This window comes from Amphritea atlantica, from assembly GCF_018860855.1.
Lineage (GTDB): Bacteria > Pseudomonadota > Gammaproteobacteria > Pseudomonadales > Balneatricaceae > Amphritea > Amphritea atlantica_A.
Genome location: NZ_JAHKQE010000013.1, coordinates 11,039 through 126,381 on the forward strand (window position 1 = coordinate 11,039; position 115,343 = coordinate 126,381).

Consider the following 115,343-nt stretch of genomic DNA (forward strand, 5'->3'; position numbering starts at 1 on the left):
TCTGGTTCTGGTTCTGGTTGAACAGTATCAAGTGACTCAATCTGCATATCCAATGTTATTTCCAGCTCATCCAGCCCAATATCTTCCATCTCAGGCCCGGCTTTCGGCAGCTGTGCCGCGACCAGAGGAACCTCACTCATATCCGCCTCTATCGCCTCTTCTTGCGCTAGATCCAACTCAGCCTCGATACTGTTTAGGTTATGATCATCTTTCAGCAGGGCATCCAGATACTCTTTCACCAATTGTTGCTGCCGGTTCAATTGCCCGTCACTCATACTCTGCTCCGTTCCGCCAAACCGCGTAAAATACGGATATACGCCTGCACTCCCGGCATGGTCAAATCCAGCTCAGAAGGGGTAACCCCTTTAGCACTCGCGGTAATAAACTTACTATCCACAGGCACGACCGAGGCGGCCATATGATCAACAAACCGCTGATGCAACTCCCGTAAACAGCTGACAGAAGCAGGAATTGTGCGGTCATAAAAAGTGGGAATCAAGGTATAGGTTAACTGCCGTTTTCTCGCCCGATTAATCATCGCGATAGTACGCAGCATGCGCTCCAAGCCTTTCAAGGCAAGAAACTCAGTTTGCACCGGTACTAACAGATGGCCGCAGGCAGCCAATGCATTGATCATCAACACACCTAACACCGGAGGACTATCGATCAACACATAATCATAACGATCTTTGACCAGCCGCAACGCTTTAGCGATCTGCAAGCCCATACCTTCCTGACCGCCGGATTTACGTTCCAGTGTTGCTAACGCAGTGGTCGCCGGAATAATATCAATCCCCTCGTTCGAGGTAGGCATTAATAGGGGTTCCAGCAGTTTAATATCCACATCTCGGCCCGGCTGAAACAGGTCATAAACGCTGTTTTCCAACTCATCCGGATCATATCTAAAATAGCTGGTCATTGAGCCGTGAGGGTCTAGATCGACCAATAACACCCGCTGACCTGCATCAGCCAATAATCCGGCCAATGCGACCGCTGTTGTGGTTTTACCTACACCACCTTTCTGATTAGCTACCGCCCATACCTGCATTATTGCGGTGACTCCTGTGCCTGCGGAGAAAAACTCTCCGGTGACGTTAATGTTTCTATATCCAGAGGTTGAGTCGACTCTTGGCGGCTAAAACTAATCCGCCCCTGCTCATCCTTCACGGTTTTTATGGCTGATTCAGGCAAGCCACTTTCTGTCAAAATCGTACTCACTGCATCTTCACTCACCTGCTCACTGCCAAAAGCAGAAACAACCCGCTGTGTTTTACGATCCCGAGTGACCACAATAACAATACGTCGATTGATCCGACGGCCAGCTTCGGTTCCGTTATCACCCAACGGCTGATATTCCCCGTAGCCCACTGCGGCCATTCGCTGCGGTGGCACACCGTTCATCTCTAAGATCCGCACCACTCCAGCAGCTCTAGCGGCGGACAATTCCCAGTTAGAGGGGTATTGGTCAGATGAGATAAACTGATTATCAGTATAGCCTTCAACGTGTATTGGGTTGTCATACTGTTTGAGTATTTTCGCTACCCGTTCAAATACCGGGTCGCTGGTGATCGCTGGTAACGAACCACCTTCCGGATAAACAAGATTAGCGCCCAACTCTAATGCCACCCAGAGGTTATTACTCTGTACTGCGACATGCCCACTACGGATCAGTTTTTTAAATTGCATTTGCAGCTGCTCGCCGATCGCTTGCAGTGCAACGCTATTTTCCGGTTTAGGTGGCACTATTTTGACAGTCGATGCTGCTTGACTTGCCTCACCATGGGATAAACCAACGCCGGTTGGCAAAACCTCCGACGGACTTCCAACGGGAGAGTTTAACGTCTGCTTTTGAGAAAAAACATCTGAAAACGATTCGGCAACTTGCCGGTATTTTTCTTCATTAACCGACGAAATAGCATACATCACCACAAATAGAGCCAATAACAACGTCAGAAAATCAGCGTAGGAGATAACCCAACGCTGAGAGTGCGCATCTTGTTCATCAACTCGACGCCTGGACACGTTAAGACTCCTGCTCCAGATAACCCTGCAACCGTAGCTGAATAATGCGTGGATTCTGCCCCTCAGCAATCGACAGCAGCCCTTCGAGCATCATCTCCTGAAAATAGAACCGCTTCAGTATCATCGCTCGAATTTTATTAAACAGAGGCAAAAATAGAAGGTTAGCAATCGCTACACCGTAGATTGTTGCTATAAACGCGGTGGCGATACCCGAGCCTAGATTGGCGGGGTCAGCCAGATTGGACATCACATGGATCAGCCCGAGAACCGCACCAATAATCCCCATTGTCGGGGCATAACCGCCCATACTCTCAAGCACTTTAGCCGCCTGCAGGTCTCGATTTTCACGGCTTACCAACTCGGTTTCCAGCGTCAATCGAATAACATCAGGGGTGCGACCATCGACCAACATCTGCAAGCCATTACGCACAACGCTATCACTTTGCCCCGCGATCTCATCTTCTAAGGCCAACAACCCTTTACGCCGAGCAAGCACACACCAGTTAACAATATTGTTAACCCCTTCGCGATAATCTAAATCAGCCTTACCAAACACGCTCGCGGATAATTTAATAGCCCGTGAAAGCTCCCCTGGCGTCGACTGAATCAGCACGGCGGCAAAGGTCCCACCGACCACGATTAATAGCGCTGGTAAATCCAAGAGTTCATCAAAACCACCGCCTTCGAGGTAGTTACCACCAAAAATGGCAATAATCGCTAGCAGTATGCCACTCATGCTTACGAGATTCATCGATGCCCCCAATGGTTAAATAACTGTCGGATACTTTCTATATTGAGTACTGCATCGGCAAGTTCCGCCTGAATAATAGCCTTCGGCATACCAAAGATAGTACAGCTCTCCTTATCCTGAGCCCAAACCGTGGCTCCCGCGTTTTTCAAAATACGAGCACCGTCACAACCATCGGCCCCCATCCCCGTCATTACTAAAGCCAATGCCCGATGACCGTAGCCTTTGGCTACCGAGGCGAAGGTAAGATCGACACTGGGCTTGTAGGTCATCCGCTCATCACTCGCGCGGATAATCAATTTATTGGGATGCGCCGGATCAAGAATCATCTGCTGACCGCCCGGTGCGAGGTAAGCATGTCCAGGCTTTAGTTGATCGCCATTCTCGGCTTCTTTAATGGTAATAAGGCTCAGATCATCGAGACGTTTGGCAAACACCGAGGTAAATGCTTTAGGCATATGCTGTGTCAGCAGTATAGGCACAGGAAAATCAGCAGGAATCTGCGTCAAAATAAACTGTAACGCAGCAGGACCACCGGTAGAAGAACCGATAGTGACAATATCGCATTCAGGCCAACGAACCTGATCAATCTTATCCACCCGAGATGCACTGGTCGTGGGCGCCGTACTCACAACGCGTTCTTTACTTCTCGCGGCGATTAACGAAGCGGGCCGTTGTTGCTGTCGCCCTAATGTGAGAATTTTTTCTGCCAAAACACTTTCTATATGCGCAGAATCACCCGAGCCGGAACCGGCTACCCATGCTCGAGCATCTTTTTCCATATAATCGGCCGCCCCCAGCGCTAACGCTTCTAGGGTAACCGATGCACTGCGACGCGTGAGCGAAGAAAGCATGATCACCTGACAAGGGCTCTCAAGCATGATCTGCTTCAATGCCGTGATGCCATCCATTTTAGGCATCTCGACATCCATGGTGACAACATCTGGCTTCAGCTGCTTAGCTTTAGCCACCGCCTCGATACCATCTTTCGCCGTATCCACCACAGTGATACCGGAGTGATTGGTCAGTATTTGCTTGATGCGGTTGCGAAAGAAAAATGAATCATCAACAACTAAAACTCGAACGGCCATACAATTATCCAGTATAAGTCTGCCGAGCGCATACCATGCTCAACTAGCGTATGCCTTCAGCAGGCTGGGAATATCAATGATCAAAGCGATCCGACCGTCACCGGTAATAGTGGCACCGGATAACCCTGGTGTTCCATGTAAAACAGAACCCAGCGGCTTAATAACCACCTCCTCTTGACCGACTAGCTGATCAACAACAAAAGCAACCTGCATCGTACCTACATTGGTGATGACCACATGGCCGTTTTCAGGCAGGGGATCGTTCTCATACCCTTTCATCAACCAACGTTTCAAATGAAACAGCGGCATCGCTTTATCACGAACAATAATCACCTGCTGACCATCCACCATATTAATTTGGGTCAAGTCGAGGTTGAATATCTCATTCACATTAACCAGAGGTAGCGCAAACGCCTGACTCTCTAGCAGCACCATCAGCGTAGGCATAATAGCTAAGGTCAGTGGCACCTGTATCTCGATACGCGAACCCATACCAAGAGTAGAATCAACATCCAATTTTCCGTTCAGCTGAGAGATTTTGGTTTTCACCACATCCATCCCAACACCCCGACCGGAAACATCCGATATCTGCTCTTTGGTGGAAAATCCCGCCGCAAAAATCAGGTTGTAGCACTCATGATCAGTCAGCCGCGCGGCCGCTTCATGATCGAGCATACCCCGCTTAACCGCCAGATTTCTCAGCAGATCAGGGTCCATGCCGGCACCATCATCCTCAATCACTAGCAGAATATGATCGCCTTCCTGCTCAGCCGATAGCAACACATGCCCTTCTCGGGGTTTATCATTGAACTCCCGAACGGCAGGCTCTTCGATACCGTGATCGATGGCGTTTCGAACCAAGTGGATTAGTGGATCAGCCAATGCTTCGACTAAGTTTTTATCGAGATCGGTATCTTCACCACGTAGCTCAAGATTAACCTCTTTATGCAGCTGACGAGAGAGATCTCGAACTAAACGGGGGAAACGACCAAATACTTTTTTCACCGGCTGCATGCGGGTTTTCATCACCGACATCTGCAGATCAGCGGTCACCATATCCAACGATGCCAGCGCTTTTGACATATCGCCGTCATCCACCTCGGCACCCAATCTAACCAAGCGGTTGCGAACCAAAACAAGTTCACCGACCATATTCATGATCTGATCCAGTAAACGGGTATCCACCCGAACATTACTTTCGGCTACCGGCTTGTGGGGTTGAGGCTGAGGTTTTGCAGCTGTAGGTGCTTGAGCATCTTCGCTATTGTGGACAACCGGCGGCGCAGCGACGGTTTGCTTTGCTGGCGTCACCGAGGTGGTAGCAGCAAAAGCACCTTCACCCTTAGACTGAAGGTCATCTAATAAATGTTCAAACTCATCATCAGTAATCAGTTCGCCGCTTGTTGGTGCCGCCGGCGGATGAACAACGGCTGAGGGTTGTACCGTACCGAGTAATTGATCAAACTCATCATCGGCACTACTCTCTACAGGGTCTTGCGGACTGACGCCGGGTGCACCACCGGGGCCATGTAGTGTATCCAGTAGATTATCGAACTCATCTTCCGTAATTAGATCGGACGTTGGTGAAGCAGCGGCCCCCGGCGCACCATGAGCGCCGTGTAGTTGATCTAATAGATCATCAAACTCCTCTTCGGTTATCAGGTCTGACGTCACTGCTGCATTATTCGCTGCTAAATCACCAACCAACATATCAAACTCAGCACTAACCTCTGCATCATGTTGGGCCGGTGTCGCTTGAACAACCTCTTCCACAAATACTTGAGTTTGAACCGAGATCGCCGGTGCCTGGCCTGAAGCCATCGCGTTTAAGTCTGCTAACAGTTGTGGGTCGACCGGATCGGGAAAACCACCCTGCTTAACCGTTTCAAACATCGCATTAATATTATCCAATGCTTGCAACACGAGATCCATTAACGTCGATGACACTTTTAGCGCGCCATTACGTAACTGATCAAATAAATTCTCGGCGCTGTGACAACAGTCTACCATGGGGTCCAACTGCAGAAAGCCTGCGCCCCCTTTCACCGTATGAAAACCGCGAAAGATAGCATTGAGTAATTCGCTATCCTCAGGGTGTTGCTCAAGATCGACTAACTGTTCAGACAGCTGTTCGAGGATCTCCCCGGCTTCGACTAAAAAATCTTCCAATATTTCCTGATCAACATTCAAGGACATTCGTATTACCCTTTAAAAACCGAGGCTAGACAGCAGATCATCAACATCATCCTGACTGGATGCGACCGCCCCTTGATTACGCCCTTTCACTTGCGGCCCTTCGGCTGTCACCTCTAGGCGCTCAGCATCCGCTGACGCATCGGCCGTAGCATCGCCATCAACCGATTTATGGGCTGCCAATGCCCCTAAACTATTGACTCGGGAAGCCACCGCCATTAATCCAACCAGTTTTTCTTCAATATCGGCGACCAATTGAATCACGCGTTTAATCAACTGGCCCGTTATATCCTGATATTCCTGAGCGAGTAAAATCCCCGTCAAGCGCTCTTTGAGCTTAGCCAAAACGTCCGAATGATCGACCGCATAGCGGCACGCTTTTTCATACAAGGATTCAAGCTGCGGATGATCTTTTTTCAGTGCTGCCAGCTCATCAATTAACTCTTGTCGCTGTACAACATCCTTCTCGATCAAAGCAACGTAGCGCAGCGCATCATCGACCTGATCGATCGTTTTATGGGCGTTGGTTTCAGTCAGTTCGATCACATAAGAGAGGCGTTCAGTGGCGTCTGAAATTGAAGCTATATGTTGCTTAGAGTCCTGCAATAACTCGGTTGAGCTAACATCATCGGTAAAACCAACAATCGCGTTATGCACCGCCCGAGTCAGCGTGCCCACCTCATGATACAGCGCCCGGTGGCGCATCTCATTCAGTTGCTGTACCTCATCCATCGCCTGAGGCAACTGCCCTTGATTTAGCAGCTCGACTAACCGTTCTGCTCTCGTTTGCAGTTCTGCTTCAAACTGGTGTTGGTCATAATACGTTTCAAAATCAGACATTAACGCCTCCTAGCCCTGTAGGCGCTCAAAGATCTTATCGATTTTCTCTTTTAGTACGACTGCGGTAAAAGGCTTAATAATATAACCATTTACACCCGCCTGAGCCGCCATAATAATCTGGTCCCGTTTCGCCTCAGCCGTCACCATCAGGATCGGAATATGGCTCAGCGAAGGATCAGCCCGCACGGTTTTTAACAGATCAATGCCGGACATCTTCGGCATATTCCAATCGGTTACCAAGAAATCAATACCACCGGCCTTCAACACAGGCAACGCTGTCGCGCCATCGTCGGCTTCTACAATATTGGTAAACCCAAGATCACGCAGCAGATTTTTTATAATCCGGCGCATTGTTGAGAAATCATCTACTACCAGAATTTTCATGTCTTTATTCAAGACAATCCCTCCTAACACTCTTTTAAGCGATGAGTTATTCGTTCAATCTCATCGCCACTCTTTTAAACGGCCACGTAATCGTAATGCCGCCTGACTATGTATCTGGCTCACCCGTGATTCACTCACACCAAGCACTTTGCCAATCTCTTTAAGATTGAGTTCTTCATCGTAATACAGTGATAACACAAGCTTTTCACGTTCAGGCAACCCCTGTATCTCACGGGCTATGGCCTTCATAAAATCTTTTTGTTCAAACTCTTCAGAAGGGTTTGGTTCATTACTGGCAATGGTTTCGCCTGGCCCTTCATCCTGAGGCCCCGTCAACTTATCAAAACTAAAGAGACGACTTTCAGATGAGTCTTTCAATAATGCATGATATTCCGTCACACTAATATCAAGTTCCGCAGCAACCTCCCCATCTTGGGCATCTCGACCCGTACGTGACTCAATAATCTGAATAGCTTCGGAGACTCGGCGACCATTACGGTGCACAGAGCGGGGCGTCCAGTCTCCTCGACGTACTTCATCGATAATAGAGCCGCGAATACGAATACCCGCATAGGTTTCGAAACTAGCGCCTTTAGTCGCATCATACTTTTTGGCCGCTTCCAATAGGCCTACCATGCCGGCCTGAATCAGATCTTCCAGTACGACATTACTCGGCAATCTTGCCAATAGGTGATGAGCGATACGCTTTACTAACGTCGTATGCTGCTCAATAACCTCCTGACTTGACTTAAACTGAAGCGGATTATACATAGAGACCATACGCTACTCTGATAATTTATTCAGGCGCCGGTGATCAAGCGCTCAACAAAGAATTCAAGGTGCCCTCGGGAACTAGAAGGCATCGGCCAGGCGTCTACTTTAGTCGCTAGCTGCTTATATGCTAACGCCGCTTTACTCTGCGGAAACGCTTTTAAAACAGCACGTTGCTGCTTCACCCCCTTTCTGACTGCTTCATCATAAGGGATTGAACCCAGGTATTGAAGTGTCACATCAAGAAAGCGGTCAGTAACGGTTAATAACTTGTTATACATATTCCGCCCTTCCTGCTCAGAACGGACCATATTGGCCAATACTCGAAAGCGAGTCATCTTGTAGTCTCGGTTTAGTAGCTTCATCAGTGCATAAGCATCCGTAATAGAGGTTGGCTCATCACAGACCACCACCACCACATCCTGAGCCGCCTTAACAAAGCTCACCACCGCCTCAGAGATACCGGCGGCGGTATCAATCACTAAGATATCCAGATCATCCGCAATCTCACTGAACGCATGGATCAATTCCGAGTGTTCATGCACGCTGAGAGAAGTCATCGCTTGAGTGCCGGAGGCTGCCGGTACTATTCTGACGTTAGTGTCCACATCGATCAGCAAATCTTTCAAGTGACATTCACCGGACAGCACATCAGAAATATTACGCTTCGCTTTAACCCCCAGCAAAACGTCAACATTAGCTAACCCAAGATCGGCATCCATCAGAACCACTCGATGCCCCATCTCACCTAACGCAAGACTCATATTGACCGAAACATTGGTTTTACCGACGCCACCTTTACCACCGGTAACCGCAATCACCTTAACCGGCCGAGAACTACCCATGGTGGTTTCCTGTATCTGTTAACAAATCAGCTCTCCCAATGCTCATCTCTGGCCAACCTATCTTGCTGATGTTCATGAAATATCCGACGACTGCGGCTCGCTTTCTGCGCCGTAATCACCGCTCGGCTAACCAGATCTTTCTTATGCGCCACATCAATATCATCGGGCACCCGCTGACCATCGGTCACATAACTCACGGATAAACCATTTTCGATCACCAGATCTAGAGCTTCCCCTAGATTACCGGACTCATCCAGTTTACTCAGTACGCAACCACTTAAGCCCAGTGGCGCATAGGTTTCATACGCACTTTCAATCACATGTCGCTGACTCGAACAGGACAACACCAATAATTTTTTCAGCCGTACAGAAACATCTTCCAGCATATTCAACTGCGCCTGGGTATGAGGCTCGTGGGCATTCATACCGGCGGTATCGATCAGCACTAACCGTTTACCCCGCAGCGAACCTAGCACCTCATCCAAGGAGTTGTTTTCATCCACCACTCGCACAGGGATATCCAAGATACGGCCAAAGGTCAATAACTGTTCATGTGCTGCAATCCGATAGGAGTCGGTCGTCACCAGCGCCACACTGGAACTCCCATGCTTTAGCACGTACCGCGCCGCTAGCTTGCCGATGGTGGTCGTTTTACCAACCCCCGTCGGCCCAACAAATGCGATCATGCCGCCACGCTCAACAAAATCCTCCCCCATCACCGGAATATGATCACTAAAACGCGTTAGCGTTGTACGCCAAGCATCATCGAGTTCATCGGTATCAACAACCTTTGCTGATAACTGGCGGCTCACCTGCGGCCCCAAACCGATCCGCTCTAAACGGCGCTCTACCTTGGTTACGGCAGAATCAGCCACCTCATGACGGGAACGTTTAGCTACATTAGGCTTAGGCCGAACAGGCCTCTGCGGGGGTACGGGCGGGCTACTCAGAGGTTCGTCTACGGTCGGTTTCTGAGGTTGGTTAAGAAGACTCTTGAGCGATTCAATTTCCTGCTGTAACGATAGGATAGCATCCTGTTCGCTGGCTCGAGGCTCATCCACGGCGGGCACGGCGGGTTTAAATTCATGTCGCTGACGAGTCGGATCGAGTCTCGGCTCTGCCATTCGAGCGGGACGCTCTTGAACCTTAGGCGGTTGCTGCTGCCGGCCTTGCTGGCGGCGCTTGAGGGTATCTAAAATCTCACTCAGCTCATCGTCATCATCTTCTAGCTGACGGTTTTTTTGCCGAGGTTCTGGCGCACCTTCCTGCGCAGTCGCGATACGCGCTTGCGCCTTCCGCAACTCTTCGGTCAAGTTACTCTGCAGTTTAGCGGGTTGTCGAGGGGCTTCTTTACGGGCGTGTTCTACCGCCCGCTTGCGTTTAAAATCCTGTTGCGCCGCTTCATATTCATGCTCATGGGCAGCCACTACTTCAACGCCACCGGCCACGCGATGATTCGAGACGATCACGGCGTCCGGGCCGATCTCGTCCCTGACCCGTTGCATGGCCTGCCTCATATCCGGAGCAAAAAAGCGCTTAACTTTCATAACCGTCTCTATTCATTACCCAATCAAGCATTCGCCTAATTCTGGCCACCCACTGTAGCAATAATCGTAACCCGTTTATTTTCGGGGATTTCTTGATAAGAAAGTACACTAATTTGATGCTCTCCATAGCGTACAAATTTAGCTAATAACGGCCGTATAGGCGCCGCTACTAGCAATATCGAAGCCCGTCCTGCGATCTCTTGCTGCTGCGCTATCTCAGCAAGCGAGGTTTGTAATCGTTCCGCCATCGTCGGTTCAATCACCATCCCTTCACCGCCTTCGCCTCGCTGAACCGATCCGAGTAGTAACTGTTCCAACTGAGGATCGAGTGTAATCACCGGCAACTCTTCATCATTGCCAACGATATTCTGCACAATCATACGTGATAAAGATATACGCACCGCGGCAGTCAACCCCTGAGGGTCCTGCGTCCGCGCAACGGCCTCAGCCAGCGACTCGGTAATGGTTCTGAAATCCTTGACCGGCACCTGTTCCATCAACAAATTCTGTAACACTTTTAACAGTGTACTCACAGAAAGCTTGCTTGGAACCAACTCTTCTACCAGTTTTGGGGACGTTTTTCCTAACATATCCAACAATTTCTGTACTTCATCATGCCCCATCAACTCGTGGGAGTGAGCCTGAAGTATCTGATTGAGGTGGGTTGCCACGACGGTTCCGGCATCAACCACGGTATAACCTAGCGTCTGCGCCTGCTCTTTTTGGCTCTGCTCTATCCACACAGCATCGAGACCGAAAGCGGGATCTTTCACATTAATCCCTTTCAGCGAACCAAACACCTGACCGGGGTTAATCGCCAACTCGCGATCTGGATAGACTTCAGACTCACCAACCGACACGCCCATCAAGGTAATCCGGTAAGCGCCAGGCATCAGGTCAAGATTATCCCGAATATGCACCGATGGAACGAGAAAACCGAGATCTTGCGAGAGCTTCTTGCGCACACCTTTGATTCGACTTAACAGCTGCCCGCCCTGCAGCTTATCCACCATAGGGATAAGTCGATACCCCACCTCTAAACCGATCATATCGACCGGCATTACATCGTCCCAATCCAGCTCTTTGACATCCTGATCAGGCTCTGGCTGTTTAGTTTTCGTCGTACTGTCTTCAACCAGCGCCGCCGCTGTTGCCAAATTTCGCTGATTAATAAAGTAGGCACCCACACCCGCCGTAATCGCTAGCGATAAAAAGGCTACATGGGGCATACCTGGAATAGACCCCATAATAAACAGGATGACAGCCGCAACGGCCAGCGCCTTTGGTGAACCAAATAGCTGACTAATAATCTGCTGTCCCATATCTTGGGAAGAGTTAACCCGAGTCACCATAATCGCGGCAGCGGTTGATAATAGCAACGAAGGTATCTGAGCGACCAAACCATCACCGATGGTCAGCAGTGAGTAATAACGAGCCGCCAACTCAAAGGATAGATCATGCTGCATCATGCCTATACCCAGACCACCGATGATGTTGATCACCAGAATCAAAATACCGGCCACCGCATCACCACGAACGAACTTACTGGCACCATCCATCGAACCATAAAAGTCCGCTTCCTGAGTCACCTCTTGCCGACGAAGCTTGGCATCTTCCTGACTAATAAGCCCCGCATTCAGATCGGCATCAATCGCCATCTGCTTACCGGGCATAGCGTCCAATGTAAAGCGAGCACTTACTTCGGATATACGTCCAGCACCTTTGGTGACTACCACGAAGTTAATGATGACCAAGATCATGAAGACCACCAAACCCACGACATAGTTGCCGCCAATCACGACTTCACCAAAGGCTTCAATCACCTTACCTGCCGCATCGCCGCCTTCGTGACCGTAGAGCAAAACCACCCGTGTGGAGGCCACATTCAATGCCAACCGCATTAGCGTAGTGATCAAAAGAATAGTGGGAAAAACAGCAAAATCTAACGGCCGCATCGAATAAACACAGACCAGCAGCACAACGATAGACAGGGCAATATTAAAGGTAAAAAGGGTATCCAACAGGAAGGGTGGCATCGGCAGCGTAACCATGCCGAGCACGAGCATAAGTAGAAAAGGGATACCTAAATTCCCTTTACTCGCTCCACGAACATTGTTGTAAATTGCTGCTCTGTTCATTACGCCCCAAACGAGATCTCGCCGCCAACAAAGCGTCAAAAAAACATCATAAAATAATTAGTTATTTGTATATTAAAAAATAACATTAATAAGAGGCTAAAAACATCAATTTTTTGACGCTTTACTCACCATAGAGGAAGAAACTGCAAGAATCCCGCCAGATAAAGACGGTTAAGTAAAAAGAGGGAGATAAAACGGAGATATATCACTCATCCTGACGCAACTCATCAGGAATATCTAAGTCTGGTGAAACCGCCTTAGGCGCAGGGCCTTGCTGACGCTTATACCGCTGCAACTGGAAAACGTATGCCAAAATTTCAGCCACCGCCTTAAACAATCCAGCGGGTATCTCTTCATCGACTTCGGTTGAATGGTAGATAGCCCGCGCTAATGGCGGCGCAGACAGTATCGGAATATCATGCTTATCCGCGATTTCTCTGATTTTTAATGCGACGAAATCACCCCCTTTTGCCACCAAAAAAGGCGCACCTCCGCCTCCCTGATCATATTTTAACGCCACAGCATAATGGGTTGGGTTAGTAATAACCACATCAGCCTCAGGCACCGCCGACATCATCTTGCGCTGGGATATTTCACGCTGCAATTGGCGAATACGCCCCTTCACCTCAGGCTTACCTTCGCTATTTTTCATCTCATCTTTGACCTCTTGCAGGGTCATTTTGAGCTTTTGCGTATAATCGTAAATTTGAAATGGCACATCGATAAGAGAGATCAAAATCATGGTGCAACTCATGATCAGAAATGCCCAGATGACGATCTCAGTCGCATGAGACATGGCCGGAAATATATCCTGCGAGCCAAGCGAGAACAGTGCTTGTTTCGATGCCATCAGCACCAGAAACGAAAGCGAACCAACCACTAAAAACTTCGCTAACGCTTTAAATAGCTCCAACAGCGCTTTGAGCGAAAACATCCGCTTTATGCCCGCCAAAGGGTCGATCCGGCTAAATTTAGGCGCCATTGCCTTCATGCTCACATTCCAGCCACCTAAAGCAATAGGCCCGACAATCGCCGCCACCAGCAGCACCACAAAAAAACCTAAGCAGGCTCGCAGCGCTTCGGATAACGAATAACCTAAATGCGCAAACATTGAGGCAGGGTCCATAACCGCCTGCCGATCCAGGCTAAAGTTATACTTCATCATCCCGGCCATCTTATCTGCCACTTCGCCGCCGAACATCATGGCCGCAGCAGCCGCAGCCAGCAATAGAATAGTCGTCGCCAGCTCTTTCGAACGCGCAACATCCCCCTTCTCTTTGGCGTCACGTAACCGTTTCGACGTGGGTTCTTCGGTTTTCTCCTGACCGCTATCTTCAGCCATCTACAGCACCCCTACGCCGAGAACCTGATCGAGGTAATTGAAAGCAATTGCGACAAATCGTTGATACTGCCCTAAGAAGCCCTCTAGGCTTACCCAAGCAATCACCAACCCCACCAGCATCGTAAACGGGAAACCGATCGCAAAGATATTCAACTGCGGAGCCGCCTTAGCCATCACTCCGAAGGCAAAGTTAATCACCAATAAGGCTGTCACCGCCGGCAACGCCATCAACAATGCGCTAGCCAGCATCCACCCACCCGATTTAGCCAACGCCATATACCCAGAGACCGGCATGGAACCTGCCGATATGGGCAACACAAAAAAACTACGTGCCAGCGCTTCGAACATGACTAGATGACCATTAAAAGATAAAAACAGCAGCATCACCATCATCAGATAGAGCTGTGATAGCACTACGACCGAAACGCCGTTAGCCGGATCACTCACTGAAGCGAAACCAAGTCCCATCTGAGAGGAGATCAACTGACCTCCTAAGGAGAATATTTGAAACAATACCTGAAGCACAAACCCCATTGCCGTGCCAATAATCACCTGCTGAGCGATTAGAATATAGGCTTGCAAGGACATTCCGTCGACGACTGGCATGGCAGGCAAGGTGGGTATTAGCACCACGGTCATCGCTAACGCTAACCCCATGCGGATACGCACGGCCACCAACTGCGTACCGATCATCGGGATAACCATAAAAAAGGAGGCGATACGAAAGAAAGGCAGCAAGAATTGCGCTACCCATTGTTCCAACTGAAGCGTCGTCAGCTGCAGCACACTTTACCCCAGAAACAATGGAATATTGGCAAAGATGCTGTTGAATTCATCCATCAACTGCCCAAGAATCCAAGGGCCTGCCCACATAATAGTTAACAGGGTAACCAACAGACGGGGCAAGAAACTCAACGTTTGTTCATTAATCTGCGTTGCCGCTTGAAAGGTAGACACCATCAATCCCACCAGCAACGAAGGCACCACAATCACGGCCACCAGCACCACCACTAAAAACAGCGCTTCGCCAAAGAGATCAAGAACCATTCCCGGTGTCATAACATAGCCTCCACGCTCGGATTTACACGACGCGCCATCTTGATTTTAAGCACATCAAACAACAAAACTACCTGCCAATGTACCTATTACCATAGCCCAACCATCAACCAGCACAAACAACATTATTTTAAAGGGTAACGAAATAATAACGGGAGACAGCATCATCATACCCATCGCCATCAAAATACTCGCCACCACCAAGTCGATCACCAAAAAGGGAATAAACAGCATAAATCCGATCTGAAAAGCGGTTTTCAACTCACTGGTCACAAAGGAGGGCACTAATATCGTGAAAGGAATATCATCCGGCGTTTGAACCGCAGGAGTACGGGAGATGTTCATAAACAGGTTAAGATCCGTCTCCCGAGTTTGCGCTATCATAAAACCGCGAAACGGAATACTCGCCGCTTCCAGCGCCTCCAGCGAAGTGATCTCTTCACTCAAATAGGGCTGCACCGCCTGTTCATTCACCTCATCTAACACTGGCGACATAATAAACAGCGTTAAAAATAGCGCCAAGCCAACTAAAATCTGATTCGAGGGTGTTTGTTGTAAACCTAAAGCCTGACGCAAAATAGCAAAGACAATAATGATGCGAGCAAATGAGGTCATCATCATCAGAATAGCGGGCAGGAATGTCAGCAGCGTCATCAGCCCCAAAATCTGGAGCGTTACACTGTAATCCGCAGTACCATCGGCATTCGTCGTCAGCGTAACCGCGGGAATACCTACATCAGCGGCCTGAGCAAAACGAGGAAGCAGTATCAATAAAAACGGCAACAGCAGAGCGAATAGTCGTTTCACTCGGCCTCCTTACGACGCAAAACCTGCTGGAGTTTGGCAGCAAACTCACTCGGCTCAGTGCCGGACGCAATCAGAGGTTGATCATAACTTTGTAATAGATTCACTCGCCCCGGCGCTACCCCCAGCAATAGCTGTTGATCTCCGGCCTGAACAAGCACTAGCTTTTCCCGAGTCGTCAGCGGAACGGACGCAACCACACGCAAGGCTTTGTTCTGCCCCGGCAATCCAGAATAGCGCTTCAAAAACCAAGCCAATGACAGAATCAACGCGATAACCAGTATCAAGCCAGCCGCTAGCTGCATGATCGAACCGCTATTCACCGGATCGACCATCTGATGCGGCACGACAGTGGTCGCTTTACCGCTACTAGTTTCAGCCGCAACAGCCAGACCGCAACCCAGCCAGAGCAAAACAACTTGGCATAAGCCGAAACGCAAGCCAATCATCTTAGCTTATCTATACGTTCCTGCGGACTGATCACATCAGTCAGCCGGATACCGTAGCGATCATTCACCACGACCACTTCGCCATGCGCCACCAAGGTACCGTTAACCAGCACATCGAGCGGCTCACCGGCAACTCGATCCAGCTCTACAACCGAGCCCTGATTCAACTGTAGAAGGTTGCGAATAGAGATGTCAGACCGCCCCACTTCCATCGATAACTTAACCGGAATATCGAGAATGACATCTAAATTCGGATTATCCAATTTAACACTATCATCTCTCAGCTCATCCAAATCGATGGCCTGCCCTTGCGAGGCTTCAGACTGAGCCTGTTCAGCCATCGCAGCGCCCCAGTCGTCGAGACCTTCCTGCCCCTGCTTGTCAATATCGTCATTACTCATGAGTGATACGCTCTGTCCAACAGTTTAGTCATTTTTACTCCGGCTAATAATTTTTACCGCCAGATTCCCTCGGGATGTACCCAGCTTACAATTAAATACCGGCACTCGCGCAGCTTTTAGCTTCAACGTGTCAGCGATATCAATAGGAATAATATCACCCGCCTCCAGCTGCATAACATCTCGCAACTTCATTTTACGTTCGGCAACCACCAGATCCAGATCGATCGGTGCTCCCAACATATCTTTTTTGAGCGCAGTCAACCACTGCTCATCCAACTCTTCCTCTGCTGGTTTATAGCCAGAGATCAGGATATCCCGAATAGGCTCCAGCATGGAGTAAGGCATGGTCACATGAAACTCACCGGTGCCGCCCTCCATATCCACCTGAAAACTACTCACCACGACCACTTCAGAGGGATTAATGACATTCGCCATCGCCGGATTAATTTCATGCCCGCTAATTTCAAATTTAAGCGGCATAACCGGCTCCCAAGAGCCTTCTAAATCGATAAAAAACTGACCAATAACCTTATTAATCAGTCGAATCTCAGTGGGTGTAAACTCCCGCCCTTCAATTTTGGCGTGGCGACCATCGCCACCGAAAAAACTATCAACCAATCTAAAAACGAGTTTTGCATCCATCACCAACAAGGCAGTGCCTCGCAAAGGCGACACCCGTAGCAAGTTAATACTCGTAGGGACATAGAGCGTGTGGATATAATCGGAGTACTTCATAATCTGCACGCCGCCAACCGATACATCGGCGTTATTACGTAGCAGTGTAAATAGAGAGATACGGGTATGACGGGCAAAACGTTCGTTAATCATCTCCAGCGTCGGCATCCGGCCACGAACGATCCGCTCGTGACTGGCAAGATCATAAACCTTAACCCCTTCACTCTCTTCGACAACGCTTTCTTCAGTCTCAATATCCCCATCATCCACGCCATGCAGTAGCGCGTCGATTTCGTCCTGAGAAAGCAGATCTTTAACTGTCATATATGCTTATCCATCACTGCATCACAAAACCTGTAAACAGGATTTTCTCAACCCCAGGCTTGCCAATTGTCTTCTGCATAAAGTTTTGTACCGTCTTCAGCGCCTCTTGCTGAAGCATTACCTTACCTTCCGCCGTGCGTAACTCATCAAGCGACTGGCTGGAAAACAACTGATTCAAAATATTGACAATTTTTGGCATGTGCTTGGTTAAGGCCGCCACGACCTCGTCATCGCGGCTTTTTGCCTCGACATGAAGTTGCATATAGTGTGTCCGGCCATCTTTACTGCGCACAACGACGGTAAAGTAAGGACTACCTTCTAAGGTTCTAATCTTGGTGTATAACGCCGGTGCAGGCTTATTCGGCTTGGCAGTTTCAGCATCGGTCGCATCATCTGAACCGCCAACTAAGAACATCGCTACCCCACCACCAATAATGGCCGCCAAGAGAACCCCAGCAACGGCGATAAGAATCAGTTTTAGCTTACCCAATCCTTTTTTACTACCCTCAGTCGCCTCGCCAGCAACTGCATCCGTACTTTCATCAGCCATCATTTGCTCCACTGACTATCGGCCGGAAAACCGGCAAAAGCATAAACATACAACTCAAGCTGTAATATAACATACTGATTCAACAGCGGAAGCAAGCGCGTCAACATTCAGGCGCAGATCGCCCTTTAGGCATAATAATCTACTAAAGACAGACTCTCGGTCACTGCAGATTCATCCTGCCCCTCATCAGCGTTATCGTTCGAATAACCCGCAAAAGAGGCGCTACCCGACTGTGATTCATCCCGCTGCTGACCACTTTGATCTTCCACCGACGATTCCGACAGATTAAACCCCTGATCGGCAAACATCTCACGCAGTCTCGGCATATTTTGCTCTAACGATTCCCGAACACTCCCGTGAGGAGTTGTAAACACCACACTGACCTGATCGTTTTTCAGATGCAGCTTCACCTGCAATGAACCTAGTTCCGGCGGGTCGAGTTGAATCTCAGCAAACTGACCATTTTTTGACGCCATCAACATCACTCGATCATTCACCGCCTGCCCCCAGCTTGGCGTTCCCGGCTTAACCCCTTGAGGCATCACCTGTGGTGATTCTTGAGCAGTACGGGTTGATTTAGATGCCGCCGCTAGTGAGTCAGCAAAACCGGTTAGAGAGCCTTCTTGCCGACTCTCAGAGCGACCACTCAGTTCTAGACTAGCCGCTTTATCCCCGCCGCTAGACTTCAACGATGAACGAATATGCTCCGCATTTGACTGACCCGCCTGAGCGACAAGCTGGCCAGTAGCCGGATCAATAATCTGTCCAGCCTGACCTGACGCTGGCTGACCTGATACTTGCACCGCAACATCTGCTGTTACTTGGGTTACCGCTGCCTGTCCCGCGGCGGCTTGCACTGCTGCCTGATTAGCGGTTTGCTGAGCAATTTGGGATGCTGCCGCCTGGGCTAAATCATGAGTCGGCCGCACTGCTGTTTGATTCGTCAGGTCTGACAATCTAGCCCCATCAACTGCACCGGGCTCTATCTCTGCTTGAACGGTTTGACCCATAACGCCTCGAGCATCGAAGGCGTCGCTCTCCAGCGTGTTAGCAACCTTTCCTTTGCTCTTGTCACCCGTTCTAGATTCAGCAACCATCGGTGATACGGAATCTATGGGGTTCTGCGATGCTGCTTGAAATTCGCTCGATATGGCAGGCGCTTCACCCTTCGGCACAACCCCGTTTGATTCAGCAACGACGGCAACATCGCCCGCTCGATTAGCGGCACCGACAGAAGGCATCGCGTCAGTCGAAAAAGTCTCACCTAATCCCGCGGTTTTATCAGTTTTCTTCACTAACCCATTCAATGCCGAATCAGCGGAGACCACCACACCAGCATCACGATGCTGAGCAATCTGCTGTAACGTTTGATCTCCCAATTGAGTTGCATCGGGATAACGATCTGACGGCTCTTCTAACGAGCGATTTAAGTCTAACCGCTGCTCAGACATCTCTGCGGCGTCAGCCATGACATCATTAACCGTATCAACCACGATCTGTACACCGGTTGCTTCTGCCGAGGCACCCTTTATCTCCGTCATACCGGTAGGCAAAGGTCGACCTCCACCCGGCAAAGGCTGTCCGCTCTGCTTTTGCTCCGTCAGTACTGATCGCTGCTGCGCTTGCTGCATCGATTGATCGAATGATGATATTCCTCTGACAGCAGAGTTACTCAAAGCACCAGTTGATGGTGTTTCGGCAACACTCGTACTGCTGCCTGATACCGACCCAACATTTAACAATGACCCAACTCCTGTCGTCGAAAGCGTTTGATTCATGCTGCACTCCAGGCAGATTTATAGCTAGGCATGAGAATGCACAATCAGTGCCACATTAAAGAGAAAGGTTACAATCAGATAAAAGGGGGACGAATAAGCTGTGATCGCTCATCAAGTTCTTTCTGCAGCTGGCGTTCAGCCTCTTTGGACTCCTGCCCCTTCAGCTTATCGACCAGCATCTCGACAGATTTGAAGTGTTGATAAGCACTTTGCCAATGAGCAGTCACTTTTTCCAACTGCTCACGATCCATCCGTAACGCATTTTCTTGCTGTTCGACCGCCACCCTTAGCTTTTGCATAAACGCCTGATGGGTATGAATCTGCCCTGGAGAGATACCGCTAGCGCCGACTTGATAGAAGTTATTGGCATAATCAGTGCAATAACCCTGCAACTGCGCCAAAGTCCCTTCGCCTTGCTGAACCTTTGCCTGCGCCTGACTCAACCACTGATCAGCCTGCTTACGCTTTCGCTCAGCAAGATCTAACACGACCTGTAACCGCTTTGAACGCTTCATCGTTTCGCCTGATTATTCTGCTTACCCATCGCAATATTCTGCTGCCCCTGTTTCACTCCAGGCATACTGGCAGGGTTTGGTGTTAGCACCATCGCTAGATCGGTCAAACTCTTCTTAAACGCATAGGATTCATTTAACCCCTGCTGCAAAAAGGCGTTCATCAGAGGCATCCGCTCAATAGCAAAATCGGTCTCAGCATCACTCCCGCGCACATAAGCGCCTATAGATATAAGATCTTGATTCTGCTGGTATTTTGAATAGAGCTGTTTAAAACCCATGGCCGCCTGTAGATGATCAGAACTAACCACCGAAGGCATCGCACGACTAATCGACTGCTCAATATCAATGGCAGGGTAATGTCCCTTTTCCGCCAAGCTACGAGACAACACAATATGGCCATCCAAAATGGCCCGAGCAGAATCCGCGATCGGATCCTGCTGATCATCGCCTTCGGTCAAGACTGTGTAAAATGCGGTAATTGAGCCGCCACCTTGATCACCGTTACCGGCGCGTTCCACCAGTTTCGGTAGCTTAGCGAAAACAGAAGGAGGATAGCCTTTGGTGGCGGGTGGCTCACCCACGGCAAGCGCAATCTCACGCTGCGCTTGGGCATAACGGGTCAAAGAATCCATCAACAACAGGACGTTTTTGCCCTGTTCACGAAAGTATTCAGCCAATCGTGTAGACAGCTGGGCCGCCCGTAAACGCATCAGCGGCGATTCATCGGCGGGCGACGCCACAACCACGGCACGGCGCATCCCCTCTTCACCCAAGCTGTGATCGATAAACTCTTTAACCTCACGGCCACGTTCACCGATCAACCCAACCACCACGATATCGGCCTCGGTAAAACGGGTCATCATGCCTAACAAAACACTCTTACCCACACCACTACCGGCGAAGAGCCCGAGACGCTGCCCTCGGCCCACACTCAACAACGAATTAATCGCCCGAATACCAACATCTAATGTCTGTTTGATCGGCTGTCGACTGAGCGGATTAATATTGCGCCCCTGCAATGGCACGGTGGTTTTACATCCGAGTTCACCAAGGCCGTCCAACGGCTTACCGACACCGTTAATGACTCGCCCCAACAATTCAAACCCGACCTGCACATCACTACCGCCCGCCATGGGGCTAACTCTGGCACCAGGCGCTAAACCTTCCAATTCATCAACGGGCATTAAATAGAGACGATCGCCAGAAAAGCCCACCACCTCGGCTTCAACCGGCTCACCATGTTCGGGATAGATTAGACAATACTCTCCCATCGAAGCTTTGATACCCACAGCTTCCAGAGTCAAGCCGATCAAACGTGTTATCTGCCCATGAGCCACAGGCGCAGGCATTTGATAATCGAGCCCTTTAAGGCGGGATAGCCGCGTAATGAGAGGATCATTCATGGGCGTCTGATGACGGCTCAATCTCTGCCGAGACTGACGCCTCATCTTCCAACTGGGTGAGCGTATGACGTAGCTGCTTAGCCGCTGCTTCAAAACGGCGTTCAAGGGTGTTATCGAGTAAGCCGTAACCACTCACGACCTTACAACCACCGCGCGCCATTGTAGCTTCTTCCACCAACGACCAGCGCTCATTCAACACAAGCAAAGGCTCTAATGCGGGCACATCTTCAGGGTTTAAAATAACTTTAATATCGGCGCCGGTTTGCGGCAACTGAGCCACCGCATCATCGACCGCTTTAATCACCGGCGCACTATCCAACTCAATCTGCGCACCAATAACGGCCTCACTAAACTCTGTAATCAACTCGACCAACAACCGTTCAATCTCAGCAGTAATCTGCTGTAACGGCTGAGCCAACTGCTGCTGCAATGCTTTAAGCAACGCTAACTGCGCATCTATTTCAGCACGGGCTGCCGCTAAGCCCTCTTGATGACCTAAGGCTCGCCCCTCTTCAAGCCCCTTTTTTAGGCCTTCATCGTGCCCCTGCTGCAGACCCTCTTGATGGGCATCCTCGCGAATTTTCTCAAGTTCCGATAGCTTTAAGCGGCCATCGACAACTTCTTCAACCGCCTCTTCAACGACGGGTTTAGGTTTCTGCTGCAACCCGACCACATGACGACCCTGGACAACCGGTAACGTCCATAACGCCGCCGCTTTAGCGTCTTCTGCACGTATTCTGATTACCGATTTATCAATCGCCTTCATTGTCATCACAGCATCTCTTCGCCGCCGCTACCCAGCATAATTTCACCTTCATCAGCTAAGCGACGAGCCACGGTGAGAATCTCTTTCTGAGCATCTTCCACTTCACTAACACGTACAGGCCCTTTAGCTTCGAGATCATCTCGCAATAGCTCTGCCGCACGCTTAGACATATTCTTAAAGATTTTATCCTGCAACGAGGACTCCGCACCTTTCAGCGCAACCACCAAGGTATCGGTATTAATTTCACGCAGAATCACCTGAATACCGCGATCTTCAACCTCTGCCAAATTATCAAAGACAAACATCATTTCAGAGATCTGATCGCTAAGCGGTTCATCCACTTCGCGAATTTTCTCCATCAACTCCTGCTCGATATTGCTATCGAAGTAGTTCATGATATTCGCCGTTGTCTGCAACCCGCCTAGGCTGGCACTCTGACTACTAGATCCAGAGAATTGTAATTCAAGAATATCGTTCAGCTCTTGAAGCGCCGATGGCTGAATCTGATCGAGCGAGGTAATACGCATCATAATCTCAAGACGCACATTTTCATCAAACCGCTGTAAGACGTGCGCCGCCTGATCCGGGTCAAGATAAGCAATCACCACCGCCTGTATCTGAGGGTGCTCATAACGGATGATTTCAGCTACTTGCCGAGAATCCATCCATTTCAAACTTTCTAACCCTGACGTATTTGTGGTCATCAAAATACGGTCGACCAATGTCTGCGCGCGATCATTCCCCAACGCCTGACTGAGCATCTCTTTGATGTAATGATCATTATTGATACCGATACTGGTCTGATCACTAATCGCTTCCATAAAATCAGCCATGACAGATTCAACGGCCGACTGTGGAATATTATCGAGGTTACTCATAGTCAAACCGAGCTGCTGCACCTCTTTTTGTCCTAAATAGCGCAGCACTTCAGCAGCATCACTTTCCCCTAACGAAATCAGCAATACCGCGGCTTTCTGAATATTCGTTAGTTCAATGCCTGATTCGGTTACCTGATCATTCATTCTCAATCACCCACTGTCTAATCGCCTGTGCCACTTTCGCGGGATCTTCAGCAATCATGCTGCGAATTGCGTTCATCTGATACTCATAGGTTTCATTCGGCGTTGGCGCCAGTGCGTTATCGATACCACTAAAGGTAACATGGTCCGGCGAAATACCACTCATATCTAACGATTCAAGATCGCCGGCCATATCCGTTTCAGACTTAGCCTCAGCGCCATCTGCTGCCGCTTTCTGGGCGGCACTAATTGCCAAACTCTTCATAATTGGCCGCAGTACACCAAACACCAATAACAACACAAACAATCCACCAAGCACCTGCTTCACGAGGTCTAATACCCACTCCTGTTTCCAGATCGGCACCTCTTCTTCCTGATAGATCTCAGGTACGGCGAAAGGCGAGTTAATGACACTCACGCTATCGCCTCGAACGGCAGAATAACCAACGGCATCTTTAACCAGTATGGACAAGCGATCGAGTTCGTTTTGATCCCAGGCGGCACGAACCTTCTCACCGCCATCAGAATTAGCTGTGGGAATATCATCCACCACGACGGCGACAGACAAGCGATTAATCTGTCCCATTTGATGTTTGGTATAACTGATCGACCGATCTAGCTCATAGTTACGTGTCGCTTGGGAGCGGGCATTTTTAGGCGAGGAGCGTTCGATAACACCTTCATTTTGAATCCCCGTTGCACCAACCTCCGGCACTGAACTCGCCCCTGGTGGCTGATTAGACAAAGCCCCAGGCACACCGGATGCCGCATCCTGCCCAGTCGTACTTTCATCCAATACCTGCTCGCTACGCAACGCAGGAAGATCCGGATTATAAATCTCATCCGTTTGCTCAACCGCCGTAAAATCAATATCGGCAGACACTTCAGCCCGATAACGTCCCAGACCCACAACCGGCTGCAGAATACTGTTAACCCGATTGACTAGGGTTTCTTCGATTCGACGGGTATATTCGAGCTGCTTGGCGGCCAACACTACATCGGTATCCATATCCCGCGTATTCAGCAAGCGGCCTTTCTGATCGACTACCGTGACATCTTCACTGGAGAGCTCAGGAATACTGGAAGCAACCAAATTGGTAATCGCTTCCACCTGAATCGCCTCTAAACGACGCCCCGCCACGAGATCAAGAAACACCGAAGCGGTCGGTTTACGCTGATCACGGATAAACACAGATTGTTTGGGTAGCGCCAGATGAACACGGGCACTGCGCACCGCCAACATGCTTGTAACGGTACGCGCTAACTCACCTTCCAACCCACGACGATAGCGGGTGGTTTCCATAAACTGGCTAGTACCCAGCCCCTGCTCTTTATCTAGCAGCTCAAAACCAACGGTGTTATCGCCGTTAAAGCCTTCAGCGGCCAACCGTAAACGGGCTTTATGCAGATACTCCTCCGCCACCAAAATATTGTGGCCGGTAGAGTCAAACTTATAGGGAATTCCATTGAGCTGTAGCTGCTCAACAATCGGATTGGCATCCGCGTAAGAAATATTATTATACAGCACCCGATAATCGGGTTCTTGCGACCAGAGCACAACCGCAAAGCCGATCGCAATAGTGGCAGCCAACCCCACCATCAGACCTAACTGGCGCACCAACCCCAAGCGGTTAAAGCCAAAGGCTACCGACCCACCTGTTGTTGTCTGCACTGCTGCGTTTTCCATCTAACCGTGCACCCTGATGCTACTTATGCGTTTTATTGTGTGTTTCATCAGCATTAAATCGACATTTTAATGACATCTTCATAGGCGCTGATCATCTTATTACGCACCTGAGTTAACGCCTGAAAAGACACCGAAGCCTTCTCCATGCTGATCATCACCTGATGCAAATCAACCCCTGCAGAACCCTGCTCGTAGGAAGTTGCTAAACTTTTCGCCTGCGCCTGAGCGTTATTAACGCCATCGATGGCGCCTTTAAACAGATCAGCAAAGCTTTCACCATTTTGCTCATCGGCCACCTGCCGAATAGCAGAAGGGCGATTAATCTCAGAGGAAATGCCCTGCTGGGCCTGCATTTTGACTTCACGCATCTGCTGTAACACTGCGTTAATCTCTGCACGTTCAATCATACACACCTCGGAAATGGCAATATATTGACATTATAAGTTTGATCTGCCACTTAGCAAGCAACAAAACACTCTATTCGCCAATTTTATGACACAAACCCGTGCCAATTTTCAGTCTCAACCTTGTATAAAGCAAAAAACGAGCCATAGGCCCGTTTATTTTTTGACAGATCAATACTTACTTAGACGCCGGAGGCTGCCCATATTTCAGTCGAACATACATCAGCGCCACCGTAATAGCGTCCCCTAATGCCGTATGCCGCTCTAACATTGGAATATCCAGCTGTTTAGAGATGGTATCAAAGCGCAGATCAATATCACCGCCAACATACCGCCACTTGATAATATCGTGATACACATGAGACAACTCAATAGCCTTGCCCGGCAAACCAAAACCATAACGTGGGCGTAGGTATTTCTCTAACATACGCACATCGTAGTTAACGTAATAGCCTAGAATCGGACGATTGCCGACGAACTCCAGCACTTTCTCTAGCGCCTCATCCATATAGACGCCATCAATAAGATCCGCAGCCCGAATCTTATGTATCTTAATAGAATCGCCGGTCAAACTCTTAGGCGGCTTGAGCTTAATATCGAGTCGATCACTGGTCATCACTTTGCGACCTTTGATTTTCACCGCGCCGATAGACAGAATCTCACCCTCTTTAACATTAAGACTGGTGGTCTCACAGTCCAGAGACACCACTTCATCGCCTTCATAGGGTTTAAACAGCTGTGCATAAGGACCATTTTTATGATCCATACGCTCTTTTATTTTCCGAATACTTCTGGGAATAATCATATTCCGCATTAGCCTCCCAGGTGATATCTAAGCTCTAGGTGCTTCTTAAAACCTTTAACGATATGCATACCATCCCTCAGCAGATCTTTTTCCATTTTATCCAACGATGATAGCTCAAGAATATTAGGCGTTTGATCTACACCAGTTTCGGATTCATCGATACGTTTAACCTGCTGTTTCAGGCGGGTTTGAATAAACAGGGCAAGCGCCTCGCCCAATTCACGCCCGTGATCCGCTTTCATCTGGCCCATCTCCACCAGCGCTTCGATACGTTTGAAGGTGTTCGTTTCGAGTATTTTGAACTGTAGCGCCATGGTACGAATACCATGGACTATCGGGAAAATACCCGCTTTTTTAACATCCAGTTCGCCCTTATCTTTCAAATTACCAAAAAAGGTTAGCGGCGTATTAAATTCAATGGCTGCACGGGCAAAATGAGAAAAGAACACGTCATTATCTTGCAAGTGGCGCATAAACCAGTTTCTTGAGGCTTTAAATAACGCCGTATTACCCGCCACCGGATGGGCATCCACGGCGATAGCCAAATTCATCTGCGCCTCACCTTCGCACCGATAAGACCAGTCACTCATATCCTGCGTCCACTGACCTATCGACTTAACCCAATCCGGATTAGACACCATAATATTGCCCGGACATTTGGGGAAACCAAACGAGATCAAGGTTTCAGTAAAACGCTCCATCGTCGCCTGCATCTCAGGCCAGATCAGACCGTCACGATAGATCAGCGCATTATCCTGATCAGTTTTCATGATCTGCTCTCCGCGCCCCTCGCTACCCATCACCACTAAACACACATGCGGCTGCATATCTTGAGGCACAATAAGCCCAAATAGCTTAGCAATCACCCGCTCATTCATGGCGGCGATTAACTCCATCGCAAAACGCGCTTTAACCCCCTGCGACACTAAGGCTTTAATCAGATCATTCAGCCGATGCGCGGCCTCATATAGATCTTCAACGGTCTGCGCCCGCTCAATACGTAAGCCAATAACATGAGAGTGGCTGGAGAAATAACTCAACACATCGGTGAGTTCAATTACACCGGTCAGACGGCCATCATCCATCACCACGATTCGTTCTATCCGCTGCTGCGTCATCATAATCAGCGCGTTAAACAGATAATCATCCGATGTCATGGTAATCAGTCGATAACTGGCAATACCGGCGACCCCAGAATCGAGCGCCAGCTTGTCGATAATCACCGCATCTAGAAGGTCTGTACCGGTCACCATGCCATAACGATTACCCCGCTTAACCAAGACACAATCGGCACGTTTTTCACGCATCAACTGAGTCGCCTCGGTAATCGTTGTCCCATCCAGCACAATCAACGGCTCACGGATCAGGCCATCTTTAATCTGCGCCAACATAAACTCCGCCATATCCTGATCACCACCCTCTTGGGCTTGGATCTCAGTCTTAGCGGTAAGACTTTGCTGAAAGTAATCGGCAAATCGACTGTTACTGGCACACAGATCGAGCAAAACGCGAGTCGGAAGGATATGGCAGATAGTTTCATCTACAGCGATAAAATTATGGATCGCTTTGCCTTTGAGGGCCGACCAACCGCCAAAGTAATCTTCGTTGGTATAGTGAACATAGAGATGTTCCTGAGCATTCTTCTCCTCCACCTCATCACTCTCAGCAACACGCCCCTTTAAGATGATATACACACCTTCAGGCACACTGCCAGCGGCAAGAATGGTCTCACCCGATTGGTAATAGCCAATATCAAGGCTCGAAATCAGTATTGCCTGCTCTTTCTCGGTCAGCAAACTGAACGGCATATTTTCTATCTTGAAAGATGTTGGCATCGTTATCTCCTCGATCCACCGCGGCTTCAAAGCATCTGATTAAAGGGTCGCTAAAACCCTTTAGGCCGACACTTTCTCTATCAAAAACAGATCCGATAAAAAAGGCGCGTCAACCTTCGCTGACGCGCCTTACATTTAATCAGACCTTTTCAGATCTTAGTGCGCGTGAGCTTCGCCGGCACCACGTGGTACACGAATATTCTCAACCATTTCCTGAATTTCAGCAGGTGGTGGAGGCGTCATCATGGACACAACATAAGCAACAATGAAGTTCAGGATCATACCGACGAAGCCGAAGCCACCGGTAGAGATACCCAAGAACAGATCGTCTTTCGAACCACCCATAAAGGTGAAGTAGATCATGTAAGCCATGGTAGAACCCAGACCCACAATCATACCGGCAATCGCACCTTCTTTGTTCATGCGCTTGTTGAAGATACCCATCACGATAACAGGGAAGACCGAGGAGGATGCCAGACCAAAGGCCAGCGCCACCACCTGTGCCACAAACCCTGGCGGATTGATACCGAAGTAACCGGCAATACAGATCGCCACAATCGCGGCAAGACGAGCGTACATTAGCTCCTGCTTCTCACTGATATTCGGATTAACACAGGTCTTCATCAAGTCATGCGCAATCGCAGTAGAGATTACCAACAGCAGACCTGCCGCTGTAGACAGTGCCGCCGCAACCGCACCCGCTGCTACCAAGGCAATAACCCAGTTAGGCAACTGAGCAATCTCAGGGTTAGCCAATACCATGATGTCACGGTCAACATACACTTCGGTGACAAATGGAGCACCCGGAGCAGGTGTTGGATTAACCTTAGCGTTTGTTACCGCACGCTCACCATGAATACCACGAGCTTCGCCATCAAATGCTGGCTTACCACCTTCAAACGCTGAACCCGCAGAGTATTGTACTTTGCCGTCACCGTTATAATCGTGCCAGCCTAGCAGACCCGCATTCTCCCAGTTTTTAAACCAGTTAGGCATCTTCTCGTATTCAGTACCCACATTAGCGGCATCAGTACCGTTAATTGTTTCGATCAGGTTTACACGACCGAAACCAGCAACACCAGGAATAGTGGTGTACAGGATAGCGATGAAGATCAATGCCCAACCCGCAGACGTACGCGCATCCTTAACACGAGGAACCGTGAAGAAACGTACGATAACGTGTGGCAGACCCGCAGTACCCGCCATCAGCGCCGCTGTTAGACAGAAAACGTTGATTGTAGATTGCTGACCGGAGGTATATTCCGCAAAACCTAAATCAACCGACAACTTATCGAGGGTTGCTAGGACAGACATACCAGAATCCAGTGTCGCACCTAGACCAATCTGTGGCAGAAAGTGACCGGTAACCTGCATAGACATGAAGATCGCTGGCACCATGAAGGCCAGAATCAGTACGCAGTACTGCGCAACCTGTGTATAGGTAATACCCTTCATACCACCGAGTACGGCATAGAAGAATACGATCGCCATACCGATAATAACACCGGTGTTGATATCAACATGCAGGTAACGGGAGAATACAATCCCCACACCACGCATCTGACCGGCAACATAGGTAAAGGAGATGACGATAGTACAGATGATGGCAATAATACGCGCCGTCTGGGAGTAGTAACGATCACCGACAAAGTCAGGCACCGTAAACTTACCAAACTTACGCAGGTAGGGTGCCAGTAGCATCGCCAACAACACATAACCGCCCGTCCAACCCATCAGGTAGGCTGCACCGTCACGACCGATGAATGAAACCAAACCCGCGAGGGAGATAAAGGAAGCTGCCGACATCCAGTCAGCCGCCGTTGCCATACCGTTTGCGATAGGGTGAACACCACCGCCCGCCACGTAGAATTCTTTTGTTGACCCCGCACGGGCCCAGATAGCAATACCGATATAGAGCGCAAAGGAGCCCCCTATAAAGATGTAAGTAAGTAGATCAAGACTCATATTAGTAATCCTCAGCTCAGCCGTTATTGTTGTTATTCATGAACGTCGTATTTTTCATCAAGCTTGTTCATGCTGACTACGTACATCCAGATGAGAGCTACATATACGAAAATTGCACCTTGCTGCGCGATCCAGAAACCCAGAGGGAAACCGAAGAACGGAATTGCGTTCAATTGATCAACGAACAGGACTCCTGCTACGAAAGACACTACAAACCATACAGAGAGGTAAGTTATGATAATGCGTAGGTTTTCAGCCCAGTAGGCCGAAGCATTGTCTTGTGAAGAAGTAGACATTTGCACCATCCTTATTTTTGTTATTAAGGTTAATTAGAAGTTGTGGACTATTAGAATTTAACAAAGAGTGATGGCAAAAAAATCCCCTACTTTGGTCTGAGCAAAGATCCAAAAACACACCAATTCAGTCCCAGCCCAACGCCTGCGCCACCTTGAGCCATTCCAAAAAAACCTTTATAACTCAATACACTAGACAAAGGTATAAGAGCGATAGGGTTCTTCACCCGAGTTCGGTTACACTAGACACTACAACACCGTAACAACAGGCAGACCTGACTATGCTTTCTGGCGGCTCCATTATTCTTATTTCACTAGCCTATGTGGGGCTACTCTTTGCGATCGCCTACTTTGGTGATCGCAGTGCACAGGGACGTTCATATGCCAGCAATCCGGTTATCTACTCTCTTTCTTTAGCGATCTATTGCTCCTCTTGGACCTTCTATGGCGCCGTAGGTCGAGCATCGGTCAGCGGCTGGCAGTTTCTGGCAACCTATCTTGGCCCCGCCATCGTGTTTATCTTCGCCTGGCGGGTGATCGAAAAGATCATCTTGGTGAGCAAGCAACAAAACACCACCTCGATCGCCGATTTTATCTCTTCCCGCTATGGCAAGAGTCAGGCACTGGCGGTGTTAGTCACCATCATCGCCGTCTGCGGTACCATCCCCTATATCGCTATGCAGCTCAAAGCGGTGGCCATCAGCTATGACGCCATCGCTCCCGGCGCCACCGAAGCGCTCAGTAAGGGCAACGACACTGCCCTATTTGTCGCCTTAGTCATGGCGGTGTTTACGATTCTGTTCGGCACCCGTCATATTGATGCAACGGAACATCACGAAGGCATGGTATTAGCGGTCGCGTTCGAATCCATTATTAAACTTACCGCCTTTATCGCTGTCGGCCTGCTGGTCACCTTTCAAATCTTCGATGGCGTTCCCGACCTTATTAACCATATCCGCGCCCAACTGAATAACAATGCCAATTTCAGCAGCCCACTCAACGGCAATTTTCTCGGTAACAGCTTTCTAACCGAGATACTCCTCGCCTGCGCAGCAATACTCTGCCTACCGCGTCAGTTTCACGTCACCATTGTCGAAAACACCCGTATTGAAAACCTCAAAACCGCCCGCTGGCTGTTTCCGGTTTATATGCTGCTGCTATCACTGTTTGTACTGCCCATTGCTACGGCAGGGATGACGCTGTTTGCAGATTCCGATATCAATGCCGATACTTTTTTATTGATGCTGCCACTTCATGTCGGTTTTGAAGATCTAGCTACTTTCGCCTTTATCGGCGGCCTATCAGCCTCTACCAGTATGGTAATCGTCGCCTCGATCTCGCTCTCTACCATGGTTTGCAATGACATTGTTATGCCTCTGCTACTGCGGGTTTCTTGGCTCAAACTATCGAAAAACAAAGATCTCGGTGCAATGCTACTCAGGGTCAGACGGATCACTATCATCTGCTTGATGGTCATGGCCTATTTCTACTACCGAATTTTAGGAGATCAAGGCACACTGGCGTCCTTTGGCTTACTCGCCTTTGCCGCCTCGGCGCAATTTTTACCGGGATTGCTCGGTGGCGTTTACTGGAAGACTGGCTCGCGCCACGGCATTCTAGCGGGTCTTAGCGCAGGCTTTCTCATCTGGCTTTACACGCTGGTATTCCCAACACTGGCCAGTGCCGGGATACTACCCACCTCATTTATCGAAGATGGGTTATTAGGCTACGACTTTTTACGCCCCACCCAACTGTTCGGCATCACCGGCATGGACCCACTCACCCACGGCACCTTCTGGAGTCTATCGATCAATACCTTGCTCTACGTAGTGATCTCTCGCTATAGCCCGCAAAGATTGGTCGATCGAATCCAAGCCAGCGCTTTCGTCGATGTTTACAGCAAAAATCTATCAGAGACCTCGCGGGTTTTCAGTCATGCGACCGTCGGTGATTTACAGATACTCACCGAACGCTTCCTCGGTATCAGCCGCACACAGCACGCCTTCACCGGCTTTGCGCTTAAAGCGGGTATCGAACCGCCACTTTCCGGCGATAAAGCCAGCCCAGAGTTAATTCAGTTTACCGAGCGCCTACTCGCAGGCGTGATCGGCGCTTCTTCCGCGCGCATCGTGCTGGCCTCGACACTACGCGGCAAAGATATGCAGATTGGCGATGTGGTCACCATTGTTGACGAAGCCTCACAAGCACTACGTTTTAACCGCTCTCTCCTACAGTCCACCATTGAAAATATCACCATGGGTATTAGCGTGGTGGATCAACAGATGCGTCTAGTCGCGTGGAACCGCCGCTACATTGAGATGTTCGAATATCCCAACGGACTGATCTGTGTCGGCCGCCCGATCGAGGAGATATTTCGTTATAACGCCTCAAAAGGCGAGTATGGCTCAGGCAACATTGACCAACAGGTTAAAGAGCGTCTCAGAATTTTAAAAGAGGGCAAAGCACACTCCTATGAACGCTACCGTATGGATGGCTCAGTGCTTGAAGTGCGCGGCAACCGTATGCCCAACGGTGGTTTCGTTAGCACCTATATGGATATCACTGAGCATAAACGGGTACAGGAAGCCCTGCGTGAGAGTGAACAGAATGTGCGAACTTACACGGATAACGTGCCGGTACTGATCGCGTTTCTGGATACCGACCGAAACTTCCGCTTCGTTAACAAAGCCTACGCCACCACCTTCGGGCTAGACCGGCACAATATCGCGGGCGTTAACAGCGCAAGCATTCTCAGCCAAGAAGAGTTTGAGATGCGCCTGCCTTACGTCACCAAGGTATTACAGGGTGAACGGCAACGCTTTGAAACCCAAATCCCCTCCTCCGATGGCCACATCCGCTATGCGGAGGTCACCTATATTCCGCATATCAACGAAGCGGGCTATCAACTCGGCTATTTCACCCTCTACCAAGATATCACCGAGCGCCGCAAAGCCGAGCAACTGCTGCAAGAAACCAATGAGAATCTAGAACAGCGGGTACGGGAGCGAACCCATACACTGTCGGTGGTTAACAAAGAACTGCGTAAAGAGAACACCATTCGAGCTCTTATCGAGGATGAGCTACGCCAAGCTAAATTTGATGCGGATGCCGCCAACCTGGGTAAAACCCGTTTCCTCGCTGCCGCTAGCCATGATCTTCTGCAACCACTGAATGCCGCCCGGCTGTTCATCTCGGCACTAGCCCAGCAAAAACATACCGAAGAAACCCATCAACTGGTTCACAATCTTGACGGCTCGCTAAAAGCCGCTGAAAGCCTGATCACCACGATTTTGGATATCTCCAAATTAGACGCAGGGGCGTTAGAGCCAAACCTCAGCCACTTTTCCATTAACGCCATGTTCGATCACCTAAGCGCAGAATTTACCGCGCTTGCCGAAGAGAAAAATCTACAGTTTGATTTCGTAAAATGCTGTCAGACCGTCCACTCAGACCAACAACTGCTACGTCGAATTCTGCAAAACTTTTTATCGAACGCGATTCGCTACACCCAACAGGGCAAGATTATGCTTGGTTGCCGCCGTGTTGATCATCAGCTACGCATTGAGGTATGGGATACGGGTGTCGGTATACCGACAGATAAACTCAAAGAGGTTTTTGAAGAGTTTCATCGCATCAACAACCCAAAACACTCGCAGGTTGACGGACTCGGTTTGGGGCTGGCGATCACAGAACGTATCGCCCGCATGCTTAAACATCCAATCGATGTGCGCTCTTGGCCCAACAAAGGCACGGTGTTTAGTGTCACCGTACCACTAGGCGATAAGGCCAAAGCCGTTAAACCGCGTCCAGAAAAACGGGGCTGGATACGCAGTAAAGGCCTCGAAGGCATCAAGGTATTGGTGATCGATAACGAGCCTAAGATTCTCGAAGGGATGGAGGCGCTGCTGCAGGGCTGGTCCTGTTCCGTACTCACCGCGATATCCGCCACCAAGGCAAAAGCCGACATTATCGAGCAAGACTTTGTGCCGGATATTATTCTCGCCGACTACCACCTCGATGAAACACTAACCGGCGTGCTTGCGCTGCAATCATTAGCACCTCTGTGGGACCATCCCATTCCAGCGGTCGTGATTACCGCCGACCGCACCGAGGCCGTCAAAGAGGAGGTTGCTGCCAGCCATGCTGAGATTTTACACAAACCGATTAAGCCAGCGGCTCTTAGGGCGATTATCAGCAAGCTGATCGCGTCGGCAAAATAAAGCGCAATAGAGGCAGTCATAAGCGTACTTTAAAAATACCGCCAGCGAAGTACCGGCAATAGGCCAAACAGCAGAACCAAAAAAGCGCACTTCAAAGTGCGCTTTTCTCTTCAAACTAAGCGGTCAAATCATGACAACCAAGGTTTATCCAAGTTCAGTCTTTGGAGGATCAACACAGAGACGCTGTGCTGCAATTACGGCTTGGGTTCGGCTATGGACACCAAGCTTACGCAAAATAGCCGTCACATGGGCTTTAATGGTCGCTTCGGAGACATTCAGATCATAAGCGATCTGTTTGTTCAGCAAGCCTTCGGTCAGCATGGTTAGCACCCGAAACTGTTGCGGTGTCAGCGATGCCAAATTAGTGGCAAACTTCTGATCCTCTTCAGTTACATCGACCACACCCTCAGCCACCTCTTCAGGCAACCACTCTTCACCTTCGAGCACCGTAGTAATCGCCTCAGCGATCACATCAAGAGGGGATGATTTCGGGATAAATCCAGACGCACCATAGTCCAGCGCACGCTTCATCACTGAGGATTCTTCACTGCCCGACACAACCACCACAGGAATACCTGGGTTTTTGCCGCGTAAAAACACCAAACCGGTAAAACCGTTAGTGCCTGGCATATGCAGATCAAGCAATACTAAATCAGCATCTGAGTGATTTTCGACAGCCGCCTGAACCGCTTCCAGAGAATCGGCTTCAACGATTTCAACTCCCGGAACAGCCTGAGTAACGGCCTGTTTCAGTGCTGCACGGAATAACGGATGATCATCCGCAATGATTATCTTCTGCGCCAGTTGCATTCAGCTAATCTCCCTCCTTACCCGCTTTCAATCGATGAAAACGTGTAAATCTATCTGCTTATAAGGTGTAAATAACGACTCAAAGGCCGCTTGCACCCAATGATATTAACACCACTTGTAACGCAAAACTCCCCCCCGACCTTAAAATCGGGAGGGAGTTTTACAATTGTAGCTTGAAGTTAGCGCCTTAGCACCCTTACTTACGGTTCATGCGGTGTTCAATTAGGTCATCAACCACCGAAGGATCGGCTAGGGTCGACGTATCACCCAAGGCATTAAAATCATCTTCAGCAATTTTACGCAGAATACGACGCATAATCTTACCTGAACGCGTCTTAGGCATACCCGGTGCGAATTGAATCAAATCAGGCGATGCAATCGGACCGATCTCTTTACGCACATGCAGTCGCAACTCTTTCAGCAGCTCATCCGATTGTTCAAAACCAGACTGCAAGGTGACATACACATAGATGCCCTGACCTTTAAGCTCATGTGGATAACCCACAACTGCTGCTTCAGCAACCGCAGGGTGAGCCACCAGTGCAGACTCCACTTCAGCCGTTCCCATACGGTGACCGGAAACGTTAATAACATCATCCACACGGCCAGTAATCCAGTAATAACCATCTTCATCACGGCGGGCACCATCACCGGTTGTGTAATAACCCTTGTAAGTAGTGAAGTAGGTTTGCACAAAGCGCTCATGATCGCCCCAGATAGAACGACTCTGACCCGGCCAAGAATCTTTAATCACCAGATTACCATCGGTGGCACCTTCCAGCTCATGCCCATCGGCATCTAGCAGTGCAGGCTGTACGCCAAAGAACGGACGCGCCGCCGCACCCGGTTTCGCAGCGGTAGCACCCGGCAGCGGCAGAATCATCATCCCGCCGGTTTCAGTCTGCCACCAGGTATCAACGATAGGGCAACGGCTCTGACCGATAATGCGGTAGTACCACTCCCAAGCTTCAGGGTTAATGGGCTCGCCCACGGAACCGAGAATACGCAGACTAGACAGATCGGAATCACCCAATACATCTTCGCCCTGTTGCATCAAGGCACGAATAGCGGTTGGCGCAGTGTAGAACTGATTCACTTTATGTTTTTCGATAACCCGACCAAAACGGCTGTTATCCGGATAACTTGGCACACCTTCAAACATCAGTGAGGTCGCACCATTTGCCAGCGGGCCATAAACAATATAACTATGACCGGTGACCCAACCAACGTCTGCAGTACACCAGTAGATATCGCCATCTTTATAATCAAAGGCGTATTCATGGGTCATCGAAGCGTACACCATGTAGCCACCGGTCGTATGTTCCAAACCTTTTGGCGCACCGGTCGAACCCGAGGTGTACAAAATAAACATTGGCGCTTCGGCTTCCATCTCTTCTGCTGGACAATCCGCAGAGGCATCAGCCACCAAGTCTTCATACCACACATCAACATCATCGTTCCAAGCAACATCTTGCTCGACCCGCTTAACCACGATAACACTGTTGACGCAGGCTTTAGCCGCTGGATGTTCTAGGGCTTTATCGACGTTCAATTTCAGCGGTACAGATTTACCGGCTCGCAGTGAATAGTTAGAGGTCACCACAATCTTAGAATTAGCACCCTCAATACGGGCTGCCAGCGCTTCTGGGGAGAAACCACCAAACACAATAGAATGCACCGCACCGATACGGGTACAGGCCAGCATCGCTACGGCCGCCTCAGGAATCATTGGCATGTACAGAGTGACCACGTCACCCTTCTCGACGCCCTGAGCTTTCAGTGCATTAGCAAACTTACAGACACGTTCATGTAGATCACGGTAGGTGATATTTTCAGAATCACTCGGGTCATCGCCTTCCCAGATAATAGCGACCTGGTCGCCACGGGTTTCTAGATGACGATCAAGACAGTTATAAGAGGCATTCAGAGTGCCATCTTCAAACCAACGGATATCAACATTATGCGGATCAAAAGAGGTGTTTTTAACTTTGGTGTAGGGTTTAAACCAATCTAGTCGCTTACCTTCATTACCCCAGAAGGTATCTGGATCATTAATAGATTGCTCATACATCGCTAGATATTTTTCATTATTGATATGCGCAGATGCAGCCAGCTCTTCGCTAACCGGATATATCTTAGAATCGCTCATGTTGATGCCCTTAGCTTATTATTTATTCTTTGCTGTGATCATGCTGATTAATCCTCGACCAGCATGTCTCCCTATCCCTGCTCTACCGATTTTATTGTTATTTGCGGCGAGATGTTTCAACTAGCTTATTTCGCTAGCCCGCATTCAGAGCAAAACAGCCTCTCTGAAACGGTTGTTATAGTGATTAATGTTATACCTAAAGGAGCAATTCTTCCTGAATTAGACATTGGTCTATCCGTTGCAGGCCATTAGTCGTACAAACGGTTATTTGTACGACTTTAGTCTCAAAAAAACAGCTAATTGATACGCTTTAGTCAATCGCTAGCCTTTCAGCTCCGCATCGAGATCGATACCGGCTTCCCGCATTCGGGCCAATTTATAACGCAATGTCCGTGGACTGATACCCAGTTTCTCAGCCGCATCTTTGCGACTACCACCGGTTTCGCGCAACGTTTCGATAATCAGCTGAAACTCATGCTGTTTCATATCACTACCCAGCTGACTCTGCTCATCACTGGCCACCGGTGCCGCATTAATGCGCCCAGCCATATCGGCGGTTTGCATACTACCGGGCTGGATATGCAGATCGGCGGCGCCAATCAACGCACCCTGCTGTAAAATCAGCGAGCGCTGGACGATATTATCCAACTCTCGTACATTGCCCGGCCAGTGATATGCCTGCAAAGCCCGCTGCGCTTCATCACTCAGCGACACGGCGGTACGGTTCATTTTACGGGAATACTTCGCCAACAGACGCTGCGCCAATGGCACGATATCACCGACCCGCTCCCGCAAGGGCAACCATTGCAGCGGGAAAACATTCAGTCGGTAATAGAGATCTTCACGGAATTTATGCTCTGCGACAAACGCTTCCAATTTACGGTTCGTGGTCGCCAGAATGCGCACATCCAAGTTAATCACTTTACGACCACCGACACGCTCAACCTGTTGTTCCTGCAAGACACGTAACAACTTGGCCTGTAGGCCTAAATCCATCTCGGAGATCTCATCGAGTAAAATCGTGCCACCGTTGGCCTGTTCGAATTTACCCGGATTACTGGTATAAGCGCCGGTAAAGGCCCCTTTCTCATGGCCAAACAGAGTGGCTTCCAGCATATTTTCCGGAATCGCCGCGCAGTTAATCGCCACGAACGGCTTATCGGCCCGCGGCGAGTGCATGTGGATATATTGTGCCAACACCTCTTTACCGGTACCGCTTTCCCCCGTAATGAGTACTGTGGAATCAGTCTCAGCCACCCGCCGTGCGACCTGTAATAACTGTTTACTGCTGTTCTCTTCGGCGATCGGTTGGATGTTATCCGGCTCATTTAGATAGGTGCCGGTATACTGTTTCACCACATCGATTAACGCCTCGGGGGCGAACGGTTTCATCAGATAATCCACCGCACCACTGCGCATGGCATCCACCGCTTTATTCACCTGCCCATAGGCGGTGATTAACATGACCGGTAAACAGGGTTGTGTCTGCTGTATTTTTTCCAGCAACTGATGGCCATCCATACCGCCCATATTGACATCACTGACCACCATATCCACCGAGTGCTCTGCGATCACCTCAAGCGCTTGCTCACCGGACTCCGCTTCCAGATAGTCAAAGCCGGCCAGCTCTAGGGTATCGACCAGCGCCTCCCGCAGATCGGCATCATCTTCAACCACTAATATTTGCATCGTCATAAATTATCCGGTCCTGATTGATCGATTAAACCGCTCGGATGAGTGGCTTGGTCTTGATCTTCCATATGGTAGGGGATCAGAAAGGCGGCCTGAGTACCGACACCCGGCTGAGAGCGCAGTAAAAACTCGCCATGGTGCGCCTTCGCTACCACCTGAGCCACCGCTAAGCCTAACCCCGTGCCGTGGGACTTGGTCGAATAAAACGGCTCCATCACCTTGTGACACAGCGCCGCATCCATACCGGGGCCGTTATCCCGCACCTCGATGCCCAACTTATCACCCACCAATTGCGCTTCGATCACCAACTCACTGCCTTTGCCCCCCGCCTGCAGTGCATTGTTAACCAAGTTCATAATCGCCCCCAGCAGGGCGTCTTTATTACACTGTAGCTGTAGATCAGGTACCCGGTTGATACAGTCACAATCCGCATCCCAACTCACCAACGGCATATCCAGCGCATCTTCCAGTTCACGAAACAGCTGCGCGATACTGATGCGATCGTCCAAGCGGGTTTCTCCCCGCGCAAAGATCAACATATCCCGCACCTGCAACTCTAAGTTTTCTAGCCGTGACTTTACTTTACCGGCAAACTTAATTCGCTGCTCGGGGCGCAGTTCAGGCTTCATCAGATGCCCTGCATAGAGTAGCGCGGCGGATAGCGGGGTACGCACCTGATGCGCCAACGACGCCATCATCCGCCCCATCTCCGACAAACGCTGATAATGGGCCAGACGCCCTTGCAGTAAGCGGGTATCGGTCTGATCGGTTAACATCAACAGCTGGCCGGTTTCGTTGGCCAATGTGCTCGTCGATAAGCTGACACGGCGACCGCTTTTTAATGACACCTCGTGACCATCATCGCTACGCGGGGCAAAGCTACGTTGGATGATCGCCACCCAGGTTTCATGTTTGAGCGGCAACCCCAACAACTGCTCTGCCGCACTATTACACTCAGCAATTCGTCCTCGACTATCGATCACCACCACACCGGCAGGCAACAGATCTAGCAGATCTTCCAACCGCCCAGACAGACGATCATGGGCCGCCTGCTTTTCAGCACTCGCTTGACGCATCTGATCAAGCTGCGCCCTTAATCGGCTGTTTTCCTGTTCCAACTGAACAAGCTTAGTCTCTGCGTCTGTCATCATCTATTTTCGCTGAATTCCGTATTTACGCATCTTTTCCACCAACGTCGTGCGGCGAATCTGCAGCAGATCGGCGGCCCGCGCCACCACGCCGCCGGTCTTATCCAACGCCTGAGCAATAAAGCGCTGTTCAATATTCTCGGTATAGGCTTTCAGATCCATGCCCTCTTCGGGCAACACCAAGAGTTCCGCTGAATCTGATTCGGCATCGTCCTGAGCATCAACCGACGCCATATACAGGTCGGGATTCGGCTCATCGATATGACGAAATTTAGCCGGCAACTCACTCACGCCCACCACCGCATCGGGATAGAGAATCGCCAAGCGTTCCACGAGATTGGCCAGCTCACGGATATTGCCCGCCCAATCATGTTGCTGTAACGAACGGATCGCCGCCGGATGAAAACGAATACGGCCAAAACCATCGTTGGCAACGCGGCGGGAAAACTCTTCCACCAAGGGTGGAATATCCTCTATGCGGGCACGCAGAGGCGGCATATCAATCGGGAAAACATTGAGGCGATAATAGAGATCTTCTCGAAAGCTCCTCTCAATGATCATCTGTTCGAGATTTTTATGGGTCGCAGCAATAATGCGCACATCACAATCGATCGTCACACTACCGCCAACCCGCTCAAAACAACGCTCCTGCAATACCCGCAGCAGCTTTACCTGCATCGGCAATGGCATATCACCGATCTCATCCAGAAACAGCGTGCCACCATTAGCCAACTCAAACCGTCCCGCCCGCGAGCTGATCGCGCCGGTAAAGGCTCCTCGCTCGTGACCAAACAGCTCACTTTCCAGTAGATCCGCCGGAATTGCACCGCAGTTAACCGGCACAAAAGGCCCACTGTTGCGTTTCGATGCCCGATGCAGATTATTGGCGATAATCTCTTTACCCGTACCGCTCTCGCCGGTAATCAGAACATTAACATCCCGTCCGGCCACCTGACTGATCATTTTACGCACCAGCGCCATCGCCTCGCTGTGCCCCACCATGCCTTCAAACTGGCTAGCCACAGACTTAGGGGAAAACAGATCTGGCTGCCCAGCATACTGTAGCTGCAACTGGCGGTAGATCAGTGCGCGATGCAACATCACGGTTAGTTCGGTCAAACTCGCATCGGGATTCAGCCGCCCGATGATTTTTTCCTGCAACGGTTCCGGCAACTGCTCTAGTGCAGGCCAAGGGGTCATCGCGATCACCGGCAGTTTGTCATCTAACTGATCCAACTGCTGCATCAGCTTTTCCACCGAGATCGGCACGCTGCAATGCCCCAACCAAACCACCGCGCGATCTCCCGGCTCCGTAACATTCTGCAGCCAAGAAACATAATCGGTCGTTATATGGCTGATTTCAGCGAAGTCTAACCGCTTTGACAGGTGGATTCGGCTATCAGCATCATCATCAATATAAATAATATGTAGCGGGCTACTCATAGGGTTACCAAATTCATAGTCACTCTCGCTCAGTATCAACAGGCTGATGATTCAGCCGAGACCTTAAGCACAAGGTTCTAACAAGAATACGTCAAATTTATGACATGCAGAGATAAAAGACAACATAATCAGTGATGTTTTTTTGACGCCTTCAAATTTAACACCTTTAAAAAGCCACTCGCTCTCTAACACGCCTCAGCATCCGCCATGCCCTGTGTTAAAAACACCAGACAACAAAAAACCGCCCAGAGGCGGTTTCAAAGTTTTCAGCAAGAATTCGCTGTTATCTCAAACAGCGCTCTGCGTCAAAATAGTTATGCGGGCACGTCCATCTGTGTCCAACCGGATTTAATCTCTAATAAAAGATTCATCACTTCTTGAACGGTCTCCGCATCATTTTCGCGGTTTGCCTTAGAGATAGTACGCACCATATAGTCATACAAGGCGTCCAGATTTTCAGCAATATCTCCACCTTTTTCAAGATCGAGAAAGTCTTTCAAACCCAGAATAATGTCGCTCGCTTTATTCAGCTGGTCTGCGCGGCCCTGTATATCTTTCCGTTCAATAGAACCCTTCGCTTTTGCCAACGCGGTTAATGCGCCATCAAACAACATCGTGATCAACTGCTGTGGTGAAGCGGTCTGTACCGCCGTTGAAAGACCCACGCTTTTATACTGTTTTAAAGCATTCAGATTAACATTCATTTTTTAACAATCCCAAAACACTATAAATTATGATGAATATGTAAATGGTAAACGATCCGTCAGCCCCGTCAGCGAGTCTGAGGTACTACTAAAGCTGGCAATAATCTGCTCCATGGCCAAGTATTGCTGTGTTAAGCGGTCGCTGGTAATACTCATTTTTCGATCAAGACTTTCCTGATCATCCTCAATACCATCAAGCTGGTTGTTAATACTATCTTCTCTCGACTGAATTACGCCGGTACTCGAGAGAAAATTATCGATCAGCAGTGATAGCTCACCGGCAAAACCGCGAGAAAAGGTGAAACTAAAGTCACCCGTCGCGCCCTCTTCAACAGTTATATTGAGGCCATAAGGATCACTACCAATTTCAGGCAACAGCACTTCACCCGAACCAAATGCGGCTACACCTTCAATCATACCCGCAGCGTCTACCCCAGTCGTCGCCGTCGAGCTATTCGATAAGCCGGTTGCGGTGGCAAAGTCAGTGCCTGTACTGGCGGCAAACTGTACCTTAGAGGTACTACCGTATTGACGGGACTGCAGCTCTATTTTGCCATCGTCATTAATGGTGACATCCACAAAGGATTTGGTGCTATTGATCTCGCTATCACTATTAATCAATGTTTGCAGTTCGGCACGCAACTCTTCGGCGGTGGTGAAATCACCGGATAAGGTTAATTCACCCGAGGTTGTACCATCCACGCTTACGGCAAAGGTAAAATCACCCGCGGGAGTATCGTCTGTATTAAAGGCGGCAAAGACCGCATCACTCAACACGCTGCCTTTAGTGGGGGAAGTCGTCACCGATCCGCTATAGGTACCAGAGACTGTCTCGGTTGCATAACTACCAATCACAACATCGACACCGCTGTGAGTAGAAGAGGTCTGCGGAGAGAAAATAGCCGCAACCTGATCAAATTGATCAGCCATCGCAGTTTCAAAATCATCTTCATCGATGCCCAACGTACCATCCAACTCAGTACGAATACCCAAATTCGTCAGGGCATTAAAATCACTCACACCCGGGACTGCATCCCCAATCATGCTACGAATACGGCTTAACAGGTTTTTAGCCGTGCCATCGGTTGCCAGATCACCTTGTGTCGTTTCATTCGTATCGGCATCAGTCGAGATGCCCGTCAATGCTTGCAGGGTGTTATATAGGTTGTTATAGCCTTCAACAAAATCACGGATGGCCGTTTCAGCGGAATCCTTCTCTTCAGAGATAGAGAAGGTAAACTTCTCACCAGGGCTGGCCTTATTGATTGAGAATGACAGCCCCTGCATCACATCATCAATCTCATTACTGTCGCGATAGACATCCAAACCATTCAGTTTTAAGTGGGCATCTTGCCCTTGCTGGGTTTCAGTCACGCCGCCAGAGTAATCCGCGTTAAACTCAAACGCACTCAATCCATCGGTATCTTTACTGGCATCATCACTGGTGATTTGCAGTGCATTGCTCTCACCCGACGGTGCTGAAATCATTAGCTGGTAATTACCATCCACCAGCAAAACCGACGCTTGCACATCGGAATCGGCGTCATTGATTTTATCAGCGATATCCTGCAACGAATCATCAGCGGTCACCGCGATATTGATCGCTGTCTGCGTTTCGTTGAGGGCAAACGATTGCGGTATAGGATTCTCAGGATCAGTCTCATCGTAGGTCCAGCTGCCTAGACTGATGGTCAGATTACCCGACACATTGATCGCCGAGCTTGTATCAGAAGCGGTCGTACTCACCGCCAATGACTGCGCCTGCGCAACCTCGATCACTTCCAGCTGATAACTACCGACCTGAGCATTAGCACCGAGACTATTCGGTGTAACAACGTCCGTCTCGGGAAAGGAGACAGCACGGGAATTAAACGTATCATTATTCGCCAAAGGCTCTAACAGCCCCTGAAATTCAGACAAACTACTTTTTAATGTACCGTAGGCTGAAATCTGCGCATCTAGCGTTTCTTTCTTAGCGTCGAGGCTTGCTTGCTGAGGTGCCTTTTCGGCCTCGACAAGCTGACTAACCAGTGAAACGGTATCGATACCTGAGCCAAAGCCCAATGCGGAAATAATACTGGTTTCCATCACAACCTCTTTCGTCTAAATGCAGCAACAATTAATGATATAAAACTACGCTTATTAGTATAGTAGTTTACACCCTATCAAGCATGATCGTTAAATATTAACCCCATCATGCCATCAAGATGTTTAGCCAGTTTTAACGCCTCTTCAGAGGGGAACTGACGAATCACTTCCTGGGTTTCGCTATCCATCACCTTCACCACGGTGGCATCGGTCTCGCTATCCACCGAGAAATTCAAATTTCGTTGACCGTTATGCATAAATTCATTCAATTTATCCACAACCGCCTGCATCTCTTCAGCGGTCATATCCTGTTGAGCACTGTCAGTCACGGGCACATTGCTGATGGCTTCCGTTCCATTTTTGGACCCTACTGACTGCGATACGGTAGGCTGCGTTGCGGTAACCGCGCTGCCTGAATTCATAGATTCAACTGACATTTTCATTATCCTCAACGAAAAATCCCCCACCAACGGTGGGTGAGGGATCTTAGATTACAGGGCTTAGCGAAAGCATAGCGTTTAAGTCAAACCCTAAAGCGCTATGTTTAAACGCTTACTGTAGTAGTGACAACACCTGCTGTGGTGCAGCGTTAGCTTGAGCCAACATCGCAGTACCCGCCTGTTGCAGCACTTGCGCACGGCTCAGGTTAGCGGATTCTTCAGCAAAGTCAGCATCTTCGATACGTGACCGTGCAGCAGAAACGTTCTCTGATACGTTAGACAGGTTGCTCACGGTAAAGTCTAGACGGTTAGCCACCGCACCCATATCACCACGAGTCGAGTTGATAGTTTCGAGTGCGTTATCAATGATACCGATCGCTTTTTGCGCGCCGGCAGCTGTAGAAATATCAAGACTGCTCAGCGAAGAACCGAATGTACCACTAGAAGTAGAGTTAGCATCCAGTAGACCAGTTGCCAGCGCACCATCCGCTGTAACATCAACGCTAATTGGTGAACCACTATCAGAGGTCAGCTTAACACCACCTAAAGTATCAGCAGGTGCAGTATTCAAATCTAGTACTGCTTGGAAAGCAGCACCTGTATCGGCAGCACCAGTGTCATCACCAAATGTTATAGATGATACATCACCTTCAAAACGCAACTGTTGACCATCTAAAACCGCGGTAATACCTGTAGAGCTTGTTTTCGCATTAATTGATGCAGCCACATCAGCGATAGTAGCATCACTCGTAGTATCAATAATCACACCGTTCAAGCTGAAATCAGCTATAGCTAAACCGGAACCTGCAGTATCAGATGTATCAATTTCAACCGATGTAAAGGCATTAGCTGTAACGCCTGATTCATCACTAACGGCATTAATGGCAGCCACAGTATCTTGTAAATCGCCGGTTTCTCCAGCACCAACAGTAACACCATTGATGGTGACATCACCAGACGCAAGTGTCGTAGTACCGCCATCTGAAGCAACCCCTTCAATAACGCCAGAAACGTTACTTTCACGGAAACCTAACGCAGTTAAATCAGCTGTAGTACCGGCTGAACCACGCTCGACAGTGATGTCATCACCAGAATCTGAAGATAGAGTAATAGACGCCTGTACAGTAGCGGCTATGGTACCAGCGGCTCCACCAGCATCTGTAATACCCACACTCGCAACATTTTCAGCACTAATACTCAGCTCATTATCATCGGTAATTGAAGCGCTTAGTAAACCGCCACCTTCTTCGTTTAGCTTATCAACCAAAGACTCTAGGCTATCAGTATCCGTTACACTAATTGCTGCAGTAGTACCATCAAGCTTAGTCAAGGTAACTGTTAATGTGTCGGTACCTTCAACCAAGATGCCGTCACCTGAAGTAGTCGCAGTTAGCTCTGCATAACTCGAAGCCGAAACCCCACTCACATTGGTATTAATAGAATCAACAAGGTCACCCAGGTTATCGCTGGATCCGGTATAGGACTCACCGATTGCCATAATAGACTGGCCATTAATCAGCACTGTATTATTTTCAAGAGCGATACTAGCTTTGGTAATAGAGGCACCCATGACATCAGCACTAGTAGAACCTAAGCCCAATGATTTGGAATCCATTGCGCCGATTTCCATCTCGATAGTCTGGTTCGCTTCAGAACCCACCTGCAGACTGATCGTACCGATACTGCCATCAAGAACATTTTGGCCGTTGAAGCTAGTGGTTTCAGAGATACGATCCAGTTCAGCGATCAACTGGTTGACTTCCGCATTCATGGTTGCACGGTTACCACTATCGTAGGTACCAGACGCAGACTGAATAGAGAGTTCACGCATACGTTGCAGGATGTTGGTTGATTCGTCCAACGCACCTTCAGCGGTTTGAATCAGTGATTGACCATCGTTGGCGTTACGTACCGCTTGGTTAAGACCACTCACCTGAGAGGTCATCCGGCTAGCGATCGACAAGCCTGCCGCATCATCAGCCGCTGAGTTGATACGCTTACCACTACTCAGTCGCTCCATCGCTTGATCTTGCTCGTTCAACGAACTAGTCAAGTTACGCTGAGCGTTTAACGACATGATGTTGGAATTAATTACTAAGCTCATGAGTTGTTCTCCTCATATCAACCAGTTCTGACTGGCCGTTAATTTGTGCATTGTCGGTATCGTTCTAACGCTATTAACATTGGAGCGCTACCGGGTATGGAATACTTTATCGACCATCTTTCTAGATACTTTAGCGATTCTTTTAACGCTTTTCTTAGAGTCAGCGCTGATGTTCTTTGATAGTCTTAACAGAATCGCTTAGCAACTGCCTTAATCTGGCCAAGTAACTACTTTATCGGCCAATCATCAGCGGGCTTTAGAAAATAGTCAGGATAAAACCATGCTCGATAAAATCAGCCAGGCCTTGGCCTTAACCCAACAGATGTTGGCCGCCACCGAACACCAGCATTGGGATGAGGTAGAGAAGTTACAGCTGGCCCGACAACGGCTAATCAAACAATCCGAAGCCTTACCCACCCCCACCGATCAAGCCACCTCCGAGCAGATCAGCCAGCAGATCACCGCCATGCAAACGCTCAACGACCAAATCGCCCCGCTGTTGGAACAACGCCGCCAAACGTTGATAAAAGAAAAATTACAAACCAACAAAGGCCAAAAAATGAACAAAGCGTACAAATCCACGTAGGGTGCTGGTGAGCTTTGCGAACCGCACCATCGACAAACAGGTTTCGATTCAATCAACGGTGATTGCTTATCCTTCATTGCACCATCGGTGCGGTTCATGCTTCACCGCACCCTACATGTAAGGTGACTGCGAACCGCACCAGCCGTGACATCGGTGCAGTTCATTCCGTAGGGTGCTGGTGAGCTTTGCGAACCGCACCATCGGCGACGCATCACCAACACCGGCATTATTCTCCGAGGTTTATGTCGTTATTATCAAACCATGCCCAATTTTCGGGATAAACACCGCGTTTCACATAACGGTGAAAACTGGAATATGGCCAATCGCACACCCTTGAGACCCAACCATGTTTAACCGGATTCCAATGGATATAATCGATATGGTGACGCAGATCCCGTTCATCACGAATCAAGTGTTCCCAATAACGACGTTGCCAAATGCCCCGCTCGCCTCTTTTCATTCGGCTGAGAGAACGTGCTTCTGTTGCGGGGATTTCACGGGAGAACCCCGCTTTAATCAAGGCCCATCGCGTTTTAAAATCCATATCACCCGGCGGTAACGTCCAAATGCAGTGTAAGTGTTCGGGTAACACCACGATGGCATCGATTTTAAACGGATGATGATGTTTAACGTTGCGGAAGATCTTTCTTAACGAGGAAATATGATCAGTTAATAGCGACTGATTGTGACGCTCTGCGCAATTAACCGTGAAAAAGTAAGTTCCACCCTGAACCTTCATTCTGCGGTAATCAGGCATTCCTTGCCCTCCGTTCACGTAAAATGCTGATGAGTTTGCGAACCGTACCCGTGATATCGGAGCGGTTTATTTTTCATTGCACCATCAGTGCGGTTTATTCATCGCCGGAACCATTGGTGCGGTTCATTCTTCATTCCACACCACCGGTGCGGTTCGTTCCTCACCGGCACCCTACACGTAAGGTGCTGGTGAGCTTGCGAACCGCACCAGCACCCCACACGGAGGTACCAATCGGATTAACTGATATAGTTAAACAACGATAATGATGTCACTTGGCCGAAGGTGGCTTGTGCGGCTTCAAGCGTGATCTCTTCTAATTTGAATTGGCTGATGACTTCATCCAGACTCGCATCCTCCAATGATGACAGGGTGGATTCGGTGATCAATTGAAAATCCAAATTTGAACTAGTGGCGTATTCTAAAGTTTGCAGACGTGAGCCTAAGGTTGAGCGCGCGGCCAGCATCTGTTCGGCGCCCTCTTCGAACTGCGAAATTCCCGTCGCTACCGCCTCATTCAATGCGGTTTGATCTTCCGCAGATTCCACAGGCTTAGCCAGTACACTGGCTAAATCAGTCGCTACTTCTAAAATATTCTTTCGTTCTGAAGACGTATTAATAACCATGGTATTTTCATCTGAGTCAGTCGATACCATCGGTGTACGGTCAAGCTCAAAGGTTAAACCTTCATATTCAACAGTATCACCCGGCACAAAGGCAGCTGAATCCAGCGTGTTACCACCGCTATCACTGATGGTATAGCTATAATTGCCAACCGTGCCCGCCACGGTAACCGACAGATCACCTAGTCCATCGGTTGCTTTTGAGAAAGCCTCTTCCGCTGCCTCATTGGCAAACCCTGCTTCAGCGATAAAACTATTCCCGTTCGATACCGCTTGGCCCGTCAGGTTGACTTCCAAAGGCCCTTCAACTGATTCAAACAGGTACTGCCCTGAATCATTCGACGCCACATACAGACTGCTACCGACCTGAATCATGCGCTGCCCATCATCGCCCATGTATTCATAACTACCATCACCGGAGGCGACATAGGGCTGAGTTGAACCTTTACTGCCGGCAAAGAGGTATTCACCTTCAGAATCCTGAGTGTTCATCAAACCCGCCACATAATCCGTCAACTGATATAGTTCACTGGAAATACTGGCCCGATCCTGATCACCTAGCACGCCATTACCCGCCTGAACGGCCAATTCACGCATACGATCCACGGCAATATTAATGTCGCTAAGGATGGTATCTTCTAACTCTAAGCGACGTTCGGTGACATCGATATTGTCTTCGTACTTTTCGCTCTGGGCGAGTTCACGCTCAAGCTTGATTACCTGCGCCGCGGCAACGGGGTCATCTGAGGGATTCACCAGTTTTTTACCGGTGGTGATCTGCTCTTGCAGGTTGGCTAACTTAACCTGACTCTGCTGCATATTATCGGCGGCTTTCAAGTACTGCTGCTGGGTTGAGATACGCATAATTCAACCTTTCTATTAAAAACTATTTAACAAACTGTCAAAAATCGTCTGAGAGACTCGAATTAGCTGGGCGGATGCCTGATAGGCTTGTTGATATTGCACCAACTTTACCGCTTCTTCATCGAGGTTAACCCCTGACACGCTGTCTTTGGCGCTGGTTGACGTTTCCAACACCGCCTTATTCGCTTGCTCGGAGATCAGCGCCGAAGCGGTACGAGTACCGACCCTTTCAACGAGGCTGCCATAAACATCTTGATATGAGCCATTGTCTAACAGCTCACTTTGCTGCAGGTTAGAGAGCGCTATCGCATTACGGTTATCCGACACGCCATCTTCGTTGAAGCCAAAGCTAAAACGGTCTCCGGGGCTTGGCAGATTAGCAATACTGACCGAGTAACCATCTAACTGAATCTCACCGCCAGCGGTAAACGCCTGATCAGATAGCGGCCCAACCAACGGATCTAGCTCCAAAACCACGGGGTTATCGGCATCCGTCATATCATAAATGGTGTAGGTCATCTCTGAATCAGGAGTTCCCGCATCTGGGGTATTAAAGACAATCTGTATCGGCGGCGCTAACTCGCCACTGGTCACGGCGATATCACTAGAATCGGTCACCTGAGCCGTCGCCACCCCCGTGCCTTGGTTATCCACGCCACTGGTAACACGGATAGGGGAAGCCAATGCAAGCTGTCGACCGTCTTGAATAACCAGCGATAAATCTTCAGCGCCGGTTTTAACCGGCTGAATCAAAAATCGATCCCCCGACGCTAAGGCGTTAGAGGTATCGATGGTCACCTTGATGCCATCCACCGCAAAGGAGAGAGAACCACTATCGGCATCATAAAAGTATTCGCCCTGTTCCACCGACGCCATGGCGTTACTCACGTCACTCGAGGTTAACGCGGTTAACGGTGTCGGATCGGTGACCTCCGTCAGTTGATTGATGGAGATCTGCTGACCATCACTATTACGAGTAAGGGTTAGCTTATTGTTAGCGCCAACCACTAATTCGTAATCCGACGCCTGCAGTTGGGAAATATCCTGAATCTCCACCTGCGCCGTCTGTATATTGGAAATATTATTACTGCTTGAGGATATCCGCTGCTGCTGTAATACATCACTGTTCATATCGGTAAACAGGTTGCCACCGAAATCATTATTCAGGTCAATACCGGCCTGATGCTGTTCATTCATGCTTTCGGCAAAACCGATCGCAATGAGCCCCAGCTCGTTACGCGCATCACCCAACGCCTCTTCACGATATTCCAGCAAACCACCGATTTTTCCGCCGGTCACTGAATCGTTGATATTGGTCACATTACCGGCAATAACCAGCGCCAATTCATTCTGCGAACCATCGGGATCTCCCTGCACGGTGATCACTCGCTCAGCGGACGAACCAACCACTAACGGCTGCCCATTACCGATAAAGATACTGTATTGATCAGAACTTTGATCAACCACCGCCACACCAACCAACTCTGTCAGTTGATTGGTCAGCTCATCTCGTTGATCACGTAGATCATTGGCCGAGTTATTGGCGGCATCGGCGATCTGGATATTTTTATTCAGCGCGGCAATGCTTTCAGCTAAGGTCGATACTTGGCTGGCATACCCTTCAAGCTGCTGATTAATCGTTTCTTCTTGGCTAAGAATCGTGGCATCTAAACTATTAAAACGCTGCACTAAGGCATCGGATTGCGCGACAAAGAGTTCTCGGCTGGCAATAGAGGTGGGGTCATCGACCACATTCTGCAACGCGCCAAAATAATCATCTAAGGCAGCAGATACACTTTGCGTATCACTGGCCAGCATATTATCTAACCGTGAAGACATATCAGCATAGGTAGATGATTGATTATAGGAAGACAGATCGGTCCATACCTGTTGGGTAAGAAACTGATCGGTGATCCTTTCAATATCCTGTACGAATACACCGGACAGATCAGGCATGGTGACTAAACCGACCTGCTGACGACTATAGCCATCCGTGTTGACGTTACTAATATTTTGACCGACAGTATTCAGCGCGGCTTGGTTGGCCTGCGCGGCCTGACTACCAATGTTTAACAAATTGGACATATATAAACTCCCGGGAACACTCTATCGGCAAAGCAGGGAGCAGACAGGTTTCACCTTATGACTGCTCACTATAGCGGCCAACCCCTAACTTTCTTTAATACTAGAACCGACACTCGTACCGGTGCTAAGCCCCGCCAAAACATCCCCATCAAAAATTCGACCGATTTTCTCGGCATAGTTGGGATCTGTGGCATAACCGGCCTGCTGTAAACTACTCAGGTAACCGTATGGATCACCGGCCTGTTCGAGTGCCTGTTGATAACGCGGGCTGTTAGTTAAAAACTCGGCATAATCACGAAAGCTCTGCTCATAAGAATCGTATACTCGAAACGAAGCACGCTCCTGCTGCGCCACACCATCACGAAATTCGACGGTGCCCACCTGCGCTTTCTCGCCATCCCAACGGCTATCCGCCTTAATATTAAAGAGGTTATGGCTGGTGCCATCGGGTGTCTGAATCAGATAGCGTCCCCAACCGGTCTCAAGTGCCGACTGGGCTAATAACACCTTAGGATCAACCCCCAACTCTGCCGCCACGCTCTCGGCCAACGGTAATAGGGTTGCCACAAACTGCTCTGGAGTATCGAAACGTCTCGGCTGCGAAGGCTCTGTTGCTGTCTGCTCCTGTGCTGCGGTGTCACTAACACTCACTTCTGTAGCTTCAGGAACGTCGAGTGCCGCTTGCGTCGATTCTTGCTCGGCTTGTTGCTCTAATGCTCGGCTATTCGCCTGTGCTTGACCCAAAATCGCAGACGCCGCCATACTCGCGGCGGTATCGACGGTGCGGTTTAACATCCGTTCTGAGTCGGATAGCGGTTTCAGCCGATTTTCCTCATCATCACTCTCCAGTCGTGGATCAACATTGCCGCCCAACTGCCGCACCAAAATCTCAGCTAAACCAAAGCCTTTATTTTCGGCGATCTCTTTCGTCAGCTGGGTATCGCTCATCTGCTGATAAAATTCCACCTGCGGACTATTGAAATAGCTGTCTTCGGAAAAGCTAGCATTGGCTTCGCGCATACTTTTGACCAGCATGTTTAAAAACAACTGTTCAAACTGTTCCGCCACCGCTTGCAGGGCTTCAGGATCTTTATCCTTAGCCTGTTGGCGCAACTTATTCATCTCACCTAATTCGGTGAAAAGCTGAGCATGTTGACTCGGGTCAGTGTTCATCATCAGCCTCAGATAACAATCAGTTCTGCTTTTAGGGCACCGGCTTGCCGCAACGCTTCCAAAATCGCCATTAGATCACCTGGAGCAGCCCCTACTTGGTTAACCGCTTCAACAATATCCTGCAAAGAAGCACCCGGCGAAAATTCAAACATATGGCCACTCCCCGCATCGACTTCAATGCCTGTACGCGGCGTAATGACCGTATCACCACCCGCCAGCGCATTCGGCTGATCGACATTCAGATCTTCGGTGATCGCCACCGTCATACCACCATGGGTGATAGCGACCGGCGAGACACGAACATTCTGACCGATAATAATGGTGCCGGTACGTGAGTTAATAATGACCTTAGCCACTTCCTGCGCAGGCTGAACCTCTAGGTTTTCCAACACCGACAGAAAAGATACTCGCTGATTGGGATTCCGAGGGGCAGACACTCGAATCGAGGTTGCATCCATCGCCTGAGCCATACCGGGGCCTAACAAACTGTTGATCTGTTCGGCGACCCGACGCGCCGTGGTAAAGTCAGCATAGTTCAAATTCAGCACTAAGCTATCGCCCTGTGCAAATGCATTCGGCACCGTTCGTTCAACGGACGCGCCGCCGGGGATACGCCCAACACTGGGCACATTGAGTGATAAGCGAGATCCATCAGAACCTTGTACACCAAAACCAGAGACTACTAGGTTACCCTGTGCAATCGCATAGATTTGACCATCGGCACCTTTCAGCGGCGCCATAATCAAGCTGCCACCCCGCAAGCTTTTAGCATCACCAATGGTCGATACGGTGACATCGATCACCTGACCGGGCTTAGCAAAAGGTGGCAGATCCGCATGCACCGCCACCGCGGCAATGTTTTTCGAGGAAGGGTCCATGCTCGGCGGAATCGCCACGCCAAAGTTATTCAACATGTTGCGAAAGGTCGCCGAGGTAAATGATGTTTTATCGCCGGTGCCATCCAAGCCCACCACTAAGCCATAGCCCACTAATTGGTTACTACGTACCCCAGCGACGGACGTTAGGTCTTTTATCCGTTCGGCATTAACTGTGCTGCTAAACAGCAAGGTCATTAAAGCGATCATCCAGAAACGATTCATCATGGTTCTCCGTATCATTCCCTTAGAACGGCCACAGCGGGCCAATAAAGAATTTTGACAACCAACCCATCGAGTTGGAATCATTCAGCTCACCCGAGCCGCTATAGGTGATCCGCGCATCGGCTAGCTGGGTTGAGTTCACGGTATTACTGGAGGTGATATCCTGTGGCCGAATCATGCCGCTCACTCGAATATATTCATCCCCCTGATTCAGGGTTAGCCACTTCTCACCTTTCACAATCATTAGCCCATTCGGCAATACTTCATGCACCGTCACGGTAATATTGCCATCCAGACTATTACTCATATCGGATGAGCCTTCACCATCAAACGCTGTTTCTGAATCACCCGAACCAAAGCTCAGAGGCTTACCTAAAATCGTTGGCTGAATACCAAAAACCGTTGGCGAGTCTATCGTTTGTGAATTTGATTTATCCACCGAGGTTTTATTACTTTTCGTTGAGGAGGTGCTTTCCTCTAATACGATCGTAATAATATCGCCGACCCGATGCGCTCGGCCATCACCATACAAACTGTTACTGGTGGCGGCATTAAAAATAGAACCTGTCACCTCTCGTGGAGCCTCCATCGCCTGAGGACGAACCGGTGCAAAGCGAGGATTATCAGGCTTTGGCACGGCACTGGTACACCCACCTAAAATAAGTATGACAGCCAGTATAGTTAGACGTAATTTCATCGGTAAACCTCTCAACTCATACTTATAGATTCTGAGTTACGTAAGACAACATCTGATCAGCGGTCGAGATCACTTTCGAGTTCATCTCGTAAGCACGCTGGGTGGTGATCATATTCACCAGCTCTTCAACGGCATTCACGTTAGAGCCCTCCAACATGCCCTGACGGAGCTGACCAGTCCCCCCTTCTCCGGGGTTAGAGAGTACGGGATTACCACTGGCGGCTGTTTCGAGGTAGAGGTTTTGGCCATAAGACTGCAACCCTTGAGCGTTAACAAAATCAGCCAGCTGAAGCTGACCAATCTCTTGTGGTGTTGCATCCCCCTGCACTACCACACTAACCACACCATCGACCCCCACCGTCATCGACTGCACTTCGTCAGGCAGGGTCAGACCGGGTTCGAGCAAGTACCCTTCCGATGTCACTATTTCACCATCAGAGTTCAGCTGAAACTGGCCGTGGCGCGTATAGCCGGTATCACCATTAGGCAATGCGACGGGCCAAAAGCCGCGCCCTTCAATCGAGATATCAAAGGATTCACCGGTGGTTTCCAGCTCGCCTTCCTGAAACAGTTTTTGCGTGCCAGCCACTCGAACACCCGACCCCAACTGCAAACCCGAAGGTAACTGAGAGTCATCGGCGGTCTGCGCACCGGGCTGACGTTGAATCTGATACATCAGGTCTTCAAAGACAGGGCGATCTTTTTTAAAGCCAACCGTACTGACGTTTGCCAAGTTGTTGGATATGATTTTCAGGGAGGTATCCTGCGCGCTCAAACCCGTTTTTGCTACAAAGAGGGCTCCATGCATACTTATTCTCCACCTGCATTATTCATTATTATGCTGTCACTGAAGTGACAATATTTGTGTTGCGGCAGAGGAGTTCTCTTCTGCCGTTTTCATCATTTTCACTTGCATCTCGAACTGACGCGCTAGGTCAATGACCGAGGTGAGCTCAGATATCGAGTTCACATTGCTGGACTCCAAAAAACCGGAACGTATTTTCACATTGTCATCCGGCAACAACGGCTGATTATTGCCGGTATGCATCATGCCATCGACCCCTTTAAACAGCTCACCGGCATCGGGATTAACCAGTTTAATACGATCAAGAATCGCCAGTTCATTAGCCCCATCGCCAGCCGGACGAATAGTAATCGTGCCATCACCGCCGATTTCCAACTGTTCAAAGGGCGGTAAAGTAATAGGTATTCCACCATTGCCCATCACCTGATCACCCGAGTGAGTGACTAGCTGATTAAGGCTATTAATCTGTAACTCACCTTGGCGGGTATAAGCCTCGTTGCCTTCAGCATCGATGGTCGCTATCCAACCATCGCCATCAATGGCAACATCCATTGACCGCCCTGTTTGCATCAGCGTGCCTGTGGCCATATTCGTACCGGGACGTTCGGCCATGGCGTATACTCTTGAAGCAAAACCATCGCCCTCGACTTGCATTGCCCGCGCTTGAGCAAAGTCAGCCTTAAAGCCTGTTGTCGTCGCATTCGCAAGATTGTTCGCGTGGGCTTGCTGAGAGCGCATATTCTCGCGCGCGCCACTCATAGCCAGATACAACACTTTATCCATTGGATACCCCGTTTGCCGCCTTAACACTAAAACGGTCAGACATTGCCGCTTTAGTGGTTTAAATTCACTAATAGTTAAAAATGCAATGCCTGTGCCAACCTTTCATAAAGACGTAAAAAAGGCGACCGAGGCCGCCTTATAAACAACTGAGTTATTACCCAAAATTAGATCTGGAGAATCGCCTGAGTGACGGTATTCAACGTTTCTAGGGTTTTAGAGTTCGCCTGGAAATTACGCTGCGCCTCAATCAAAGCAACCAATTCAGTCGACAAATCAACGTTTGACTGCTCTAGAGCCGCCGAACGTAAACTACCATTCAAACCAGTACTCGGTGGGTTCAGCAGCGCACTTCCGGATGACAGGGTCGCTGTCCATTCAGTATCGCCTGATGGTTGTAAGCCCGACTGATTTTCAAAGGTCGCAAAGGCAACCACACCTAGGTTTTGGGTTTCACCATTAGAGAAACTCGCCACCATCTCGCCGGTTTCAGCAAAACTGACACCGATCAGATCACCCTTAGTATAACCATCCTGAGAGGATGATTTGACGATCGAAGCGGAAGCAAACTGTGTACTATCGGTCAAATCCAGATCGATCTCGGTTTCAGTGTTCGCAGGATCAGCCCCTTTAACCGTTAAAGCAGGTGCCGTTGCACCCGCAACGAAACTGGTGCCATTAACACTATCCAAAAAGCCGGTACTCGGATCAAACCCAAGCATCACCGCACCAACTTCGCTTAGGGTATCGGTACTATCGGTTGAAAAACCAGACTCGCCAGGATCAACACTCTTACCAATATCCAGCAATTCAGTACCGTTCAGATAAGCATACATCTGATACTGACCACGATAACTATTATCCCCTTCATAGGTGTCATCAGCATTGGCCGTTAATACCGCAATAGTTGAAGAACCGGTTTCGGCTACGCTAAATCCAGTACCAATATCGCCATATTCCGCCTTAAAGCGAACATCTAACTGAAACGTACCACCCTCTTCAACCACAGTGACCGATTCAACACTTGGATTACGGTCTTTAATCTCAGCTTGCTTATCGGTAATCAGGGCGGAGATTTCATTTAAGGTAGAACCGCTAGGAATACTAATCGCCACGCCACCGATACTCAGCTCAGTATCAGCATCGGGACTCCCTAATGTATAAGCCTTGTTCTCATTCGCATCACGTTCAGTTTTCGTAGGGACAATATCCACTCCACCACTATCCTGAATGAGCATGTCACCATAACTACTGTATTGAGAGTAAGTTTCAAAGCTCACCGTTCCAACACCCGCTGCAGCGGTAGCATCCTGAGTAAATGTCAGTGTCGATGTATCGATACGCTTATCAGTATTCTGCAACGTACTTAGATCGGCAGCCGAGGGGGTACCTGATGCATCAAAACTAACATCAACACCACTAATATTTAAAGTATCGGGAAAACTCACATCGACCGCATAAACATCACGAACGGGACGCTGTTCAACCATATTATATTTAATGGTGTTTTCATTACCCAATGAATCATATGTCCGCACCGTGGTACTGTAAGTAAAGGTGGCGGGTACGTCTTTATCATACGGCGTACTTAACAGTGTTGGGTCTTCCGCATCATTAATATTAAACGACAGGTCGATATTACTGGTTGCATTAGGCGGACTTTCTTTCTCTGTTACTGCTAGGCTTTGCAAAGGTAAACGGTTACCGTCATCATCCAAACCATACCCTTGCAGATACTTACCCGTTTTAGACACGATGTAACCATCTTTATCCAACTCAAAAGCACCGGCACGGGTATAAGTAACGCCACCCTGACCATCATCCAACTGAAAGAAGCCCGATCCATTGATCGCTAGATCTAGGTTGTTACTGGTGAATTCAGTCGTACCCGCTTCAAAATTTTGTGCGATGTCCGTGACGGTCACACCGGAACCAGCTACATTACTTGAACCTGCCCCCACTACCGCAGAAGCATAGATATCACCAAACTCGGTACGCGAGGATTTGAAGCCAACGGTACTGGAGTTTGCAATGTTGTTACCGGTCACATCAAGGTCAGTCGATGCCGCTTTTAAACCTGTTATCGCAGTGCTAAAACCCGCCATAATTATCTCTCCGATTTAACCTATTCGTTTGACATCAGTAAAGTCGACTGAGCCTGCATCGGTATTCACTTTCATACCAATACCATTCTGTCCCAGCGTGACGCTATTAACGTTGTAAGCAATATAGCTAGTCGCGGTTTCGTAGTTACCATCAACTTGTGCCTGCGCGACTACTCGATAGTCTCCGGCAGGACGATCGCCCGCACTCCATACAAAGTATTGATCACCAGCCGCCTGACTGCCCATCTCGACTTCATCCACCAGATTATTATCGCTATCGTAGATTGAAACCCGTAGATTTTCGGTACTAACCGGCAATTCAACGACTCCTCGAATCTCGCCAGATTCAGCCACTTGCGCCGTATCTGTCTTGGCATAAATATCCTGACCAATCATCGACGAAGCCTGTAATGCCGCCTGACTCGACAGCAACGAAGCTGACATCGTCTCCATGGTGGTATTTAGCTTAGCGATATTTTCAACCGTACTCATACTGGCTATCTGCTGCATGAATTCGCTGGTTTCGGCCGGGCTAGTCGGATCCTGATTTTGTAGCTGCGCGATCATCAGCTTCATGAACATCTCGCTATCTTCACTACTACTGCTCGTAGTTGATGTGGAGCTGCTCTGATTCTGCGCATTGATCTGCTCGTAGATCGACTGCGTTCCTGAAACGTCATTAACACTCATATTTTTACCTCACTTCAGACGTTCTGCGCTTATTGCCCCAGAGTTAGTGCTCGCTGCATCATCTGTTTTGCCGTATTCATGATCTCAGCATTAATCTGAAAAGAGCGTGACGCAGAGATCATATCCGCCATCTCTTCTACAACATTGACATTGGGGTAGTGAACATAACCATTTTCATCGGCCATCGGATGATCTGGGTTGTACTCCTGACGCAGAGGCGCATCACTTTCCACAATCCCTGCGATAGCAACACCCTGCCCAGACTGCACACCTAACGGCGCACTACCTGGCTGAACGTTATCCATCTGCTTTAATTCAAACACCGGCTTACGGGCACGATAGGTTTCATCAGCACTACTGCTAACACTCTCGGCATTAGCCATATTACTGGCTGTGGTATTCAGTCGCACTGTCTGTGCGCTCATGGCTGAACCCGCTATATCAAAAACATTACCCAGAGACATGATTACTCACCCTTAATCGCGCTAGTTAAGCCTTTAAATTTATTATCCAGAAACTGAAACGATGCCTGATAATCAATTGCATTTTCGGTGTAGCGGGCCATCTCTGCCTGAATATCCACCGTATTGCCATCAACACTCGGCTGAGTGGGCATTCGATACATCAACTCTGATGCAAAATCAGAATTGATCAGCCCCGCATTATGATTCTCACTCGTGCGGCTCATCTGCAATGGCTGCTGACCCTCTTGAACACCCTTTAAGACACTTTCAAAATCGATGTCCCGAGCTTTGTAATTCGGTGTATCACTGTTAGCAATATTATTGGCCAGAATTTCGGCACGTTGAATCCGCAGGCCAACGGCCTGTTCATGAATCCCCAGTGCGTTATCAAAGCTAATTGCCATCAGTTTACCTCCAGTGTTTTCTTACACAGACATAATGCAAAACTGATACCAGAATAGAAATTCCATTGAAATACAGATAGTTAAAAACAGCTCTATACCAAAGCGGCAACCGCTATCCGGGCAATAGCGGCAAAGCGGCAAGAAAAAAGAGAGGGCGGCAAGCAAGCTGATCAACCGTCAGATCGCCTTACTTGCCTCGTTTTAGAAAGCGAATAGAAGGGAAATCTTTATTTAGCTTTATAGATGATACCAGGGCGGCAGTGAATCATGTCAAACAGGTCGTTGAGATTCCCAATAGATTCTGAGGCTCCCAACAATAAATAGCCCCCGGGCTTAAGTACTTTGTGAATTTTTTGCAAAATATCACGCTTGCGCGATGTCGAAAAATAGATCAACACATTACGACAAAATACAATGTCGCAAGGGCCAATATCGGGATACTCCCCTAACAGATTCAACTCTCTGAAGGTTACCCGCTGTTTGATCTTTGGTATCAATTTCCAAGCTTCTTCAACGCTGGGCTCAAAAAACTTTTTTAGCCGATCCTGCGATAGCCCTCGACCCAGCGCCAGCATCTCATATTCGGCTAAACGCGCCTGCTCAAGCACACGGGTGGAAATATCGGTGGCGATAATCTCCTCACCTAAACGCAAAGCCCCGGGATATTCGCTCTTAAACTCATCAATAATCATACTGATTGAGTAGGGTTCCTGACCGGTTGAACAGGCTGCCGACCAGATTTTTAATCGTTGAGAGGAAGCATTAACCGCCAACTCCGGCAGGAGTTTTTCTTTTAAAATAGTATAGGGGTGTATATCACGAAACCAGAGCGTCTCATTCGTAGTCATCGCATTAATGACCTGCTCTTTAAGACAACTGTTACCGGGCTGCCCCAATACAGCGGTCAATTGGCCAAGTGAGCTATATTCACCTTCAGCAAGAATTTTGCCTAGCCGGCTCTCAACCAGATATTGCTTATGTTTTGCCAACAAAATACCGCAAGCCTTCTCAAGAAAGAGACAAAACTGATCGAACTCTGGTTGAGTAATTCTTATTTTATTATCGTTCAGCGTTATGTCCTCATTCTGCGTTGAGTGACTCACCCCTCGATTGACTCAATTCGCTTAATCACCGCGTCAGCCAGTTCATCTGGATTAAACTTACCGATAAAAGCATCGGCACCAACACGTTTGACCATCGCTAAATTAAAGCGACCACTTAAAGAGCTATGTAACATAACATACAAGGACTTTAAGCGTATGTCCTCACGAATTCGCTTAACTAACGTATAGCCATCCATCTGAGGCATTTCAATATCAGAGATAACCATCAGGAAAGTATCGGTCAATTTTTGCTCTTTATCCGCTAGCTGAGTCAACATATCCAGTGCCGCCTGACCATCATTCGCGGTAACGACATTGATATTCAGATTCTCCAGTGCTTTTTTCACCTGCGTTCTGGCAACACTTGAGTCATCGACAACCAAAATACGATATCCCGCAGCGCTCTTTTTAACGCTCTCAGTGATCGTGGTGGACTTCACATCCGTACTCACTGGGATAAGATCGGCCAGTACCTGCTCAACATCCAAAATCTCAATCAAACCATTCTCATACTGAACTACGGCGGTCAGATAATTCTTTTCTTTGGTTTCGATTGGCGGTGGACTCACCTGATCCCATTTGGCGGGCAAAATACGATCAACATTACGCACTAAAAAGGCTAAGACCCGACGGTTGTATTCTGAAACAATCAAAAAACAATTCAGCCGTTCTGCGGCATCGACCGGAGTACCACCAATGGCCTGAGACAGGTCGATCACCGGAATCGTTTCACCGCGAATATGTGCAAGCCCCTTCAAAGCCGTGGTCTGCTTAGGGATGCCGGTCAGTTCAGGGCAGGTTAGAACTTCACGGACTTTGAATACATTGATACCATAAATTTGATCATCATTAAGTCCGAACAAAAGCAGCTCAAGGCGGTTTTGTCCCGCCATATTGGTACGTTGGTTTACAGTACTGTTTATACCTGACATGATGCTCTCTGTACTAAGCGTTACCTGAACATTGACAACCTGATTGCAATAACAAGGTTGCAATGAGAACTTCTGGATTCAGCGTGAAAAAATATACATTCTCCACAATAATCACACTTATAGCTATGTTAGCCGTGCCAGTAAAGGGCGCACAGTCAGAAGATTCGACCTCAATCACTAAGAATGCGCAACATTACTTAGAAAAACAGTACCAAATTAGCCACCCGCTGGCTCGCACCATCATCAAAGTAAAGCCACTCGCACAGACACTCGACAAACGCCAGTGCAATGGACCCATCGCCATTACCCACGCGCCCAGCAGAGCTAATCGCATCTCGGCGAAAGCAATCTGCCAGCAACCCGCGTGGACTATTTATCTCTCCGCTACGGTGGAACAATGGCTGCCCATCGTTCTCACTAGCCGCGCATTAAGAAAAGGCACCATTTTGGGGGATTCTGATATTTATCTCAAAGCATTTGATATCAAACGCATAACATCACCCTACTTTACAAACCCTGGTGAACTCATTGGCCGAGAAATAAAACGCTCGATCGCAGCTAATCAGGTAATCTCACCCTCACAGATTGAAAAAAAGTTACTGGTCCGCAAAGGTGACGTCGTTTATATTGAGGCTAATAAAGGCCCAATGTCTGTGCGAATGACAGGCACCGCCCAACAAGACGGTTCCTTTGGTGAGCAAATATCGGTTATTAACAACCGCTCAGGTAAGCGGGTCTATGGTTATGTTAAAAGTCAGGGCGTTGTCACTGTCAATGGCCGATAACAGCACCTCGCAGGTCGATATATGAACTGCTATACTAAAGCCATTATTTTACAAATACTGTTAAAGTTTCCCATCGACTCGCCGATAGCTGTGTATAGAACAGTATGAGGACCAGAAAATGGTTATTGATATCACGGGTTTAACGTCTTCTTCACAGGCGACTAACTCTCGTGCCAAGGTAAATGAACAACCTGCAACCGAGAGTGGTGCATCGCAATCACAGTCAAACACTGCGACAGAATCGACACGTTCGTCTGGCGTAAGTTTGAGTGCGGCAGCTCAGGCGGTACAGAAAAGCGCCGGACAGGTGGCTGAAGAAGGTTTCACCGTTAACGAACAGAAAGTCGCTGATCTGAAAGCCGCTATTGATAGCGGTAGTTATCAGATCGATTATGAGAGCACTGCTCGCAATCTGTTCCAGTTAGAAAGTTTGCTGGACTAATATCGGGACCCACAATATTGTGACAAATCCGCTGCCGCCACTTGAGCAAATAAATGCCCTGACCACTCAGGGCATTGCTTTTCTAACGACTCTCAATGAATTGCTCGATGCCGAATATCAAGCACTGCAGCAGCGGGAAGTTGAGCAACTGCAAACCTTGGTTGAAAACAAAACAGCGGTGCTTCTGCAGTTAGAAGAAAACAACCAAGCCCGCAATCAATATTTTAGTGCGGCAGGTATTACCCCCGACAAAACCGGCTTAACAGACTACCAAACACGTTTAACTGAAGCGGAAGCACTGTCATTCAAGGCTCACTGGAGTGAGCTCGAGCAGATACTGCGACAGGTTAATGATAAAAATAAGCGTAACGAAATAGTCATTACTCGTAATAGCCGCAATCTGGAACAACTGATGAATATTCTCAGAGGACAAAACCAGAAAAACACCCTCTATAATCAGAGCGGTGGAAAGGGTAACTACGCCGCGCAAAACAGTCTTGGAAAAGCCTGACTTTTTTAGTATTTCCCCGTGACCTCAGCCTTCGGAACAAGTAGAATTCACGCCGTTGTCTCCCCTTTAAGTTCAACTTAAGTTCAACTCGATTGAATCAAACCTAATCAAGGCTGTAAGTGGGATCACATATGCATGTCATTCGTCCATGCATCGAGGCATCAATACTTGTATGGGGATGTAGCTCAGCTGGATAGAGCAGCCCCCTCCTAAGGGGCAGGTCGGGGGTTCAATTCCCTCCATCCTCACCATACAACTCATTGATTTAAAATAGATTATCGATCAATATCCGTTAAGAAACGATATAAATACCTTTTGTTCCTCTAGGATTGCCGGTCACACACAGCCCTTGGCGTTGATAATACCCAAGTTAGCCAACACCCTTGCTCAGTTCCTCAAAAACTAACTCCAACGCTGATAAACTGGCACGTGCCGCAGTAATATCACCCGCGTCATACTGGCGCTGCATTAGATCAGCCATCGCATGCAGCTTTGCATGCGTCTCTTTGAGCCGTTGAACCTCTTCTTTATCAAATAACTGATTTTGCTGTTCCCGACGGATCCAGCTAGCGCATTGGCAGAGCTGATGATCGAAAATAGGCCAATTAGCCATGTCATGCCCAGAGCAGGCTACCTTGCTCCGCAGTTTTTCTATCCACTGATTATTAATTAGCCTAAAGATCTCGAGACTCTTTTCCTTATTACTACGTTGCTGTTGACCACAATCAAGCCATGCCTTATTCGGTATATAATCGTTTAACCACTGGATTAAACTTCCCGCGGGCATCGGTTTAGCAATAGCGTACCCCTGAGCTTGCTCACAGCCCATCACCAATAACATCAGGCCGTGATTAGAGGTTTCAACGCCTTCCGCTATCACGTTACGATTAAAGGCTTTCGTTAGAGAGATTACACCTTCAATAATGGAATAATCACTCGGATCATCGAGCACATCGCGTACAAAGCTTTGATCAATCTTAATCGTATTAACCGGTAAGCTTCTTAAATGGGTCAAGGATGAATAACCGGTACCAAAATCATCTAACGCAAAACTAACGCCGAAGCTATTTTGGCAGGTTTCGATAATACGGGTAATGGTATTGAGATCACCTAAAGCAGAGCTTTCTAATATTTCTAATTGTAGACGTTGTGCATTAACTGAAGGGTACGCCGCTATGTACTTTTCGAGTACGGTAACAAACATAGGTGACAACAGATGGTCCGATGAGATATTAATACTCACTTCAAGATCAACACCCTGCTGCTGCCAGTGGTTAAGTTGCTGTAGGGCTTCATTAATAACCCACTCACCAAGCCTAATTTCCAGCGGCGCACCATCGATATAGGGTAAAAACGCCAGTGGGGGGATAAGCCCTTTTTCCGGATGCAGCCAACGAATTAACGCTTCAACGCCAAACACCTCCCCTGTCACCATATTCACTTTTGGCTGATAATACAGCTGAAACTCATGATTAACTAAGGCTTGCTCGATCTCTTCTAGCTGAAGATTCTTTTGAATAATCCGCTGATCCGAATCGGGGCTATATAATTGAGAACGATGCTTTCCTAACAGTTTAGATTGATACATCGCGTTATCAGCATGACGCAACAGGGTATCGATATCGCCACTGTCTGAGGGGTAGAGGGTCACGCCACTGGAAGCGGTCACTTTATGTTGCACACTATCAATAAAATAGGGCATGGCCAACACTTGATGAAGACGCTGGATAGTCACCTCATACTCTGAAACGCATTTAATATCATTCAGCAGTATGGCGAACTCATCCCCACCTTGACGTGAAACAGTATCTTCATCTCGAATACAGCCTGTGATTCGAGCGGCGACTTCAACTAATAAGCGATCACCTATGTCATGACCATAATTATCATTTACGGGTTTAAAATCGTCTAAATCGAGAAAGCACACGGCTAATTGATGCCCTGTGCGTTTACTATGGGCAATGGACTGATGAAAACGATCGATAAACAGGGTTCTATTAGGTAGGTTCGTGAGAACATCGTAGTGAGCCATCAAGTTGAGCTTTTCTTGTTGCCGCTTGATACTCGTAATATCGGAGAACACACCCACATAATGTGTCACCTGATTATGCTCATTAGTTAACGACGAGATGTTCAGTAACTCAGCAAACAGCTCTCCCTCTTTTGTCCTGTTCCAGACCTCACCTTGCCAGTGACCATTCTCTGTAATTGCGGCCCACATTTGTGCATAAAATTGCGGACTTTGTTTACCGGAACTTAGCAAGCTTGTCGATTTACCGAGCACGTCTTCGCGGCTATAACCGGTGATTTGGCTAAATGCTGGATTAGTATCAACGATGAGTTGTTGAGCATCTGTAATGACGATGCCTTCTTGAGTATCACTAAAGACTCTTGCAGATAGTTGAAGCTTCTCTTCAGCTTTTTTTCGTAGATTAATATCTTGAGCAATAGCAATCATCGTCTGGGCAGGTTCGCCATTTTTTGAAGTAGAAGATACGCTCAGTTCAACCCAGACAACATGACCATCCTTATGAATATAACGTTTTTCCTGGCTTGCTTTACGTTTTTTCCCACTACGTATTGCTTCGAGATTATTCAAACCTAATGGTAAGTCGTCGGGGTGCGTAATAGCTCTAAAGTGTTTCCCATTGACCATCTCTTCGACAGAGAAACCGAGCATGTCGCAAAACCGCTGATTAATACGAACGAAGGTTCCCTTTTCAGCATCCACCAACGCTACACCAACGGCGGCCTGTTCAAAAAACGTACGAAATAGTTGTTCACTGGTAGCCAAAGACTCCTTCGATTTAAACTCATCCGTCACATCCCGAATGACACAGATAAGCTGATCACTATGAGGGATTCTATTAAGACGAACATCACAATGGGTCATTTGATGATTAGCCAGCAAAGCATAGTTAAAAGTTACAGCCTGTTCTGCCTGTAATGCCTCATCAATTTTTGATTGGAATAACAGAGCAATATCATCCGGCAAAAAATCAGCCATCCGCTTACCAACAAAATTATCCGGGTTTTCATCTTGTTCGCTTTTCTGTTGTGCTCGATAATCGAGGATGGTCCCATCGGATGTCATACGATAATACGTATCGGGTAAGGCGTTAAACAAACTTTGTAGCTCGGCACTATGGCTTAATTTAGCTATCTCGGCTTGCTTTAATTCAGTGATGTCCTGTACGGTTCCAGCCCTCAATTTAGCCAGCCCTGTTGCATCAACCGGGTGTCCACTTGACGCTAAAATCCAACGAATTTCACCGTCTTTACGACGAATCCTAAACTCCGTCGTAAAATCAGCTTTATTCTTAACCGCCTGTTGAAATCCCTTATCAACATCATCCCTTTCTTCAGGGATGACATGGTTGAGAAACATCTCATAAGTCCACTGCGGCAACAACTGGTCATACCCAAATATTTGATCATGCATTAGAGAGCGATGCGCTGTATCGTCGATATGATTATAATCCCAACTACCGATATGGCATCGCTCGAGAATAAATTCTAACCTAGCTTCATTTGCTTGGTTCTTATCTTCAATTAGTTGACACTTTGTCGTATCAATAGCTTGAACTAGATAGCCCAAAAGCTCGCCATTATCAGGATCATACAGAGCGGTGGCAGAGGCCTCGGCATAATAATCCGAGCCATCTTTGCCCTGAAAAATGTCTTTCGTGATGACTGGCGTCTGCAACTGCGATGCTTCAACTAATCGTTGTTTCCAAATCGTTTCCCATTCAGGAAAATTACACCATAAGGGTGACTTCCATATTGGCTTTCCAATAAAGTCGTCTTTTGTAAAGCCTTTAGATTTCAATACCGAATCATTAACGTCTAACACTTGCCCTTCAGGAGACAAGATCGCAACAAACGTAAGCGACTGATTGAAAAGAGCTTCCAATAATAACTGGGTATTATTAAGCAGCTGGTTAGAGGACGAACCTGAACTGTTTGATTTCATGCCGTTACCTGATTAGCCATAAAATTCAGCCCCCTTTCAGAACAGATGAACATAGCGCGTTTATGCGCTCAAAGTGCCCTTTTTTATACTATTAAGTAGTGTAGCCGAAATGAATGGTAGTAGCGCGAAATAACTGAAGCGTGTTTTAGAGCCCGCAGGCCCCCAATATCCAATAGTGACCGGTCAAAACAAGCTCAAGTCCTCGGTGATTGATGCATCTGCGTGCTTCATGAGGTTTCGATATCCATAAGAACAAAACGAGGGCGAACATGTACTCAGAAATACCACCTGAACGTGGAAGGCCGGCATTATCTTAAGCTTGAGCCTCATCAGATAGCTACATCAAATACAGCTTCGTCAAACACAGTCTCATCTAATATAGCCTCTACCAGCCAATCACCTTCCCGTTCACCTAGGTTAACTGTTAGAATCCTGCTCCCGCAGCCCAATGGCGCAATTCGATGACACAATTACCAGGAGTCACCCATGTCTAAGTGTTTTTATAAAGGTACTCCCGAAATCATGGGTAATTACGGCAAGAGTGGTTATAACCCTAATGCTAAAGTTAAACTCGGTAGTGACATCAGTCCGTTATTATTGAATGTTCCTTCTGAACAGCGTCAACAGGAAGTCGAAGCACTGGCTGTTGAACATGATCTAGTGATCAATGTGACCGTAGATGCAAGCATTGATGAAGACATTACGGCTCTTACCGCTCTGCTGGCAACGCCTAAAACACTGCATACGGAAAAGACACCGGAACGGAACGCGCCCTGCTCTTGCGGCAGTGGTAAGAAATACAAAAAATGCTGTGGCTAAAGATGTCCCGCTATCCCTGCCAAAAAAAGCCCGGATAGCATTTAAGAACGCTCTCATTCACTACGCCGCGAGCCGCAAAGTCAGCCGTTATTTAACCGGCAATGTTTCCGCCTGACTAAATGATTGCCAAATCATGCTAGCCACCGGCCCTAGGCTATCTTCCAAATTACGAATTAAGCGCACCTCTCCCTTCACACTATATTCAACATCGCTTGGGGTTAAACGAATTAATTCGCCGCGTTCAAGTTCATCTTTTACGAGATGTTCCGCCACATAACCCCAGCCCAATCCCGCCAATAGCAACTGTTTGACGGTAAAACCATCCTGAGCTTTCCAACGACGCACACCTTTATCCAGCATTAAGCTATCAGAATCAAAGCTAAAGCGACTGGTCTCGATGGTTAAATGTACCTGTGACTTTAACTGTTCAGAATGGAGCACCGGACCATCAGGAAACAGCTCCGGCGCGGCCACCATTAGAATACGAAACTGCCCGATCGGTAAGGTATCAAAATCACCTGCGGCATAAAGCGTTGGCCACCAGGGGCTCACCACTAAATCCGCCTGTTTATTTCGTAACATATCCAGTGCGCCAAAACGTGATTTTTCTGAAATTCTAAATTCGGTTAATGGATACGCTTGCTGACACTGTTTCAACACCTTCAGAACCTGCGTATACGGACAGACCTGATCAAACGCCACCCGAATCAAGGGCTCATTACCGGCACCTAAATGTTGCCCCAGAGAGTTTAGCTGATAGCTATTCAACAATAGCTCTTGAGACTTGCGATAAAATGAAAGCCCCTCTTCCGTTAAGCTAAGACGGTAACTGTCGCGGTTAAGAATTTTAAAGCCATACTCCTCTTCTAGCTTTTTAATCGCCACCGAAAGCGCGGGTTGGGTTTTATGCAAGCTTTCAGCGGCTAACTTGAGTGAGCCATATTCGACGATTCTACTGAGGGTACGTAATTGCTCGAGCGTCATATAAATTTAATTTAACGTCTTGGTAAGATTTTATTATTATTATTTAACCAAAAAATAGCCTATATTTCACTGCTTAATTTTACTATCAATCGATTCGAATTCTGATCAGCGACCATTCAATGATCTTTCGAGTTTGTGATACTCATTCAGAAAATCTATGCGAACCTTGATCAGGTTTAATTCAGACATATCAGCAACAGAGGTTTATCCATGCAGGTTTCATATCGGCCCGTCCAGCTCATCATGATGGCGATATTAATTGCTCTGTCCGGCTGTAGCGAAAACAATGCAGATGTATCTGCACCCACGATTATTCGGCCGGCGAAGATATTCCAAGTCACTAACCCCACCTCATCTGACATTCGCAGCTTTCCTGCAGAAGTCGAAGCTAATGCCGATTCAAAACTGGCCTTTAGAGTCAGCGGACAGATATCAGAAATGTTGGTAAGACCCGGCTATGAGGTAAAACAGGGGCAGGTGTTGGCCCGTCTAGACCCTACCGATTATAAGTTGACTCTGGATGACCGACAGGCGCGCTATGAGCTGGCCCATTCGCAATTCGAACGGTCAAAAACCATGTTGTCGCGAAAGCTAATTTCGCAATCCGATTATGATAAAGCCAGCGCCGAACTCAAAGTAGCGCTAGCCTCTTACAACGTGGCGAAAAAAGAGCTCGATTATACCTATCTGCGCGCGCCCTTTAGCGGCACCGTCGCGAGAGTGGATGTCGATAAGCATGAAAATATTCAAGCTAAACAAACCATCTTAGTGCTACAAACCAGCGATCAGATTGATATCACCATTCAGGTGCCTGAAAACATCGCCTCGCGCGCTAAAACGCACACCGGTTATCAACCATCCGTCGTCTTTGATACCCATCCCGATCAAAGCTTTCTCGTTACGGTTAAAGAGTGGGACACTCAGGCCGATCCTTCGACGCTCACCTATAAAGTTGTCTTTTCGATGCCCACGCCTGAATCCTTTACCGTGCTGCCGGGCATGGCGGCCAGTGTCAAAGTTGATCTATCGAAAGTCACCGACCTCAGCAGCACCCGTTTAATGCTGCCCGTCGGCGCCGTGTTTGTTGCTGAGGGAGCACCATTATCCGATAGCACTCGATATATATGGAAGTTTGATCCCGACACGCAACAGGTACATCAGGCAACCGTAACCGTCGGTGAAATCACCCAAGAAGGCATCGTGATTGAAAGCGGTATTAAACCCGGAGATCAGGTGGTCGCTGTTGGCGTCAACTTTCTTTCAGAAGGGCAGAAAGTTCGCCCTTGGAACAGAGAAGGTGGTCTGTAAATGAAGCTGACGGAATACTCCATTAAACGTCCCGTCACCAGCTGGATGTTTACTCTACTGCTGTTAATTGGCGGTATTATCGCTTACAACGGCTTAGGCCGACTAGAAGATCCCTCTTTTACCATTAAACAGGCGATGATCACGACCGCCTACCCCGGTGCATCCCCTACCCAAGTAGAGGAGGAAGTCACTTATCTGCTGGAAAATGCGGTGCAGCAACTACCCTATGTCGATTTTGTCACCTCAATCTCTTCGGCGGGCTTCTCACAGATCATCATAGAGATGAAAAGCACTTACCGGCAGGATGATCTCAAACAGATATGGGATGAACTACGGCGTAAAGTAACCGATATAGCCGGACAACTCCCCCCCGGCGCTGCAACACCCACCGTTATCGATGAATTTGGTGATGTCTACGGTGTGCTGCTGGCGATCAATGGCGATGGTTACTCCTATGAGGAGCTAAAAGACTATGTCGACTACCTGCGCCGCGAGTTGGTGCTCATTAAAGGGGTCGGTAAAGTAACGGTTGCCGGCGAGCAGCAAGAAGAGGTGGTCGTCGAGATCGCCCGTAGTAAGCTATCGGCTCTTGGCATTCCCGCTAGCCATATCTTTGAGCTATTACAAACTCAGAATCAGGTATCCAACGCGGGCAGCGTTAAGGTCGACAGCGAGTATATCCGCTTACACCCTACCGGCGAATTCAGCAGCGTAAAAGAGCTTGAAGGGTTGCTGGTATCTAACCCTGGCACTTCACAACTGGTCTATCTAGGCGATGTTGCCAAAGTCAGCCGTGCTTATGCCGAAGTGCCAAACAACATTATTAATTACAATAATCATGAAGCGTTATTACTGGGTATCTCGTTCAGCACGGGGGTCAATGTCATCGAGATCGGTGAAGCCGTCAAACAACGCATGGCTGAACTAGAGTACGTGCGCCCAGTCGGTATGGAAGTGAGCAGTGTCTACAACCAACCGACCGAAGTGGATAACTCTATGGCGTCATTCATGCTCAGTCTGGTTGAAGCCGTCGCCATTGTGATTGCCGTACTGCTAATCTTTATGGGCCTTAAGAGTGGCGTACTGATCGGCTTGATTCTGCTGCTAACCGTGTTTGGTAGTTTTATCTTTATGAAGATCTTTGATATCGAGCTGCAACGTATTTCGCTCGGCGCACTTATCATTGCACTAGGGATGCTGGTTGATAACGCTATTGTCATCACAGAAGGCATATTGATCGGGCTGAAAAAGGGACAAACAAAGCTTCAAGCAGCACTGGAGATCACCCGTCAGACCAACCTCCCTTTATTAGGTGCGACGGTGATTGCGATTACCGCCTTTGCGCCGATCGGCCTTTCTTCCGATGCCTCCGGTGAGTTTGCCGGCAGTCTGTTCTGGGTACTGTTTATATCGTTACTGCTCAGTTGGGTAACGGCAATCACCCTAACTCCTTTTTTCGCAGACCTGATGTTTAAAGAAAGCACCGTTATCCGCGATGAAAATGATGACGATGCCGAGCTGTATCATGGTGTGATATTCACCGTCTACAAAGCAATACTTCACCTCTGTATGCGTTTTCGCGTCGCGACCATTATCATGATGGTAGCGTTGTTTGCCGTTGCCATCGTTGGTTTTGGCCAGGTGAAGCAATCCTTCTTCCCCCCCTCGAATACGCCAATGTTTTATCTGGATTACTGGCGCTATCAGGGATCAGATATTCGCGACACACAGGTGGATATCAAATCGATCCAACGTTACCTGATGCAACAGGATAAGGTTGAGCAGGTCACCAGTACAACAGGACAAGGGGCTCCACGCTTTATGCTCACCTATGCCCCAGAAAAATCCTATGCGGCTTTCGGCCAGATTATTGTCAGGGTTCAGGATCGCGAGTCATTGCCAACGGTAATGGCTGACCTGAGAGATTATATGAACAATAATTACCCTCAAGCCCAGTTTAAAGTAAAACGGATGGAGATCGGGCCTTCTACCGATGCCAAGATCGAAGCCCGCTTTAGTGGCCCCGAACCGGATGAATTACGCCGTTTAGCCAGCCAAGCCATCGCCGTATTGCAGTCAGATCCCGGCGCTCACAATATTCGCCACGACTGGCGGCAACGCAGCAAAGTGATCCGGCCACAGTTCAATGAAGCGATGGCCCGCAGAGTCGGCATCAGTAAACAAGATCTAGATCAACTATTACTGACCACATTCTCCGGCCAACAGGTAGGGCTCTATCGCGAAGGCACCCGCCTGCTACCCATTATCGCCCGTGCGCCGCAAAATGAGCGTTTAACCATTGATAGCTTGCCAGAGCTTCAGATCTATAGTCCGGCAACAAACGCCTACGTACCTATTACTCAGGTCACAAATGGCTTTAAAACAGATTGGGAAGATTCACTCATTATCAGACGAGATCGTAAACGAACCATTACCGTTATGGCTGATCATGATGTTTTAGGGGATGAAACCGCGGCAACTTTGTTTAACCGGATTAAACCGGGTGTTGAGGCGATTCCGCTACCGCCGGGCTACCAACTGGAATGGGGGGGTGAAGATGAATCGTCCCGTGATGCTAAAGCAGCTCTGTTTGGCGGACTACCGCTGGGTTATCTTTGCATGTTCATCATCACCGTGCTGCTTTTTAACTCAGTTAGAGCACCGCTGGTTATCTGGGCAACCGTCCCCTTAGCATTAATCGGAGTATCCTTCGGCTTGCTGGTGATGGGGGCTCCGTTCAGCTTTATGGCTCTTCTTGGACTATTGAGCCTGTCAGGCATGCTGATTAAAAACGGTATTGTCTTAGTTGATCAGATCAACCTAGAGCTTTCGTCGGGTAAAGATCCCTATCTAGCCGTGTTTCATTCAGCGATCAGCCGAGTGCGGCCTGTGTCGATGGCAGCCATCACCACTATCTTAGGGATGATCCCGCTATTATTTGATGCCTTCTTTCAATCGATGGCGGTCACCATCATGTTTGGTCTGGGCTTTGCCACCATTCTGACCTTAATAGTGGTGCCCGTCCTCTATACCATCTTCTACCGTATACCCCGTCCAACCCACAACAAGGTATAACGCAAAAGGCCGATGACGAATATTCGTCATCGGCCCTGTGTTTCAAACATTACCCATGTTTTTCTCGATGTCGACGCGACAGACAAAAATCAGCGTCTAATCGTCAGGCTTGAAATTATTCAATACTCACTAGCAACTCATGACCAACCACTTCATCGATCACGTCATAGGGGATGCGATACTCTTTTTCTTCGAATTTCACGACCGCATAGTCGTAGCACATTTTTAATATGATGCAGTTAGCAACCGTGTCACCTTTAGCGACTCGGATTATATTTCGATTATGAAGAAGCATCTCAAAAACCTTTAAAACAGATTAACTGAACCGAATGACGGCCCTTGATTCTATCATTCTCTGCTCGCCAACCCTATATTCTATTGAATCCGAAAAGCGCTACAGGGAGATAACGAAAGAAGCACCGACATAGCCATATTAAAACCGCCTATTTCAGTAGTGGCCCTAACGAAGATGTTGGCAACTCGGTCAGCGGCATCTGACGATATTTTTTCAGCAGTATTTTTTTAGCATTCTGCTCCGGTTTCAATACCGCCCGCTCAACAAGGTTAAGGTAACGATCCACCATTTTAAGCCGCCCTTCTCGACGCACATTATCATTGCGAGCGGTTTCCAAAAACAGCTGGGCCAGATTCAACATCGATGAATGGTTATTGAAATCAAAATCAACCGCCGCGCCAAAGGATTTTATGGCCAGACCGACCTTACCCGACAAGTAATGCTTAATACCCAACCGATTGGCTTTATCACTCATATCCGGATTGATCTGCTTGGCATAGACCTCCCGATTGTTCGGCACCTCTTCGACTTTTTCCAACACCGGCAGAGCTTCGCCTGACATCACCAGCAACTCTCGATCAATATCAACAGGGGTATCTAGCTCTCGGTTGATCAGCTTTGCATCCCGAAGAAAACGCTCTTTCTCTTTATCATCCCCTAGATCTTCAGCTAACTGGCTGCGGATAAGAAACGCCCGCACCTCCGCATTGCGATCCGCAGAGAACTGCTGGCGAGCACTAATCAGCAAGCCATCAATCTCACGTTCTATCTGTTCACGGGCATTGTCATCACTGCTTTTCACCTCCATGCGTCGCAGGTTAGCCAGTTTCAGATAGGGTTCTGCTGAACGATAACAACTCTTTTTGCCCAGAGAGATAGAGCGCCGATAAGCGCCTTTTGCCAGATCAAGCTCCTGAGTCTGAATGGCAACCCGCCCCAGTTCCATCTGTCGCGGAATGCCCAGAGGCGCACGGGTTGTCGCTTCCTTTAAGGTTTCACGGGCCTGCACCAGATCGCCCATCTTTTCATGCACTTCAGCTAACAGATCATAAGCAGCAATTAACAGTGGATTATCATTAATCAGCTCTTGCAGCAGCTGCTCTGCCGCGGTCAAATCATCCAAACCGCAATAAGCCCGACAGAGATAAAGCCCCGCTTCCTTATCCCGAGACTCCCAATAAATACCATCGAATAACTCGCGGGCTTTTTCATACTCTCCAAGATCGAGCAATAGAGTACCACGCACTTTTTGCAGATGATTATATTCTGGGTGTTGCCGATCGATCAGCGCTTCGCAAATCTGTAATGCCTGATAACGCGCACCGGATTCAATCGCCAGATCAACGGGGCGTAAAGCCTGCTTACGGCGCATAATATGATCGAGCCGATATTTCAGTTCTTCGATAGAGAACGGCTTAGTAATAAGATCATCGGGCTGGCTATCAATCGCGTGCAATATGACTTCCTGCGATGAATCACTGGTCATACACACCCATGCAGCACTGGGTTTAATAAAGCCGCGAAAACGAGCCTCTTCGAGAATTTGGATACCCGTAACGCTGTCACTGGCATTATGACCTAACAGGATGACGTCAAAATCACTTTGCGCGATTAATGGGATAACCTTGTCATTAATGGTGACCGCTTTAACATTGCTGATGCCCAGCTCACGCAGCATATAGTAGATCGTTGCACGCATGTTACCGCTGCTGTCGATTAACAGGACATGCTTGTCCGAGTAATCGATCTGAGAATCAGTTGAGTTGTTATGCACAGAGGCCACGGTTTACCTTGTCTTAAACTTAATTCAAACAAGTATAAGAGGCATAACCTCAGGGAGAAAGGAAAAACATACCAAAACGGGATCTGTTTTTGCTAGACAAAAAAAAGCACCGGTGTAGGGTGAAACACTCGGTGCTAAATACAGTTCTATGCTGTGGAGGTCATCATATCGATTTACCAGCAAAGAGTTACTGACCCAGATCAACGGCAACCTAGGTTCAGCATTTATCGCCTACAACTTTTGACTAAGCGCCGCCACAGTGTTATTCCAGTAAACTTACTATAAATAAAAGAATCTGATCAGATATGACTACCGCATTTATTACTCATCAAGACCCTAGTCTGCATAATATGGGGCCGGAACACCCAGACAGCCCGATTCGCCTTTTAGCGATCCAGAAAGTTTTGCAGAAAACCGGATTGATTGAGCATCTTAAACAGATGGAATCGGTTCATGTCACCCCTGAGCAGATTCAGTTAGCCCACGCCAACCTGCACCAAAAACGACTGGAAATGAAAGTCCCCGAAGAAGGGGTCTTTTATGCCGACGAAGATACCGCGCTCTGCCCAGACTCCCTGCATGCCGCCAGCCTCGCCGCCGGATCGACAATCCTAGCGACCAATCAGGTACTCACTGAAAAGGTTGATAATGCGTTTTGTTCCGTGCGCCCGCCCGGCCATCACGCAGAACACAATGCAGCCATGGGGTTTTGTTTTTTTAACAATGTTGCCATCGGTGCTATGCACGCGCTGCTTCAACCTAACGTCAACCGCGTTGCAATTGTTGATTTTGATGTGCACCACTGCAACGGCACGGTTGATATCTTCAAAGACAAACCCGAAGTGTTGGTCTGTTCGACCTTTCAACACCCCTACTATCCAGAGCGATATGCTAATATTCAACGAGACAATATCATCAACTGTCCCATTGAAGCCCATACTCGCGCATCAGTGTTCCGCGAAAAATTAGAAAAATACTGGCTACCGGCCATTCAACAACACAAACCCGACATCCTATTTATTTCTGCCGGCTTTGACGCCCATCATGAAGATCCGATGGGTGATCTAAATCTAACAGAAGAGGATTATCGCTGGGCAACACAGTTATTAGCAGATGCAGCCAGAACCACCTGTGGCGGCCGTATCGTCTCGGTACTAGAAGGCGGGTATAATCCGGTATCACTCGCGTTTAGCGTGCAGGCGCACTTAGAGGTCCTTGCAGGGTATTAAACGCAGCATACAGCGCAAGACTTCTTTATTTCTTGACGCTTCCCCCTTCTTTCTTCTTTCCCGAAACGCAAAAAACCGCCCGAAGGCGGTTTTTTTCTAGCAGCGAAAAATCAACCAACAAACTTAATCATCACACCCGCAGCAACCGCGGAGCCGATAACACCAGCAACGTTAGGTCCCATTGCATGCATCAGCAAAAAGTTTTGTGAGTTCGCTTCCAGTCCCAGCTTGTTAGATACCCGAGCAGCCATCGGTACCGCAGATACACCGGCAGAACCAATCAAAGGGTTGATCGAGTTACCACCGGCCATCTTGTTCATGACTTTAGCCATCAACACACCACAGGCAGTACCGATACCAAAGGCAATTACGCCCAGTAACAGAATACCCAGAGTTTGCAGATCAAGGAATTTATCAGCCGACAGTTTAGAACCGACCGATAGACCCAAGAAGATAGTCACGATGTTGATCAACGCATTCTGAGCCGTATCACTCAGACGATCAACCACACCACACTCACGCATCAGGTTACCGAAACAGAACATACCCAACAGTGGCGCAGCATCTGGTAGCAACAAGGCGACCAAAATCAACAACACGATAGGGAACATGATTTTTTCAGCTTTAGAGATATGCCGTAACTGAACCATAGCAATCTTACGTTCGGCTTCGGTCGTCAGCGCACGCATAATTGGCGGCTGAATCATTGGCACTAACGCCATATACGAATAAGCCGCTACCGCAATCGCACCCAGCAGATCCGGTGCCAGCAAAGACGCGACATAGATCGCTGTAGGGCCATCCGCACCACCGATAATACCGATTGCAGCGGCATCCTGAATGGTGAAATCCATGATTCCCAAGGTAGTCAACGACACGGCACCAATCACCGTAGCAAAGATACCGAACTGCGCTGCAGCCCCTAGGAATAATGTTTTTGGATTCGCCAGCAACGGGCCAAAATCGGTCATCGCACCAACACCCATAAAGATCAACAGAGGCGCCGCACCTGAAGCAATCGCAACGGTATAGAAGTTATACAACATACCGTTGTTAAAGCCATGATCATTAGCCGCATAAACAGCTGCCGTATGCGTCGCTGCATCTGCCGCATGGTAGGCATGTGTCACCGCTTCGGGTTCAGCACTGCTGATATTCAAGGCGGTAGCCAAGGTATGCAACATTTCAGGACCACCGAGGTGAATCGCATTCTCAACGGCAGACATAGCCAAACCCGCTTCCGGGATATTGGCCATAATGCCGCCGAAGCCAATTGGCACTAACAACAAAGGCTCAAAGTTCTTACGAATAGCAAGAAACAGAAGTAACAGGCCGATCAGAATCATAAAGACCTGACCCGGCGTCACATTATATATCCCTGACGCTTGCCAGAGGTCCAGTAGCTTATCCATTCAGAACCGCCCTTATACCAGAGTCAGCAGACTGTCACCAACCTGTACAGTGTCGCCTTCTTTAACATCGACAGTCGAAACAGAACCGGCACGTGCAGCACGGATCTCTGTTTCCATCTTCATCGCTTCCAGAATTACCAGTACATCACCTTCCTGAACACTCTGACCCGGTGAAACAATCACCTTCCAGATATTGCCCGCCAGCGGAGCCGGAACAGATTCAGCAGGACCCGCCGCAGGTACGGCAGCGGCAGCAGGTGCAGCGGCCGGCGCAGCAGCGGTGATATCACCACCCTCTGAAACCTGAACAACGTAGTTTTGACCGTTAACATTAATAGTGTAAGTCTGTGGACCAGTATTCTTAGGTGCAGCCATGGCTAGGGCGTCCTCTAATGTAGGTGCGGGTTCAAATGCGTCAGGATTACCGCGATTTTCAAGGAATTTAAGACCGATTTGTGGGAACAGTGCGTAAGTGAGAACGTCATCAATCTCGTTCTCCCCAGCGGCTAGGCTAATGCCTTTTTCAGTCGCCAACGCCTTCAGCTCTGTTACCAACTTATCCATTTCGGATTCAAGCAGATCAGCCGGACGACAGGTGATGGCTTCGCCACCTTCAAGTACGCGAGCCTGCAATTCAGCGTTGTAAGGTGCCGGCGCTGCGCCATATTCACCCTTAAGAATACCCTGAACTTCTTTCGAAATGGTTTTATAACGCTCGCCCATCAGGACGTTGATCACTGCCTGTGTACCCACGATCTGTGACGTTGGAGTAACCAGTGGAATCAAACCGAGATCTTCACGAACCCGAGGAATCTCAGCCAATACTTCATCAAACTTATCAGAAGCACCTTGCTCACGTAGCTGGCTTTCCATATTGGTCAGCATACCACCCGGCACCTGAGCGACCAGAATACGGGAGTCAGTACCGCGTAAAGAGCCTTCAAATTTCGCGTATTTTTTACGTACTTCTCGGAAGTAAGCGGCGATCTCTTCCAGTTGCAATAGATCCAGACCAGTATCACGGTCAGTTCCAGCCAGTGCTGCAACCACAGATTCAGTGGCTGTATGACCATACGTCATAGACATTGAAGAGATAGCCGTATCAACGCGGTCAATACCAGCTTCAACCGCTTTCAGAATCGTCATGTCAGACAAACCTGAGGTCGCATGCGCATGCAGTTGAACTTCAAGATCCGTTTGTGCTTTCAAGCGAGAGACAAGATCGAACGCATCATAAGGTGTCAGGATACCGGACATATCCTTAATCGCGATGGATTCAGCGCCCATATCTTCCAGTGTTTTAGCGTACTCAACCCACATATCAATGGTGTGTACAACACTCTTGGTGTAAGAGATGGTGCCCTGTGCATGCTTACCGCTTTGCTTAACCGCTTTAATGGCGGTCTCTAAGTTGCGCGGATCGTTCATCGCATCAAAGATACGGAATACATCAACACCGTTGGTAGCCGCACGTTCAACAAACTTACTCACAACGTCATCCGCATAATGGCGGTAACCTAAGAGGTTCTGACCACGCAGCAACATCTGTTGTTGAGTATTAGGCATTGCTTTTTTCAGTTCGCGGATACGATCCCAAGGATCTTCACCGATATAACGAATACAGGAATCAAACGTCGCTCCGCCCCAGCTTTCTAGGGACCAGAAACCAACTTTATCCAGTTTCTCAGCGATTGGCAGCATGTCGTCAATGCGCATGCGGGTAGCAAACAGAGACTGATGCGCGTCCCGAAGTACTACATCGGTAATGCCAAGAGGTTTTTTATCAGACATGGGTATAGGCCTTTTGTCGATTAATGCTCTTTAAATACATATATGGTTTTGGCTGCAACTCAGTGCTTACGGAACTGATGTACGGCGGCAGTCATGACAGCAACCAACTCATCATTTCCTGTCGAGGCGGCTGCCGCGACAGCAGGTTTTGGCTTTGCGGGCTGAGGTTTCGCCTCAGGTGCAAACTTTGTTACCAGCTTCGACATAAAGCCTGTCGCAAAAACCAACAGGGTCAGGAATACGAAAACGAATCCCATACCAAAGACCATCAAACTCAGGCCTTCTGACATTAGATTATCCATCTAACGGGTGCTCCTTATTTTGTACGAAACCCATATGTCCGTTGCCGGCTTGTGGCCGCATCTCCTCCTCAGAGCGAAGGATCTGGCTGCAACAGAACAGATGAACAGTTAATAAATGGCCAACAATTAAACCTGAATTATGCGTTTCAGGCAACTCATTAAAAGACAATTGGCAGATAAAAAGTGTAGCCAACTTCTGTAAATAAACTACAAAAAACGCCGAAAACACGTCAATTAACAAACTTACTCATTAAACCGTCAACGGCCACCTTTACCCCTCAGGACGATAGACTTTAACGTTCAAATAACCCTTATCCTGCAGGTTCTGGGCATGCATCTGACTCATCACCCCCTTATCACAATACAAAAGATATTCATGATTAGGATCGAGTTCTTGAAATTTTGTTTCAAGATCAAAGAAGGGAATCGTCAACACTTCAGCCTTCGGCATATTCAGCGGTTTACGTTCCTGCTCACGACTATGACGTATATCGATAATTTTCTGGTGCTCACCGACTCGCGTTAAAGCCTCAATGGTGGTATTCACATTAATATCTTCAACAATTTTATCGATAGTGATGACCTGAGTATTATTTAGCGCCTGCGTTAACACATCGTAATCGAAATTGGCTTCTTCCTCTTCAATACGATCCATCTTAGCATTCGTTGTGGGACGATCTGAAATAACACCACAATATTCAGGGATATTTTTAGCGAAATCATATGCCCCGATGGTTTTGGTAATATCAATGATGTCTTGCTTATCCATCGTGATCAGTGGACGCACGACAAGTTTAGAGGTAACAGAGTCGATTACCTGCAGGTTAACTAAGGTCTGACTCGATACCTGCGCAATACTCTCTCCGGTAACCAACGCCGGTAACTTCATACGGTCGGCGACTTTTTCCGCGGCCCTCATCATCATCCGCTTTAAGATCACACCCATATGCGTGTGATGAACGTTCTGCAGTATTTCACCGACTACTTCATCAAATGGCACTGAGATAAACTTAACCCGTGAAGCGCTACCATATTTCTGCCACAGATAAAGTGCGATCTGTTTCACCCCCATCTCATGAGCGCGCCCACCCAGATTAAAGAAGAGAAAGTGGGTTTTACTACCCCGCCGCATTGTCATATAACTGGCGACCACTGAATCAAAACCGCCCGATATCAGGGACACGACATCTTCCTGAGTGCCTAAAGGATAACCACCTAAACCTTTATGCTGATGAGAGATCAGAAACAGATGTTCATCACGTATCTCGAGCTTCACAGTGACTTCAGGGTTATGAAGATCCACCCCCTTCGTATCGCAATGCTGCAACAGGCCACCGCCAATATAACGCTCTAGATCAACGGATTTAAACTCATGCTTTCCACCCCGCTTGATCCGTACAACAAAGGTTTTCCCTTTAACCTGTTCAGCATAGACCGACTTAGCAATCTGAAATACATCTTCAAAATCACCCAGCGGATATTGATCCACTTCAAGAATGTGCTGAATCCCCGGTGTACAGGTCATCAAATCAACTGCCTGTGCTCTCAATTCAGCATCCGCAGATGGCAACTCAACCTCAACCCGATCCCATAACCCCCGCACTTTAATATCATTATCGATACGCTTTAGTGTCACCTGCAGGTTAGATTGCAGACGCTGGATAAAGCGTTTACGAACAGGCTTGCTCTTGATCGTGATTTCAGGAAAGAGTTTGACAATAAATTTCATGGTTTACATCTGCGCAGGGTTAAAAGGGCGGCCATTATACATTGCTAACAAGGTGGGACAAAATTCATACGGCCCAAGCAAAGCCCGATACATTAAAAGAGTGCATATCATAAACAGCATTGGATGAGATCAAACAGGGATACAAGGCGCCCTTGCAGACAAACCACTAGCGCAGCATGAGTGAGAGCATAGACATAAAAAAAGGAAATAAGAAAGACAGGTCTGCACCATTTAAAATAATGACAAACATCGTTTCTGTGAAGTATTTACAGGATAGGGAGAGATTTTCTTAGATAGGAAGTTACAAAGAAATAATAGAAAAGAAAATAATATTAGCTGGTGCGCCCGGCACGATTCGAACGTGCGACCGCCTGGTTCGTAGCCAGGTACTCTATCCAGCTGAGCTACGGGCGCGTATCAGGTAATATTTTGAAGCAGATAAACAATTAAGCAGTTGAAACATTCACAATTATTTAGGTGGTGCGCCCGGCACGATTCGAACGTGCGACCGCCTGGTTCGTAGCCAGGTACTCTATCCAGCTGAGCTACGGGCGCTTACCTAAAAAGTTGTATTTACCATCCATTTACCATTTCCATAAGATTATCAATAATCTTTAAGGAGTGGTGCGCCCGGCACGATTCGAACGTGCGACCGCCTGGTTCGTAGCCAGGTACTCTATCCAGCTGAGCTACGGGCGCTAAATGGCGGTGAGAGAGGGATTCGAACCCTCGATAGAGTTTCCCCTATACGCCCTTAGCAGGGGCGCGCCTTCAGCCACTCGGCCATCTCACCTTGACAACGGCGCGTATAATACAAGATAGATTTTCAAAAGAAAAGCGCTAATCCTGTAAAAACGTAATTATTCACTTTCCTGTTCTTTTTCTTTCTGAATACGCTGATAGATCTCTTCGCGATGCACAGAAATGTCTTTAGGCGCGTTAACACCAATGCGCACTTGGTTCCCTTTAACACCTAGAACAGTCACAGTAACGTCATCACCAACCATTAAGGTTTCACCAACACGGCGTGTAAGTATAAGCATAGATAAATCTCCTTATTTAACAGACAAGTACTACAGACCTGACCACTCCTGTTTGCGTTATTACAAACAAAGGGCTGCCGCAGGGTGACCTTGCGTTAAACATTATATTTGTTCAACAGTAGCCTAACTATAGACCACTGCTGGTAAGTTTATTCGCTAACTGTATCAGCCGCGTCTAGATCGAAAGCAGAATGTAAACCACGTACTGCTAACTCCAGATATTTTTCAGCAATGACGACAGAAACCTTAATTTCAGACGTTGATATCATCTGAATATTGATATTGTCACCCGCTAGTGTATCGAACATCTTGCTGGCGACACCTGAATGAGAACGCATGCCAACGCCAACAATAGACACTTTAGCAATCTTATTGTTCCCACTGATCTCACGCGCACCTAACTCTTCTTGAACCTTCTGAAGAATCTCCTGTGCAACAGCAAAGTCATTACGATGAACCGTAAATGTAAAGTCCGTTGTATTATCCGCCGCGACATTTTGAAGAATCATATCAACTTCAACATTCGCCCGACTAATAGGCCCCAGAATACGAGAAGCAACACCTGGAATATCTGGCACACCCAGAACTGTCAGCTTCGCTTCATCGCGGTTAAATGCAATACCTGAGATGACCGGTTTTTCCACTGTATCGTCTTCCTCTGTTGTTATAAGTGTACCTGGACCCTCCTTAAAACTGTGCAGAACCCGGAGAGGCACATTGTATTTACCTGCGAACTCGACTGATCGAATCTGCAGCACCTTCGAACCAAGGCTGGCCATTTCCAGCATCTCTTCGAAGGTGATCTTATCCATACGACGCGCACCTTCTACAACCCTAGGGTCAGTAGTGTATACGCCATCTACGTCCGTATAGATCTGACACTCATCAGCTTTTAGCGCCGCCGCTAAGGCAACGCCAGTAGTATCAGAGCCACCACGGCCTAACGTGGTGATATTTCCGTCAGAATCAACTCCCTGAAAACCAGCAACCACGACGACTCGCCCTTGCTGCAGATCAGTACGAATCGAATCCACTTCAATATTCTGAATCCGCGCCTTCATATGCACATCATCAGTTAAAATCTTAACCTGGCCACCGGTATAAGAACGCGCACTCACACCACGCGCCTGAAGCGCCATACATAGCAGCGCTATTGTGACCTGTTCACCGGTAGAAACAAGCACATCCATCTCACGAGGATCAGGCTTGTCTTGCATCTCTTTCGCTAGACCAATCAGACGGTTGGTTTCACCACTCATGGCTGAAACAACCACCACAATATCATGCCCAGCTTCACGAAAGCCTTTAACCTTATCGGCTATACCCTGAATACGCTCAACGGTACCAACCGAGGTTCCTCCATACTTCTGTACATATAGGGCCATACTTATCTGTTCCCTTTCTCAGCCTCACGGCTGCCATCATTACAAATTCTGTTCAACCAACTGCTGTACAGTCGCTAACACCGCTGGCAGAGCCTCTGCATCGGTTCCGCCTCCCTGAGCAAAATCAGGACGACCACCACCTTTACCACCCAATGCTGCCGTCAGATTACGAACCAGATCACCGGCTTTCACCTGTCCAATTAGATCCTTCGTCACACCGGCAGCCAAACTGACTTTACCGTCAACAACGGTTGCCAAAACAACAACACCGCTACCCAGTTTATTCTTTAACTGATCAATGGTATCGCGCAGTGCTTTAGGATCGACACCGTCTAATTGTTCCGCCAGGACTTTAACGCCCTTCACATCAACCGCATTACCCAGCAGGTCCGCACCTTTAGCGGCGGCGAGCTGAGTTTTCATCTGTTCCAGCTCTTTTTCCAACTGACGATTTTTATCGGCTTGTTCCTGAAGTTTTGCTTCCAACTGCGCAGCAGACTGGTCAATATATGCCAACGCTTTAGCACCGGTGACCGCTTCAATACGACGTACACCGGCAGCAATACCGCCTTCTGAGATGATTTTCAGTAGCGCAATATCGCCGGTGCGGGCAGCGTGGGTGCCACCACAAAGTTCAACGGAAAAACCGTCGCCCATGGTCAACACCCGAACAGTCTCTTCATATTTCTCACCAAAGAGTGCGGCAGCACCGGTCTGTTTAGCCGTTTCAAGATCCATAATGTCGGTTTGCACCACCGTATTCAGACGAATCTGCTCATTACAAATCTGCTCGATCTGCTTCAGCTCTTCAGGCTTAACCGCCTCAAAGTGAGAGAAATCAAACCGCAAACGATCTGCATCACACAGCGAGCCTTTTTGCTGTACGTGATCACCTAGGACCTGACGTAACGCTTCATGCAGAATATGAGTTGCCGAATGGTTCACGGCCGTCGCACGACGTTTCGCTTCATCCACCTGAGGGGTGACTGTGTCACCAACGGCAAGACGTCCACTCACTAGGACACCATGGTGCAGATGGTTTTTGGATTCTTTAGTACAGTCTTCAACTCGGAACTCAACACCCGCAGCGGTTAACAGACCGGTATCGCCAACTTGTCCGCCAGATTCGCCATAAAACGGCGTCTGATCCAGCACGACCATACCATTATCACCCGTATTAAGCTGCTCAACCGGCTCGCCATCACAGAACAACGCCACAACCTTGGCCGTGCCATCCAGTTGGCTATAACCGGTAAATTCAGTTTGCCCTTCTAGGTACAGCGCATCATTGTAATCAACATTAAACTTACCCGCTGCACGGGCACGATTACGCTGATCTTCCATCGCTTGATCAAAACCATCCATATCGACCGTCAATTGATGCTCTCGGGCGACATCGGCGGTCAAATCAACCGGGAAGCCATAGGTGTCATACAGTTTAAAAACTGTTTCGCCGGGAATCTCTGTACCACTCAGCCCTGCAATCACCTCTTCCAACAAACGAAGACCATGATCCAGCGTCTTGGCAAACTGCTCTTCCTCTTTTAACAGTATGCGTTCAACCTGAGCCTGTTTTTCGTTCAACTCTGGGTAAGCATCACCCATCTCGGTTACCAATGCGGCCACCAGCGTATGGAAAAAGGCACCATTCGCACCCAGCTTATTGCCATGGCGCACAGCCCGACGAATAATCCGTCGCAGCACATAACCCGCCCCTTCATTCGAGGGGATAACATCATCACAAATCAAAAAGGCACAGCTACGAATATGATCGGCAATTACCCGTAAAGACTGATTATCAGTTTCTTGGCAGCCGACAGCTACTGAGGCAGCCTTCAACAAATTCTGAAACAGATCAATTTCATAGTTCGAATGAACACCCTGCAGCACTGCGGCGATACGTTCAAGGCCCATTCCCGTATCAACAGACGGCTTAGGCAACGGCGTCATAGAACCATCCGCAGAACGGTTGAACTGCATAAAGACGAGGTTCCAGATCTCGATATACCGGTCGCCATCTTCTTCAGGGCTACCCGGAGGCCCACCCCAAACATCAGCACCGTGATCATAAAAGATCTCACTGGATGGACCACAAGGACCGGTATCACCCATTGACCAGAAGTTATCTTCATCCAATTTAGAGAAGCGATCCGGATCGATACCCATTTCGTCTTTCCAAATCTTTTCTGCTTCATCGTCAGAGATATGTACAGTGACCCAAAGCTTCTCTTTCGGCAGTTCAAGAACTTCTGTCAGGAAATACCAGGCAAAGCGGATCGCATCACGCTTAAAATAGTCGCCAAAACTAAAGTTACCTAACATTTCAAAAAAGGTATGGTGACGCGCGGTATAGCCCACATTATCCAAATCATTGTGTTTACCGCCCGCACGGACACAGCGCTGACTACTGGTGGCTCGGCTATAAGAGCGTTTATCGCTGCCGAGGAAAACATCTTTAAACTGTACCATACCCGCATTGGTGAACATCAGGGTTGGGTCATTCGCTGGAATCAGTGAACTACTTTCAACAATTTCATGCCCCTGAGATTGGAAATATCCCAGAAAGGCCTGACGCAGTTCAGCACTTTTCATCTTTTTCATCGCTTTAATCGCTCGCAATACCTAACCGTTACATCACTGTTCCCGATACAAAACAGAAACTTAGAAACAGACGTGAAAATCATTACAAAAATGGCGAAGTAGTATATAACGAGACGCTTAAATCTACGAATATTTTTATTTCGGAAGGTTTTTCGAGCAGGGATGGATATTAGATATTATTAGGCAAAAAGGCTGACTTACTCATGTTCAGAAGCGGACTCGATCGCAAAATTGATTTGCGCCGCATTAAACCCCCGTTGCGACATAAAGCGCATCCTTTTACCTTTCTCTTTGTAGTCAGTCGAGTCTAAAGCGGTTCGGTACTTACGCGCATACAAATCCGCAGCGAGCTCGAACCAATCGATATCAGCCTCTTCAAAAGCGCTGGCAATCAATTCATTATCAATCCCTTTTCGCTGTAACTCGAAGCGAATTTTGATCAACCCCTGCCCTTGCCCCACCCGCATACGGATAAAACTTTCAGTAAAACGCTGATCAGACTGATACCCTTTGGATTCAAGTTCATCAAGCACCGCATCAAGATCCACTGATTCACAACGCGCTAATAACTTATCCCGTAACTCTTTACGGGAGTGCTCACGCCGAGCCAATAGACCAATTGCTGCGTTTTTTGCCTCAGATTGGGTTTCGAATACTCTCATCTTTCACCTCAGACAAATCATCTAACCAGAATCCACTAAAAAGGAGCCTTACGGCTCCTTATTTCAAATATCACTTAAACGTCTACAGATCGAGTTGAGGCTCAGCGGCCTTTTTTTCATCTTTCTCTTTTGGCGCTGGCACTGCTAACAGCTTCTCACGAATGGCTGTCTCAACTTCTACGGCTATTTCAGGATGCTCTTCGAGGTATTTCGCAGCATTCGCCTTACCTTGACCAATCTTGGTCCCTTGATAAGCATACCAAGCACCGGACTTGTCGACGAAACCATGTTTAACACCAAGATCGATCACTTCACCCATATGATAGATGCCGCGACCATACATGATTTGGAACTCAGCTTCACGGAAAGGCGGTGATACTTTGTTCTTAACAACCTTAACCCGCGTTTCGTTACCGACTATTTCATCACCCTGCTTCACTGCACCGATACGACGGATATCCAAGCGAACAGAGGCATAAAATTTAAGTGCATTACCACCGGTTGTCGTCTCTGGTGAGCCGAACATCACACCGATCTTCATACGGATCTGGTTAATAAAGATCACCAGCGTATTAGCATTCTTTACATTACCGGTCAGCTTACGCAAGGCCTGAGACATCAAGCGTGCCTGCAACCCCATATGCGAGTCGCCCATCTCGCCTTCAATTTCAGCCTTAGGCGTCAGTGCGGCAACCGAGTCAATAACCAATACATCAACAGCATTAGAACGCACCAACATATCGGTAATTTCTAGCGCTTGCTCACCGGTATCAGGCTGAGAAACCAACATATCATCAACATTAACACCCAGCTTTTCAGCATAACCGGGATCAAGCGCATGTTCAGCATCGATAAATGCACAGGTTTTACCCATTTTTTGGGCTTCAGCAATCACCTGCAGCGTTAGTGTTGTCTTACCGGATGATTCTGGACCATAGATTTCGACAATACGGCCGGTAGGTAATCCCCCTATGCCCAGTGCAATATCCAGCCCGAGCGAACCGGTCGAGATTGCAGGAATCGCTTCCCGAGGATGATCCCCCATCTTCATGACGGCACCTTTACCAAATTGACGTTCAATCTGACTCAGGGCAGCATCAAGTGCCTTCTGTCTGTTTGCATCCATTGTAATGACCTATCTCTGCAGCGCAGTTAAAATACTGTATGTTTGACCAGCATTATTAACATAGCGGCTTCTGTTTGCAAGTAAAAAATCTGTTTTTTTATACAGTGCTTTCATTCAGTTGTTTTATAAGCCCTTTTAAAGCTTCAGTCACAGCAGCCGAACGTACCGCATGACGATCACCGGCAAACTGAAAACAATGCGTCTCTGTTGGTTGTCCCTCGAGCGCCCAAGCCATCCAAACGGTACCGACAGGCTTCTCCGGTGTTCCTCCACCAGGACCTGCAACCCCGCTGATCGACACACTTAAACCGGCTAAACTATTCGCCACCGCACCTTCAGCCATGGCAACTACAACCGCTTCACTGACCGCGCCATCACTCACAAATAGTTCTTGCGGCACGCCCAACATCTGAGTCTTCGCTTCATTACTATAGGTCACAAAACCACACTCAAACCAGTTTGAGCTACCGGCTAAAGCAGTCATCTCCTGCGCCACCCAACCTCCGGTACACGACTCTGCCGTGGCAACTCTTACCTGCTTATCCTGAGCTAATTGTGCCAAAACTTTAACTTGTTGTTGTGTATCCATTTATTGCCCTAAACTGATTGACCAAAACCGACATGACCAGAAGACATACCCTCATCCCTACTTATGTAAACAAGTGATATTTCTTTTTCACGATCTCTTCTTCGGGAAAGGCTTATCCAAATTCAACTGAGCCAACCAATACCAATGACTGATATCTTCCTTAACCCATCGTTCTGAAATATCATTCAACTGTTTGGCTAGTTCGGCAGCGGCCAACTTCTTATCTAAACGACCATCCGGTAAAATTGGAGGCTCAATCGTTGCCTCAAAATTAGCGCCTTCTTTACGTTGAATATGTATTGGAATAACCGGTAAACCCTGCTTAACGGCTAACCTTGCTGCTAGCATCCGATTTCCAGCCAAAGGAATTTTTCTACCAAGTGCTGGCGCCCAAACGAGGCCATCTTTCTCTTCGTCAATGAATATCGACAAGCTTTCACCCTGTTTAAGGTAGTTCATCATATCTCTTGCAGCCCTAGGTGAAGCAGGAACATAACGCGTACCAGCATTTTCAGGGCGAAAATTTTTACGAACATCCATAGCCACTTTCAAGCGTGCTTTATCTGGAATCGGATCATATAGTGCCACTACATTCCCCCCAAAACGCCTTATTACCTCCCCTATTAATTCCCAATGTCCTGTGTGTATACACACATAGATAACTGGCCCATCAATACCTGATATACGTTCACCTCCTTCAACATTGAAACGCCTAAGGGCTATTTTATGTAAGACCGCATATTCACTATAAACACGACCAAGATGTTCAACATGTTGAATAATTCGCTGCTCTCTTAGCCGATGCTCCGTCAGCCCTTCTAAACACTCAAAGTTGCGGTGTAATCGTTCCACCCATTTTCTCTTTAACCTTATCGCCCTTTGTACACGGCGCCGTCCTAGCCAAGCTCCAATTGAAGAAACCATATCGATTGGTAACAAACGAAACACAGCAACCATAAAGAGTTCTGAATGTTGTCGAATGGAGAACTTCTGCTTACTCATACCCGCCTCTTTTACTCAGCACCATTGGCAAACCGCCTTTAGGCCGCAGTGTTAATCGACACTCAATCTCTACCTGATGATTTTCTGGTAGCCTTAACTCAAAACGCTGCGCCAACGTTGCTAAACATAAAATACCTTCAGTTAAACCGAAACGTAACCCTAAACAAACCCGATGACCTACACTAAAGGGGATATAGAGAAATTTATCGGGTCGTGGATTACCCGGCATGAAGCGCTCAGGGTAAAATGCATTAGGGTTTTCCCACTCAAGCTCATGCCGATGCAGCAACCAAGGTAATGCCAACATAATAGTACCTTTTTTAACCTTGCTGCCACGAATCTCATCATTACTACGAGCCTCACGACTGAGTAACGGAACCGGTGGGTAAAGCCTTAGCGACTCTTCAAATACCGCCCGCGTAAAAGGCAAATTAGCAACATCATCTAGAGTCGGCGTTCGCCCCTGAAGGACGCTATCAATCTCATCATACATTTTGCGACGCGATCGCTCACAACCATCAAGTAAATACCAACTCCAAGCCAAGGCGTTAGCGGTTGTCTCATGCCCCGCCATAAACATCACAATGGCTTCATTTCTTGCAGCTTCAGCCCCCATTGGACAGCCTCTTCGTCCTGAAGAGGACATATCCCCATCCAACAGTACCGATAACAATGTCAAACGGTCAGACTTATTGTCTTGCTTATAACGCTCAATAATCTGATCGATAACCTGATGTACCTCAGCAGCAGCCTTAGCTGCTTTTTTACGTTTAAATGGATTACCCAAGCGTCGAAGAAAAGGAAGACCAAAGGTATCCGCATAATCAAGCTGATTAATAGTATGTTGATATTCTGTAAAGCCATTCACAACCTTGGCAGCATCATTATCTGATACATCATCACCAAAAACAGTACGCCCAATAATCTGTGCTGTCAGCCTCGCCATTTCATTGAGCACATCGACAGTGGCACCATCTGGTAAGTTATTCCAACGCTCCCCTGTCTCAACAGCTGAAGCAGTCATCACCGCAGCAAAGTCAGCCAAAAAAGTACTTTCAAAAGGAGGAGAGCAGGCTTTACGACGAGCCTTCCAAAGCTCACCATCACTAACAAATAGCCCATCCCCCAATAATGGTTCAAGTGCATGTCGCATTTGCGGGCTTTTTTTATCATAAATATCATGACGATCAAGAAACACCTGCCTCACTGTGTCAGGTGAATTACAAAGAATGTACTCTTGATTCAACAACTTAAACGACATTTTTTTTGCTCTATATGCCTTATCAGACCAAATAGAGAGCATATTTTGATGAAATTTTCGCATATCCCATAAAGACAAACTTGACGACTTTGGCCTTGATGTTTTAACTGGTACAAATAATGACGGCCTTTCAGGTGTTTTCATGTTTATTTATCGACCAAAACAGTTAATTATCAAGAAAATTAGCTTTCTCTGCTGGAAACATATACAACAAAACAACTTATTACACTAGGGGAACTACAATTAGGAAGTCACAAAATACTCATTCCCTTTCTTTAGAATAAAAAAGTACAAGGTGTCACCTGTTTTGATGTTTTTCACCACTAAACAAGCTTATCTAGTCGCCAATATATGACAAATGCGTAACAAAGATTGTAGTTGAATAGATATAGCATAATAAGGCATCAACCAATTTACCAAATACAGCCCACTTTATACACAAAAGGCATTTGTTCCAAAACAGTTGATAAAACCTATATGCAAGACACAGCTCAGGCACTAGAGGATAGCGGTTTAACGACCGATTTGGTAACCTGCTCCACTTGCCTAAGTCATATTATTCAGTTCGACTCAAACCTGTCTAGTATCGAGCATCTGATCTGAATAACTGCGCGATAAAAGTGTCACTTTTTCTAACATGGTACTTAACCATAACGAAAAGAAACGCTTTAGCTGAGCAATATTATTGAGTACCTATGCACGACTCTAAACCCAACTGAACAAGTAGATACAAACAACACAACTACTTGTTACATAGCGATAAAATAGATATTAAATGAGCAAAAACACAGCAAAATCAAAGATAGAAAAACCCGAACACACCCCAATGATGCAGCAATACCTTAAAATTAAGGCGGAGCATCCTGATCAACTGGTGTTCTATCGCATGGGTGACTTTTATGAGCTGTTCTTTGACGATGCCAAAAAAGCCTCACAACTGCTCGATATTTCACTCACCGCTCGTGGTAAATCAGCCGGTGATCCGATCCCGATGGCGGGTATTCCATACCACTCAGCCGATGGTTATATCGCAAAAATTGTTCGTGCTGGAGAATCCGTCGCTATCTGTGAGCAAGTCGGGGATCCAGCGACTAGTAAAGGGCCGGTCGAGCGTAAAGTCATGCGTATTGTCACACCGGGCACACTCAGCGATGAAGCCCTGCTTGATGAGCGACGCGATAGCCTGCTGATCGCCGTCAATACCGATCTACAAGGTTACGGTATTGCCATCGTTGATATCAGCACCGGTCGGTTTAGTTTGCTAGAAATAAACGATGAAGAAGCGCTTCACGGTGAGCTCGAACGGATCAAACCCGCCGAAATTCTATTTAATGATGGCCATAATCTTGCTGAACAACTGCAAAACTATCGCGGATTGCGGCCTCAAGCACCCTGGAATTTCGAGCGGGAAACCGCCGAACGGCTTCTTTGCCAGCAATTTCAAACCAAAGACCTCAGTGGTTTTGGTTGCGACCACCTACCGGTAGCACTCGGTGCAGCGGGCTGCCTACTGCAATACGCCAAAGACACTCAGCGTACCGCACTGCCCCATATCCGCCGGCTGATTTTAGAACAACGCGATGAAAGCGTAATCTTAGATGCCGCCACTCGTAAAAATCTTGAAATTGATCAGAATCTGGCTGGCGGTCGGGATAACACTCTCGCCTCAGTCATCGATAAAACCGCTACCGCCATGGGCAGCCGGATGCTGCATCGATGGCTTAATCGCCCACTACGCTGCCGCAACACCCTGCAATCACGTCAAGCGGCATTACAATGGTTGATCAGCGATTATCAATTTGAACAGATATCGCCAGCACTTAAGCAGATCGGTGATATTGAACGGGTATTGGCGCGAGTCGCATTGCGTTCTGCACGGCCCCGCGACCTTGAAAGACTAAAAAACGCCTTTCAAGTATTACCTGAGATACAGGACCACTTGGCGACAACTAAGCCTGTACTGCTCAAGAATCTAGCGGAAACCATCAGTACCTTCCCTGAACTTTGCGAGTTACTGAACAAAGCCGTTATTGAAAACCCACCGGTGGTGATCCGAGATGGCGGCGTGATCGCGACCGGTTATGATGCCGAACTAGATGAACTTCGGGGGCTCAGTGAAAACGCTGGAGACTATTTAGTACAACTAGAGACCCGCGAACGAGAACGCACCGGCATTAGCACGCTAAAAGTAGGCTACAACCGAGTACACGGCTACTTTATTGAGATCGGCAAAGCGCAAAAAGCCGAAGTACCGGCGGATTATATTCGTCGTCAAACACTCAAAAACGCTGAACGCTATATTACTCCCGAGCTTAAGACCTTCGAAGACAAAGCCTTGAGCGCTAAAAGCCGAGCCCTGAGTCGGGAAAAATCACTCTACGAAGCGCTTATCGAAACCCTTGCAGAGCCTTTGGCTGAGCTGCAAGACAGTGCCGCAGCACTGGCCGAGTTAGATGTGCTCTGTAACCTAGCCGAACGTGCCGATACCCTCGACTATGTTGCCCCAACACTAACTGATGAGCCTCAAATTGAAGTTTCCGGTGGTCGCCATCCGGTGGTCGAGGATGTGCTCGACGACCCTTTTGTCGCCAACAACCTAAGTCTGTCACCGGAGCGACAAATGCTGATTATCACCGGCCCGAACATGGGCGGTAAATCAACCTATATGCGCCAAGCCGCACTGATCACATTACTAGCCCATATCGGCAGCTATGTACCGGCACAATCCGCGACCATCGGCCTGGTTGATCGGATTTTTACCCGCATGGGCTCGTCAGACGATCTCGCCGGCGGACGGTCGACCTTTATGGTGGAGATGACCGAGACAGCCAATATTCTGCATAACGCCACCGAACGTAGCTTGGTTTTAATGGATGAAGTTGGCCGTGGCACCAGCACCTTCGACGGGCTTTCACTGGCTTGGTCTGCTGCGGAATATCTCGCCAATGAAGTCAAAGCGATGACCCTGTTCGCCACCCATTACTTTGAGCTAACAGTACTACCAGAAATCTGCCAAGGGGTTTTCAATGTCCACCTGACAGCGATGGAGCATCAGGATCATATTGTCTTTATGCATGAGGTTCAGGAAGGCCCCGCCAGCCAGAGCTACGGTTTACAGGTCGCGCAGTTAGCCGGTGTTCCAGCGAATGTCATTAGCCGCGCCCGCCAAAAGCTGATTCAGCTTGAGGACGATACCGGACAAACTGAACAGCGCCGGCAACCACCACCGGTACAAGACGATCTGTTTGTCGCGCCACGACCTCATCCAGCGCTAACGCAATTAAAGTCATTAGAGCCAGATAACCTAACCCCCCGTCAGGCGCTAGAGCTGCTCTATACACTGAAAAAAGAAGCCGAACGCAGCTAAACTAACATTCAACCTGAACCAAATTTCAAACTAAGCTCTAAAACGAAAAAAACCGAACACAGATGTTCGGTTTTTTTATTTTATTAACAGTAAATTCGCCCTAATTCTTCAGCAAGTCTTCTCCACAGAGTCCATTACGCTCAACAATCTCACGCAGCTTACGCAGCGCTTCAACCTGTATCTGTCGTACCCGCTCACGGGTTAGGCCGATCTCTTTGCCAACCTCTTCAAGTGTACTCATCTCATAGCCCCTAAGACCAAATCGACGCGATAGCACTTCAGCATGTTTTTCTGGCAACGTACCCAGCCAACTTTCCAGATTACCGCTGATATTAGAGTTCTGCAGTAATGTTTCAGGATCGGAGGATTCCTCATCGGCAATGGTATCCAACAACATCTTGTCAGAATCTTTACCTACCGGTACGTCAATGGAGGTTACACGCTCATTCAGACCGAACATCTTCTCCACATTAGCCACCGGCTTATCAACGGCGGCAGCGATCTCTTCAACGGTGGGTTCATGATCGAGCTTTTGAGCCAACTCACGGGCGGCTCGTAGATACACATTGAGTTCTTTCACCACATGAATCGGCAAGCGAATAGTCCGAGTCTGATTCATAATAGCTCGCTCGATGGTCTGTCTTATCCACCAAGTCGCATAGGTTGAGAAACGAAAGCCTCGTTCTGGGTCAAATTTTTCAACTGCGCGGATTAACCCAAGGTTACCCTCTTCTATAAGATCAAGCAGTGTTAGCCCTCGATTGATATAACGGCGCGCAATTTTAACCACCAAGCGCAAGTTACTTTCAATCATCCGTTTGCGGGAAGGCTCATCCCCTTTTAAGGACAGCCGAGAGAAATAAACCTCCTCCTCGGCGGTAAGCAACGGAGAGAAGCCGATTTCATTTAGGTATAGCTGTGTGGCATCAAGCGTTTTGGCACTCAACAAATCGTTATGGGCCATACTCCCTTTGCCCCGTCCGCTATTGAGAAATGCGGGATCCTCTTTAGTCTTAACAGCCAGATCAGTCTCTTCTACATCAACTGAAACAGTCTCCAGCTCCTTTTCATTATTTTCTACATTTACCATCGTATTAATCCCGAGTAACTTAGTTATTATTGCTTTTTATTAGTTACTACTTAGTGATAATGAATTAAGTGTTCATCGTTTACGCGGCAGATACAACATTGGATCAACAGGTTGGCCATCTCTGCGAATCTCAAAATGCAGCATTGTTCGGGCAGCTCCACTATTGCCAATTTCAGCAATTTTGTCGCCTGTTTTTACCTTATCATTTTCTTTCACAAGAATGCGACTGTTATGCGCATACGCACTTAGAAATTTCTGATTATGGTGAATAATAACGAGGTTTCCGTAGCCTAATAAACCACTACCGGCATAAACGACTTCACCCGCTTCCGCCGCGTACACCGGCGCACCTTTACGACCGGCAAAGTTAATACCCTTATTCACCTTTCCTTTATTACTGAAACGCTGAATAATTTGCCCCGAGGTGGGCCAACGCCAACTCAATGCGCGTGTCGAAGCAGGTTTTGTGGATTTGTTAACGTTAGTAGAAGCACTTTTTTTACTCGCAACGACAGGGGCCGCAACCACTTTTTTCGTTGTCGTCCGCGTTACCGGTTTTGTGGGCTTTGTGGTTTTTGCTGGTTCAACAGATGTAGACTTTTTGATTGGTTTAACTGAGGAAGACGCCTGCGTCGGTCGCAAAGCTGAGGCTTTAAGGGACAAAACCTGACCCGGATAGATTTGATAACGATCACTGATATTATTACGCTTCGCCAACTGTCTAAAGTCTAGGCCATAACGAAATGCTATTGAATAGAGTGTATCCCCTCGGCGCACACGGTACTGGCCAGGCGGAGGCTGACTACTGACCACTTTCACCGGTTGACGGCCGCCAATGGAGCGTTCATCAATCGGCGTATAACGACTGCTAGAGCTACAGGCAGACAACATCAAAACAACGACCAACAACGCCGTCGTTATGAAGGGATCAGCATGAGCTCTCACCATAGTTTATTCCTTAACTGCCTGAAAGCGCTCCATAACAACGACAATCGCAATACCTACCAGCGCTAAGCCCACCGCCCAAAAGAGAAAAGATGACTGCCCGGTAATGCTCTCAAAGTGCCAAGGCAGCACATTATCTTGCAATAACGGCACCTGCTCACCATGCCGATTAATCGTATAGGACAGCGTATATTTCCATGGCCAGACTTTATTTAACGAACCCAACATAAAGCCAGACAACAATGCTAAGGTTACCTGATGATGATGACTAAACATCCAACTTAACACCCGAGAAAAACTCATAATGCCCACGACACAGCCTAACATGAACAGACTAATCAGCTGAATATCGGCGCCCTTAACCGCCGTCAGAATATGCGCGTACATCCCCAACAGCAGCAAAATAAAACTACCGGAGATACCGGGCAAAATCATCGCGCAAATTGCGATGGCACCGGAGATAAACACCATCATCGCTGTTGGCTCAACACTCACTGGCGCAAGACTGGTAATCAGATAAGCGATGATAGCACCGATGATAAAACTAGAGACCAGATTGGCATCCCATTTTTTGATATGACTCATCACCAGCCATACCGATGCCAGTATCAGACCAAAAAAGAACGCCCACAACAGAATCGGATAGTGACTCAGTAAAAACAGCACACCGCCAGCAATGGTAGCAATACTGGCCACAATACCCGCGAGTAACACGACGAGGAAGTTACCATTTACCTGCCGCCAGAAAGCGGCGGGGCCCTGTTTGAACAACACCCTCAGTGCCGCAGGGTTAAAGCTTTTAATGGTATTAATCAGCTCTTCATAGATGCCGGTGATAAACGCAATGGTGCCACCGGAAACGCCGGGCACGACATCGGCAGCGCCCATCATTACGCCTTTTAAAAAAAGCCCAATAAAATCCCTCGTTGTACGCTTTATATTCATTTGATCTTCCATCAACCTATCTGCTCAGCGTACCGTACCGCTCAAAAGTGGCACAAATTTAACCCCTTCAAGCACCGATGTTTCATACTCTGTTTCTGAGACCCTCATAACCAGTTTAAGTTGCTGATTCTGAGTGCCGCCCACTGGAATAACCAATCGCCCACCCACGGCTAACTGTACCAACAATTCGGGGGGGACTTCCTCTGGTGCTGCGGTGACCATAATGCCATCAAACGGGCCTCGGTCAGCCCAGCCCATACCACCATCACTGTGTCTCAAAGACACATTGCGAATTTTCAATAGCGAAAAACGCTGCCGCGCCTTCTCTTGCAGCGGTTTAATGCGCTCGACACTAAATACCTTATTAACCAATTGTGCCAGAACTGTCGTCTGATAGCCTGACCCTGTACCCACTTCGAGTACTCGCTCAAGCGGGCCACCAGCCAGCAGAATCTCTGTCATTCGCGCAACAATATAGGGTTGCGATATCGTTTGGTTAAACCCAATCGGTAACGCGGTATCTTCATAGGCCCGATGCGACAGCGCCTCATCAATAAAAATATGCCGCGGCGTATTACCCATAACATCCAGCACTAGCTGATCGGAAATACCCTGATCTTTCAGCCGCTGCACCAATCTGCTGCGGGTACGCTGGGAAGTCATCCCAATCCCCTGCAACTGCAACTTATTCACTCTGCATCCTCTAACCAGTTACTCAGATTATCCATACCGGAATACTGAGTCATATCAATATTAAGCGGGGTTATCGAGACATATCCCGATTTTACCGCAAAAAAGTCAGTGCCAGGACCACAGTCAGCCGCAGCACCCGCGCCGGCAATCCAGAATCGCTGTTTACCCCGAGGGTCAAAGGACTCAACCGGTGCATCGGCCATCACTCGGTGACCTAAACGGGTCACATGAATCCCTTTGAGCTGATCCAGCGGTAAATCAGGAACATTAACATTCAACACCGTCCGCGGTGCCAGTACCAATCCTCGAATATCCTTAATCAGCTTACGCACCACCTCCGCCGCCGTATCATAATGCTTTGGGTTGCTACCCTCTAACGATACAGCAATCGGTGGTAAGTGCAGATGCCGCCCCTCCATCGCAGCGGCAACAGTACCGGAATAGATCACATCATCACCTAGGTTACAGCCGCAATTAATCCCGGAAATCACCATATCAGGGGCATCACTGAAGATACCGCCCATGCCTAGATGAACACAATCGGTCGGGGTACCGTTAATACCGACAAAACCATTTTGATGGCGGTGCGATTCAAGGGGACGATCCAGTGTTAAAGAGTTACTGGCACCGCTACGGTTGCGATCCGGCGCGACCACGACGATCTCTGCATCTTGCGCTAAAATTCGCCCTAACGACTCCAGACCTGGGGCATACACACCATCATCATTCGATAGTAATAATCTCATTATTCCGCCTCTGACTCGGGTTGAGCCGATACCGATGCCGATGACACCTGTGCTAATTCACGCAACACACTGGTCGCGAAGCTACCGGCTGGCAGATCAAAGGCCAACAAGAACTGATCATCCGCTTCCCGTTCAACCGTCAGATTCCCAGGCATTAAACGAGTTGAACGACGTTCTTGATTCAAACCTAAACGCTCCAACCCTTCGAGTTGTTCCTGCCAAGGTTTGAGCTGATCAATTTCCCAAGCGGCCGCATCGTCGCTACAAATAGAGCGCCCTCGGCCCCACATTGCTGCAGTAAGGTGCAGATCACCTGAGCCGAGACGACTCAGAATCGTTGCATCTTCAGCATCAAAGGGAAAGCAGCTTTGGCTACCATTGATCATCAGCACATCGCCTAGCATCGGCTGAGCAAAGACAGACTGCTCTATACGCTGCGACACCAGTTGATTAAACATATATGAACGCACAGCTGAGATATAAAGACCTTTCTTGTGCCGTTGGCGCTCTTTCAACTTACCGGCAATCAGCAGCGCACCCTTAGTCAGGTTACCGCCATGATGGCCAAACCGCTGCTCACCAAAATAGTTTGGCACGCCCGCACGAATCTCTTCAACACGACTCAATAGCGCATCAGGCTCGGTCACTTGACGTAAACGAATCTGAAAACGATTACCGTTAAGGCTACCCAACCGTAGCTTACGGGTGTGTTTTACCGCTTTAAGCACTTTGATGGTGTCGGTCTCGAACAGAGACCAGGTTAACGGTGACCGACCCGGCAGATGCACACTAAACCATTGTTCGGTAACCGCATGACGATCCTTTTTACCGGCATAACCCACCTCTTTCGGGCTTACCTGACAAAAATGCGCCAACTGACGGGCAACCCAATCGGTGTTTTCGCCGGTTTTACGGATATATAGAAACACATGATCGCCGCTGCCTTCAGGCTCAAAAGAAAGATCTTCTATTACCCTGAAGTCGTCAGGCTCAGTTCGGATAACCGCACGACTGGCTGGCTCACCATATAAATATTGTAATTCAGTTGGAAAGTTCATTAACGCAAGGGCTTCCGTTACTGGCCGCTATCGGCCGATGGCTTACCTGGCAACGCAGGGACCAGTTGAAAGAAGGATTCTCCCTCTTTCACCATTCCCAGCTGATTTCGGGCTCGCTCTTCCAGCGCCTCCAGTCCCTGCTTAAGGTCTTTAACCTCGGCATCTAACTGATGGTTACGATTTACCAGAAGGTCATTTTCAGCCCGTTGCCGTTCGATCTCCTGCTGCAATGCCTGCACATCGCCAAGATTAGCTTCGCCAAACCATAGCCGATACTGCAGTCCGACCAAACAGATCAACAGCAACAACAAAATTGAACGAAATAAACTCCAGCGAAACACAGTTCGGCAGCACTCTTATTCTATATAGTCAAAAAAGGGGGCGTTAAGCCCCCTAGTATTTCACAGATCAGTTAAAAATTAACCCTGACCTTTGATTTCAGATAAACCGTTGTAAACAGCGTCCGCACCGAGCTCTTCTTCAATGCGCAGCAAACGGTTGTACTTAGCCACACGGTCTGAACGACACAGTGAGCCAGTCTTAATCTGACCGGCTGCCGTACCCACCGCCAAATCAGCGATAGTGGTATCTTCTGTCTCACCGGAACGGTGAGAGATAACCACGGTAAAGCCCGCATCTTTAGCCATCTTAATCGCGTCCAGAGTCTCAGACAGAGAACCGATCTGGTTGAACTTGATTAAGATTGAGTTACCGATGCTCTGCTCAATACCCCGGCTCAGAATCTTGGTGTTAGTCACAAACAGGTCATCACCGACCAGTTGGATCTTGTCGCCGATCTTCTTCGTCAGATATGCCCAACCATCCCAATCAGACTCATCCAAACCATCTTCAATAGAAACGATTGGATAGTTTTCGGTCAGTGCGGCAAGGTAATCACTAAAACCTTCAGCATCAAAGACTTTACCTTCACCAGACAGATCATATTTGCCATCTTTGTAGAATTCAGACGCGGCGCAATCCAGTGCCAAGGTAACATCTTTACCTAATTCATAACCGGCATTAGAGATCGCTTCTTGAATAACCACCAACGCTTCTTCGTTAGATTCAAGGTTTGGCGCAAAACCACCTTCATCACCCACCGCTGTACTCAGACCACGGGCCTTCAATACCGCTTTCAATGAGTGGAAGATCTCTGCACCACACCGCAGGCCATCAGAGAACTTAGTAAAGTTAACTGGCTGAACCATAAACTCTTGAATATCAACGTTGTTATCGGCATGTTCGCCGCCGTTGAGGATATTCATCATTGGTACAGGCAAAGAGAACTGACCCGCAGTACCGTTAATCTCAGCAATATGAGCGTAAAGAGGGATACCTTTAACCAAAGCCGCCGCTTTCGCTGCTGCAAGAGAGACCGCCAGAATCGCATTCGCGCCAAGGTTCTCTTTATTCTCAGTACCATCTAACGCCAGCATTGTATTATCCAATGCACGCTGATCGGTGACATCCATACCGATCAAAGCATCGCGGATAACACCGTTAACTGCGCCCACCGCTTTCAACACACCTTTACCCAAGTAACGGCTTTTATCACCGTCACGCAGTTCCAATGCTTCGCGAGAACCGGTAGATGCACCGGAAGGTGCGCAGGCAGAACCCATAATACCGGAATCAAGAATTACATCAGCTTCAACGGTCGGGTTACCACGGGAATCAAGAACTTCACGGGCTTTAATGTCAGCAATCTGTGCCATTGACGAAACTCCAAAAATAATAAGTATTCTTTACTTTTCAAGGTCAGCGTAGGTTAACGCCGCCTCGATAAAACCACTGAACAAACCATGCCCATCCCTTGGGGTAGAGGTAAATTCAGGGTGGAACTGGCAGGCAACAAACCACGGATGATCCGGAGCCTCGACTACCTCAACTAGTTCACCATCGACAGAGCGACCCGAAACAATTAAGCCCGCCTCTTCAAGTTGCGCAACGTAGTTGTTGTTTACTTCATAACGATGACGATGACGCTCTTTAATTTCAGTAGAACCATAAGCTTGATAAGCCGTGGTACCCTCTTTCAGGGTGCAAACCTGGGCGCCCAAGCGCATAGTGCCGCCAAGATCATCGGTATAGCCGCGAATCTCTTTAGCACCCTCTTCGGTCATCCACTCGGTGATCAAACCGATCAGCGGCGATGCGGTATTTGCATCAAACTCTGTACTGCTCGCATCGGTAATACCGGCTACATGGCGGGCATATTCGATGACCGCTACTTGCATCCCAAGGCAGATACCTAAATAAGGTACTTTATTTTCTCGGGCATACTTAACTGCCGCGATCTTACCTTCGACACCACGCTCGCCAAAGCCGCCGGGCACCAGAATAGCTGAAACATCTTCCAACAGATCGACACCATCGCGTTCAATCTGCTCAGAATCGATATATTTGATGTTCACTTTAGTGCGCAGCGCGATACCGGCATGGGAGATCGCTTCAATCAGCGATTTATACGCATCCAGCAGTTCCATATACTTGCCAACCATGGCAATGGTCACTTCACGATGCGGATTCAACTTAGCATCAGAAACGCGATCCCATTCAGATAGGTCGGCTGGCGGGCATTCCAGATTAAATTGCTCTATCACAATCTGATCCAGTTTCTGCTCACTGAGCATCCGCGGAATACGGTAGATACAGTCGGCATCCGGTAACGAGATAACCGCACGCTCTTCCACATTGGTAAACAGAGACAACTTACGACGTGAAGAGATAGGCAGTGCGAAATCAGAACGACACACCAGAATATCAGGCTGAATACCGATCGAACGCAACTCTTTTACTGAATGCTGTGATGGTTTTGTTTTGATCTCACCCGCAGTGGCGATATAAGGCACCAGCGTCAAGTGCATGAACATAGCCCGACGGGCACCTAATTCAACACGTAGTTGACGCACCGCTTCCATAAAGGGCAGCGATTCGATATCACCGACGGTACCGCCAATTTCAACCAAAGCGATATCCGCATCACCAGAGCCTTCCAGTACTCGACGTTTTATCTCATCGGTAATATGTGGAATCACCTGAACCGTACCACCGAGATAGTCACCACGGCGTTCTTTACGCAGCACGTGCTGGTAGACCCGCCCCGCCGTAAAGTTATTGCGCTTCGACATGGTCGTGCGGATGAAACGCTCATAGTGACCTAAATCCAGGTCAGTCTCGGCGCCATCTTCGGTAACAAATACCTCACCATGTTGAATAGGACTCATCGTCCCTGGATCTACGTTGATATACGGATCCAATTTCAGCATGGTAACTTTCAGCCCGCGGGCCTCAAGAATTGCTGCAAGTGAAGCGGATGCGATGCCTTTCCCCAATGAGGAAACAACACCGCCTGTGACGAAAATATATCGCGTCATGAGGAACCTGTATTTGGTCGTGAAAAGTGAGTCGCGCTGTTCAAAAAACAGCTACTAAAGATGGGGCTACAGGGTATCAGAATCACCCTGAACAGACAATGCAGTTGGCCGCCATTTCAACGCAAAACCACGGCCTTTTATTTCACTCTGCCAATCTTCGCAGAGACAGATTCCCGGCAGCGCCACAATCTCATCACCCACCACACATACCGGCCAGGTATTTCGCTGCCACGAGGGGATCTTATGTTCCTGAAATAACTTTTTCAATGAACATGAACCACCGCGTCCTAATGGGCGGCAACGATCGCCATCGCGCCGATTGCGCACCGTCACTCCCGCCAATGATTTCAACCCTGTTACACCCGATTCACAGCTTACCTCTAAGCAGCCTTGGGCAACCTGCAACCCACTAGGCGAAAGTGACCGGTGACCCCACTCAAACGCCTCAAGCGCCGCTTGCAACAACAACACACCCTGATGCCGCCGTAACTGCAGATGCCCAAGCTGTACAATCGGCTGTTTATCATCTCTGGCATTCATAAGCTGCTTAACAGCCAAAAGCTGGCGCTCACCCAGCGCAACACCTGCCTTTCTACACCAGAAACGCAGCAAATTATGCTGCCTCGGCTGACTTAACTTCATCAATGCACTGCAATTAAGCCCATCACCTTGTGCTACAGATTTGCTATCAATCACGGCTAGGTCTTGATGAAGTTGTTCTGATTCACGCATAAAACGAACGGTACCCGCACAACGACGGGCAAAACTAGGCCAACGGGCCTCAAGCAAGGGGATGACCTTATGGCGAAGATAATTACGATCGAATGACAGATCGCTATTACTAGGGTCTTCCACCCACACCAACTGCTCCGCTTCCGCCCACTGCTGTAGTTGCTGGCGCGATATATCTAATAACGGTCGAAACAGACTCGCCTTTCCGAGTGTTCGACACCGAGGTATACCTGCCAATCCACGCACCCCAGCGCCCCGCAGCAAACGAAACAGCATTGTTTCAGTTTGGTCGTTCAAATGATGGGCTAGCAATAAACAATCGCTAGGTTGCAGAATTTTTTCAAATACCCGATATCGTGCATCGCGAGCAGCGCTCTCTATGCTTGCACTCTCGGCCACAACAACTTTTTCATGATAAAAGGGAAGATGGAGTGATTCTGCCAATCCTCGGCAGAAATCGGTCCATTGGGATGATTGTGCTTGGAGCTGATGATCTACAGTAACCACCAACAATTGCTCAGCAGGCAACGCCCTCGCGGCCAAATGCAGCAATACGACTGAGTCGAGGCCACCACTTAAACCGATCACCCAGCGTTTTACCTCGCTGGAATGATTTTCAAGTTGCTGATTAAAGTGGCGCTGCAGCTCATTCATAATAATTGATATAACGGCCTTTCAAATACTGTCAGGCAAAAAAAACCGCCAGTTTAACCGACGGTTCCGATGTTACTGACTGATGCCGTAGGACATAAGACGCTGATAGCGCCGTTCAATCAGCTCATCCGGTTCGATATCAGTCAACCGTTCAAGGGTTTCCAACAAGTGCTTCTTCAAATTGGCAGCCATCAAGCCATGATCTCGATGGGCTCCACCTAAAGGCTCATCAACGATTTGATCCACCAATCCTTGTGCATGCAGTCGGTCAGAGGTCAAACCCATAGCCTTAGCCGCATCCGGCGCACGATCAGCGCTCTTCCATAGAATAGAGGCACAGCCTTCTGGCGAGATAACAGAGTAAGTTGAGTATTGCAGCATCATTAGCTCGTCACAAACGCCGATAGCCAATGCGCCACCTGATCCGCCTTCACCAATAACAGACGCAACAATCGGTGTATTTAGACGGGACATCGCCGCGAGATTGAACGCGATCGCTTCAGACTGGCCACGCTCCTCAGCATCAATACCCGGATAAGCCCCAGGTGTATCAATAAACGTCAGGATTGGCATTTTAAAACGTTCGGCCATCTCCATCAGACGCAATGCTTTTCGATACCCCTCTGGACGAGGCATACCAAAGTTACGAAGAACTTTTTCTTTAACCTCACGTCCTTTCTGATGACCAATCACCATCACGGGACGCCCTTCGAGACGCGCAATACCACCGATCAAGGCACGATCATCGGAAAAGTGTCGATCACCATGGATCTCTTCGAATTCGTCAAAGATCATGTCGATATAATCAAGAGTGTACGGACGCTGAGGATGACGGGCGATCTGAGAGATCTGCCATTCACTCAGGTCAGTAAAAAGAGATTTCGTCAATGTACGGCTTTTCGCCTGCAGCTTTGAGATCTCTTCCTCAATATTCAGCTCATTGTCATCACCAACCAGACGCAGCTCTTCAATTTTTGCTTCTAGGTCTGCTATTGGCTGTTCAAAATCCAGATAATTGGGATTCATGTATTGATATTCCGTAAGTTCGCTTCGTTCCGGCCGGGACACAGTAGCAACAGAGATCAGCCGACGCTAAAAAAGTTGGCCTAATTCTACCCCGAGTCGCGCTCAAGAACCACCCTGTATCAGTAGCGGATTCTGACCGCATCACCACCAAATTGATCTTTCAGTTTAAGCAACAGCTCATCTGTCGGCTGCACTTGCCAAGCTTCACCCAAACACAACGTGGCGGAAGCATCGACACTCTTATACCGCAGAGCAACCGGCATAGTGACTCGACCTTTATGCCCCTCTAACAGCTCACCAAAGGCCTTAAGCGACCGTTCCTTCAACTGCGAAGCATCACAATCTACCTCGATATGTCGCCCATAGCGAGCTCGACACTGAGTCACATCAACCACTTTATGGCCGCGCACCTTAAGCTTATCGGTGCCCGAGTAGCTATCGATGGTAATCTCCCCTTCGATCAGCAGAATGGCATCTTTATTCAATAACGGACGATATTCATCATAGGCTTCACCAAATAGCGATATCTCGATACGAGAGGTCCGGTCGTCCAGTGTGACAAAGCAGAGCGAATCACCTTTTTTGGTTTTCTTGACCCGCACATCCACCACCAGGCCCAGCATCTTCTGCTGCTGGCCACGTTGCGGCATCAATTCAGCAATTCGACGCGTGATAAAGTGAGGCAGTTCGGCTTCGTACTCATCGATAGGATGACCGGTAACATAGAGCCCCAGCGTGTCTTTTTCACCTTGCAGACGCTCTTTGTCGGTCCACTGACGCTGTTTCATGTACTCAGCGTAGGGATCACGGGGCTGCTCGGCCTCAACCTCACCAAACAGGTCGAACATCCCGGCGCTCTGATTGCGCTCAGACTGATCCGCCGCTTTAAGCGCCTCACCAATCGCCGCCCAAAGCTGAGCACGATCAGGTCCAAGGTGGTCCAGCGCGCCAGAACGCACTAAGGCTTCTAAAACCCGCTTATTGAGTTTTTTACTGCCGACTCGCTTACAGAAATCGAAGATATCCTTGAACTGGCCACCCTCATCACGCGCAGCCACAATGGCTTCTATCGGCCCTTCACCGACCCCTTTGATCGCGCCTAAACCATACACAATTTCACCCTTATCGTTAACGGTGAACATGTATTCACCCCAGTTAACGTCGGGTAGCACCAAAGGTAATTTCATGGTGCGACACTCTTCAATAAAGATCACCACCTTATCGGTGTTCTGCATATCAGAAGAGAGCACAGCAGCCATAAAGGGCGCAGGATAATGAGTTTTCAACCAAGCGGTCTGGTATGACACCAAGGCATAGGCCGCTGAGTGGGATTTGTTAAAACCATAACCGGCAAATTTTTCCACCAGATCGAAGATATTCCCGGCCAGATCAGGGTCGATGCCATTCGCCGCAGAGCCTTCCAAAAACGAGCTTCGCTGCTTCGCCATCTCTTCAGGTTTTTTCTTACCCATCGCTCGACGCAGCATATCCGCACCGCCGAGGGTATAACCGGCCATCACCTGAGCGATCTGCATAACCTGTTCCTGATACAGGATAATGCCGTAGGTTGGCTCTAGTACTGGCTGCAGACTATCTAACTGATAATCCGCATGGGGATATGCCAGCTCAGCTTGACCATGTTTTCGCAGAATAAAGTCATCAACCATGCCCGATTGCAGCGGTCCTGGCCGAAACAGCGCCACCAAAGCGACAATATCTTCAAAACGGTCGGGTTTTAGACGACGGACAAGGTCCTTCATACCACTGGATTCAAGCTGGAACACCGCGGTGGTTTCTGCTGACTTGAGCAACTCAAAGGTCGCTGGATCTTCCAGATCGATCAGGGCTATATCCAGCGGCTCTTCACCGGTCTTAGCCCGAATACGGTCGATGGTTTTCACCGCCCAGTCAACGATGGTTAAGGTACGCAGCCCCAAGAAGTCGAACTTAACCAGTCCGGCCTCCTCAACATCACTCTTATCAAACTGGGTCACCAAACCATGACCATACTCGTCACAATAAGTTGCCGAGAAATCGGTCAGTTTGGTCGGCGCGATAACCACACCACCGGCGTGTTTACCTACGTTACGGGTGAGCCCTTCTAGCTTCAGGGCCATCTCCATAATTTCTTGCGCTTCTTCGCTAGACTCGACGAACTCCTTCATTAAGGGTTCTTCAACCATCGCACGAGACAGCGTAATACCCACTTCAAACGGAATAAGTTTAGATAGTTTATCCGCCAGACCGAATGGCTTGCCCTGTACGCGCGCAACGTCCCGCACTACCGCTTTAGCCGCCATGGTACCAAAGGTAACAATCTGCGATACCGCATCCCGACCATAGGTTTCCGCTACATAGTCGATTACTCGGTCACGGTTATCCATACAGAAGTCGATATCGAAGTCAGGCATCGATACCCGTTCTGGGTTTAGGAATCGCTCAAATAGCAGATCGTATTCCAGCGGATCAAGATCGGTAATTTTCTGTGCATAGGCTACCAGCGAACCCGCACCCGACCCACGACCAGGGCCGACTGGCACGCCGTTATCCTTACCCCACTGGATGAAATCCATTACGATCAGGAAGTAACCAGGGAAACCCATCTGGGTGATAATATCCAGCTCAAACCGCAACCGCTCTTCATAAGGACGGCGATTTTCGGCATAGTCAGGGTCATCCTTGTCTAAAAGGATAGCCAAACGCTCTTCCAAGCCTTTCCAAGATACCTCGGCAAAGAACTCATCCATGGTTTTCCCTTCCGGGATTGGATACTTCGGCAGGTAATAGGTACCCAGATCGAGCTCCACATTACAGCGTTTAGCTATTTCGACGGTGTTCTCAACCGCAGAAGGAATATCACTGAACAGCTCAACCATCTCTTCGGCTGACCGTAGATATTGCTGTTCACTGTAATTCTTAGGCCGGTGAGGATCTTCGAGTGTGCGCCCCTGGTTGATACAAACCCGGACTTCATGTGCCTCAAAATCTTCAGGCCGCAAAAACATCACTTCATTAGTCGCCACCAAAGGACAACCAGTCTCATGGGCTAGCTGCACTGTCGCATGCACACAACTTTCATCACCGGGACGGCCGGTACGCTGAATTTCTAGATAGAAACGATCAGGAAAGACGGCTTGCCATTGCGCCAGAACCGCATGGGCTGAATCGTTGTCAGCCAGCGCTCTACCCACTTCACCATCTTTGGCGCCGGATAGTGCGATCAATCCAGCAGAACGCTCCGCAATCCAGCTGCGCTTTAGTAACGCCAGCTCCGGCTGAATATTCTGCCCCTTTTCATAGGCGAGCGAAATCAGCTCCATCAGGTTACGATAACCCTGATCGTTCATGGCTAACAGCGTCATCCGATGGGGTGTATCTTCGGGGTCTGCGTCGTTTTCAACCCAGATATCCGCACCGAAAATCGGCTTAATACCCGCGCCAGTTGTGGCTTTAAAAAACTTAATCAAGGCAAAGAGGTTCACCTGATCCGTAATCGCAATAGCAGGAATTTGCTGGTCTTTCGCCACCTTAACCAGCTCTTTAATGCGAACAAGTCCATCAACCAGTGAAAACTCCGTATGCAGACGGAGATGTACAAATGCCGGATCAGTCATTTCAACTCGTTTAATCAATTATGTCAGTGTTTAACGCTAGTAACTCTGCCACCGGTCTAAAACTGCGACGGTGTTCAGGGAGCGGGCCTAACAGACGTAGCTTTTCCATATGCAGGGCGGTGGGATAACCTTTGTGCTTAGCAAAACCATAACCGGGATGACGATGATCCAATGCCACCATCTCCCGATCACGATAAACCTTTGCCAAAATCGAAGCGGCACTAATCGCCGGCTCTTTCAGATCACCCTTCACAATCGCTTGCGCCCCACAGGGCAACCCAGGCGGGCAACGATTACCATCAATCAAGGCGAAATCAGGCGTAACACTCAAGCCTAAAACGGCCCTCTGCATTGCCAACATCGTGGCGTGCAGAATATTTAGCTGATCAATCTCTTCCGGTGTTGCCCAAGCGATCGACCAAGCCAGCGCACGCTCCTGAATCAACGGAAACAGTTGTTCCCGCTTTTTCTCCGAAAGTTTTTTCGAATCGGTTAAACCTTCAATAGGCTTAGTTGGATCAAGAATCACCGCAGCCGTGACAACGTTACCAATTAAAGGACCTCGACCAACCTCATCGACTCCCGCAACCAACCTGCCGAAGGCCTTAGACATTGGTGTCACCATTTAACCGGCCTCGAGACTCGAGTAATTTCACTATGGCATCAACCGCTTTTTTACTCGCATCTTGGCGTAACTGCTGATGAATCTCACTGAAGCGTTGCTTCAATTCACTTTGCCCATCGCTATCAAGCAGCGCCTGCTCTATCGCAGGACCTAATACCTCAGGACGCACATCATTTTGCAGAATTTCCGGCACCAGCGGCGCATCCGCTAACAGGTTGGGCAAAGAGATATATTGACTGCTAACCAGGCGTGACAAGATTTTATAACTTAACGGCGCCATACGATAAGCAACCACCATTGGCTTCTTCAAGAGCAACGCTTCGAGGGTCGCAGTACCCGAGGCTATCAACACCGCATCCGCCGCTGTTAGCACTTCACGGGAACGTTTTAATACCAAAATGATAGGTAGATCACTGTATTGTCTGTCAATTAGCTCACGTAAATGATCATAACGCTCTTGATTCGCCGCCGGCATCACAAACACCAGATCAGCATTTCGCTTGAGTAACCAGCGCGCAGTATCCAAAAAAGGCTCAGCCAGATATTTAAGCTCTCCGCCCCGACTACCAGGCATCAATGCCACTATTCGCTGACCATGAGGCAGGTTAAGACTGGAGCGAGCAGCGCTCTGATCAGGTTCCAGTGGAATCATATTGGCTAAAGGATGACCAACAAATTCGACCGGCATGCCATGCCGTTGATAAAATTTAGCTTCAAAGGGAAACAGAGTTAGCATCAAGTCGGTGGTTTTAAGTATCTTAAACACCCGCTTGCTACGCCAAGCCCATACCGAAGGACTCACATAGTGCACGGTAGGAATACCGGCTTGACGTAATTTACCTTCAAGATTGAGGGTGAAATCAGGGGAGTCGATACCGATAAAGATATCCGGTGGCTGTTGGCTAAAGTGAGTAACCAGCGATTTACGAATGCCTAGCAACTCTCTTAATCGGCCCAGTACTTCAAACAATCCCATTACCGATAGACGCTCCATCGGAAAAAGACTGACACAGCCTTCTGCCTGCATCAATTCACCGCCAATCCCCTCAAAGGTTATATCGGGAAAGCGGTGTTTGAGTTCGGCAAGCAGGCTGGCACCTAGAATATCTCCGGATGCCTCTCCAGCGACAATACCAATACGCAGGGTACTCATACCCTAACGAATGATGCCTCGGGTTGAGGCTTTAAGGGAATCAGACAGCAATTTGAGTTCGGGTGTTTCAAGCACCAGTGGCTCAAGCTGTGAAATAGCCTCTTCAAGCTTTAAACCCTGACGATAGATAATTTTATAGGCCCGCTTAACATTCTGAATAGCCGCTGCAGAAAAACCGCGCCGTCTCAGTCCTTCAGCATTGATACCGTGGGGTTGAGCGCTATTGCCATTGGACATAACAAATGCGGGGATATCTTTAAGCACAACGCTTCCAGCTCCACACATGCTATGAGAGCCAATCAGACAAAACTGATGCACCGCGGTAAAGCCACCGAGAATAATATGATCACCTAGGTGAACATGCCCCGCTAACGCACAGTTATTAGCCAGAATATTATGATCGCCCACGATACAATCATGAGCGACATGAACATTCGCCATAAATAGGTTATGACTACCAATAACGGTGATACTGTTATCTTGAACAGTGCCTCGATGAACAGTGCAGCCTTCTCGGAAAACATTATTATCTCCGATCAGCAGCTCCGTTGGCTCGCCGTTATATTTCTTATCCTGACAGTCTTCGCCGATACTGGCGAACTGGAAGATATGATTGTCAGCACCAATTTTAGTCGGCCCTTTAATAACAACATGAGAATGTATTTTAGTTCTCGGACCGACCTCAACATTAGGGCCAATAACGGTCCATGGACCCACTTCAACATCATCAGCCAAGCGGGAGGATGGGTCAATAATGGCCGTGGAATGGATCAAATCTACACCTTTCTATCTGCGCAAAGAATCGTTGCGGTACTGACAACATCACCGTCAACAGTAGAGCGAACTTCAAACTTCCAGATACCGCGTTTTTCGGAAATAATTTTCGCTTCCAACTGCAACCGATCACCAGGAACAACAGGACGTTTAAAACGTAATTTATCAGAACCGACAAAATAGTAAATAGAACCATCTTCAGGCGTTTTACCCATGGTTTTGAAACCTAGGATACCGGCAGCCTGAGCCATCGCTTCAACAATCAGAACCCCAGGCATCACAGGATAATCTGGAAAATGACCATTAAAGAAGTTTTCATTCACCGTCACATTTTTATAAGCGACGATCGACTCACCAGGCACTAACTCAACCACTCTGTCAACCAGAAGGAAAGGGTAACGGTGAGGTAAATATTTGCGGATCTCTTTTACATCCATCATCATTCAGGCTGACCTTAAGTATGCTGCTTTACAATTTTTCTAACTTTTTAACCCGATGAAACAATTCGTCTAAATGACGAAATCTCACCGCATTACGCTTCCACTGCTGATGCGGTTCCATCACTGTACCAGAAGAGAACGCCCCTGCTTGCAAGATCGATTTACTAATCAAGCTCATTGCCGTGATATGGGTACCATCGGTAATGGTCAAATGTCCCGTTATCGCGCAAGCGCCGGCAATAGTACAGTTTTTTCCTATTCGAGTGCTACCGGCAATGGCTGTACAACCGGCTATTGCCGTGTTGTCACCAATGATTACGTTATGAGCGATCTGAATTTGATTATCCAGTATAACTCCGTGACCAATCACCGTATCATCTAAAGCGCCTCGGTCGATCGTCGTATTAGCACCCACTTCAACACGATCGCCTAATCTGACACCGCCTAACTGATGAATTTTTATCCATTCACCTTGGTTGTTAGCAAAGCCAAAACCATCTGCACCCAGCACCGCACCACTGTGAATAACACAGTTAGCACCTATCGTAATCTTATTGTACAGGGTTACATTAGCGGCTATACGAGTATTTTCACCAATCACACAATCGGCCCCGACAACACTGTTAGCACCAAGGGACACACCCGAGTTAATAACAGCTCGATCACCGATAACGGCATGGGCATCAACCGATACATTATCTGCCAGCACGGCAGACTCACTGACCGAGGCTAGCGGACTCACGTTACCTTTAGCAGACACCGCCTGATCACAAAACAATGCCGTTGCCCGAGCATATGCAATATAGGGATCAGCGACCACTAAAGCGATTGACTCAACTTCATCCCGATGCTCAGGACTCACTAACACCGCACCAGCCTGAGACGTCTTCAACTGAGACTGATAGCGTCCATTATGTAAAAATGATAACTGGCTTTGAGTAGCAGACTTAAGCGTCCCGATCCCATCAATGAGATGTTCCGAATCAACCGTTTCGGCCCCCAGCAAAACCGCTAGCTCCGAAACAGAAAAACACCGCTTAGCCATAGATTGATTACTTCTTATTCAGTAGTTCAACAACACGACTGGTAATATCCAACTCAGGCTTAACGAATATTGTCGCCTGCTTGTTAACCACTAGATCATAGCTTTCGCTAGCGATTAGATCACGAATAACCGCATCTAGCTTAGGTCGCATCTCCTTAAGAAACGCATCTTCACGTTGACGCTGCTTCTGCTGCAGAGATTGGCCCAAACGCTGATACTCGCCATAGGCTTTCTGAAACTGAACCCGCTGCTGATCCTGTACTTCTTTAGATTGGGTTCCAGCACCTTTCTTAATCTTGTCTTGAATTTTCTTTACCTGGGCCTGTAGGTCTACTAACT

Annotated in this window: 98 protein-coding genes and 5 tRNA genes (1 of these 103 cut by a window edge); 11 read left to right on the forward strand and 92 right to left on the reverse strand. The window is 48.3% G+C overall.

Annotation, left to right across the window (positions count from 1 at the left end; translation table 11 throughout):
* The 31 genes from KO512_RS04970 to KO512_RS05120 all read right to left on the reverse strand — a co-directional run.
* Positions 1-275, reverse strand: a 275-nt coding sequence (locus KO512_RS04970) for a hypothetical protein (protein WP_215951236.1), incomplete at its 3' end; no start/stop codon positions are given.
* Positions 272-1,048: a ParA family protein gene (locus tag KO512_RS04975; protein WP_215951237.1), complete on the reverse strand. Its 777-nt coding sequence runs from the start codon at positions 1,046-1,048 to the stop codon at positions 272-274. The genes KO512_RS04970 and KO512_RS04975, both read right to left, overlap by 4 nt.
* Positions 1,048-2,022, reverse strand: a complete 975-nt coding sequence (locus KO512_RS04980) for a flagellar motor protein MotB (protein ID WP_215951238.1) — start codon at positions 2,020-2,022, stop codon at positions 1,048-1,050. Before KO512_RS04980 ends, KO512_RS04975 begins: the two co-directional genes overlap by 1 nt.
* 1 nt (position 2,023) lies before the next feature.
* On the reverse strand, positions 2,024-2,773 hold the full coding sequence (locus KO512_RS04985) for a flagellar motor protein (protein ID WP_215951239.1): 750 nt from the start codon (positions 2,771-2,773) through the stop codon (positions 2,024-2,026).
* On the reverse strand, positions 2,770-3,861 hold the full coding sequence (locus KO512_RS04990) for a protein-glutamate methylesterase/protein-glutamine glutaminase (RefSeq protein WP_215951240.1): 1,092 nt from the start codon (positions 3,859-3,861) through the stop codon (positions 2,770-2,772). The genes KO512_RS04985 and KO512_RS04990 overlap by 4 nt, the downstream gene beginning before the upstream one ends.
* 39 nt (positions 3,862-3,900) lie before the next feature.
* Positions 3,901-6,057 carry a chemotaxis protein CheA gene (locus tag KO512_RS04995; RefSeq protein ID WP_215951241.1) on the reverse strand — a complete coding sequence of 719 codons (2,157 nt, stop codon included), beginning with the start codon at positions 6,055-6,057 and terminating at the stop codon, positions 3,901-3,903.
* A gap of 12 nt (positions 6,058-6,069) precedes the next feature.
* A complete protein-coding gene (locus KO512_RS05000; protein ID WP_215951242.1) occupies positions 6,070-6,894 on the reverse strand; it encodes a protein phosphatase CheZ in 825 nt (274 codons plus the stop codon).
* A gap of 9 nt (positions 6,895-6,903) precedes the next feature.
* The gene (locus tag KO512_RS05005; protein ID WP_436792271.1) at positions 6,904-7,278 is read right to left on the reverse strand and encodes a chemotaxis response regulator CheY; all 375 of its coding nucleotides are present in this window, start codon (positions 7,276-7,278) and stop codon (positions 6,904-6,906) included.
* 60 nt (positions 7,279-7,338) lie between these two features.
* Entirely contained in the window at positions 7,339-8,049 is a 711-nt protein-coding gene (locus tag KO512_RS05010; protein WP_215951387.1) for an RNA polymerase sigma factor FliA, read from the reverse strand.
* Between the two features lie 29 nt (positions 8,050-8,078).
* On the reverse strand, positions 8,079-8,894 hold the full coding sequence (locus KO512_RS05015; protein ID WP_215951244.1) for a MinD/ParA family protein: 816 nt from the start codon (positions 8,892-8,894) through the stop codon (positions 8,079-8,081).
* A gap of 26 nt (positions 8,895-8,920) precedes the next feature.
* Positions 8,921-10,441 (reverse strand): flagellar biosynthesis protein FlhF, encoded by a 1,521-nt coding sequence (flhF, locus tag KO512_RS05020; protein WP_215951245.1) that lies wholly within the window; start codon positions 10,439-10,441, stop codon positions 8,921-8,923.
* A 35-nt stretch (positions 10,442-10,476) separates the two neighbouring features.
* On the reverse strand, positions 10,477-12,579 hold the full coding sequence (gene flhA, locus KO512_RS05025; protein ID WP_215951246.1) for a flagellar biosynthesis protein FlhA: 2,103 nt from the start codon (positions 12,577-12,579) through the stop codon (positions 10,477-10,479).
* A 205-nt stretch (positions 12,580-12,784) separates the two neighbouring features.
* Entirely contained in the window at positions 12,785-13,921 is a 1,137-nt protein-coding gene (flhB, locus tag KO512_RS05030; protein ID WP_215951247.1) for a flagellar biosynthesis protein FlhB, read from the reverse strand.
* Positions 13,922-14,707 (reverse strand): flagellar biosynthetic protein FliR, encoded by a 786-nt coding sequence (gene fliR, locus KO512_RS05035; protein ID WP_215951248.1) that lies wholly within the window; start codon positions 14,705-14,707, stop codon positions 13,922-13,924.
* Between the two features lie 3 nt (positions 14,708-14,710).
* Positions 14,711-14,980 carry a flagellar biosynthesis protein FliQ gene (gene fliQ, locus KO512_RS05040; protein ID WP_215951249.1) on the reverse strand — a complete coding sequence of 90 codons (270 nt, stop codon included), beginning with the start codon at positions 14,978-14,980 and terminating at the stop codon, positions 14,711-14,713.
* A gap of 54 nt (positions 14,981-15,034) precedes the next feature.
* The gene (fliP, locus tag KO512_RS05045) at positions 15,035-15,784 is read right to left on the reverse strand and encodes a flagellar type III secretion system pore protein FliP (RefSeq protein ID WP_436792266.1); all 750 of its coding nucleotides are present in this window, start codon (positions 15,782-15,784) and stop codon (positions 15,035-15,037) included.
* Positions 15,781-16,230, reverse strand: a complete 450-nt coding sequence (fliO, locus tag KO512_RS05050) for a flagellar biosynthetic protein FliO (protein ID WP_215951250.1) — start codon at positions 16,228-16,230, stop codon at positions 15,781-15,783. Before fliO ends, fliP begins: the two co-directional genes overlap by 4 nt.
* On the reverse strand, positions 16,227-16,631 hold the full coding sequence (gene fliN, locus KO512_RS05055) for a flagellar motor switch protein FliN (RefSeq protein WP_215951251.1): 405 nt from the start codon (positions 16,629-16,631) through the stop codon (positions 16,227-16,229). The genes fliO and fliN overlap by 4 nt, the downstream gene beginning before the upstream one ends.
* Before the next feature lie 24 nt (positions 16,632-16,655).
* Positions 16,656-17,630, reverse strand: a complete 975-nt coding sequence (fliM, locus tag KO512_RS05060; protein ID WP_215951252.1) for a flagellar motor switch protein FliM — start codon at positions 17,628-17,630, stop codon at positions 16,656-16,658.
* A gap of 13 nt (positions 17,631-17,643) precedes the next feature.
* Entirely contained in the window at positions 17,644-18,180 is a 537-nt protein-coding gene (locus tag KO512_RS05065) for a flagellar basal body-associated FliL family protein (RefSeq protein ID WP_215951253.1), read from the reverse strand.
* Between the two features lie 125 nt (positions 18,181-18,305).
* Positions 18,306-19,958 carry a flagellar hook-length control protein FliK gene (locus KO512_RS05070; RefSeq protein ID WP_215951254.1) on the reverse strand — a complete coding sequence of 551 codons (1,653 nt, stop codon included), beginning with the start codon at positions 19,956-19,958 and terminating at the stop codon, positions 18,306-18,308.
* A 74-nt stretch (positions 19,959-20,032) separates the two neighbouring features.
* Positions 20,033-20,473 carry a flagellar export protein FliJ gene (gene fliJ, locus KO512_RS05075; protein ID WP_215951255.1) on the reverse strand — a complete coding sequence of 147 codons (441 nt, stop codon included), beginning with the start codon at positions 20,471-20,473 and terminating at the stop codon, positions 20,033-20,035.
* Entirely contained in the window at positions 20,470-21,876 is a 1,407-nt protein-coding gene (fliI, locus tag KO512_RS05080) for a flagellar protein export ATPase FliI (RefSeq protein WP_215951256.1), read from the reverse strand. Before fliI ends, fliJ begins: the two co-directional genes overlap by 4 nt.
* Positions 21,869-22,648, reverse strand: a complete 780-nt coding sequence (locus KO512_RS05085; protein ID WP_252734850.1) for a FliH/SctL family protein — start codon at positions 22,646-22,648, stop codon at positions 21,869-21,871. Before KO512_RS05085 ends, fliI begins: the two co-directional genes overlap by 8 nt.
* The gene (gene fliG, locus KO512_RS05090) at positions 22,648-23,664 is read right to left on the reverse strand and encodes a flagellar motor switch protein FliG (RefSeq protein WP_215951258.1); all 1,017 of its coding nucleotides are present in this window, start codon (positions 23,662-23,664) and stop codon (positions 22,648-22,650) included. Before fliG ends, KO512_RS05085 begins: the two co-directional genes overlap by 1 nt.
* Positions 23,657-25,348, reverse strand: coding sequence for a flagellar basal-body MS-ring/collar protein FliF (gene fliF / locus KO512_RS05095; RefSeq protein WP_215951259.1), 1,692 nt, complete (start codon positions 25,346-25,348; stop codon positions 23,657-23,659). Before fliF ends, fliG begins: the two co-directional genes overlap by 8 nt.
* A gap of 53 nt (positions 25,349-25,401) precedes the next feature.
* Positions 25,402-25,755 carry a flagellar hook-basal body complex protein FliE gene (fliE, locus tag KO512_RS05100; RefSeq protein WP_215951260.1) on the reverse strand — a complete coding sequence of 118 codons (354 nt, stop codon included), beginning with the start codon at positions 25,753-25,755 and terminating at the stop codon, positions 25,402-25,404.
* Positions 25,756-25,930: 175 nt separating this feature from the next.
* Positions 25,931-26,557: a 3'-5' exonuclease gene (locus KO512_RS05105; protein WP_215951261.1), complete on the reverse strand. Its 627-nt coding sequence runs from the start codon at positions 26,555-26,557 to the stop codon at positions 25,931-25,933.
* 8 nt (positions 26,558-26,565) lie between these two features.
* Positions 26,566-28,392, reverse strand: a complete 1,827-nt coding sequence (locus tag KO512_RS05110) for a DUF294 nucleotidyltransferase-like domain-containing protein (protein WP_215951262.1) — start codon at positions 28,390-28,392, stop codon at positions 26,566-26,568.
* 156 nt (positions 28,393-28,548) lie between these two features.
* Positions 28,549-30,357, reverse strand: a complete 1,809-nt coding sequence (locus tag KO512_RS05115; RefSeq protein ID WP_215951263.1) for a sodium:solute symporter family protein — start codon at positions 30,355-30,357, stop codon at positions 28,549-28,551.
* Positions 30,358-30,389: 32 nt separating this feature from the next.
* Positions 30,390-30,653, reverse strand: coding sequence for a DUF4212 domain-containing protein (locus tag KO512_RS05120; RefSeq protein ID WP_215951264.1), 264 nt, complete (start codon positions 30,651-30,653; stop codon positions 30,390-30,392).
* A 278-nt stretch (positions 30,654-30,931) separates the two neighbouring features.
* On the opposite strand from KO512_RS05120, the gene KO512_RS05125 reads away from it, so the two are divergent.
* Entirely contained in the window at positions 30,932-34,870 is a 3,939-nt protein-coding gene (locus tag KO512_RS05125; RefSeq protein WP_215951265.1) for a hybrid sensor histidine kinase/response regulator, read from the forward strand.
* Positions 34,871-35,014: 144 nt separating this feature from the next.
* Here the strand turns inward: KO512_RS05125 and KO512_RS05130 are convergent, their stop codons facing one another.
* From KO512_RS05130 to KO512_RS05170, 9 genes are all read right to left on the reverse strand, one after another.
* Complete coding sequence (locus KO512_RS05130) at positions 35,015-35,680, reverse strand: response regulator transcription factor (protein WP_215951266.1); 666 nt, start codon at positions 35,678-35,680, stop codon at positions 35,015-35,017.
* Between the two features lie 196 nt (positions 35,681-35,876).
* A complete protein-coding gene (gene acs, locus KO512_RS05135) occupies positions 35,877-37,829 on the reverse strand; it encodes an acetate--CoA ligase (RefSeq protein WP_215951267.1) in 1,953 nt (650 codons plus the stop codon).
* A 321-nt stretch (positions 37,830-38,150) separates the two neighbouring features.
* On the reverse strand, positions 38,151-39,524 hold the full coding sequence (locus KO512_RS05140) for a sigma-54-dependent transcriptional regulator (RefSeq protein WP_215951268.1): 1,374 nt from the start codon (positions 39,522-39,524) through the stop codon (positions 38,151-38,153).
* Positions 39,521-40,672: a sensor histidine kinase gene (locus tag KO512_RS05145; RefSeq protein ID WP_252734834.1), complete on the reverse strand. Its 1,152-nt coding sequence runs from the start codon at positions 40,670-40,672 to the stop codon at positions 39,521-39,523. The genes KO512_RS05140 and KO512_RS05145 overlap by 4 nt, the downstream gene beginning before the upstream one ends.
* Complete coding sequence (locus KO512_RS05150; protein WP_215951269.1) at positions 40,673-42,112, reverse strand: sigma-54 dependent transcriptional regulator; 1,440 nt, start codon at positions 42,110-42,112, stop codon at positions 40,673-40,675. It abuts the gene before it with no gap.
* Between the two features lie 314 nt (positions 42,113-42,426).
* On the reverse strand, positions 42,427-42,816 hold the full coding sequence (gene fliS / locus KO512_RS05155) for a flagellar export chaperone FliS (protein WP_215951270.1): 390 nt from the start codon (positions 42,814-42,816) through the stop codon (positions 42,427-42,429).
* Positions 42,817-42,843: 27 nt separating this feature from the next.
* Entirely contained in the window at positions 42,844-44,904 is a 2,061-nt protein-coding gene (fliD, locus tag KO512_RS05160) for a flagellar filament capping protein FliD (protein WP_215951271.1), read from the reverse strand.
* Positions 44,905-44,981: 77 nt separating this feature from the next.
* The gene (locus KO512_RS05165; RefSeq protein WP_215951272.1) at positions 44,982-45,341 is read right to left on the reverse strand and encodes a flagellar protein FlaG; all 360 of its coding nucleotides are present in this window, start codon (positions 45,339-45,341) and stop codon (positions 44,982-44,984) included.
* 115 nt (positions 45,342-45,456) lie between these two features.
* Positions 45,457-47,448 (reverse strand): flagellin, encoded by a 1,992-nt coding sequence (locus KO512_RS05170; RefSeq protein WP_215951273.1) that lies wholly within the window; start codon positions 47,446-47,448, stop codon positions 45,457-45,459.
* A 280-nt stretch (positions 47,449-47,728) separates the two neighbouring features.
* Between KO512_RS05170 and KO512_RS05175 the strand changes: the two genes are divergently transcribed.
* Entirely contained in the window at positions 47,729-48,034 is a 306-nt protein-coding gene (locus KO512_RS05175) for a flagellar protein FliT (RefSeq protein ID WP_215951274.1), read from the forward strand.
* A 226-nt stretch (positions 48,035-48,260) separates the two neighbouring features.
* Here the strand turns inward: KO512_RS05175 and KO512_RS05180 are convergent, their stop codons facing one another.
* From KO512_RS05180 to KO512_RS05245, 14 genes are all read right to left on the reverse strand, one after another.
* Positions 48,261-48,791, reverse strand: coding sequence for an REP-associated tyrosine transposase (locus tag KO512_RS05180; RefSeq protein WP_215951275.1), 531 nt, complete (start codon positions 48,789-48,791; stop codon positions 48,261-48,263).
* Between the two features lie 236 nt (positions 48,792-49,027).
* On the reverse strand, positions 49,028-50,275 hold the full coding sequence (gene flgL / locus KO512_RS05185) for a flagellar hook-associated protein FlgL (RefSeq protein WP_215951276.1): 1,248 nt from the start codon (positions 50,273-50,275) through the stop codon (positions 49,028-49,030).
* Between the two features lie 15 nt (positions 50,276-50,290).
* Entirely contained in the window at positions 50,291-52,360 is a 2,070-nt protein-coding gene (gene flgK / locus KO512_RS05190; RefSeq protein ID WP_215951277.1) for a flagellar hook-associated protein FlgK, read from the reverse strand.
* Positions 52,361-52,444: 84 nt separating this feature from the next.
* Positions 52,445-53,536 (reverse strand): flagellar assembly peptidoglycan hydrolase FlgJ, encoded by a 1,092-nt coding sequence (gene flgJ / locus KO512_RS05195; RefSeq protein ID WP_252734836.1) that lies wholly within the window; start codon positions 53,534-53,536, stop codon positions 52,445-52,447.
* A 5-nt stretch (positions 53,537-53,541) separates the two neighbouring features.
* Positions 53,542-54,636, reverse strand: coding sequence for a flagellar basal body P-ring protein FlgI (locus tag KO512_RS05200; RefSeq protein ID WP_436792267.1), 1,095 nt, complete (start codon positions 54,634-54,636; stop codon positions 53,542-53,544).
* Between the two features lie 19 nt (positions 54,637-54,655).
* On the reverse strand, positions 54,656-55,330 hold the full coding sequence (flgH, locus tag KO512_RS05205) for a flagellar basal body L-ring protein FlgH (protein WP_215951278.1): 675 nt from the start codon (positions 55,328-55,330) through the stop codon (positions 54,656-54,658).
* Positions 55,331-55,352: 22 nt separating this feature from the next.
* The gene (gene flgG / locus KO512_RS05210) at positions 55,353-56,138 is read right to left on the reverse strand and encodes a flagellar basal-body rod protein FlgG (RefSeq protein WP_215951279.1); all 786 of its coding nucleotides are present in this window, start codon (positions 56,136-56,138) and stop codon (positions 55,353-55,355) included.
* Between the two features lie 36 nt (positions 56,139-56,174).
* Positions 56,175-56,918, reverse strand: a complete 744-nt coding sequence (flgF, locus tag KO512_RS05215) for a flagellar basal-body rod protein FlgF (protein WP_215951280.1) — start codon at positions 56,916-56,918, stop codon at positions 56,175-56,177.
* 164 nt (positions 56,919-57,082) lie between these two features.
* The gene (locus tag KO512_RS05220) at positions 57,083-59,020 is read right to left on the reverse strand and encodes a flagellar hook protein FlgE (protein WP_215951281.1); all 1,938 of its coding nucleotides are present in this window, start codon (positions 59,018-59,020) and stop codon (positions 57,083-57,085) included.
* Positions 59,021-59,035: 15 nt separating this feature from the next.
* On the reverse strand, positions 59,036-59,710 hold the full coding sequence (locus KO512_RS05225) for a flagellar hook capping FlgD N-terminal domain-containing protein (RefSeq protein WP_215951282.1): 675 nt from the start codon (positions 59,708-59,710) through the stop codon (positions 59,036-59,038).
* 29 nt (positions 59,711-59,739) lie between these two features.
* On the reverse strand, positions 59,740-60,174 hold the full coding sequence (flgC, locus tag KO512_RS05230; protein ID WP_215951283.1) for a flagellar basal body rod protein FlgC: 435 nt from the start codon (positions 60,172-60,174) through the stop codon (positions 59,740-59,742).
* Between the two features lie 2 nt (positions 60,175-60,176).
* Entirely contained in the window at positions 60,177-60,578 is a 402-nt protein-coding gene (gene flgB, locus KO512_RS05235) for a flagellar basal body rod protein FlgB (RefSeq protein WP_215951284.1), read from the reverse strand.
* A 227-nt stretch (positions 60,579-60,805) separates the two neighbouring features.
* The gene (locus tag KO512_RS05240) at positions 60,806-61,681 is read right to left on the reverse strand and encodes a CheR family methyltransferase (RefSeq protein ID WP_303493101.1); all 876 of its coding nucleotides are present in this window, start codon (positions 61,679-61,681) and stop codon (positions 60,806-60,808) included.
* Positions 61,678-62,613, reverse strand: a complete 936-nt coding sequence (locus tag KO512_RS05245) for a chemotaxis protein CheV (protein WP_215951285.1) — start codon at positions 62,611-62,613, stop codon at positions 61,678-61,680. Before KO512_RS05245 ends, KO512_RS05240 begins: the two co-directional genes overlap by 4 nt.
* A gap of 83 nt (positions 62,614-62,696) precedes the next feature.
* Here KO512_RS05245 and flgA point away from each other — a divergent pair, with 83 nt between their 5' ends.
* The 4 genes from flgA to KO512_RS05265 all read left to right on the forward strand — a co-directional run bounded on the left by flgA (position 62,697) and on the right by KO512_RS05265 (position 64,602).
* Positions 62,697-63,398 carry a flagellar basal body P-ring formation chaperone FlgA gene (gene flgA / locus KO512_RS05250; RefSeq protein WP_215951286.1) on the forward strand — a complete coding sequence of 234 codons (702 nt, stop codon included), beginning with the start codon at positions 62,697-62,699 and terminating at the stop codon, positions 63,396-63,398.
* A 118-nt stretch (positions 63,399-63,516) separates the two neighbouring features.
* Positions 63,517-63,840 (forward strand): flagellar biosynthesis anti-sigma factor FlgM, encoded by a 324-nt coding sequence (gene flgM, locus KO512_RS05255; protein ID WP_215951287.1) that lies wholly within the window; start codon positions 63,517-63,519, stop codon positions 63,838-63,840.
* Between the two features lie 19 nt (positions 63,841-63,859).
* Positions 63,860-64,351: a flagella synthesis protein FlgN gene (locus tag KO512_RS05260; RefSeq protein WP_215951288.1), complete on the forward strand. Its 492-nt coding sequence runs from the start codon at positions 63,860-63,862 to the stop codon at positions 64,349-64,351.
* Positions 64,352-64,525: 174 nt separating this feature from the next.
* Positions 64,526-64,602, forward strand: a tRNA-Arg gene (locus KO512_RS05265).
* A gap of 119 nt (positions 64,603-64,721) precedes the next feature.
* On the opposite strand, the gene KO512_RS05270 is transcribed toward KO512_RS05265, so the two are convergent.
* Entirely contained in the window at positions 64,722-68,324 is a 3,603-nt protein-coding gene (locus tag KO512_RS05270) for a PAS domain S-box protein (RefSeq protein ID WP_215951289.1), read from the reverse strand.
* Positions 68,325-68,810: 486 nt separating this feature from the next.
* On the opposite strand from KO512_RS05270, the gene KO512_RS05275 reads away from it, so the two are divergent.
* Positions 68,811-69,143, forward strand: coding sequence for a PBPRA1643 family SWIM/SEC-C metal-binding motif protein (locus KO512_RS05275; protein ID WP_215951290.1), 333 nt, complete (start codon positions 68,811-68,813; stop codon positions 69,141-69,143).
* 87 nt (positions 69,144-69,230) lie between these two features.
* Here KO512_RS05275 and KO512_RS05280 read toward each other — a convergent pair whose 3' ends face one another.
* Positions 69,231-70,127 carry a LysR family transcriptional regulator gene (locus tag KO512_RS05280; RefSeq protein WP_215951291.1) on the reverse strand — a complete coding sequence of 299 codons (897 nt, stop codon included), beginning with the start codon at positions 70,125-70,127 and terminating at the stop codon, positions 69,231-69,233.
* Positions 70,128-70,337: 210 nt separating this feature from the next.
* Between KO512_RS05280 and KO512_RS05285 the strand changes: the two genes are divergently transcribed.
* Both KO512_RS05285 and KO512_RS05290 read left to right on the forward strand, forming a co-directional pair.
* Positions 70,338-71,435 carry an efflux RND transporter periplasmic adaptor subunit gene (locus tag KO512_RS05285; protein ID WP_215951292.1) on the forward strand — a complete coding sequence of 366 codons (1,098 nt, stop codon included), beginning with the start codon at positions 70,338-70,340 and terminating at the stop codon, positions 71,433-71,435.
* On the forward strand, positions 71,436-74,510 hold the full coding sequence (locus KO512_RS05290; protein WP_215951293.1) for an efflux RND transporter permease subunit: 3,075 nt from the start codon (positions 71,436-71,438) through the stop codon (positions 74,508-74,510). It abuts the gene before it with no gap.
* 115 nt (positions 74,511-74,625) lie between these two features.
* Here the strand turns inward: KO512_RS05290 and KO512_RS05295 are convergent, their stop codons facing one another.
* Complete coding sequence (locus KO512_RS05295; protein WP_215951294.1) at positions 74,626-74,805, reverse strand: hypothetical protein; 180 nt, start codon at positions 74,803-74,805, stop codon at positions 74,626-74,628.
* A gap of 148 nt (positions 74,806-74,953) precedes the next feature.
* Positions 74,954-76,579, reverse strand: coding sequence for a response regulator (locus KO512_RS05300; RefSeq protein ID WP_303493097.1), 1,626 nt, complete (start codon positions 76,577-76,579; stop codon positions 74,954-74,956).
* Positions 76,580-76,893: 314 nt separating this feature from the next.
* Between KO512_RS05300 and KO512_RS05305 the strand changes: the two genes are divergently transcribed.
* Positions 76,894-77,817: a histone deacetylase family protein gene (locus KO512_RS05305; RefSeq protein ID WP_215951296.1), complete on the forward strand. Its 924-nt coding sequence runs from the start codon at positions 76,894-76,896 to the stop codon at positions 77,815-77,817.
* A gap of 110 nt (positions 77,818-77,927) precedes the next feature.
* Here the strand turns inward: KO512_RS05305 and KO512_RS05310 are convergent, their stop codons facing one another.
* The 16 genes from KO512_RS05310 to KO512_RS05385 all read right to left on the reverse strand — a co-directional run bounded on the left by KO512_RS05310 (position 77,928) and on the right by KO512_RS05385 (position 92,720).
* On the reverse strand, positions 77,928-79,229 hold the full coding sequence (locus KO512_RS05310; RefSeq protein ID WP_215951297.1) for a sodium ion-translocating decarboxylase subunit beta: 1,302 nt from the start codon (positions 79,227-79,229) through the stop codon (positions 77,928-77,930).
* A 12-nt stretch (positions 79,230-79,241) separates the two neighbouring features.
* Positions 79,242-81,020, reverse strand: a complete 1,779-nt coding sequence (gene oadA / locus KO512_RS05315) for a sodium-extruding oxaloacetate decarboxylase subunit alpha (protein WP_215951298.1) — start codon at positions 81,018-81,020, stop codon at positions 79,242-79,244.
* Between the two features lie 59 nt (positions 81,021-81,079).
* Complete coding sequence (locus tag KO512_RS05320) at positions 81,080-81,322, reverse strand: OadG family protein (protein ID WP_215951299.1); 243 nt, start codon at positions 81,320-81,322, stop codon at positions 81,080-81,082.
* A gap of 271 nt (positions 81,323-81,593) precedes the next feature.
* Complete coding sequence (gene thiI / locus KO512_RS05325; RefSeq protein WP_215951300.1) at positions 81,594-83,051, reverse strand: tRNA uracil 4-sulfurtransferase ThiI; 1,458 nt, start codon at positions 83,049-83,051, stop codon at positions 81,594-81,596.
* Between the two features lie 337 nt (positions 83,052-83,388).
* Positions 83,389-83,465, reverse strand: a tRNA-Arg gene (locus tag KO512_RS05330).
* 64 nt (positions 83,466-83,529) lie between these two features.
* A tRNA-Arg gene (locus KO512_RS05335) sits at positions 83,530-83,606 on the reverse strand.
* A gap of 67 nt (positions 83,607-83,673) precedes the next feature.
* Positions 83,674-83,750 (reverse strand) — tRNA-Arg (locus KO512_RS05340).
* Between the two features lie 4 nt (positions 83,751-83,754).
* A tRNA-Ser gene (locus KO512_RS05345) sits at positions 83,755-83,844 on the reverse strand.
* Between the two features lie 67 nt (positions 83,845-83,911).
* Complete coding sequence (csrA, locus tag KO512_RS05350; RefSeq protein ID WP_126157485.1) at positions 83,912-84,094, reverse strand: carbon storage regulator CsrA; 183 nt, start codon at positions 84,092-84,094, stop codon at positions 83,912-83,914.
* A 149-nt stretch (positions 84,095-84,243) separates the two neighbouring features.
* Positions 84,244-85,479 carry an aspartate kinase gene (locus tag KO512_RS05355; RefSeq protein ID WP_215951301.1) on the reverse strand — a complete coding sequence of 412 codons (1,236 nt, stop codon included), beginning with the start codon at positions 85,477-85,479 and terminating at the stop codon, positions 84,244-84,246.
* A 39-nt stretch (positions 85,480-85,518) separates the two neighbouring features.
* On the reverse strand, positions 85,519-88,071 hold the full coding sequence (alaS, locus tag KO512_RS05360) for an alanine--tRNA ligase (protein WP_215951393.1): 2,553 nt from the start codon (positions 88,069-88,071) through the stop codon (positions 85,519-85,521).
* A gap of 206 nt (positions 88,072-88,277) precedes the next feature.
* A complete protein-coding gene (locus KO512_RS05365) occupies positions 88,278-88,742 on the reverse strand; it encodes a regulatory protein RecX (RefSeq protein ID WP_215951302.1) in 465 nt (154 codons plus the stop codon).
* 82 nt (positions 88,743-88,824) lie between these two features.
* Positions 88,825-89,868, reverse strand: coding sequence for a recombinase RecA (gene recA, locus KO512_RS05370; protein WP_215951303.1), 1,044 nt, complete (start codon positions 89,866-89,868; stop codon positions 88,825-88,827).
* A gap of 97 nt (positions 89,869-89,965) precedes the next feature.
* Positions 89,966-90,457, reverse strand: coding sequence for a CinA family protein (locus KO512_RS05375; RefSeq protein WP_215951304.1), 492 nt, complete (start codon positions 90,455-90,457; stop codon positions 89,966-89,968).
* Positions 90,458-90,544: 87 nt separating this feature from the next.
* Positions 90,545-91,459 carry a lysophospholipid acyltransferase family protein gene (locus tag KO512_RS05380; protein ID WP_215951305.1) on the reverse strand — a complete coding sequence of 305 codons (915 nt, stop codon included), beginning with the start codon at positions 91,457-91,459 and terminating at the stop codon, positions 90,545-90,547.
* Positions 91,452-92,720 (reverse strand): cytochrome P450, encoded by a 1,269-nt coding sequence (locus KO512_RS05385; RefSeq protein ID WP_252734838.1) that lies wholly within the window; start codon positions 92,718-92,720, stop codon positions 91,452-91,454. The genes KO512_RS05380 and KO512_RS05385 overlap by 8 nt, the downstream gene beginning before the upstream one ends.
* 775 nt (positions 92,721-93,495) lie before the next feature.
* On the opposite strand from KO512_RS05385, the gene mutS reads away from it, so the two are divergent.
* Entirely contained in the window at positions 93,496-96,087 is a 2,592-nt protein-coding gene (mutS, locus tag KO512_RS05390) for a DNA mismatch repair protein MutS (protein WP_215951307.1), read from the forward strand.
* Between the two features lie 100 nt (positions 96,088-96,187).
* Here mutS and rpoS read toward each other — a convergent pair whose 3' ends face one another.
* The 18 genes from rpoS to KO512_RS05480 all read right to left on the reverse strand — a co-directional run.
* Complete coding sequence (gene rpoS / locus KO512_RS05395; RefSeq protein WP_215951308.1) at positions 96,188-97,177, reverse strand: RNA polymerase sigma factor RpoS; 990 nt, start codon at positions 97,175-97,177, stop codon at positions 96,188-96,190.
* Positions 97,178-97,249: 72 nt separating this feature from the next.
* Positions 97,250-98,125, reverse strand: coding sequence for a peptidoglycan DD-metalloendopeptidase family protein (locus KO512_RS05400; protein WP_215951309.1), 876 nt, complete (start codon positions 98,123-98,125; stop codon positions 97,250-97,252).
* Positions 98,126-98,128: 3 nt separating this feature from the next.
* Complete coding sequence (locus KO512_RS05405; RefSeq protein WP_215951310.1) at positions 98,129-99,067, reverse strand: DUF368 domain-containing protein; 939 nt, start codon at positions 99,065-99,067, stop codon at positions 98,129-98,131.
* A gap of 24 nt (positions 99,068-99,091) precedes the next feature.
* Positions 99,092-99,760 carry a protein-L-isoaspartate(D-aspartate) O-methyltransferase gene (locus tag KO512_RS05410; RefSeq protein ID WP_436792268.1) on the reverse strand — a complete coding sequence of 223 codons (669 nt, stop codon included), beginning with the start codon at positions 99,758-99,760 and terminating at the stop codon, positions 99,092-99,094.
* Positions 99,757-100,506, reverse strand: coding sequence for a 5'/3'-nucleotidase SurE (surE, locus tag KO512_RS05415; RefSeq protein ID WP_215951311.1), 750 nt, complete (start codon positions 100,504-100,506; stop codon positions 99,757-99,759). Before surE ends, KO512_RS05410 begins: the two co-directional genes overlap by 4 nt.
* On the reverse strand, positions 100,506-101,564 hold the full coding sequence (truD, locus tag KO512_RS05420) for a tRNA pseudouridine(13) synthase TruD (RefSeq protein ID WP_215951312.1): 1,059 nt from the start codon (positions 101,562-101,564) through the stop codon (positions 100,506-100,508). The genes surE and truD overlap by 1 nt, the downstream gene beginning before the upstream one ends.
* 17 nt (positions 101,565-101,581) lie before the next feature.
* A complete protein-coding gene (gene ftsB, locus KO512_RS05425) occupies positions 101,582-101,905 on the reverse strand; it encodes a cell division protein FtsB (protein ID WP_303493225.1) in 324 nt (107 codons plus the stop codon).
* A gap of 78 nt (positions 101,906-101,983) precedes the next feature.
* Positions 101,984-103,279 carry a phosphopyruvate hydratase gene (gene eno / locus KO512_RS05430; RefSeq protein ID WP_215951313.1) on the reverse strand — a complete coding sequence of 432 codons (1,296 nt, stop codon included), beginning with the start codon at positions 103,277-103,279 and terminating at the stop codon, positions 101,984-101,986.
* 30 nt (positions 103,280-103,309) lie between these two features.
* A complete protein-coding gene (locus tag KO512_RS05435; RefSeq protein WP_215951314.1) occupies positions 103,310-104,941 on the reverse strand; it encodes a CTP synthase in 1,632 nt (543 codons plus the stop codon).
* A 66-nt stretch (positions 104,942-105,007) separates the two neighbouring features.
* Positions 105,008-106,327 carry a tRNA lysidine(34) synthetase TilS gene (gene tilS / locus KO512_RS05440; RefSeq protein ID WP_215951315.1) on the reverse strand — a complete coding sequence of 440 codons (1,320 nt, stop codon included), beginning with the start codon at positions 106,325-106,327 and terminating at the stop codon, positions 105,008-105,010.
* Between the two features lie 72 nt (positions 106,328-106,399).
* The gene (locus tag KO512_RS05445; protein WP_215951316.1) at positions 106,400-107,353 is read right to left on the reverse strand and encodes an acetyl-CoA carboxylase carboxyltransferase subunit alpha; all 954 of its coding nucleotides are present in this window, start codon (positions 107,351-107,353) and stop codon (positions 106,400-106,402) included.
* A 119-nt stretch (positions 107,354-107,472) separates the two neighbouring features.
* The gene (gene dnaE / locus KO512_RS05450; protein ID WP_215951317.1) at positions 107,473-110,967 is read right to left on the reverse strand and encodes a DNA polymerase III subunit alpha; all 3,495 of its coding nucleotides are present in this window, start codon (positions 110,965-110,967) and stop codon (positions 107,473-107,475) included.
* Between the two features lie 10 nt (positions 110,968-110,977).
* Positions 110,978-111,580: a ribonuclease HII gene (rnhB, locus tag KO512_RS05455; RefSeq protein WP_252734840.1), complete on the reverse strand. Its 603-nt coding sequence runs from the start codon at positions 111,578-111,580 to the stop codon at positions 110,978-110,980.
* Positions 111,573-112,745, reverse strand: coding sequence for a lipid-A-disaccharide synthase (lpxB, locus tag KO512_RS05460; protein ID WP_215951319.1), 1,173 nt, complete (start codon positions 112,743-112,745; stop codon positions 111,573-111,575). Before lpxB ends, rnhB begins: the two co-directional genes overlap by 8 nt.
* Before the next feature lie 3 nt (positions 112,746-112,748).
* Positions 112,749-113,519, reverse strand: coding sequence for an acyl-ACP--UDP-N-acetylglucosamine O-acyltransferase (gene lpxA / locus KO512_RS05465; RefSeq protein WP_215951320.1), 771 nt, complete (start codon positions 113,517-113,519; stop codon positions 112,749-112,751).
* A gap of 2 nt (positions 113,520-113,521) precedes the next feature.
* On the reverse strand, positions 113,522-113,962 hold the full coding sequence (gene fabZ / locus KO512_RS05470) for a 3-hydroxyacyl-ACP dehydratase FabZ (RefSeq protein ID WP_215951321.1): 441 nt from the start codon (positions 113,960-113,962) through the stop codon (positions 113,522-113,524).
* A gap of 25 nt (positions 113,963-113,987) precedes the next feature.
* Complete coding sequence (gene lpxD, locus KO512_RS05475) at positions 113,988-115,004, reverse strand: UDP-3-O-(3-hydroxymyristoyl)glucosamine N-acyltransferase (protein ID WP_215951322.1); 1,017 nt, start codon at positions 115,002-115,004, stop codon at positions 113,988-113,990.
* A gap of 7 nt (positions 115,005-115,011) precedes the next feature.
* Positions 115,012-115,343, reverse strand: the 3' portion of a protein-coding gene (locus KO512_RS05480; RefSeq protein WP_215951323.1) for an OmpH family outer membrane protein. It continues 160 nt past the right edge of the window; 332 of the gene's 492 nt are visible here — the last part of the coding sequence; its start codon lies beyond the right edge, outside the window; it ends in the stop codon at positions 115,012-115,014.

Excerpts from the sequence above, each read along its gene's own strand:
- KO512_RS04975 (WP_215951237.1), bottom strand. The coding sequence starts at position 1,048 with ATGCAGGTATGGGCGGTAGCTAATCAGAAAGGTGGTGTAGGTAAAACC.
- KO512_RS04985 (WP_215951239.1), bottom strand. The coding sequence starts at position 2,773 with ATGAATCTCGTAAGCATGAGTGGCATACTGCTAGCGATTATTGCCATT.
- KO512_RS04990 (WP_215951240.1), bottom strand. The coding sequence starts at position 3,861 with ATGGCCGTTCGAGTTTTAGTTGTTGATGATTCATTTTTCTTTCGCAAC.
- KO512_RS04995 (WP_215951241.1), bottom strand. The coding sequence starts at position 6,057 with ATGTCCTTGAATGTTGATCAGGAAATATTGGAAGATTTTTTAGTCGAA.
- KO512_RS05000 (WP_215951242.1), bottom strand. The coding sequence starts at position 6,894 with ATGTCTGATTTTGAAACGTATTATGACCAACACCAGTTTGAAGCAGAA.
- KO512_RS05005 (WP_436792271.1), bottom strand. The coding sequence starts at position 7,278 with ATGAAAATTCTGGTAGTAGATGATTTCTCAACAATGCGCCGGATTATA.
- KO512_RS05010 (WP_215951387.1), bottom strand. The coding sequence starts at position 8,049 with ATGTATAATCCGCTTCAGTTTAAGTCAAGTCAGGAGGTTATTGAGCAG.
- KO512_RS05015 (WP_215951244.1), bottom strand. The coding sequence starts at position 8,894 with ATGGGTAGTTCTCGGCCGGTTAAGGTGATTGCGGTTACCGGTGGTAAA.
- flhF (WP_215951245.1), bottom strand. The coding sequence starts at position 10,441 with ATGAAAGTTAAGCGCTTTTTTGCTCCGGATATGAGGCAGGCCATGCAA.
- flhA (WP_215951246.1), bottom strand. The coding sequence starts at position 12,579 with ATGAACAGAGCAGCAATTTACAACAATGTTCGTGGAGCGAGTAAAGGG.
- flhB (WP_215951247.1), bottom strand. The coding sequence starts at position 13,921 with ATGGCTGAAGATAGCGGTCAGGAGAAAACCGAAGAACCCACGTCGAAA.
- fliQ (WP_215951249.1), bottom strand. The coding sequence starts at position 14,980 with ATGACACCGGGAATGGTTCTTGATCTCTTTGGCGAAGCGCTGTTTTTA.
- fliO (WP_215951250.1), bottom strand. The coding sequence starts at position 16,230 with ATGATTGGCTTGCGTTTCGGCTTATGCCAAGTTGTTTTGCTCTGGCTG.
- fliN (WP_215951251.1), bottom strand. The coding sequence starts at position 16,631 with ATGAGTAATGACGATATTGACAAGCAGGGGCAGGAAGGTCTCGACGAC.
- fliM (WP_215951252.1), bottom strand. The coding sequence starts at position 17,630 with ATGACAGTTAAAGATCTGCTTTCTCAGGACGAAATCGACGCGCTACTG.
- KO512_RS05065 (WP_215951253.1), bottom strand. The coding sequence starts at position 18,180 with ATGGCTGATGAAAGTACGGATGCAGTTGCTGGCGAGGCGACTGAGGGT.
- KO512_RS05070 (WP_215951254.1), bottom strand. The coding sequence starts at position 19,958 with ATGAATCAAACGCTTTCGACGACAGGAGTTGGGTCATTGTTAAATGTT.
- fliJ (WP_215951255.1), bottom strand. The coding sequence starts at position 20,473 with ATGAAGCGTTCAAAGCGGTTACAGGTCGTGTTAGATCTTGCTGAGCGA.
- fliI (WP_215951256.1), bottom strand. The coding sequence starts at position 21,876 with ATGAATGATCCTCTCATTACGCGGCTATCCCGCCTTAAAGGGCTCGAT.
- KO512_RS05085 (WP_252734850.1), bottom strand. The coding sequence starts at position 22,648 with ATGACAATGAAGGCGATTGATAAATCGGTAATCAGAATACGTGCAGAA.
- fliG (WP_215951258.1), bottom strand. The coding sequence starts at position 23,664 with ATGAATGATCAGGTAACCGAATCAGGCATTGAACTAACGAATATTCAG.
- fliF (WP_215951259.1), bottom strand. The coding sequence starts at position 25,348 with ATGGAAAACGCAGCAGTGCAGACAACAACAGGTGGGTCGGTAGCCTTT.
- fliE (WP_215951260.1), bottom strand. The coding sequence starts at position 25,755 with ATGATTGAACGTGCAGAGATTAACGCAGTGTTACAGCAGATGCGTGAA.
- KO512_RS05105 (WP_215951261.1), bottom strand. The coding sequence starts at position 26,557 with ATGATTATTCCCAGAAGTATTCGGAAAATAAAAGAGCGTATGGATCAT.
- KO512_RS05110 (WP_215951262.1), bottom strand. The coding sequence starts at position 28,392 with ATGCCAACATCTTTCAAGATAGAAAATATGCCGTTCAGTTTGCTGACC.
- KO512_RS05115 (WP_215951263.1), bottom strand. The coding sequence starts at position 30,357 with ATGAGTCTTGATCTACTTACTTACATCTTTATAGGGGGCTCCTTTGCG.
- KO512_RS05120 (WP_215951264.1), bottom strand. The coding sequence starts at position 30,653 with ATGTCTACTTCTTCACAAGACAATGCTTCGGCCTACTGGGCTGAAAAC.
- KO512_RS05125 (WP_215951265.1), top strand. The coding sequence starts at position 30,932 with ATGCTTTCTGGCGGCTCCATTATTCTTATTTCACTAGCCTATGTGGGG.
- KO512_RS05130 (WP_215951266.1), bottom strand. The coding sequence starts at position 35,680 with ATGCAACTGGCGCAGAAGATAATCATTGCGGATGATCATCCGTTATTC.
- acs (WP_215951267.1), bottom strand. The coding sequence starts at position 37,829 with ATGAGCGATTCTAAGATATATCCGGTTAGCGAAGAGCTGGCTGCATCT.
- KO512_RS05140 (WP_215951268.1), bottom strand. The coding sequence starts at position 39,524 with ATGACGATGCAAATATTAGTGGTTGAAGATGATGCCGATCTGCGGGAG.
- KO512_RS05145 (WP_252734834.1), bottom strand. The coding sequence starts at position 40,672 with ATGATGACAGACGCAGAGACTAAGCTTGTTCAGTTGGAACAGGAAAAC.
- KO512_RS05150 (WP_215951269.1), bottom strand. The coding sequence starts at position 42,112 with ATGAGTAGCCCGCTACATATTATTTATATTGATGATGATGCTGATAGC.
- fliS (WP_215951270.1), bottom strand. The coding sequence starts at position 42,816 with ATGAATGTTAATCTGAATGCTTTAAAACAGTATAAAAGCGTGGGTCTT.
- fliD (WP_215951271.1), bottom strand. The coding sequence starts at position 44,904 with ATGGAAACCAGTATTATTTCCGCATTGGGCTTTGGCTCAGGTATCGAT.
- KO512_RS05165 (WP_215951272.1), bottom strand. The coding sequence starts at position 45,341 with ATGTCAGTTGAATCTATGAATTCAGGCAGCGCGGTTACCGCAACGCAG.
- KO512_RS05170 (WP_215951273.1), bottom strand. The coding sequence starts at position 47,448 with ATGAGCTTAGTAATTAATTCCAACATCATGTCGTTAAACGCTCAGCGT.
- KO512_RS05175 (WP_215951274.1), top strand. The coding sequence starts at position 47,729 with ATGCTCGATAAAATCAGCCAGGCCTTGGCCTTAACCCAACAGATGTTG.
- KO512_RS05180 (WP_215951275.1), bottom strand. The coding sequence starts at position 48,791 with ATGCCTGATTACCGCAGAATGAAGGTTCAGGGTGGAACTTACTTTTTC.
- flgL (WP_215951276.1), bottom strand. The coding sequence starts at position 50,275 with ATGCGTATCTCAACCCAGCAGCAGTACTTGAAAGCCGCCGATAATATG.
- flgK (WP_215951277.1), bottom strand. The coding sequence starts at position 52,360 with ATGTCCAATTTGTTAAACATTGGTAGTCAGGCCGCGCAGGCCAACCAA.
- flgJ (WP_252734836.1), bottom strand. The coding sequence starts at position 53,536 with ATGATGAACACTGACCCGAGTCAACATGCTCAGCTTTTCACCGAATTA.
- KO512_RS05200 (WP_436792267.1), bottom strand. The coding sequence starts at position 54,636 with ATGATGAATCGTTTCTGGATGATCGCTTTAATGACCTTGCTGTTTAGC.
- flgH (WP_215951278.1), bottom strand. The coding sequence starts at position 55,330 with ATGAAATTACGTCTAACTATACTGGCTGTCATACTTATTTTAGGTGGG.
- flgG (WP_215951279.1), bottom strand. The coding sequence starts at position 56,138 with ATGCATGGAGCCCTCTTTGTAGCAAAAACGGGTTTGAGCGCGCAGGAT.
- flgF (WP_215951280.1), bottom strand. The coding sequence starts at position 56,918 with ATGGATAAAGTGTTGTATCTGGCTATGAGTGGCGCGCGCGAGAATATG.
- KO512_RS05220 (WP_215951281.1), bottom strand. The coding sequence starts at position 59,020 with ATGGCGGGTTTTAGCACTGCGATAACAGGTTTAAAAGCGGCATCGACT.
- KO512_RS05225 (WP_215951282.1), bottom strand. The coding sequence starts at position 59,710 with ATGAGTGTTAATGACGTTTCAGGAACGCAGTCGATCTACGAGCAGATC.
- flgC (WP_215951283.1), bottom strand. The coding sequence starts at position 60,174 with ATGTCTCTGGGTAATGTTTTTGATATAGCGGGTTCAGCCATGAGCGCA.
- flgB (WP_215951284.1), bottom strand. The coding sequence starts at position 60,578 with ATGGCAATTAGCTTTGATAACGCACTGGGGATTCATGAACAGGCCGTT.
- KO512_RS05245 (WP_215951285.1), bottom strand. The coding sequence starts at position 62,613 with ATGTCAGGTATAAACAGTACTGTAAACCAACGTACCAATATGGCGGGA.
- flgM (WP_215951287.1), top strand. The coding sequence starts at position 63,517 with ATGGTTATTGATATCACGGGTTTAACGTCTTCTTCACAGGCGACTAAC.
- KO512_RS05270 (WP_215951289.1), bottom strand. The coding sequence starts at position 68,324 with ATGAAATCAAACAGTTCAGGTTCGTCCTCTAACCAGCTGCTTAATAAT.
- KO512_RS05275 (WP_215951290.1), top strand. The coding sequence starts at position 68,811 with ATGTCTAAGTGTTTTTATAAAGGTACTCCCGAAATCATGGGTAATTAC.
- KO512_RS05280 (WP_215951291.1), bottom strand. The coding sequence starts at position 70,127 with ATGACGCTCGAGCAATTACGTACCCTCAGTAGAATCGTCGAATATGGC.
- KO512_RS05285 (WP_215951292.1), top strand. The coding sequence starts at position 70,338 with ATGCAGGTTTCATATCGGCCCGTCCAGCTCATCATGATGGCGATATTA.
- KO512_RS05290 (WP_215951293.1), top strand. The coding sequence starts at position 71,436 with ATGAAGCTGACGGAATACTCCATTAAACGTCCCGTCACCAGCTGGATG.
- KO512_RS05295 (WP_215951294.1), bottom strand. The coding sequence starts at position 74,805 with ATGCTTCTTCATAATCGAAATATAATCCGAGTCGCTAAAGGTGACACG.
- KO512_RS05305 (WP_215951296.1), top strand. The coding sequence starts at position 76,894 with ATGACTACCGCATTTATTACTCATCAAGACCCTAGTCTGCATAATATG.
- KO512_RS05310 (WP_215951297.1), bottom strand. The coding sequence starts at position 79,229 with ATGGATAAGCTACTGGACCTCTGGCAAGCGTCAGGGATATATAATGTG.
- oadA (WP_215951298.1), bottom strand. The coding sequence starts at position 81,020 with ATGTCTGATAAAAAACCTCTTGGCATTACCGATGTAGTACTTCGGGAC.
- KO512_RS05320 (WP_215951299.1), bottom strand. The coding sequence starts at position 81,322 with ATGGATAATCTAATGTCAGAAGGCCTGAGTTTGATGGTCTTTGGTATG.
- thiI (WP_215951300.1), bottom strand. The coding sequence starts at position 83,051 with ATGAAATTTATTGTCAAACTCTTTCCTGAAATCACGATCAAGAGCAAG.
- csrA (WP_126157485.1), bottom strand. The coding sequence starts at position 84,094 with ATGCTTATACTTACACGCCGTGTTGGTGAAACCTTAATGGTTGGTGAT.
- KO512_RS05355 (WP_215951301.1), bottom strand. The coding sequence starts at position 85,479 with ATGGCCCTATATGTACAGAAGTATGGAGGAACCTCGGTTGGTACCGTT.
- alaS (WP_215951393.1), bottom strand. The coding sequence starts at position 88,071 with ATGAAAAGTGCTGAACTGCGTCAGGCCTTTCTGGGATATTTCCAATCT.
- KO512_RS05365 (WP_215951302.1), bottom strand. The coding sequence starts at position 88,742 with ATGAGAGTATTCGAAACCCAATCTGAGGCAAAAAACGCAGCAATTGGT.
- recA (WP_215951303.1), bottom strand. The coding sequence starts at position 89,868 with ATGGATGCAAACAGACAGAAGGCACTTGATGCTGCCCTGAGTCAGATT.
- KO512_RS05375 (WP_215951304.1), bottom strand. The coding sequence starts at position 90,457 with ATGGATACACAACAACAAGTTAAAGTTTTGGCACAATTAGCTCAGGAT.
- KO512_RS05380 (WP_215951305.1), bottom strand. The coding sequence starts at position 91,459 with ATGAGTAAGCAGAAGTTCTCCATTCGACAACATTCAGAACTCTTTATG.
- KO512_RS05385 (WP_252734838.1), bottom strand. The coding sequence starts at position 92,720 with ATGTCGTTTAAGTTGTTGAATCAAGAGTACATTCTTTGTAATTCACCT.
- mutS (WP_215951307.1), top strand. The coding sequence starts at position 93,496 with ATGAGCAAAAACACAGCAAAATCAAAGATAGAAAAACCCGAACACACC.
- rpoS (WP_215951308.1), bottom strand. The coding sequence starts at position 97,177 with ATGGTAAATGTAGAAAATAATGAAAAGGAGCTGGAGACTGTTTCAGTT.
- KO512_RS05400 (WP_215951309.1), bottom strand. The coding sequence starts at position 98,125 with ATGGTGAGAGCTCATGCTGATCCCTTCATAACGACGGCGTTGTTGGTC.
- KO512_RS05405 (WP_215951310.1), bottom strand. The coding sequence starts at position 99,067 with ATGAATATAAAGCGTACAACGAGGGATTTTATTGGGCTTTTTTTAAAA.
- surE (WP_215951311.1), bottom strand. The coding sequence starts at position 100,506 with ATGAGATTATTACTATCGAATGATGATGGTGTGTATGCCCCAGGTCTG.
- truD (WP_215951312.1), bottom strand. The coding sequence starts at position 101,564 with ATGAACTTTCCAACTGAATTACAATATTTATATGGTGAGCCAGCCAGT.
- eno (WP_215951313.1), bottom strand. The coding sequence starts at position 103,279 with ATGGCACAGATTGCTGACATTAAAGCCCGTGAAGTTCTTGATTCCCGT.
- KO512_RS05435 (WP_215951314.1), bottom strand. The coding sequence starts at position 104,941 with ATGACGCGATATATTTTCGTCACAGGCGGTGTTGTTTCCTCATTGGGG.
- tilS (WP_215951315.1), bottom strand. The coding sequence starts at position 106,327 with ATGAATGAGCTGCAGCGCCACTTTAATCAGCAACTTGAAAATCATTCC.
- KO512_RS05445 (WP_215951316.1), bottom strand. The coding sequence starts at position 107,353 with ATGAATCCCAATTATCTGGATTTTGAACAGCCAATAGCAGACCTAGAA.
- dnaE (WP_215951317.1), bottom strand. The coding sequence starts at position 110,967 with ATGACTGATCCGGCATTTGTACATCTCCGTCTGCATACGGAGTTTTCA.
- rnhB (WP_252734840.1), bottom strand. The coding sequence starts at position 111,580 with ATGTCTAAGGCCTTCGGCAGGTTGGTTGCGGGAGTCGATGAGGTTGGT.
- lpxB (WP_215951319.1), bottom strand. The coding sequence starts at position 112,745 with ATGAGTACCCTGCGTATTGGTATTGTCGCTGGAGAGGCATCCGGAGAT.
- fabZ (WP_215951321.1), bottom strand. The coding sequence starts at position 113,962 with ATGATGATGGATGTAAAAGAGATCCGCAAATATTTACCTCACCGTTAC.
- lpxD (WP_215951322.1), bottom strand. The coding sequence starts at position 115,004 with ATGGCTAAGCGGTGTTTTTCTGTTTCGGAGCTAGCGGTTTTGCTGGGG.